Below are 115343 nucleotides of genomic sequence, written 5' to 3' on the forward strand. Positions count from 1 at the left end.
AAGCTCATTATTGGGGTTGATAATAACGGCCAGGTATTAGGCGTGCGCACACTATCGCATCAAGAAACCCCAGGCCTGGGTGACAAAATTGAACTGCGAAAATCAGATTGGGTCACTCATTTTAGTGGCAAAATGTTTAACAACAATCCTGAGCAGTGGAAAGTCAAAAAAGACGGTGGCCAGTTTGATCAATTCACCGGCGCCACAATTACCCCTAGAGCGTATGTAAAAGCGGTTGCAAAAGCATTGAGTTTTGTTGAACAAAACCGCCAGGCCTTATATCAAAGTCATGTTAAGTGCGAGGGTAACCATGAGTAATTATCGCGATATTGCCAGCCAAGGCTTGTGGAAAAACAATCCCGGCTTAGTACAGTTACTTGGCTTATGTCCTCTATTAGCAGTAACAGCCACCATTGCCAATGCTCTGGGTCTTGGCGTTGCAACCTTACTGGTATTAGTCGGTTCAAACATTTTAGTCTCACTGGTGCGTGATTATGTCCCAAAAGAAATCCGCATTCCTGTATTTGTGATGATCATTGCCGCATTGGTAACCTGCGTACAATTGCTTATCAACGCCTACGCGTACAACTTATACCTATCGCTTGGAATATTTTTGCCGCTAATTGTGACAAACTGCATTATCATCGGTCGCGCTGAAGCGTTTGCATCACGCAACACTCTAGCCCACTCCGCATTCGATGGTTTTATGATGGGTTTAGGATTTACGGCGGTATTAGTGGTATTGGGAGCAAGCCGAGAATTATTAGGCCAAGGCACGCTATTTGATGGTGCCGATTTGTTACTAGGTGAATGGGCCAGCAGTTTAACTATCCAAGTTTGGCAAGTCGATACCCCCTTCTTGCTTGCAATGTTGCCACCTGGAGCATTTATTGCGATGGGATTATTGATCGCATTAAAAAATGTTATCGACAGCAAAATAAAAGCAAGACAACCTAAACCAGAGTCGGTCGCAGTAACCCGAGCAAGGATCACCAAGGTAAGTTAACAAAACATTATGAATAAAGAAAAACGCATTCAGATCTTAACGCGATTACGAGATAACAATCCAAAGCCTGAAACTGAGTTGAATTTTTCAAGCCCTTTTGAATTGTTAGTGGCGGTCACCTTGTCGGCACAGGCTACGGATGTCAGCGTAAACAAAGCAACAGACAAACTGTTTCCCGTGGCTAACACGGCACAAGCAATTTATGATCTTGGTGTTGATGGACTAAAAGAATATATTAAAACCATTGGTTTATATAACAACAAAGCCATTAACGTCATTAACGCCTGTAAAATGCTAATTGATTTACACGGCGGTGAAGTACCCGAAAATCGCGAAGCCTTAGAAGCCCTGCCCGGTGTAGGTAGAAAAACAGCCAACGTGGTACTTAACACGGCATTTGGCTGGCCAACAATAGCCGTAGACACGCACATTTTTCGCATGGCAAACAGGACTAAATTTGCACCAGGCAAAAATGTCGACCAAGTTGAACAAAAAATGCTAAAAGTGGTACCTGCAGAGTTTAAAGTCGATGTGCACCATTGGTTTATTCTGCATGGTCGCTACACCTGCCTAGCACGTAAACCTCGCTGTGGTTCCTGTATTATCGAAGACTTGTGTGATTTTAAAGAAAAGGTTTATCCTGAGGATTAACTAAAACAATAAAGACCAAAACACTTGGTATGCTTTGGCCTTTATTCAGTAATTTATTGTAGGTTAACTCATCAACTAACATGCAATAAACTCATGTTTTCTGCTACATCAAACTGTATGTAACGTTAGCAATGACGCTTATCGTTATTTAGTACATTGCAACAAAAAATGCACTAAAACAAATTGCGATTACCACGGTAGTGCCTAAGGCCATTTTTAATTCTGTAGTCATTCTCTTGCCTCCAAGTAGGTATAAGTGGAGAATAACGCCTTTTGCTTATGAACCCAAAACATATCATCACAAATGTGAGCTAAAGCAAAAAAATATCCATTCATTACTGAACTAACAGCGATTTCAATCGCAGATAATCCACTGTATTGACGCGCGAATCTTTTCATTGTCATCAGAGCTTGTTAAAGTCAGATTTATTTTAAATAAGAGAGTAAAAACATGTCGCAACTACTTCACACTATGATCCGCGTTGGCGATTTAGACCGCAGCATTCATTTTTATACCAATGTAATGGGAATGAAGCTATTACGAAAATCTGAAAACCCTCAATATAAATATACCCTGGCATTCGTGGGTTTTGGTGAAGAAACCACAGGCCAGGCCGTGATTGAATTAACCTATAACTGGGGTGTTGACAGTTATGACTTAGGCAATGGCTTTGGCCATTTAGCTATTGGTGAAGAAGACATTTATGCACGTTGTGATGCGATAACACAAGCCGGTGGTAAAGTGACACGAGCGCCAGGCCCTGTTGCTGGTGGCACAACAGAAATCGCCTTTGTTGAAGATCCTGACGGATACAAAATAGAATTAATCCAGAAAAAGTCAGCAACTGCGGCATTAGGTTAATTACGACATCAACACCAACAAAATACAAAGCCAGCTAACTGGCTTTGTTATTACAGTGAGCAGGTGTTATATCACACAACTCAACCATGTTTACTCAGGCTTGACCAAACTAAAATGTTCATAGGCTCGTTGTGTTGCTATACGCCCTCTTGGTGTGCGCTGAATAAAACCTTGTTGAATTAAAAATGGCTCGAGCACATCTTCAATGGTTTCTCTGTCTTCACCAATGGCTGCGGCAAGGTTATCTAATCCTACTGGCCCGCCCATAAATTTATCGATAATCGCTAACAGCAGTTTTCGGTCTAAGTAATCAAAACCTTGCATATCAACATCAAGTAAATCAAGCGCATACTCAGCCACTTTTTGGGTCACTTTGCCATCGTGTTTAACTTCAGCGTAGTCTCTAACGCGGCGCAATAAACGATTAGCAATCCGCGGCGTTCCACGTGAGCGAGTGGCAATTTCAATCGCGCCTTGTTCATCAATTTCTAACGCCATCACTTTTGCAGAGCGCGTCACAATGGTGGTGAGATCTTTAACGTTATAAAACTCTAACCGCAGTGGAATACCAAAACGTGCCCGCAGAGGTGAAGTTAACGCGCCGGCTCGGGTTGTTGCCCCGACAAGGGTAAAAGGGGGTAAATCGAGTTTAATTGAACGTGCTGCAGGGCCTTCACCAATCATAATGTCGAGTTGATAATCTTCCATTGCGGGATATAAAATCTCTTCAACGACAGGGCTTAAACGATGAATTTCATCGATAAACAACACATCACCTTGTTCAAGGTTGGTGAGTAGTGCGGCGAGATCGCCAGCTTTTTCAAGTACTGGGCCTGAGGTAGATTTAATATTAACGCCCATTTCATTCGCCACAATCATGGCAAGGGTTGTTTTACCAAGCCCTGGCGGGCCAAATATCAACATATGATCTAAAGCTTCGCCGCGATTAATTGCAGCCTGAATAAATACTTTAAGCTGTGCACGGGTATCATCTTGTCCGGTATATTCATCCAACATTTTAGGCCGCATAGCTCGGTCAATTAATTCATCTTGACCTTGTACTTGCGGTTGGATCAGGCGATCTGCTTCAATCATTTTATCGATACCCTAAAGAGATGTGTAACGCGTTATAACATTGACTTTAACGCTGCTTTAATCAGCGTTTCTGAGCTCATGCCTTCTGCAAATGCTGCTGAAACAGCTTTGCTTGCCTGCGCCGGTTTGTAGCCTAATGATAGCAATGCTGAAATGGCATCTTCTTCTGCGCTGTCTACAACAGGAGCCGGTTTGTAGTTGCTTTGTAGCATAAACTCTCTTTCAGATCCGACTGACGCTTCGAGCAAGCTTTTGAGTTTATCACGCATTTCTATCACTAAACGCTCAGCGGTTTTCTTACCCACACCAGGTAATTTCACCAACGTGACAATATCATCACGTTCAACACAAGACACAAATTCACTGGCCGTCATGCCAGATAAAATCGTTAATGCAAGCTTAGGCCCAACGCCATTGGTTTTTATCAAGAGACGAAATAAAGCCCGCTCTTGTTTAGTAATAAAGCCATATAATAACTGCGCATCTTCACGCACCACAAAATGAGTAAAAAGCATGGTGGGATGATTCAGCTCTGGCAGTTCATAGAAACTGGTCATAGGAACTTGCAGCTCATAACCAACGCCATTAACGTCGAGTACAATTTCAGGCGCTTGTTTTTCAACTAAAATACCACTAAGACGACCAATCATTTATATCTTCCGTATGTTCTGCTGCTAGCCTTACCGCCCATGGCAATAAGACTCTGATAAGTATGAAAATGACAAACCGCAACCCCTAACGCATCTGCGGCATCGGCTTGAGGCGCCGCAGGTAATTTTAACAGTTGTTTTATCATGTGTTGTACTTGTGCTTTTTGCGCGCGGCCAGTGCCTACTACGGCACTTTTAATTTGCGTTGCGCTGTATTCAGCAACAGGTAAATTGGCACACGTTGCCGCAACGATAGCCGCGCCACGCGCTTGTCCTAACTTGAGCGCAGAATCAGCATTTTTTGCCATAAAAACGCGCTCAATTGCAAACTCATTGGGTTGATACTGAGTTATGATTTCGGTTAGGCCTGAAAAAATCTGCTGTAAGCGCTGAGGTAGATCATCTGCTGATGTACGAATACACCCACTGCCTAAATAAATTTGTTGTCTGCCTTGGCATTGGATCACACCATAACCGGTAATACGCGATCCAGGATCGACCCCTAATATAATCATAGATTATCTAATGCTTCCATTACGTCATTAGAAATCTCAGCGTTATGATACACTTCTTGTACATCATCGTGATCTTCTAAGGTATCAATTAAGCGTAAAAATTTCTCTGCGGTTTCAAGATCTAACTCAGCTTTAGTCGATGCCACCATGGTAACTTCTGCATTAATTGAGCTAAGCGAGCCATTATCTAATGCATCTTTTACTTTACCAAAGGTTTCAGGGCTGGTGAACACATCCATTGCACCATCATCATGAGTCACCACATCATCTGCGCCCGCATCCAAGGCCAGCTCCATCAGTGTGTCTTCATCTATGCTGTTATCATAGGAAATAACACCTAATTTAGTGAATAAATAGGCTACAGATCCATCTGTACCCAGGTTGCCACCTGATTTGTTAAATGCATTACGTACGCCAGACACTGTGCGGTTACGGTTATCAGTCATGGTTTCTACCATCACAGCTGTACCACCAGGCCCATAACCTTCATAAATTATCGTTTCAAGTTGCTGGCCATCAACTTCGCCCGCGCCTCTTTTGATAGCACGCTCTACCGTGTCGCGAGTCATATTATTTGATAACGCTTTGTCAATTGCAGCCCGAAGCCTTGGGTTTGCATCCGGATCTGAGCCCCCCTCTCTGGCAGCAACGGTCAGTTCGCGAATAAATTTAGTAAATAACTTGCCGCGTTTAGCATCTTGCGCGGCTTTACGGTGTTTGATGTTGGCCCATTTACTGTGCCCTGCCATGTAAAGCTCCTTTTTCATGCAAGTAGAACATATTACTCGTAAAAAACATACCGAGGCAGCAGCCTCGGTATGTGGTGCTCTTTAAGAGCGAATTATACTGAACGGTTTAGGTTATTCTTCAGCTTTAGGCTTTTCAATAACTGCAATTCCGAGTTCAGTTAATTGCACAGGATTGGCAAACCCTGGCGCATTAGTTAACGGACATGCTGCGGTAGTGGTTTTAGGGAATGCCATCACATCACGAATTGAGGTTGCACCCGTCATTAACATGATAATACGGTCTAAACCAAACGCTAAACCGGCATGAGGAGGTGTACCATAACGTAATGCTTCAAGTAAGAAACCAAATTTCTCTTTTGCTTCTTCTGGTTCAATACCTAATAAGCTAAATACCGTGCTTTGCATCTCTGCATTATGAATACGAACAGAACCGCCACCTAATTCACAGCCATTTAGTACCATGTCATACGCATCTGAAATTGCAGCAACAGGATCTGCGGCTAATTCTGCTGGGCTTATGCCACGAGGTGCCGTAAATGGGTGGTGAACGGCATGTAAGCCGCCATTGATTTTTTCAAACATTGGGAAGTCAACCACCCAAAGTGGGCGCCATTGACCTTCTAATAAATTAAAATCTTCACCAGCTTTTAGACGCAATGCCCCCATTGCTTCAGCAACAACATTGGCTTTATCTGCGCCAAATAAAATGATGTCACCGGTTTGAGCACCTGTGCGACTAATAATGTCATTAACGATAGATTCAGATAAAAACTTAAGTACCGGTGATTGAATACCATCCATGCCGGCGGCTAAGTCATTAATCTTCATCCAAGCAAGGCCTTTAGCACCATAAATGCCGGCATATTTGGTGTAGTCGTCAATTTGTTTACGAGACAGTGAAGCTCCCGTTGGGATACGTAGAGCTGCAACTCGGCCTTCTGCGTCATTTGCAGGACCGTTAAATACAGCAAATTCAACCTCTTTGACTAAGTCAGCAATATCAACGAGTTCTAGAGGGTTACGTAAATCAGGTTTGTCTGAGCCATAACGCTTCATGGCTTCAGCGTAGGTCATACGTGGAAAATCACCTAAATCAACATTGAGTAAATCTTGGAATAATCCGCGCATCATTTGCTCGGTTTTTTCCATGACTTGTTCAGACGTCATAAATGAGGTCTCAATATCAATTTGGGTAAATTCAGGTTGACGGTCTGCACGTAAATCTTCGTCGCGGAAACATTTAACAATTTGATAGTAGCGATCAAAGCCAGACATCATCAGTAACTGTTTAAACAGCTGAGGTGACTGTGGCAATGCAAAGAACTGCCCTTTATAAGTGCGGCTTGGAACTAAGTAGTCGCGGGCACCTTCTGGTGTTGCTTTTGTTAAGATTGGCGTTTCGATATCCAAAAAGCCATTATTATCTAAAAAGCGACGTACAGCACTGGTGACTTTTGCGCGGAAAATTAACCGCTCAGCCATTTCTGGACGACGTAGGTCTAAATAACGATATTTAAGGCGTTGTTCTTCGCTGTTATTTTGATGATTGTCCATGCTCAATGGCAATGGTGCCGACGCATTAATAATGGTCAATTGCTTGCCAAGAATTTCAATTTCACCCGTTTTCATTTGTGGGTTTATTTGGCTGTCAGGGCGTGCACGAACAATACCCGTTACTTGAACACAAAATTCACTGCGTAATGTGCTTGCAATGTCAAAGACTTCTTTTAAGTCTGGATCATAAACAACCTGTACCAGCCCTTCTCTGTCGCGTAAGTCTAAAAAAACAACTCCGCCCAAATCACGACTACGGTTAACCCAACCGACTAAAGTAACTTCTTGACCAAGATGAGACAGATTAATGTCTCCACAATAATGACTGCGCATTGAACTCTATCCTTTATCCACAAAGCGGTATTTTTGGAAATCGAAAACGATAAAAACGGCATTATATACCGTGACTCAAACATATGCATTGAAGTATCAGTCAGTTTACGTCAATTAACCATACCTGCGGCACATAATCTCGCTTGACTGACTGAAAAATCAACAAAACAGTTAGTTCATTTTATATTGATGACCACCAATCTTTTTAGCTTGATACATTAATTGATCGGCCATCTTAAGTAATAATGGTGCGTTATCAGCGTCATCAGCAAAAAGTGCAATACCAATACTGGCCGAAATACTCACACTCACACCGTCGATATGGAACGGTTTTTTTAAGGCTTGCAATATGTTGTCGGCAACCTGTTGAGCGCTGCTTCTATTGTCTATATTATTGAGCAAGAGCACAAATTCGTCACCACCAAAACGTGCAACAGTATCAGACTCTCGAACACACTTACGTAGCAACAAGCCAACGCGATGCAGTAGCTTATCTCCTATGTGATGTCCATGAAGATCGTTTACCGCTTTAAAACCGTCTAAATCAATAAACAGGAGCGCAAAACGCTGTTTCTCCCTATGATGTGTTAGCACTGCTTGGTGTAATCTGTCATCAAATAAGCCGCGATTGGCTAATCCGGTCAGGTTGTCATGGCTAGCCATAAATTTCAGGTTATCTTCTGCTTTAAGCCTTTTTTGGATTTCAATGTTTAAACGGCGATTAGACATAAATACGACTGCAGCAATCAATGTCAAAATCAATAATCCAAAAATCAAAATCTTTAGCCAACGCTCATAACGCAACGTGTCGCTGTTTAAATCAAGAGAAACCCACTTTTGATACATATTTTGCTGTTCGGTTTCATCAATAGTGGCTAACACCCGGTCAACAAGCGGAACTAATTCTTTGACTCCTGGAAAAAAACCAATACGACTATGTTGCTCGGTTAATTCAGCAACTAATGACATTTTTAAACTCGGGTATTGGCCACCTTTTAATGTGGAGGCTAACGAAGCGACTTGTTCAACAAACATGTCCGCAGTTCCGTTGATCACGGCTTGGATCCCTTGATTAGTATCAGCAACAGTAACCAGTTCTATCCCAGGATATTGTTGTCTTAATTGGGGCACAATATGGTATCCGTCAACAACCGCGAGTCGTTTACCTACAACATGTGAGATGTTAAAAATAGGTGGTTGCGTAATCGACGTCACTATCGCCCACGGAGAGGGCCAATAAGGCGCTGAAAAAGAAAGAGCACTTTCACGCGCAGTGGTTTGTGCCATGCTCGCCACTAAGTGGATCTCACCTTTTATCAGATCATTAACCATTTGGACAAAATCATCATATGCAACAGGAATAATCGTTAAATTTAATTGCCTCACAAGTAAATTTTTAATGTCGGCATTAACCCCTAAAAACTGACCGTTTTTACCTTGAAACTCCATCGGCGCCCAGTTTTTTAGGTAACCCATTTTAATGGCGCCTATACTGGTAATATATTGTTTTTGCTGTTTTGTTAATTTAATTTTATTAGCTGTCGCAGCAAAATATCTATCATCAGGGTTAATTAACCATTTACGCTCAATTTGTATTTGTTCTTCTACAGAGATTAAATTGAAACCCGCCTCAATTCGGTCCGCTAATCCACTGTCATCAACACGCGTTAAGGTGTACATCTGAGTGTTAAATTCGATGTCTGTGTATTGACGAAAATTAGCCCACAATTTATTGGCAAGTAAGTAATGTGATGTCATTGCAGCAGAAGAAACAAACCCAACAATTTCATGATTCTGGGCCGCGTTAACCATCGCATCTAAGGTATCGTAAAATCGTAATTGAGCTTTAGGGAATGCGGTTTTAACCTCGCTAATATAGGGCGCAGTAGGAAACACCCCTATTCTCATGTCTGACGTTTCGATATTTTTAAGCTGTTGATTATTGCTAAAAAAACGACTCTTAACTGAAATGATATTCCATGCCTGTTTAAGCCCAGAACGCATATCTTGGCTTTCTGGGTAACCAATATGCACGTCTGCGACACCCCGTTTGACATCGTCAATGGTGGTGTTCATGTCACCTGAGACAAAATCTATATTGATGCCAGTTTTTTTAGACCATAACTGCCATAAATCAACTAACATCCCTGAAGGTAATCCATCAACACCAATATCAGCAAAGGGTTCTATACCCGTTTGCATCGCAATAACAACGCCAGAGGTTTGTTTATGGTAGCCTAGCCATCGACGCTCAATTTGTTTAATGACCTTGGGTGAAATTAACTCAAACCCTGCGTTAATTTTATCAAGCAGTGTTTGATTACCTTTTATCACTGCAGGCGATAAATTAACCTTTTTAATAAAAATTCGCGATGAACTGTAAAAATTAGCTGCAATATCTTGCTCTAGCTCAACATTCCGTTGATAACCTTCAATACCAGCAAAAACAAATAAATCTCCTTTTGCTGCAGCTTGCAATAATTGTTTACGGTTTTTGTATCGCTTAAAACTCAAGCGAGGCTCCAGCTCATGGAGCATGACTTCATGCGAAGAACCTGCAACAACCCCTATTTGATAAGGGATCAAATCACTCACTTGTTTTTTATTAACAATGGATTTGTGTACATAAAGATAAGCATTTAACGAGGTAAACGGCATTGCAAAATCAAACAGGTTTGCGCGTGCTGCCGTTTGAGACATACCGATGTGGATATCGGCGTTGTTGTGCTCAAGTTGATCTAAAGAGGCTTGCCAATGACGGGCGACAAATTGCACCTTCGTGTTAGTCACAATTGACCATTCACGCCACATGTCGACTAAAATTCCGGCTGGATTACCTTGTTTATCTAAATATTGGAAAGGGTAGGTATCTTCTCCTAATACCACCACTAATGGTTTAGGTGGATTTAACCTCGATTGCTCATTTGCATGTACTGCGCTTGCAGGAAGGCTTAGCGACATCAACACGAATGTCAGCACCCAATATATCAATTTCAAGTTTTTTCCCTAATACTTTCAGTTTTGATTATCAAACGTTAGCCTGTTGATTTTGTTGACTATTGGCTGATTACGTTAAACACCTTGTTGCCCAAATAATGGATTATGCTTTTAACCTAAGCACTTGTAGCTCAACAAAGATGATAGTTTACAAAAATAAAAAATTTAACAATGCTAATTGCCACAGCTGTGGATACTCTCGTGTTTTATTTTCTGAGAATATTATCACTTTTTACCCGTCAGTCGCGCAGTTTTATTGGAACATAAAACACCTTTTGTCGCCTTTTATATACGCTTGGTAAACGTGGGTGACAAGATCAAGTGATCCAATGATGATTTATTGTGCATATTAACACCATTAAATCTGGATCTGTATTCATAGTATTAACACTTTGGTGAACTATTTGAAAAAAAACTCACAAATTATGAGTAGGATGCTTGCTGGAGTTAACCATGATTAGCTAAAATACAGACTGAATTTTTTCCACATAACAGCTCATGAACTCTCAACAAGATACCATTTACGCTCACGCAGCCGATCAAATAGCAGACTTTCAATTTGATCAACGAGTTGCAGGTGTATTTAATGACATGATCCGTCGTTCTGTCCCGGGTTACGCACAAATTATCAATACCATTGGTGATTTTGCAGATCGCTTTGTTACCCCTAACAGTAATGTCTACGACCTTGGCAGTTCATTAGGGTCTGCAACCTTAAGTATTCGTCGTCAAATTGAAGGCAGACAATGCCAAATTTATGCTATTGATAACAGTCAATCAATGATTGAACGCTGTAAGGAAAATCTTGCAGCTTATGTTAGCGATACCCAGGTGAATTTACTGTGCGCAGACATACGAGATATTGATATAAAAAATGCATCAATGGTGGTGCTCAATTTTACATTGCAATTTTTACCCATTGACGATCGTAATTCGCTTATAAAGCGTATATTTGATGGCATGCAACCGGGTGGAGTGCTCGTCATTTCAGAAAAGCTTTGCTTTGAAGATGAACAAATTCAAGACCTATTAGACAGCCTGCATTTAAACTTTAAACGCGCTAACGGGTACAGTGAACTCGAAATCAGTCAAAAGCGCAGTGCACTGGAAAATGTCATGCGTCCAGACAGCTTAAACGTACACCAGCAGCGATTAACTGATAATGGATTTTCTCATGTATCGGTGTGGTTCCAATGCTTCAATTTTGCATCAATGGTAGCGATTAAATGATTAGCTTCAGTTCTTTTTACAAAGACATTGCCGATTCTAACTTACAACATTGGTTAGAAAATTTGCCCGCAATTTTGGGTCAATGGCAACGCGACCATAAGCATGGTAACTTGCCAAAGTGGGAAAAAGTCCTTAATAAACTCAATTACCCACAGCCCGATGTTGTCGAACTCAAACAGAGTGTCACCATTGGCTCTGGTGAGCAACTCACGCCCGGCCAGGCCGAAAAACTCAGTAATTTACTGGCGGTATTTCAGCCTTGGCGTAAAGGTCCTTTTACTGTCCATGGTATTGAAATTGATACAGAATGGCGAAGTGACTGGAAATGGGATAGAGTAAAAGGCCATATAGCACCACTTAAAAACAGAACCGTATTAGATGTAGGCTGTGGTAGTGGCTATCACATGTGGCGAATGCTAGGTGAAGGAGCGACTAGAGTTGTGGGGGTTGATCCATCACCGCTCTTTTTATGCCAATTTGAAGCCATTAAAAGGCTCGCTGGCAATCAACATCCAATACATTTGTTGCCTTTAGGCATACAAGAGCTGCCCGCATTGGATGCGTTTGATACCGTGTTCTCTATGGGCGTATTATATCATCGACGTTCACCTATTGATCACCTATTACAATTGCGTGATCAACTCAGAATGGGCGGCGAGTTAGTATTGGAAACCTTGGTTATCGATGGTGATGAAAATGCGGTACTTGTACCGTTAAATCGATACGGCAAAATGAATAACGTATGGTTTATTCCTTCTGTCGCAGCCTTAATGTTATGGTTAAAAAAATGTGATTTTACTGATATTCGTTGTGTTGACATCGATGTGACTTCGCTTGACGAACAACGAAGCACTCAATGGATGAAAAATGAATCACTCGTCGATTATCTCGACCCAAATGATGTCAGTTTAACCATAGAAGGTTACCCGGCCCCTAAACGGGCCATTATAATTGCTACAAAAAATCAACCGAACCAAGATTTAGTTTAACTTATACTATTCAACAGGAATTGACATGTTAAAGCAGGTAATTGCTCTATCCGTTGCAGCAGCCTTATTATCAGGTTGTACAACAACTCAAAAACCAACGACACCTCCGCTAACAAATGCTGAGTTGAATAGCAGTTTGCTTAATTCGCAAACGGTCGTCATTGATGCCATTAATGCTCAATGCAATCAACAAAGTGAAGAAATTAACGCCCTATCTGCTGAAATGAGAAAGCTCAAAACGCAGGTAAGTACTGCGATGGCACAAAGACCCAAAACGATTGTAGTGCCACCGCCACAGGTAGAAAGACCCATTGCAATACCCGCTCAATGCTCTGAAGCCACCATAGGTGAAAAATTCTTATTAGGTGAAGTAGAGAGTGTGCATGTTGACGAAGTTAAAGCAGTATTTGCTACACGTATTGATACAGGAGCAGAATCCTCATCGTTAGATGCGCGTAATATCGTATTATTTGAACGTGATGGCGTGCAATGGGTTCGCTTTGACGTAATGACAAATGGCATTGATCAACCGGCAAACACATTTGAATCAAAAGTAGAAAAGTTTGTGCGTATTAAACAAGATGTTGAGTCAGAGGATGATCGTCGCCCGGTGATCCACGCTCATTTAAAAATAGGAAAATACTCAGCAGAAACAGATTTAAACCTTGTTGATCGAAGCCACCTAGATTATCCATTATTGCTAGGTCGCAAGTTTATGAAAGACATCGCAGTCGTAGATGTAGGCCAAATCTATATCCATGGCAAAGCCAAAAACCAAATCACCACTATCATTAAATAGGATCAGTAATGCATTCTCGTAAACCGTTTTACATCTTTGTTGCGCTGCTATTTATTATTGGTATTAGCACCAGTATATACCGTGGGATTGAGCACAATGTGCCCTTCTTACCAGGCGAACAAGTTCAAAGTTGGGCTGTTGATGCAAAAGTCAGTTTTGTTGGTGGTGCTCAACCTGCAGAAGTGAACTTTTCGCTGCCTAATGATCCTGCATTTGACGTTCTTGTTGAGAATGCCACGTCGCCTGGTTATGGCCTAACCATCTCAAACGATGTTGCTAATCGTCGTGCAGTATGGTCTATTCGCGAAGCCACAGGACCACAAGCGTTATATTATCGAGTAACATTAGTGCCTACCGGCAAATTATCGATATTAGCCACTGAAGAACCCGTAACACCGGATCCATATTTGTGGCCTGCTACTGAAAAATCAGCTGCAGAACAAATTACCGAAGATGTATGGGGGCGCAGTGCCACTAATTTATCGTTTGCTCAGCAATTAATGAACTTAATTAACGATACAGAGCAAAGCCAAAACATGGCACTGCTTTTATCGGCAAACACCTCAACTGATTTATTTTTACACATGCTGCACTCAAAAGGTGTTCCAGCACGTATTGTTAACGGCTTACAATTAGAAGATCAACGTCGCCGTCAGCAATTAACGTCTTATGTGCAAGTTTACAATAAAGGCGAATGGGTGTTATTTGACGTCCCAAATAACAAACAAGGCCGTGATAACACTTTAGTATTGTGGGAATATTCTGGCCACTCAGTACTTGATGTAATGGGCGGTATTAACTCGCAAGTTAACTTTTCAATGCTTCAAGACACTCGTTCAGCATTAGCGACCTCAATCGACATGATGATGAACGATAACGCATGGGATTTCTCACTTTATCAATTACCACTTGAAGAGCAGAGTTTATTTAAAGGTATTTTGCTGATCCCTATTGGTGTATTAGTGGTAGTATTTTTGCGTGTGATTGTCGGCATTAAAACCTCTGGTACTTTTATGCCAGTGTTAATTGCCTTAGCCTTTATTCAAACCACATTATTGACCGGTTTAATCGGTTTCTTATTGATTGTGGCCTTTGGCTTAATGATCCGCTCTTACTTATCGACACTCAATTTACTGCTCATATCCCGAATATCCGCGGTTATTATTGTGGTTATTTTTATCATCGGTTTATTCACGCTTATTTCGTTCAAATTAGGCTTAAGCGAAGGGTTAACTGTGACATTCTTCCCAATGATCATTCTTGCATGGACCATTGAACGTATGTCTATCCTATGGGAAGAAGAAGGCCCTAAAAAGGTATTTGTTTCTGGTGGCGGTAGCTTATTTGTGGCCACCCTAGCCTACTTGGCAATGGACAATGACTTAGTGCAACATTGGGTGTTTAACTTTTTAGGTATTCACTTGGTCATTTTAGCTTTAGTGTTAGTGATGGGCCAATACACAGGTTACCGTTTAACTGAGCTAAAACGCTTTAAACCATTAGTTGGAGAGAAATAATGAAGTACGCCTGGCCTTGGGAATTGAGCCGTAGCGGTGTACTTAATATGAACAGGCGCAATATTAGCTATATTGGTCGCTATAATCAGCGTAAATTTTACAAACGCGTTGATGATAAGTTGATCACTAAGCAACTTGCGCTTGCTAATAACATTGCGGTTCCAGACCTCATTGGTGTTGTCAATGAACAACACAAGATTCAAGAAATCCCAGACATGGTCAATGACCGTACTGGCTTTGTTATCAAACCGGCTAAAGGTTCTGGTGGTAAAGGGATTTTGGTAATAACTAAGGTGAACAATGGCTGTTACTACAAGCCTAATGGTCATGAAGTCACTCACAGTGAAATTTACCGGCACGTGTCTAACATTCTCAGTGGATTATTTTCACTGGGCGGAAAACCAGATGTCGCGATTGTTGAAGGCTTAATTGAATTCGACCCCGTATTTGATGGTTTTAGTTATGAAGGCGTACCTGACATTCGCTTAATCGTATTTAAGGGATTCCCTGTAATGGGAATGCTACGTTTATCGACGGCGGCGTCAGACGGTAAAGCTAACTTACACCAAGGTGCTGTTGGTGTTGGGCTCGATATTGCAACAGGCAAAAGTTTGCACGCAGTGCAGTTTGACCTACCTGTTGATAAACATCCCGACACCCACTATCCATTGTCTAATATCACAGTGCCACACTGGGAAACCTTACTGCATACGGCATCAAGTGCTTATGAAATGTGTGAGTTAGGTTATCTTGGTACTGACATGGTATTAGATAAAAACAAAGGACCATTGCTACTAGAATTGAATGCCCGCCCAGGTTTAACGATTCAAATTGCTAATGGTAGAGGCATTTTACCTCGACTAAAACACGTTGAAGCCATGAAAGGCCCTGCGATGTCAGTCGAAGAACGCGTGGCGTATGCTAAAAAGCATTTCTCTAGTAATCCTAAGTTTTAGTTTATTGGCCACAGCGAATGCTGTGGCCAATCCGTTGGCACTGTTTGTTGAACAGTGCCTTCAATACTCACCTAACCTTAGTGCGCTTGCACAACAATCTCCCGATAAAGCAGCAATTAATGCAGTAGAGTTTGAAAAACAAACACTTGCATTAAATAACATCAACGACCGAATTCAATACTATCGACCCTTTGCAAACGATAACCTGAGCAAGCAAGGCTTACTATGGTGTCAATTGCATTTAGCAGATGAGTTATACGCTTTAAATACTTCAAACAATACGCAGCAGCTTATTGAGTCGATGCACTTACTTGAATCGCCTTATAATCAACTTGCACAACGCTTAGAAAACATTCAACAAACTCAATGGGATTTAATCGAAAAATCTAAGTTACACAGTGCTCAAGCAACTGTGGATCAGGCGCTTTCTACCCGCCAACTGCAAATCAAATTTAACAGCACGGAATGCGAGCTAACACCTCAAACACATGACCACACTCAAGAACAATCGCAACAGAGCAATATTAATATTCATATTGCAAAGTATTTACATCAGCAAACAAATGAACAATGTAGGCAGAAAGCTTGGTTTGCTTATCAGCTAAGGGCAAAATCTAAAGTGCACTCTGCACTTAACGTTATACATCAATTACATCAGCAAAGAGCCCAAGATAAGGGATATAACAATGCAGCCCAACTCATGTTAGCCAACAGCCAACTTAGCCCTACCAACCTCAAAGAATTTTTAGACACACAAACGGCATCATTTTCAGTTGCCCCGTGGAATTTAGCTCAGGCGCTGTCGCGCACAGAAAAGTCACCCACCATAACACCGGTTGCGACCAAGGATTATTTAGCAAGATTATTATCGCAACTCTCCGTTTTTGGGATCCACACCGACCTTATCAAGGATAGTGCCATACAAACGGCAGAACTCACTCAAAACACAGGCGAGCAAAAGCAGCATACTCAAATATTAAGAATATGGCATCATCAGCGGTTACTTGGCGAGATCTACACTTACCCACACACATCACAAGAGCAACAATTACACGTTAAAGGACAACTCATAAGACAAAGCGTGATTGGGCATCAGTTTGGGCAATATGCACTGAGCTTTCCAATACAATTAACTCAGCAAAAACAACAAAAACAATTAATCGATGAGTTAAGCCAAGCCATAGTCTCGTTATCACAAGGTGGTCAGTTTTACTTACTCACTCATAAAACACAAAATCAACAGCACCATGCAATCGCAAGCATGTGGCTAAGCCATTATTTAACTCAGTTTCAACACTTTGCTCCTCCATCTGAAAGAGAAAAGCTGATACAAAATTACCAAACCCAAATGCGAGTATTTAAAAGTAAAGTTGCTCTGGCATTTTACCAACATTCACGCAGTATAAATGACCTAGAATGGCTAACACTTAAAGATGATCTGTCTTTAGCTTTTACACAAGGTTTTGGCCAACCATGGCCCAATGCAACTGATACAATTTATAGTTTTCAGGCTATTGCTAATCAAGGAATTAGCTATTATCTTCCTCTATGGCAAGACGCAGTTGCGAAACTGATTATCAATCAAGCTTCAAGCACTTTTTCAGCAGTAGAAATTTTTAATATATTAGTTGTAAACGAAGCTTATTTATCATTTAACGATCAACTTGAACAACTCATCGGCGCCCCTATTGATCCACATTCACTTATTTGGAGAATAAAACATGTTGCAACTGCACAAGAGTAATACGCTCTCGTTGCTATTATTGTCAGCTAGCTTATTAAGTAGTGTGGCCATAGCCAAAGAGGCGGTTGAAAAGCATTCACATAATTTAACGGCTGAGCAAGTTTATCAAGGCATTAAAACTAACCTAGAATCAAACTTATATTCACTCCCTCCGCGTGTTCAGGGCCATTATGCCATTCGCCAATATCGCATGACAGGTGAAAATAAATACGCAAATGGCTCATTAATAGACCTATTAACCATTGCCGAACAACAAGCTTATTATTATTGTAATATAGATAAACCTGGATTTATTAAAACTGAATCACAAAAAGAAGTGGCTAAAATTAAACCCGGTATACGTGGCGATGCGCGTAAACTAGCCCTTGCTCCGTATCCAGAATTTATGTTTTACAGTGATATTTTATTACGTTTTGGTAGCCGAGTAGACGAATTTGGCTTTACAGGCCCCTGTCACGATTTAATGCTAAACACGTTAAAGAATGTTGATTTACAACCAGCATTAACAGACAAAAATATGATTAAAGCCTGGGCTGCTCAATTAATTAACTATGTATTTTGGGCAAAACAACTTGGGGTTGGTGACTATTACTCAGCTTACAAAAAAGCATTTATTCAAACTTATCCTGACAATGAAGATAACAAACTAAATAAAAGCCAATATAAAAACAAAATTTACGGCATGACCCACTTTATTTTTGCAGCAAGTCAGTACTATCAATATCCGGTAGATGCTAAAGAATATCAGTGGATTTTAAATTATTTTGAAAAAAATATTGATCGTATATTAGTCGATACCACTGAAGACATTATTACTGAGGTCGGCATTAGTTTCTTGATCACAGGTAATCAAGACAATCCGGTAGTTAATAAAGTCAAAAAACACATTATTGCGGCATATAATCCAAAATTTAACATGATCCCATCACCTAAAGGGGAAGCGATTTTATCTTCAGGTGAACACAGAAACGTGTTAGCCATGATGCTATTAGACTGGCCAGATACTTTACACAAAGGCCCACTTTTAGGAGAAATATCAAGTACTAAGAGGTATTTACCTAAACTAGTCACTCCTAAAGCAGCGGCAAAAGACTCTAAATCGCATTAAGGCTATTAGCTATACTTAAAATAGATCAATTAAAGGCAAGTGCACTGCATTTGCCTTTTTAATGTGTCAAAATAATTCATTGTTAATTGAACAGGTCAAAATATGAGCCGTGCAAAATCAACCTTAGAACAATGGCGCATCGTGCAAGCGGTCGTTGATTTTGGTGGTTATGCTCAAGCAGCTGAGCAACTTAATAAAAGCCAATCATCACTTAATCATGCTGTTGCAAAACTACAGCACCAATTGGGCATTAACTTACTTGAGGTAAGAGGTCGAAAAGCCTATCTCACAGAGCAAGGCGAAGTGTTGTTACGCCGGTCTCGTCATTTAACTCAATCTGTTGAAGAACTTGAACAACTTGCAACAAACTTAGGTCAAGGATGGGAGCCTAATTTAACTATCGCACGTGAAATCGTTTACCCCATCGATACATTAGTTGAAGCACTCAATGCATTTTTGCCACAAAGTCGCGGCACAAGAGTGACGGTTCTAGACACAGTGCTCACTGGTACTAACGAACTCATTCAAAATAACCAAGTTGATTTAGCTATTTGCGCCACACCACCCAAGGGTCATATTGCTGAACCCTTATGTGACGCAGTGTTTGAACTGGTATGTCATCCTGAGCATCCCCTTGCGCAACTTGATGTTATTGAAGATGACAAACAGTTAGCGCAACATTTACAAATCGTCATCAAAGACACTGGGGTCAAATCCACAAATGAAATCGGTTGGCTAAAAGCCGAGCAACGATGGACAGTGTCAAACTTCCATGAAGCAAAAGCGATCTTAGCGAAAAACATTGGTTTTTGTTGGATGCCAAGCTTTATCGTTGAGCACGAACTAATGAATAAACAACTAACCCGCTTACATTTACGTGGAAGCTCTCAACGTAAAACAATTTTAAACCTAGTGATCCCTAATCGTGATCAACAAGGGCCGGCGTCTAAATTACTTGAGGAACTTATTTTAAAGCAGCACGCTAAATAACCTCAGCTCTGGATAATAAATGTATTTCAAACAGCTCTTAACCAGAGTTGAGGTTAAGTAATCTAAATTATGGATTACAAACGCCATTGAAACAGTCCGTTATCATGCTAACTACGTTGACTTTCTCGTCGTCCCGGCAATGCTTTTAAGTCGGGAACCAGGTGCTTGTTTATACTTATGGCCTACGGCCACTAACGTCATGGCGCCTCGCTGACTCCGGAGTTGGATTAAATTTTACTCTGATTCAATTAAGATTTATTAATCGTCGTCCCGGCAATGCTTTTAAGCCGGGATCCAGGTGTTTGCTTTCGACCTATGGCTTGCGGCCACTAACGTCGTGTCGCTTCGCCCACCAGAGTAAGAGTGTCCAATGAAAGTAAGCCGCTACTTTAGATGCTATCTAACGCATTTTTGGATGGAAAATTTATAAAAATTCAAATCAGGCTAAATTGAGGTGTTAGGCAACGATACTCAATGAAATCACTTCTATGACACGCGGTAAACCCATCCATGGGCGCTCTGCGAAAACATCCATGTTTTCGAAGGTCATAGCCGCGATGACATCCGCCGTCTGGGTATCTTCGATTCAACCTTATTTGAAATTGGAAGAACTAACGCATTTCTGAATAGAAGCTCGTTAGCTACTTTGTCGTCGTCCCGGCAACGCTTTTAAGCCGGGATCCAGGTGTTTGCTTCTACTTTAGTACTTATGGCCTGCGGCCACTAGCGACGTGGCGCTTCACCCACACCAGAGTAGGAGTGTCCAATGAAAGTAAGCCGCTACTTTAGATGCTATCTAACGCATTTTTGGATGGAAATTTATAAAAACTCAAATCAGGCTAAATTAAGGTGTTAGGCAACGATACTCAAATGAAATCACTTCTATGACACGCGGTAAACCCATCCATGGGCGCTCTGCGAAAACATCCATGTTTTCGAAGGTCATAGCCGCGATTACATCCGCCGTATAGTTATCTTCGATTCAACCTTATTTGAAATTGAAAGATCTAACGTATTTTGGGATAGAAGCTTGTTAGCTATTTTCTCGTCTTCCCGGCAATGCTTTTGAGCCGGGATCCAGGTGTTTGCTTGTACTTTTGTACTTTTGTACTTTTGTACTTTTGTACTTTTGTACTTTTGTACTTATGGCCTGCGGCCACTAGCGTCGTGGCGCTTCGCCCACCAGACCAAGAGGAAACCAACGGCTATTCCCTCTTGGATCTCCCAGCCGCCACATCAAAATTATCTGAAAAGCGATAATTTCGCGACGTGGTTGAATCCAGCTTTTGACCGCGTTTCGGTGTTCTTCAGCCTTATTCGAAAATGCTAACGCTTCAGATGGGGCGTCCCTTCCCCTCTAAAGCTAGCTCGCCATCCATGGCTAGCTCACGTCATTTTCTTCAACGGCCTCAATTTCGGAGTTGAATTTAGGCATTTTTAAAGAAATAAAAATTCATTTCCCAAAAACAAAAAACATAAACTATTGTTTATTAATTACTTTCCCATTATTCAACTAAATTCTTGTCGGGTCAAAAGGCCTGTTGCAACCCGCTCGTAGTCCCGGCAATGTTTTAGAGCCAGGATCCAGGTGTTAGCTTTTGTTGTTTGGTTGTTTGGTCGTTTAGTATTCATAGCCTACGGCCACTCACGTCGTGTCGCAGCATACAGCGTTAAACCGCATCTTAACTGACTTAAAAATATCGGATAAATATCTGTGTAAGCCATATTCCTCACCTTAATGTTGTGTGTACTGTAAACAAAAAAGTTGTAATGGTTTTAAGTTTTTTTTAGTTAAATCGGCTAGTAAGTAAACTAAAGTAGTACGATAAACAATTCCTTACACTGTAAAACATTGAAATTAATCGGTTTTTATTTACTGCGGAATCGTAGGGCCACAGGGCGAGATCGCGAACGTTTTATGAACAAGTTGAGTTTATTTATCAAACTACATTTGTTCGGCATACTATCACTTCATGAATGATTGGAAGTGATTCTATATTGAAAATATTAATTCTGAGCAAAAAATGTACACTCATGCGGTTACCCTGCGTAGGGCCACTTTTAACGCGCAACCTCGTTTTTATTTGTCAGTAGAGTTAAATAAAACTGCTTTACATCAAGAAGATAGTAAATGTAGGATGTTAATAATCAATAACTTGAACGGCCGACTTTAATTTTTATTGCCCTTCAATAAGCTGTTATGCGTATATTCATTACATCAGGGAAGTTGTTACAAATGAAGTTTCTTATTCTAAATCTATTGTTGTTATTAGCTTTTTCGGCAAAGACTCAAGCGGCAAGTTTTGATTGTTCAGCAAAATTAAACATGACTGAAAAAACCATATGTTCAAATACCGCTCTTAATACGCTAGATGAACAATTATCTAAATTATATTTTTTACGATTGAAAGAACTAAGTGAAGCAGATAAAACTGTTAAAATTAGTCATCAACGTGCTTGGTTAAGGGATAGAAATAGAAGATGTGAAAGTAATATTAATTGCTTAGTAACTACTTATGCGTCGAGAATTGAGGAGCTTAGTTTACCAATTGAAAAAATAAACAAAGTAAGCGCAAAATTTTCACATGAACCTAAACTTGAAAGTTTTAAAGTTGAAAAAAAGTGTAGTTTTTCAGATGTTACATTTCCGCCAAACTTAATTGTTTATGCTGGAGGTGCTTACAGTGGCTACAAAGTTAATGTACAAATTGACCAAAGCGGCCATCAAACGACAAAGTTTAATGTGGCAGTAAACTCTCCCGATGCTCCAGTAGCCTTAATATTAGGAGCTTATGAACCATCAATTTGGGATATAAAATGGACAGAAAAAACAAAAATATCAGCTGTCTATGCATCAGGTTATCATAGGCAAGTAGTTACTGGCTTACCAAATAATGTTCCTGTCATCACAAGTAGTTCTAGGCAAACCCCAAATTGTAAAAGTAACTTCTATATTTCCGATAAATCACTTAATAAATTAAACCCACTTTCAAAACGTTTGTTTGATAAGAAGGTAACCTTAGTTACTTTTGCTCAAAAAGGTAAACTTGGTTTTGGCGAAGCTTTTAATACTAAAACCGAATTTTATACTAATTCAGGAAATGCCATTAAGCGCCATATTGATCCATCATTACCGCTTGCAGGCAAAAAAGGATTAGAACAGCTAGTTTCGGAAGGTTTTATGCGAAAAGCAACAAAGGAAGACAGTGATAGATGGGCAAAATTAAAATTTAATATCCTCAAAGAAGATTTACCGCCTGTTTCAGGGGGGAATCTAGAGTCGAGATACAGACCGAAATTTTCTGCTACAGGATATGTAATTCTTAAAGAAGTGAGAATTCCGGCCGGCTTATTTGGTGCTCATAGAACCAATTTCTTTTTAGAGAATGGCGTGCCTTTTCCTGAGGGGAATTTAGGTCATAGCAACTTGTACGACTTCAATACAATGAAATGCCATGGCTCACTGTGCAAATATTAAACGCATAATCGGGTAGCCGGAGGTATCTAACCTCCAGCCCCCACACCACCCTGCATGCGGCTCCGCACAGGGCGGTTCATTTAGAACCCCTAACTAAACTTTCTGGTTAGGATAATGAACTGCCATCCATCCATCTCTTAGTGAATATAATCCTGCTTTCTTCAGATACTCATTACTCAGTGCTTGCTGTATCCCCGGTGTTTTAGAGCTACGCCAAGGGCCTTTACTTGTGATACCACAAGCAACAGCGGCTTGGATCCTGACGCCACGTTTAAGTAAGTTTTGTACCTTAGTCCGTGGTTTTCGCCACTGACGCCAGTAGCACATACGAATACGCCGTCGGATCCAATGGTCTAAATCGACACACCCTTGATAAGCATTGGCAATGCCAAAGTAATTGATCCAGCCTTGCATGTATTGACGCACTTTAAACAGCTGATAATCCATACTCACGCCCCAATTTCGGTTCGTCAGCCGTCTCATCTTTTGTTTGAAAATGTGTAATGTTTTAGCATGCCACTGGATTTTCCCTCGGTTAAATGTGAAACCTAGGAACTTACTTTGACCTACCTTAACCACTTGGCTTTTCTGTTCATTAACAACCAGTTTTAGTTTAGTGGCAAGGTATTGAGTAATGCTCTTGAGTACCCGTTCTCCCGCTCGAATAGACTTTACCAAAATGATAAAATCGTCCGCGTAGCGGGCGAATTTATGCCCTCGGCTTTCCAGCTCTTTATCTAGACTATCCAACATAATGTTAGAGAGTAATGGCGAGAGTGGGTCGCCTTGAGGCACACCTTCAAAGCTTGCTTCAAATTGGCCATTGACCATCACACCTGCTCGAAGGTACTTACCAATAAGCGCCAACAGACGCTTATCCTGTACCTTGCTCCCAAGTAGAGTCATCAAGAGATCATGATTAACTCGGTCAAAGAACTTAGACAGATCAACATCGACGGCAAATTTGCGTTTCTGTTTGATGATATCCCTTACTTGCAGTACCGCTTGTTTGGCATTTCTGTTCGGCCTAAAGCCAAAGCTGTTAGTCGAGAAGAATGGGTCAAACAGTGGCGTGAGTATTTGAGCAATAGCTTGCTGTATCACACGGTCAATGACGTTAGGGATCCCCAATTTGCGTTTACCGCCATCGGGTTTGTCGATCTCCACCCGCCTGACCGCTGAGGGTTGGTATTCACCTCGCTCTAATTGAGATTTACACAGTTGCCAGCCGCCTTGTTGCATCCAGAGCGGGAAGGCTTCGATGGTCATGCCATCAATGCCCGCCGCACCTTTATTGGCTTTAACTTGACGCCAAGCTCGGTGTAGATTTTCAGGTTCGAGCAGTTGTTGAAATAGATCGCGGTTGAAGGCCGGTTGCATATCAATACGCTGCCGATAGTAATCGTCTGGCGACGTAGTGGGTATCGACAAGTTTGACAAGACTCCTCCTTCTTCTAAATGTTCAGGCCTTCTCCATGTCCCAACCATTACGCTGGGCGTTGGGCTACTATGCCGTCTGCTGACTTCTGCTTAATCACATGCCAAGTTACCCCGTCATGCGCTATCGGTTTCCATCTAGTTCGCTCTTTTCAGTCGATGGTGCTGAAAAGCCAAGGCACTTATAAACCAGAGCCTTACTGGTTAATGACCGATCGCGTGTTAAGCAGATCTCCCCACTCTTTATTGGTAGAGAAGGAACATGAACTTTCTTTGCACTGCTGCATCATTTACGGTGGCCATTAGATCACGTGGTTTCGTCGTCTTGGAATTTAGTGGGGTCATGGAATTTAGTGGGGTCAGGGTAAACTTTTATAAAAACACTTCAATACTTGTCCCTTGATCTAATTTACATCCAGAAATTCGTATGATATTTCAATTACAAACACAAAAAAGTTTAAATCGAAGATACCCATACGGCGGATGTAATCGCGGCTATGACCTTCAAAAACATGGATGTTTTCGCAGAGCGCCCATGGATGGGTTTACCGCGTGTCATAGAAGTGATTTCAGTGAGTATCGTTGCCTAACACCCTAGTTTTTTGAATTAGATACCATCTAAAATAGTACCCTACTTTAGTTGACTACTCATGTACTGGTGCAGGCGAAGCGCCACGACGTTAGTGGCCGTAGACCATAAGTAAATAACCACAAAACAAAGCAAAACACCTGGATCCCGGCTCAAAAGCATTACCGGGACGACGTGTGAGTTGGGGCGATATTTGAGTTAAGACGACGAGAAACTAGCTACCAAGCTTTGTCAAAAAATACCTTAGATCGTTCAAACACAAACAAGGTTAAATCGAAGATACCCATACGGCGGATGTCATCGCGGCTATGACCTTCGAAAACATGGATGTTTTCGCAGAGCGCCCAGGGATGGGTTTACCACGTGTCATAGAAGTGATTTCATTGAGTATCGATACCTATTGGTAAAACAAAACCACACACAGTAAATCCTGCACAAAAGTTCAAAGCAAACATGACACCTGGGATCAGGCTCAAAAGCCTTACTATGACGGCGTGATAGTTGGCATGGTGTGATAGTTGGGACGGTGTGAGAGTTAGGACCATGAGAAAGTAGCTAACATGCCTTTGTCACAAATAGTGTGAGTTAAATTTTATAAAAAAATTTAATTGGAACCATGATATTTTCAAATCTTTATTACGCTCGAACATCAGGTTAAAAAGTGCTTAATGAGTATCAAGCCTGTAAGTTTTTATTAGTATTCAACTCACTTAAACAACTCACTTGCACAAAAAGAATCGAAATATTAACGAGACGACACGCGGTAACAACTAAGCTCGGTTAAATTGAACAACTTAAACAAAAAGTGATAGTTCATTGCTGCCTGATTGATTGCTGTTAAAAATTGCCTGTTGATTTTGATAAGGATTGTAACGTTCAGCATTGATGTTTTGGCTGAACATTTTTTGCCCTGAACCTGATGTTGAACTGTGTAACTCATTCACTGAACCCGCTGCAGACGATCTAAGCAGTGAATCAACACTTTTATTGGCAGTTAGCCTTGATTGGCTCGCGGCAAGGGTTATTGCTTCTAATTGATTATCTGACGTTTTAGATGAATCTTTCATAAAAGGTGCTAATGGGTCACTGTTTTCTGCACGATTAAACACATTCCCTAATTGGGTTAATTGCTCGCTATCTTCAATACTCATTACCGACTCTTGACGCTCTACCGCTAAGGCTTGTTTTGCCTCATTCATATTTTGCAATGCTTGAGCCGCAACACGAATATCAGCCATTGAAGGCTGAACAGGTGCCATAGCCGCTGCATACACCTTTTGCATTTTGTTTATCGTTGCTTGTGGATCGCCAGAAACAATTGACACATCGATACTCACCTCACCGTCGACAGCGTAACGCCTTCCATCGGGCCCCTTTTCATACTCATACCGAGGGCTTTGCGCATAACTTCCCCCCACTGCGGCATGGGCTTGCTCATGAGTTTTTACTTCAGAATCACGTTTAGCCAATTCAGCTATTTGCTGGGCTTCGGCTTGTTCAATTAGTTGCTGTTTTTGCTCTATTTGCTTACTAACTTGCTCACGTTGGTCAGTGTTTTTTTGCTCATCCTGAGTGTCTGCTTGTTCATCGACAACAGCTTGTGCATTATCAATGTCACTGACAGCCTGTGGCGTAGCTTGCTCAACAACACTTTGGTTAGGCTCGCCAAATAAGGTAGGTAGCTCTGAATTGACTTGAGACAAACTTTTTGCGGCCTGCGTGACGGGTTGATACTCCTTTATTGCGGTGGCATTTATGTTAGTGAGTCTATTATTAACAGTGCTCCCCTGCCCAGGTTGTTGTAACACTGCGGCAATTGTCATTGGACCACTTTTTAGACTAAAACTGCCGGTGAGATTTACATTATCAACCGCCATTGCCGACTTGCCACCATCAACTGACGCAACAGAAACCTGCTGCCCAAGTAATTGAGCAGCGGGTTGAGAATGAGTCGTTAATGTAGAAGATACAACAGTGGTTGATTGAAGGTTTGATGACTTAGAAACAACAGTAGCAGAAGAATAACTCCCTCTGCCCTGTTGAATAGAAGGACTGACGTTAGATGTAGTTGCGGAAACGATTGCCGCGTTCATGGTTACACTTCGATATCAATCAAGCTGCCAATAGACTCAGAAGCCGCCTCAATCACCTTAGTTGAGGCTTGTGCTTGATTGACCGATTCAGTCGCCGATATTAAAGCCGTAGCAGTATTACTTTGTGATACTGCTTGCGAGCTCAACGTCACAGTGTCTTGTGGTACGGCTGGTTTTTGTTCATCAGGTGTGGCAACTGACGTGGTTGCTTGCGCTAAACCTTGTTGTGCACTTTGCAATCCCTGCATTCCTGAAGCATACGCTGATTGTACTTGCATCATTTGGCTCCTGATGTAAATCGTAAACCTAAAAATAAATTACGTATTTATTATTGCTTAAACCACCCAAAATGTACAGTTTTTAAACAGCAAAATTGATCCGCTTAACTGGTTAACCAAGCCCCTTCCCAGTCTTTCCATAATGGATTGAAACCCCGGTGTTTTAGCGCTAAAACCACCTGGTCAACAGAGCGTTCATCACTAATTTCAAATTGATCAAGTTCAGTCTGTGGGTGTTGATATCCACCGGGCTGTGTTGAGCTACCCGCACTGATATGTGTAATGCCTAAAGGCAATAAATTATCTCGTAAATGGGGTAATTCACGTGTTGATAGACTGATTTCTAACTGGGGGTTAAATAATCGAAAGGCACAGATCATTTGCACAAGGCCTGCATCACTGAGCTCAACTTTAGGCTTAATCCCACCGGTGCAAGGCCGTAACCTGGGTAACGATATGCTGTAGCGGCATCGCCAGTAGTTTTTTTCAAGGTAATCTAAATGATGTGCCATTAGTAACGCATCTAAGCGCCAATCATCTAACCCTAAAAGGACGCCTAAGCCAATTTTATCAATACCGGCTTTGGCAACCCGATCTGGAGTGGTTAAACGATTAATAAAATCTTGCTTTTTACCTCTGGTGTGATGTTTGGCATAGGTCTGTGTACGATAGGTTTCCTGGTAAACCATAACCGCATCGACACCTAGTTTTGCCAAGCGTTGATATTCTGGGGTTTCAAGAGGCTGGATCTCAATTGCCACATGATTAAAATGAGCTTTCACCATAGGCATGATAGCTTCAAAATAACTCGGGCCAACCTTGGTTTCATGCTCGCCAGAAACTAACAACACCGAGTCAAAACCTCTGGCTTTGATAATGGCTATTTCTTGAATTAACTCATCTTGATTTAATGTCTTACGTTTGACTTTATTGCTCATACTAAAGCCGCAATAATCACATTCATTGGCACATAAATTGGAAACATATAACGGGACAAACAACCCCACATTGGCCCCAAATCGCTGCCTTGTTATTGCAGCAGCCTGCTGCGCCATAGGCTCAAGGTAAGCCATGGCTGCCGGTGATAATAGCGCCATTAAACTGCTTAAATCCCCAGCGGGGTTTCGTAATGCGCGCTCCACATCTGTTGCGGTTGCTGAATATAAACGTAGCGATAATGAATCAGGGTTCAATTTAAAAAAAGTATCTGCAAATGTGCTCATCTACTTTCCCCTAAAAAACCCGTTAGTGGACTTGTTGCATAGGCTTGTTGATTAACAGCACCAAGTCCGGCCTCAAAAGCTTGCCTACCAGCAATAACAGCCTGAGCAAAACAATGTGCCATTTTTTGGGGTTGGGCACTGCTTGCAATCGCGGTGTTTACTAACACAGCATCTGCGCCCATTTCCATCGCACGGCACGCTTGTGACGGTGAACCAATACCTGCGTCAACAATAACAGGCACTTTTGCTTGCTCAATGATGATGTGCAAAAAAGTCTCTGTCGCCAGGCCTTGATTACTGCCAATTGGGCTGCCAAGAGGCATTAATGCAGCACAGCCAACATCTTCTAAGCGCCGACACAAAACAGGATCAGCATGCACATATGGCAACACTGTATAGCCTTGCTCACATAAGGTTTGAGCAGCCAATAGCGTTTCGACAGGATCTGGCATGAGGTATTTAGGATCGGGATGAATTTCAAGTTTTACCCATTTGGTTCCTAACAATTCGTATGCTATTTGAGCTGCCAACACAGCTTCTTTAGCATTTCGTGCACCGGCTGTATTTGGCAACAGCTTAACCCCAGAACGTTGAAGCGGTGTCAGTAAATTATCGTGTTCAAGGTGTAAATCAATGCGCTTCATTGCAAGTGTTACCAGTTGCGAACCTGAGCTGGCAAGCGCCGCTAACATAATATCTTGGTGGCTAAATTTACCGGTTCCGGTAAACAATCTGGATGAAAATTGATGATCGGCTATAGTTAACATACTAACCCCCAGCCACAGCAGAAAATAGGCTAATTCTGTCATGTGATTGGCATAGCACATGGGACCAGCGACTTTTAGGAACCACAGCGTCATTAACCACTATGGCGACCGAGTTAGGGCATATGTTTTTTAATATCAATAATTCAGATAAACAGATTTTAGCTGGGAGTGTTTCGTTCGTGCCATTAATTTCTACCCGTAAAAAAGACTGAGTATTAGCTGTTATCATCGTGATTCTCCCGGGCTAAATGTTGTTGTGTAGCCGTGCAAACCTCACAATCTGGATCTCGAACCATTTGTGCGCTTTGCCAGACAAAAGCTTGCGCATCGAACCGATGTAGCTTGCCATAAGCCTTAAAAGTATTGGTGATATGCTGCACACCAAACAAAGCTTGTAAACTCGCGACTACACCTACAGCAGGGCCTAACACCCCTTGTTGAGCGCAATGTTGAGCAAGGTGAATATCTGCCGGGTACAAACAACGATAACAACCGCATTGGTTATGATTAAAATCGATACAAAACACCTGTCCTTGATATGCACTTATCGCCCCACTCACTAGCGTGAGTTTGTGAGCAACGCAAATCTGATTAATTAGCTGTCTTGTTTCAATGTTATCTGTGCAGTCAAACACCACTGCGGCTGTCATTAAGCGCCTTGCCCAAACGTCAAGATGTTGATGGGTTAGTCGGTGAGCAAACACAGTTAACTTGATATTTGAATTAGCCTTAGCTAAGGCGCGTTTGGCGACATTAACTTTTAGCTCACCAAGATCAGAATCAACATAAAGTAGCTGTCTAGGTAGGTTTGACAAGGCTACAACGTCGTTGTCAATTAAGGTCATTGATTTAACTCCAGCGGCAGCAAGATACTGTGCAACCAATTGCCCGAGGCCACCCAGCCCCACAATAACAACGTGACTATTCATTATGGCGAGCTGCCCTGCCTCTCCAATATCGTGCAATAATATGTTGCTTGAATACTGCATATATTGCCGAGCTGATAAGGTATTCATACCGCCTCCTTAATCAAGGCTGAAGGAGTGCATGTGTGGCGACGTCGCGTGAGTTGCAACCATACATGATGCAACTCTCGATAGGCTTGTGCAGGATGCGCAGCCTGAGTTATCGCCCTCACCACAGCAACGTCACCGACCTCGCTTTGAGCCACATCGCTAAGGCAGGCTTTATCAATTCCACCAATGGCGACGGTAGGATAATCTCGGCCCAAAAGACTCACATAGCGTGACAACTTAGCGATCCCCTGGGGTTTTGAAGGCATTTGCTTTGTGGTTGTTGGGTAAATATGGCCAAATGCAATGTATGATGGCGAACATTGATGAGCCAGCAATGCCTCAAAATAACTATGGCTGGAGATCCCTAAGGCCATTCCGGCCTCTGCAAGCGCAGTGAGATTGGCATCAGCAAGATCTTCTTGGCCTAAGTGCACACCAAATGCATGGTGTTTTAGCGCCAATTGCCAATGGTCATTAACGAATAATTGAGCATTACACTCTCTGGCTAAGTGTATGGCTGCTTTAATATCAGTTTCTAGCTGCTCAATCGCTAACTCATCGTTTGCGTCAGTTAATTTGCGGCGAAATTGAACCGTTTTACAGCCCGCACTTAAAACCGCTTTGATTTGCGCTAAAGAGTCAAGCACAGGGTAAACACCCAGAGGCCCACTTAACGCAGCGAATGCTCGCTTGTTATGTGTAATATTATGTTGGTGATAATGGCCAATATGTGGCATTAAGGCTAAGTCTGTTGGCCAAGCTGTTCGCGCCAACACTCCTGGCCCTTGACCGACTACATAGCTGTTTTGAAGCCCTTTAGTGACATAGGCTTTTGCAAGTACAACTGCATCATGAACCACAAAACCATGGGCGCTGAAACTGGCAATAGCCGACGACAATGTGCAACCACTACCATGATGATTAACCGTTGCAACTCTTGGACTTGTTAACGTAAACACCTGATTGTCATGATAAGGACTTGCCCCAAACACACGTTTTGTCACATACACATCCATTGCTTTATTGCCTTGCCATGGTGCATCACCGCCTTTGGCAACGACCTGGCATTGGTATGCTGTCGCTAACCATTGTGCCGCCAAAACCATGTTATGTTCATCATCATCGTGACTTGGTGAAGGTTTAGTTATCGTTACCGCTGAGCATAAACGAAATAACTCATGTTGATTGGGGGTAAGAACACTAATAAGCCCTGAAAATGGCGTAAAATCAATTTGATTAAATACATCACCACTACTGGCAACCATGACAGGATCTAGCACCACAACAGGTAATAGATTTTGTTGTTTGAGTGCACTAAGCCAGCTCGTAATAACATCAACTTGCTGTTGATTGGCTAGTAGGCCAATTTTGATGGCAACTGGAGGCAGATCTGCCCATAAGGTAGCTAATTGCGCCAACAACATTTTGGCCGAAATAGGTTCAACAAGATCTACGCTCACTGAGTTTTGAGCTGTAATGCTGGTAACAACACTACAGCCATGGCAACCCAAATCATTCATCGTTAACAAATCAGCCTGAATACCCGCGCCGCCACCACTGTCTGAACCCGCTATACTCCACACAATGGGGTTACTGCTATGGGGTTTATTCAATATAGTTGATGTCATGATTGAACCTCTTTTGCCAAGCCAGAAAATGACACATCACTCATACTAGACTTACTGCGCTGAGTCACCTCATGATAAAGCGACGAGCCAGTTGCTTTAAATTCAGCAGACTTTTGTGCCATCGCGTCATTCTGATAGGCATTAGCTGACACCACTGAAATGGCTTGCGCTTTTGCACCATCAAGCAAACTGGCATATTCACGCACTTCTTGAGTGATTTTCATTGAGCAAAATTTAGGACCGCACATGGAGCAAAAATGCGCGACTTTAGCAGATTCTTGCGGCAAGGATTCATCGTGATAAGCACGAGCGGTGTCAGGATCTAGACCAAGGTTGTATTGGTCTTGCCAGCGAAACTCAAAGCGCGCTTTAGATAAGGCATTATCGCGTATTTGCGCACCTGGATGTCCTTTTGCAACATCAGCGGCATGAGCTGCAATTTTATAAGCAATTAAGCCTTGTTTTACATCTTCTTTATTGGGTAAACCCAGGTGTTCTTTTGGCGTAACGTAACACAACATTGCTACGCCATACCAAGCCATCATTGCCGCACCAATACCCGAGGTAAAATGATCGTAACCCGGTGCAATATCGGTTGTTTGTGGGCCTAGAGTGTAAAAAGGAGCTTCATCACAGTGTGCTAACTGTTTTTCCATATTGATTTTGATGAGCTGCATTGGCACATGCCCTGGGCCTTCAATAATGGTTTGAACGTCATATTCCCATGCTATTTTGACCAGTTCACCTAGGGTTTCAAGTTCTGCAAATTGAGCTTCATCATTCGCATCTGCGATTGATCCTGGACGCATACCGTCGCCCAATGACAAGGAGACATCATATTGAGCACAGATTTGACAAATATCGCGAAAATGCTCGTATAAAAAGCTTTCTTTATGGTGGCTTAAACACCACTTAGCCATAATTGAACCACCCCTAGACACAATACCTGTCAAGCGTTTTGCCGTCATTGGCACATAACGCAACAACACTCCTGCATGTATCGTAAAGTAATCTACCCCTTGTTCGGCCTGTTCAATAAGCGTGTCTCGAAAAATATCCCAATTAAGTGCTTCTGCAACGCCATTCACTTTCTCAAGTGCTTGATAAATCGGTACCGTACCGATTGGCACAGGCGAATTACGAATGATCCACTCACGGGTTTCATGAATATAGCGCCCCGTCGATAAATCCATAACCGTATCGGCGCCCCAGCGGGTTGACCAAACCAGTTTTTCAACTTCTTCTTCAATTGATGAAGTCACTGCAGAGTTGCCAATATTGGCGTTCACTTTAACCAAAAAATTTCGGCCAATGATCATGGGCTCCGCTTCAGGATGATTAATATTAAGCGGGATAATCGCCCTGCCTCGCGCCACTTCATCACGGACAAACTCTGGAGTGATGCGTAGCCCTATTTGAGCGCCAAAGGCCTCTCCAGGAGATTGTTGTGTGAGTACACTGTCTGTAACAGTTTCACGAGCCATGTTTTCTCTAATGGCAATGTATTCCATTTCTGGGGTAATAATGCCTTTTCGAGCGTAATGCATTTGTGTAACACACTGTCCAAGCTTTGCTCTGCGTGGAGCGTTAAGCACATCAAATCGCAGATGATCTAGGCCGTCATCAGCTAATCGTTGCTGGGTAAACCTTGAACTTGCTCCATCAAGTAGTTCTGTATCTTGGCGTTCATCAATCCATGCTTGGCGAATTTTGGGTAAACCGTTGCGTACATTAATCTCAGCATTGGGATCAGAATAAGCACCTGCGCAGTCATATACCATGATAGGAGGGTTACCTTGTGTGATTGGCTGTTCATCTGTACCGCCAATGATTGTATCGGTTTGAGTTATTTCCCTCATTGAGACATTAATATCTGCACGGCTACCCGATAAGTAGACTTTTTCAGAGTTCGGATGTTGCAGTGGTTTTAAGGTATCAATAAATTGCTGAGCATTAGCTCGTGTTTGGCGACGTGATGTTTGCGACATTAGCAACCTCATAAATATAAGTAGAGTTGCTTGTCTGGAGGGTGTTGATAGCAGAAGTAAACAACAAAATGCTTGCTGTTGTTTACGTCAATAACCAATTAAAAAATGAAAAAGCTGTGTAAAAACCTTGATAACCAACAATACTAGGAATTAAAGGTTAACTTACCGATTTATCTCACATTAATCATCTTCTAAAATCATGATTATTACGCTTGTTTCCTTCGCAGGTTCTAGCCTGATCAGGTTCAACGGATCCCGAATAAACGGTCTCAGCCATAATGGCACTCCGACAAGATGTCACGCAGTATAAGCAAGCTTTGAGGGTAAAAACAAGCCCTATCTCACATCACATCGTTAAACGATAGAAAATTGAAATATATACCGTCAATGCTCAGCCACACCTATCACCTACAGTCATCCTAAAGATTCACCATAGCGTTACCAGGTGCGGCAATTTGTCGCATTCCATCTATTTATTAGCAAGTTATAATTAATTAACAACTTATAAATCGATGAAAATTATTCATCCTAAAAATGATTCGGTGATAATCTTGATAAATAAAAGCCAGCAAACTGTTTATGCTAATAACCGTACACACCTAACTTACTCACCAATCGCTTTCGCAATCATGGTGCTCATATCGCCAAATGCCTTGGCCGAACAAGCTAATATCATTATAGATTCAGACATTGAGCACCTTGAAGTTCACGGACAACAAACAACAAATAAAGATGTAGTAAACTCAGCTGATAAGTTACTGTCAAAACAAGGCGTTGATTTTTCACAGGCAGGAGGCGTATCTGCTTTGCCCATTTTGAATGGTTTGATGGGCGACCGCATTAAAGTATCGATTGATGGCGGTGACATCACATCATCATGCGCGAATCACATGAACCCACCACTGTCATATACAGCGGCAAACCAAATCACTTTAACAGAAGTGATAGCAGGCGTGTCGCCAGTCAGTGCTGGCGGAGATAATATTGCAGGTGTTATTAATGTCACAAGCTTAAACCCGGAGTTTAACCAAACTGAGCAACTAAGCTGGCAAAATGGCAATGTGTCTGCCGGGTATCGCAGCGCAAGTGACACACTGCTGGCAAGTATCAACACACAAATGGCCAGTAAAAACATCAGTTTGAGCTACCAAGGCGCCTATGAGGATGCAAACAGCTATACAGACGGTAATGGCCATAAGGTTCTCGACACGCTTTATCAAGCTCAAAACCATGCACTTATCGCGGCATGGCAAGATGAAACACAACAAGTAGCCCTTAAACTAACTCACCAACACATCCCGTTCCAAGGGTTTGCTAATCAGTATATGGACATGACCAATAACGACAGTTTTGGCGCATTACTTAGATATCAACAAACCCTAGAAAATGATGGCCTATTTAGCGCTCAAGCCAATTGGCACAGTGTCGAACATGAAATGGGATTTTTTACCGCAGAAAAAACCGGCATGATGCCAATGCAAACCTCAGGTAATGATTTTAGCTATCAGCTACATTGGCAATTACCTCTTAGCAACAACCGCACACTATTGCTCGGACAAGAATACTACCTGTACCAACTTAACGATAGCTGGCCAGCCATTGAAGGTTCTACCATGATGGGCCCTAACGACTATATCAATATTAACGATGGTCAGCGTAAGCGCGCGGCCGTGTATGGAGAATGGCAACAGTCCTTCAACAACCAATGGTGGATGTCTGCTGGGGTGCGTTACGAGTACGTATCTACTCGCGCCGGTGATGTGCAAGCCTACAACACCATGAGTATGATGGGAATGACAAATGTTAATGCCCTAGCCGCCAACGAATTTAATCAACTTAATAGACAACGAGACGATCAAATAATAGATGCGACCTGGTTGGTTAAATATCAACTAAATCATAACGAAACCATTGAATTAGGACTAGCGCGAAAAAGTCGAGCACCTAATTTGTATGAACGTTACAGTTGGGGCCAAAGCACAATGGCAACAACCATGATAGGCTGGTATGGCGATGGCAACGGCTATGTAGGGAACCCAGATTTAGTAGAAGAAACCGCCCACACAATAAGTGTAGGTTACACTCTTACAACAGAGGATTATTCAGCCTCTGCCACAACCTGGTATAGCGACATAACAGACTATATTGATGCCGATGTTATCAGTAGCTTCACCCCATCTAATAATCACACACGCAACATATTAGAATTTAATAATGTCGACGCCGCATTATTTGGCGCGAGAATGGATATCAGCTATCAGTTAACTGAAAAAGACGATGGCAACTGGACAATCACATCCAATATCAGCGCCACTCATGGTGAGCGAAACGATACCCATACCCCTTTGTATCAAATTAAGCCATTACAAACAGAGTTAGCCATTGCCCATCAATTGGGACATTGGAAAAACAGCTTAAGCTGGCAATGGGTTGCAACCAAAGAGCGAGTTGACAACAATCGCCTCGAAAACGTTACTGGCAGTTATTCTCTGATTAACTTTACCAGCACGATTGAATGGCAAAACGTCACCATGACAGCTGCAATCAATAATCTACTTGACCATTACTATCAACTGCCTCTTGGCGGGGTCAGTATTGCCAACTATAAACAAGATAACACTCAAGGATTTGAACAAATGGCAGGTACAGGGCGATCTATCGACCTTAGTGTCAGCTATAAATTTTAGCCAACACACTGTAATTCAGTTTTAAAATGGCAAGTGAATGACAGCCTAACCTTATTAAAGGCTGACGAAAACTTATAACACTAGTCGTGTCATATCAGCAATATAAAAAGCCTCTACAACAATGTAGAGGCTTCGTTATTTGGCACAGCGGACGCTGATGTTGTAAGAGTGAACCCACGACGCTCTGCTATCTTCCACCTAGCTATCGAGCTAAAAGAATAAATAAAAAAGACCAATAAAAAAGCCCTTACATTTCTGTAAAGGCTTCGTTATTTGGCACAGCGGACGCTGATGTTGTAAAAGTGAACCCGCGACGCTCTGTTATCTTCCACCTAGCTATCGAGCTATCTAAATATCTAACTATCTAACTAACTATCTATCGAGCTAAAAGAATAAATAAAAAAGCCCTTACATTTCTGTAAAGGCTTCGTTATTTGGCGTAGCGGACGCTGATGTTGTAAGAGTGAACCCGCGACGCTCTGTTATCTTCCACCTAGCTATCGAGCTATCTAACTAACTATCTATCGAGCTAAAGGAATAAATAAAAAAGCCCTTACATTTCTGTAAAGGCTTCGTTATTTGGCACAGCGGACGCTGATGTTGTAATAGTGAACCCGCGACGCTCTGTTATCTTCCACCTAGCTATCGAGCTATCGAGCTATCGAGCTATCGAGCTATCTAAATATCTAAATATCTAACTATCTATCGAGCTAAAAGAATAAATAAAAAAGCCCTTACATTTCTGTAAAGGCTTCGTTATTTGGCGGAGCGGACGGGACTCGAACCCGCGACCCCCGGCGTGACAGGCCGGTATTCTAACCAACTGAACTACCGCTCCAAAACGGTTTGTATACACTTAATAAAAATAACAACTTTTCAATTATCTATTTTATTAAGTGCAAACAGTTACTTGATTGGCGGAGCGGACGGGACTCGAACCCGCGACCCCCGGCGTGACAGGCCGGTATTCTAACCAACTGAACTACCGCTCCACTCAAGTGCGATGAATAATAAAGTTGTGATAATTAATCGTCAACTGTTTTTTAATTGTTTTGACTCGATTAGCTAAAAAACAAACAGAAATTAGTTTTTAGTACAAAATTCAAACATTAATCTGATAACACAGAGAAGATTAATGTTTATCGTCAGGCATAGTTAAATCGATGTCATCTAAATCTAAGCTTTCAAGTTGACTTGGCTCAGCCTTTTGTTCTTTTGGCGGATTTTGTTTTAAGCGTTCTTCAGCTGCGGCCATTGCTTTAGCTAATGTTTGACGCTTACGCCACACCACAATCCCAATAATGCCGACAATAAATAACACACCATTGACCACAATAATCCAAAAAATAGCATTATCTTTAGCTATTTGCTCTTCTATTGCGGCTTGTTCGGCAGCTTGCTCAGCAAGTTCTTCAGCAGTTGGTCCTGGCTTGGGCGGCTCAATTAAATTAAAAAACATCTCAGGCAAATGAAGTACAATTTCTCGCCCTTCTACAGTAGTGGAAACAACACTGCCTTTGACTCGGTAACTCCCATATTCAGTCACTTTAGGTAAATACAATATCTGTTCTGCACTGGTCATGTTTTGCAATGAAATAGGTACCTGTAAACCTGCTGGGCCGACAAGTTCAAACTCAAAATGAGTTTCTGCAAGTAAAACTTGGCTTTCATCTACGGTTAACTGTATCTGCCAGATACCCTTTAGTGGATCATTATTGGGCACCATTTCAGCGGTAATAGGCTGTTTCGATAACTTAAATGGCATCACATATTCACGCTCAAACACGTTGTTGCGTGCTGTGACGGTCAACGTATAGTGACCTGTGGGTTGTTCAAGATTTTGGGCGCCGGTAAATATTCCATCATCAGGCGCTTCATCTAATTCTTCACCATTGTCTTTATAAGCCCCAACAATAATGGTGCCTGTGGCAAAATTATCATCTCCAGCAATATGTTGACTGGTAAAACGCGAAGTCCATTCAACCATGTATTCTAAGCCTGGCATTCTCATGGTTAAATTGTCGCCCAGCAATCTGGCTGTGATCTTAAGACGCTCACCCTGAAACAGTGGTTGTGGCAAGGGTTGTACTTCAATGTCGAGTTTAGAGATTTTTTGAATAGTTGAGCCTTCAGTTACTTGCCCAAGTAACTGCCAAGGACCTGGCATGGGGTTTTCTATTTGGATCATGTCTGCAGAAATGCCATCAACCCATTTTACATTTTGCGGATGACGTGTTGAATACCATTTGCTTCCATCAGGTAACACCACAACCACTGGCGCAGAACCATAATCGCGCTGTATCACTAACGTTAAGCTTTCCACCATATAATCAATACGAAATCGATTTTTAAGCTCAGCGGCAAGTGAAGCCTTAACGGGGGCCGCCAATGCACTCGATTGCCAAGCCATAATCGGGCTTAGTAATAATAAAACAACTAAGGTAATGTGACGTGAAAGGCTAACAATCATAAAGGTGGGATTACCCTCTCCAAAGACATTTTCCAGACTTGGCAATGAGGTCAAGTCGTTGTTCGTGTAATACTAATTCATCGGCCGTAGCCCCAACTACTTTAAGATTAAACGCTGCTGTGTCGATTTTTTTTATCCCACCCGCTTCTTGACCGGCCTTTTCATTAGACAAATTAAACTTAATTTGTCCACCCGTCATAATTAAGTATACATCAGCTAGAATTTCAGCATCTAGCAATGCTCCGTGATAGGTTCTACGACTATTATCGATACCGTAACGCTTACACAAAGCATCAAGGTTATTTTTTTGCCCTGGATGCAAGCGCTTGGCAATGGCTAAACTGTCTAAAATAGAGCAAATATCTTTGGTTTTAGGCCCGACAGGATTGAGCTTAGAAAACTCATGATCCATAAAGCTAACGTCGAAGCTTGCGTTGTGTGCAACAATTTCAGCACCATCAATGAAGTCTATGAAATCTTGAGCGATTTGATGAAACCTAGGTTCATGTGCAACACGCTCATTAGTAATACCATGCACCTGAATGGCTTCTTCATCAATAGCTTGGCCCGGATTGATATACTGATGGTAAGTGCGTCCCGTTAATCGGCGGTTAATCACTTCAACACAACCAATTTCTATAATTCTATGGCCTATATAAACTGGACCACCAGCCTGATTCATACCTGTTGTTTCGGTATCGAGAATAACTTGGCGACTCGCACTTGAAATAATGTTCATAATTTTTACTCTTTAAGCCCTCGCCCCTAACTAAATTAAGTATACTGGCGTGAATATTTTGCTATGGTAACAATTTGATGGCCGAACTCAAACAGCTGTATATCTTTACCGATGGATCATGTTTAGGCAATCCAGGATATGGCGGTTATGGTGTGGTAATGAAATACAAAAATCACACCCATGAAATAGCCGACGGTTTTGCATTAACAACCAATAATCGCATGGAATTACTGGCTCCCATTATTGCGCTTGAAGCCTTATATGAGCCTTGCAACATCATCCTAACCAGTGACAGCCAATATATGCGTCAAGGCATTACATCCTGGATCCATGGTTGGAAAAAGAAAGGCTGGATAACCTCAACCAAACAACCAGTAAAAAATGTTGATCTATGGAAACGTTTAGACGCTGTCAGTCAACTACACCGTATTGATTGGCGCTGGGTTAAAGGCCATGCTGGACATAAAGAAAATGAACGATGCGACACATTAGCCAGACAAGCTGCAGAAGCCAAACCAAAGCAAGTCGATGAGGGTTATCAACCTTAAGCTGGCATTGTCTGAGCACCACGCATTAACCTTCGATGATATTATCAAGTCAATGCGCTTTTTACTCAAGCGAACACCAATCACAACAAAGCCAAAAAAACGTTGGAGGCTGGATATCGCTTGAGCAAAAGTGATACTAGCGTTTTGACAAACCAGAGCGCCCCGCAGTTGGGGCTGTAGCCCAGTTGGGTGCGCTGATCTTAGATTTATCTCGTATAGGTGTTAAAGGCACTGTGAGTTTACGAGCCACAATCACATATACACTGCCTGTGCCCGGTAACCAATTGGCTAAACTTTTTTGCCACCAGGGATGCTGTTCTGGCTGACGGCTTACAGGCCCGAGTAGTGAATGATGCATTAAACGCTCATCTGCAAGCACTTGATACCCTAATAAGCCGAGCCAGTCTTTCACTCTGGACGGCATAAAAAACTGGCCACTCCACGGGAGTTGACCTTGATACTTGGGTAAAATTTTGCCCGCAAAAACTGGACTCACAGGGTTAAAGCCCACAATAAATATATAACCACTATTGATGAGTACGCGGTCAAACTCACGTAAAATTTGATATGGATTTTGTTCAAACTCTAATAAAAAACAACTTATCACAGCGTCAATAACATGTTGCTGTAATGGTAAATAATGAGGATCAGCTTGAATATTGGCGTCTTGTCCTTTAAATGAGGAATAATGACGAGCAATAGAGCAGTTCATTGTATTAATTTGACTGCTTAACGCACCGACTTTAAGTAAATGATAGCCAAAAATACGTGGCCACCAAGGAGCAAGAGCTGCTTCAATTTCAGCCTGCAACACCTCACCAAAAGGCAAGTCTAGCCAATGTTGCGGTACTAACCTAGGTTCGGTCACGGTTACTCCTCTGTCTCATTAATCTTAACGTAACCAGCATAGCACTTGATGTGATTTGGTTTTATCCGTTACCCTAACAGATAAATCAACTTCACTCGAGCCAGATTATGTTTAAGGTACATACCATTGCAGCATTTAAAGACAACTATATTTGGTTAATACATCAAATAGGTAGCTCTAAAGCCTATGTCGTCGACCCTGGTTGTGCTCAGAGTGTAATTGACTATTTAGCCACCACAACATTAAATCTAGTTGGTGTGTTAATTACCCATCATCATAGTGATCACACTGGTGGGATAGCACAATTACAACAGCATTTTGATCATCGTCTTGTTGTTTATGGCCCAAGTAACGAGCAAATTGCAGGGCTCACAGAGTCGCTATCAATCAACATAAACACCACGATAGACATTAGCCATTTGGGTAACGTACAAGTCTTTGCAGTACCTGGCCATACCTTAGGACACATCGCATATTATATCGATAACAAGCTCTTTTGCGGCGATACATTATTTAGTGGCGGTTGCGGTCGCTTATTTGAAGGCACACCTAATCAAATGCTGCAGTCGCTTAAAATGTTAGCCCAGTTACCCGACAATACTGAAGTGTATTGTGCTCACGAATATACCCGAGCAAATCTTAATTTTGCCCAACAAGTGACTCCTAACAATATCGAGTTGAACAAATATTCACAAAAAGTCGATCAATTACGCTCACAAAACATCCCTTCCATACCTAGCACAATTGCCATAGAAAAAGCGATAAACCCCTTCCTACGATGTCATATAAATGAGACTCAAGTCGCAATATCGAACGAATACAAAATACCAAATATAGATGAAATACAAACATTTACACTTATGCGAGAGTGGAAAAATAACTTTTAGCCCAACATGAAAACACTTTAATAAGACAAGCCAAATGTTTTAATCTACAATGCAAAACTGAACTAAAGCATGACCAAAAGAGTCTCATAGGCATTTGGTATGTTCGATCCCTATTTTAAGGCCTGAGAACTTGAGGAAGTGTATCTTCAATGAAAGTAAATTTATTCATTATTGCCGGCACCATAGTGGCGGTAACTGGGTGTCAGACACTCCAAACGTCAACTGTCCAAACAGACAATGAACCAACTAAAGTTGCACTAAAGGCAAAAAGCAAAAAATCGGCTACCGTTACACTTGATGAAATAGAAGAGCAAGTGGCAGAGGTAAACAATTTGTGGTTGCGGATCAGCAAACAAATGTCATTGCCTACGGTCGATAATGCTCTTGTGATGCAATACAAGCAATGGTATCTGGATAATCCAAAGCATTTAGAAATTATCACCCAACGTGCAAGTCCATTTTTATACTATATCGTTGAACAACTCGAAGAACGCAATCTACCAATAGAACTTGCCTTGTTACCTATTGTAGAAAGCGGTTTCGATCCCTTAGCTTATTCGAGTAGCCATGCATCAGGTTTATGGCAATTAACACCGCAAACCGCGTTGTCTTTTGGTGTCAAAACTAACTGGTGGTTTGATGGCCGACAAGATGTTGCATCATCAACGAAGGCAGCTCTAGATTTACTCCAATACTTATACCCTAAAATGGACAATAACTGGTTTTACACGATTGCAGCGTATAATTCTGGTGAAGGCCGCTTACTCAATGCCATTAAACGCAACAAGGCTAAAGGCAAGGCCGCCGATTTTTGGTCGCTATCATTACCAAAAGAAACCGCTCATTATGTGCCGCAATTACTTGCACTGGCAGATGTCATTAAGCATGCCGATAAATATGGCATAACATTAACGCCAATTGAAAATACACCGCAAATTGAAGTGGTTAATATTGAAAGTCAGCTTGATATTAATTTAGCCGCTGATCTAGCTCAAATCGACATCGTCGACTTAAAAGCGATTAATCCAGGTTTAAAGCGTTGGGCAACAGCTCCACAAGGCCCACATCAGCTAATCGTACCAAGCGATAAAGCAGCAACCTTTAAACGTGCATTAGCCACTATTGAGCCAGAATCACGCATTAACTGGGTACGCTACAAAATTAAATCTGGTGATAGCATTAGCCGTATTGCCGATCAATTTGAAACCACAGAAACACTTATTCGCAGCAGTAACGGCATTAAAGGCAACAATATCATTGCTGGTAAGTTCTTGATTATCCCTGTGGCAATCAAAGATCCTGATTTAGCAACCATGACAGCTGACCAAATTCTCGCTCGAAAAGCCGTCGTGAAATCTAGCCCTAACAAGCAGACTTATACGATTAAATCTGGTGATTCGTTATGGAAAATTGCGCAATCTCAACAAGTCTCTGTTGCTCAATTAATGAAGTGGAATAACCTTAAGCAACAATCAACATTAACTGTGGGTAAAAATCTTGTTATTTATCCTAATGAAGTTACCGCTAATACTAGCGGAACAGAGAAAACCGTAAACTACCGCGTTAAATCTGGTGATTCTCTAGCACGTATCGCGACGAAATATAAAGTGACCGTTGCTGAGTTAATTGAATGGAACAGTTTACAAAATAGTAAATTAATTCAACCAGGCCAAATCTTGAAATTGATTGTCACGAATAGTTAGAAACCATCAATTATTTAAGACATAAAAACGGACAAGATAAAACTTGTCCGTTTTTGTTTGTAATACCTATCAGGATAAATAAGTCATCAGAAATTATAGGATAAATCGCTTAAAATAAGGCAGAAATTGCAGCAAGCGAGTTGTTCTACCGTCAAAATTTCTAACAACATTATAAGCGATGTTAACCAGTAAGAATGATCACATTCTTGTGCTGATTGGTATCATTACGTTCGAATCATTATGACATTAGGGTTAATGGTTTAAATTCCTAGCTTTTTAAACAAGCCCTCTTTAAGCTTTTCTTTTGCTTTGTCTGCTTCGTCTTTAAATTGGCCTTCTAACAACGCTTTAGTATCTATGCCAAATTTAGGGTCTTGAAACGTCCCTTTAATTGTTACTGGTATATCAACCCCTTTAAGAGACTCATCAACGCCTTCTCCTTGACCTACTAGCGAACCAACAACACTTGTGGTTAACGAATAGTCTAACGTTTCAGTTGCAATATTAGCTAACCCATTACCTTTTAAACGAATAAGCGGTGACGCCATCGCAAGATCAGGGTTCGTTACAACCGCATCTTTAATGCTAAAACTGCCGGTTAAACTGGTAAAATCAGTTTTCAATTCTTCTTTGTTATCGGCAGATAAATCACCTTGTAGCTTTTGTTGTGCGCTACGGATCATTTGCGGGATATTTACTCCGTACAATGAACCATCAGACACCTCAAACTGGCCAGCAGCATCAAGATTTTGTTTGAGTTTTTCAGGGATTAAACTAAACCCATTGCCTTTAACTTGAAAGCTGGCTTTACCAGAAAGTAAATCAACTTCAGCGGCATCCTTTAATAAAGGACGAATATTAACGCCCGTCAATACTTTTTCAAACTGGTATGTTGGCACAGCTTTACGACCATCAAGCTTGGCTGTCAATGCAAGTTTGCCTTCATACAAATCAGCCGTTAATGACGATAGCGTTAGCACACCTTTATTAATAGCCATGTTTAATTGCCAATTTTGCGTCAACAAATTACTGACTTTAATCGACTTTGCAGAGAGTTTTACATTGGCATCGATAGTGTTAAACACTGATAAATCCGGTTCAACACCCTGAGCGGCCTCACTATCGGTCGAACTCGTTTCGGCTTGGTTTTCTTGTGGAGGAAAAAGTGCATCAACATCAATATCGCCAGCATCTAAGGACATCACAATTTTAGGAATACTGTTTGCGTAATTCACCTTAATATTACCAGTAGCTGCAATATCCATTGCACTGAGCTTTGTAAGCTGTAATTCAATGGTTTTTGCATCTAATGCCATGACCACTTGAGTTGTCATGTCGGCTGTAACCAACTGATTAGGTAAACTGTCGCCTTGCGCTTTATGGCTCATGATAAAATCATTAATGGTGACTTGTTTCAACGCTTGGTCAATTTTAAGCTGTCCTTTACCTGATGAAGTCACGGCCATGTCTGGTAACGCAGCCGAAAACTCGTAAGCAAAGTCTGCCAATTTACCCAAACTAAATTCACCTAATGTAAAACTTTTTAGGCTAAAAGTTTGAGTTGTATTTGTTGCCATATCAATTAAATTGATATTGGTGTTTGTCAACGCTACGCCACCGATATCGAGTGTTTGCAACGACATTGCTGCTTTTGTATCTTTTGATGCTGACGGTGCTTGTGTGTTGCTAGCGCCCTCACCGGTTAAGCCGTCAAAGCTTGTTTCACCATTTTTTTGTGTCACTAGATTTAACGTTAATCCATCGAGTTTTAATAACTCAACTTCAATCTGTTGACTAAACAATGGCATTAATGCCACATTCGCAACCGCTTCGTTAACATCTAACATTGATGCGGGGGTAAAATTTTCTGGGTTTGAAAGTGAGATACCACCAAGTTTGATCCCTAAAGAGGGAAATACACTCCAACTGAGATCATCTGTAATCTGTAAATCTCGACCCGTTTGCTTTTTAACAGCATCGACAATTTGCGGTTTAAAATTGTTAAGGTCAAAAAACATTGTTAAGTAAACAGTAATGCCTACAACCAGTGTTAGCATAATCGCTAATAACCACTTTACTAGTTTCATTGTTATTTCCTTATTTGAATTTTTCTATTGTAAAATAGACAAATCTAATGCTTGCTGGCTCACAGCTATGCCATTGAGATCGGCATAAATCATCATCCCTGGTGCAACGTTAACCCCTGCAATTTCGATAATAACATTGACTTCACCTACATCTTTTTTGTCTGTTTTAATCGGGTTCGTGCCTAAAGCTTGTACCCCAATTTGCAGGGTAGCGAGCGTGCCAACATCACGCACACAGCCTTGAATAATGATACCTTCCCAGCCATTTTTCACAGCATTGAGGGCTATCATGTCCCCTAAAAGCGCGCGTCTTGTTGACCCGCCACCATCTACAACGAGTACTTTGCCATGACCCGCTTTGGCTAGCTCAGATTTAACCATTGAATTATCTTCAAAACATTTAACCGTCACCACTTCGCCAAAAAATATCGGCTTTGCGCCATAAGATCGCCACGCAGATGACAATAATGTCAATTGTTCAGGGTAATGGTCGAATAAGTCAGGTAATAGATCGTGCATAAGTCCTCCTTGAAAATCAGAATCTTAGGTTACTGATAAATAAGCAACTGAACAAGTTTTGTTAATTATTGATAATCTAGCGTTTGCTTTTTACCTAAATCAACTAGGCGAGAGGTGACTTAGTAGTCAAATATGAATATAATCCCAAAAAATAACGTAGACAATCATACTTATGAGCAACGATTTAAATTTACAACAAATGATGAATGCGTTTGACGAATTAGATTTTGAACAACGCACAACTTCAAACCTTGAAAATGCCCGTAATAAACAACAAATGACAGCGTATATCAATTCGCTAGATTACAGTTTACGGCGTTTGTTGATTTTACAAGAGTCGGTCAATGCGATTGTTGAACAAAAGCAAGCCGATCTTATTAAACAAGAGCATATTCAAACTTATAAGACGAAAATAATTAATTTATCGCGCCAATATAATATTTCATATCAAGATGTCATTAATATTATGGCCCAGCTTTCACACCAATAGATGATTGGCATTTTATTTCAATTGTTAAGTCGTCGACACTTAAGGCGACTTAACTCATCAAAACTCTTACAAACGTTAATCATTGACTCAACACACACTTGACCATGTTAGCCAAAATATATTGGCTAAACACAATTAATGTTTAGTTGTGAATAAACATGCTTATTTATGCTGGCGAGTGATTGGGATTTGCCAATACTACAGCAGCATTAATGTGTTGACGAAGCCAACTAAGTGCATGATCAGTTTGCGTATTACTGTGCCAGTACAAATGCGTATCTATATCTGACAATGTAAAAGGTACGGCATACATCGCTAAATTAGGATCCGTAAATTGCAACGCAATTGATTGCGGCAATGTCAACATTAAATGAGTGCCTAACACAATTTTAGCTGCCGTTTGATAACGCTGACAACGGTATTTAATCAACCGATTCACCCCTTGTTGTTGCAATAGAAAATCCTCCATGACTCTGCCAGTTGGCCGATTTGATACCACGATATGCTCTGCCCTCAAATAATCTTCTTGTTCAATGGTGTTTTTAAGCCAGTTTCTGCTATCAACAAGAACACAAAATGGATCAGACAGTAACGGGGCGTGCATTAAAGGTGGATTGACAGCCCTGGCAACATCGATAGCCAGGTCAACTTCGCCACTGGTTAATTGCCGAGTGAGTTGCTCTCTTGATAACGCCATACTGACAATTTTGGCTCGGGGTATAAGTTCAACAAGGTGTTCAATCAACAGTGGCAAAATTTGGCTTTCTAATGCTTCATGAATGGCAATATTAAAAGTCTGCTCAGTGGTTAACGGATTGAACTCCCCACATTGCTGCAACACTTGGCGAATGTGATTTAATGCATTAATAAGTTGTGGCGCCATGCGTTGACATGCTGCGGTAGGTTGCATCTGCATGCCTTGACGTATAAAGAGTGGATCGTCTAGCACCAGTCGCAAGCGCTTTATTGCATGGCTAACAGCAGAAGGTGTAATAAATAATGACTTAGCGGCCGTTGTCATATTTTGTTGCGCATAGAGTGCTTCAAAAATTTTTAACAAATTTAAATCAAGTTGCTGGATTGCTTTAGTATCTGCCATTTTTTTCCTGCCGTGGTGTAAGGTGAACCGCAAGCGGTTATGAATACTATTCAACATAACCTATCATGTTATTTCATTTCGTTCACTCAAATTACTGGGCTATGCTGTCTACTGAATTCATAAACCGTACTCTCCATTAGTTACCTGTATATCCACTCAAATAGGTTTGAACATGAATATCTACGCTACAGAAAAATCACAACATTATTTAGCGCAAGTGACCTCATTTATTCACGATAAAATTTTACCCGTTGAAGCCGAATTACTTGCCGAAAATAGACGCCTAAATCATCATCAGGATTGGACTCAATGGCAGTTGCTGCCACACATTGAAACATTGAAACGCCAGGCAAAAACACTTGGTTTATGGAATTTATTTTTACCCGACTCCGAGCTTGGCCAAGGCCTGAGTTGTGTTGAATACGCGCCTTTAGCTGAAGAAATGGGCCGTTCACTGCTGGCTCCTGAGATATTTAATTGTAATGCCCCTGATACCGGTAACATGGAAGTGCTATATCATTTTGGAAATGAGCAACAAAAAGCCCAATGGCTAACCCCACTTCTGTCTGGTGATATTCGCTCCGTGTTTGCCATGACAGAACCGGATGTCGCTTCATCAGATGCAACAAATATGCAAGCCACCATCATCGAAGACGGCGATGATGTGATCATTAACGGTCGCAAATGGTGGTCAACTGGGCTTGGTCATCCTAACTGCCAGATCATGATTTTTATGGGGCTTTCAGATCCTGATGCGCCTAAACACCAACGCCACAGTATGGTATTGGTTCCTATCAATACCCCGGGAGTAACTATCACTCGAATGTTAAGCGCATATGGAGATTTTGATGCGCCGTACGGCCATGGAGAAATGGAACTTGTCAATGTTCGTGTGCCTAAAAGCCATGTCATTATGGGACTCGGCAAAGGGTTTGAAATTGCTCAAGGCCGCTTAGGGCCGGGCCGGATCCATCATTGCATGCGTGCTATCGGCGCAGCGGAGCGAGCCCTGTCGTTAGCAATAGAACGAGGCCAATCAAGAGTTGCCTTTGGCCAGCCCATAATAAAGTTGGGCGGTAATCTTGAGCGAATTGCACAAGCACGTATGGCAATAGATCAAGCCAGACTATTGACCCTAAATGCCGCATGGAAAATCGACAATTTAGGCGTAAAACATGCCATGACGGATATTTCTGCAATCAAAGTCGTGGTCCCTTCAGTGTTGAGCCAGGTTGTCGACATGGCCATACAAATTTATGGCGGCGCCGGTATGAACCACGATACACCGCTAGCAGGATTTGCAGCTATGGCAAGAAGTTTACGTTTAGCTGATGGGCCAGATGAAGTGCATATGGCAATGGTGTCTCGTCTTGAATTAGCAAAATATAAATAATGGTAATAGCGATGAAACCAAACACACAGTCTAGCAAAAATGTGGTAATAACTGGCGCGGCTTCAGGGTTAGGCAAAGCACTAGCGATAAAATGGGCTACTCAACAGGCTCACGTGTGTATAGTTGATATCAATCAACAAGCTGGTGAACAGGTGTGCCAACAAATAACCGCATTAGGTGGTAAAGCATTTTTCATACATTGCGACATTACCAACACTGCCAGCATACAAGCACTTATCAAACAACTTACATCGTACTGGCAAACAATCGATATATTAATTAACAATGCTGGCGTGGCCTCGGCCGATAAAATAGAGGCAGAACCACTAGCGCAATGGCGATGGGTTATGGAGATCAATCTTTTTGGTATTGTTAATATGTGCCAGCAGTTTGTTCCCATTTTTAAACAGCAAGGTGGTGGCACTATACTGAATGTCGCATCGCAAGCAGGATTGACCCCCATTCCCTTTATGTCCAGTTACAATGCCTCAAAGGCTGCTGTCGTGTCTTTGTCAGAAACATTGCGTTTAGAACTGGCCGATGACAATATCAACGTCAGTGTATTATGCCCAGGCTTTTTTAAAACTAACCTTGGCAGCAGTCTACGCACTCAACTGCCAACAATGGAAAAGCTCCTAGGTAAACTGTTTGATAAATCACCCATCAATGCAGAGCAAGTTGCTGACATTGCATACACAGGTGTCTCAAATAATCGATTTTTGTTATTAACCCATTCGCAAGGCAAACGTCTATACCAATTAAAACGAATATTGCCACTGAATTGGTACTGCAAATTGGTATTGAGACAAACACATCGTTTAAGGCAAATGTTAAAGGAGGAACAACGCTAATGGTTCAACAATATCTTGATAAAGCCAAAGCCATGCGTTCAGGTGAAGAGTTAGACCCAGCAATTATCGACCCATGGTTAAAACAGCACCTTGGTGGGCTTGAAGGCGATTTAACCATAACCCAGTATACTGGTGGCGCATCAAATTGGACTTACTGTTTAAGTTACGCCAATAAAGAGCTCATTTTACGCCGAGCACCAAAAGGCACTAAAGCCAAAGGAGCTCATGACATGGGGCGAGAGTATCGTTTACAGCAAGCGCTCAAGCCTGTTTACCCCTATGTCCCACGCATGCTGGCGCATTGCGACGATGAGAGTGTGTTAGGTACAGAGTTTTATGTCATGGAAAAGCTCAATGGCATTATTCCTAGGCAAAACCTGCCTAAAGGATTAACAGTAGATGAACAGCAAGCAAAGGCGCTATGCACTAATGTGATTGATTGTTTAATCGAATTACATCAAGTCGATATAGAAGCTGCCAACCTTAGCCATATAGGTAAAGGCGAAGGATATACCCAGCGCCAAATAGATGGATGGAGCCAACGTTACACCCAGGCTAAAACCTGGAATGTCCCTTCGGGTACAAAGGTGATGGATTGGCTACAACAACATAAGCCAACTCAAGAGCACATTTGCTTAACTCACAATGACTTTAGATTTGATAACGTAGTACTCGATCCTGATGACATCACCAAAGTGAATGGCATACTTGATTGGGAGCTGGCGACATTAGGTAATCCGTTAATGGATTTAGGTAACACCCTTGCCTACTGGGTTGAAGCTGATGATGATTTTTTAGCGCAAATGACACGCCGCCAACCTACCCACTTAAAAGGCATGTTAACGCGTAAGCAAGTGGTTGAATATTATTGCGATAAAATGAATATCACCATTGATGATTTTCGATTTTACGAAGTCTTCGGTTTATTTCGCTTAGCGGGTATTGTGCAGCAAATATATTACCGTTATCACCATAAGCAAACTCGAAACCCCGCCTTTAAGCAATTTTGGATTTTTTCACACTATTTATTGTGGCGTTGTCATCGTGCAATGGCGCAAAAAGGTTAACCATGACGAATATTTATTTAATCCGTCATGGGCAAGCCAGCTTTGGCACCAACAACTATGATAATTTGTCAGATTTAGGCCATAGCCAGGCTAGGTATTTAGGCGACTATTTTACTCAGTGTTTAATTCAACCTAATCACGTTATTAGTGGCAACATGACCAGACATCATCAAACCCGGGATGCCTGTTTGTCTAATATGTCAGCTAATCTAGCCAATAAATCATTACAAATAAGCGACAATTGGAACGAGTTCGATCATGAAAATGTGATTGCGGTTTATCGACCAGAACTGGCCAAGCCTGAAATGATGAAAGCATACCTTAGCTCACACCCATCACCGACAAGAGCATTTATTGAGCTTTTTAGCCAAGCCATTGAACAATGGCAACAGGCTTCAAACAGTGAACAATATACAGAATCTTGGCAACAATTTACTCAACGCGTGGCGGATGGATTGTCAGATTTATTACAACAGGCTACCGACAAAAACACTATTTTTATTTACACTTCTGGTGGTGTGATTAGTGCCGCAGTGATGCAAATTTTATCTATTCCTAAATCTGAGTTTTTTAATATTAACAGGCAATTAGTTAACTGTGGTATGACCCAATTACAACTTAAACGACAACGACTAAGTTTAATCACCTTAAATGAACATCGCTATTTTACTGGTGAGCAACACCATTTATTCAGCTTAATTTAACCCAAAACACTCACCCCTGCTCTTTGGCATGTTTTATTAAAGAGCTAACAATAATAAAGAGTCAATGATGAGACGAACAAATATATTAATTACTGGAGCAAGCTCAGGTTTAGGGCGTGGCATGGCCATTGAATTTGCTAAACAAAACCATAACCTAGCGTTATGCGCAAGGCGATTAGACAGATTAGAAGAATTAAAACAACACTTGCTCACCATAAACCCAAGTATCAAGGTGTTAATTAAACCACTTGATGTAAATGATCACCCGCAAGTATTTGATGTATTTAATCAATTTAAACAAGAAATGGGTCAACTCGATCGAGTCATCGTTAATGCAGGTATGGGCAAAGGTGCCTCAATTGGCACGGGATATTTTGCAGCTAATTTACAAACTGCGCAAACCAATTTTATTGCAGCAATAGCACAATGCGAAGCTGCCATGACTATTTTTCGTGAACAAAATAATGGCCATTTAGTCACCATATCATCAATCAGTGCCGTTAGAGGTTTTAGGCGAGCCATGACAGTTTATGCAGCAACAAAAGCGGCACTAACATCATTAACGGAAGGTATTCGGATAGATGTAATGAACACCCCAATAAAGGTCACATGCGTGCATCCTGGCTTTATTCGTAGTGAAATAAATGAAAAAGTTAAAAAAGTGCCCTTTATTGTTGATACAGAAACAGGGTGTAAAGCCATGGTCAATGCCATTCAAAAAGAGAAAGCCAACACATTTGTACCAAGCTACCCTTGGGCTTTATTACACTGGGTATTACGTATCGCCCCCATTAGCATTATCGCTAAAATGAGTTAATCTGCACTATCATCTGCATGGTTACTCAGTGCTGCACGCTTATTGTATCTTTATACTACGGATGCAATAAGCGTCATTCAATCTGGCTTGTTGTTCAACGTAAGGTTGAATGGTATATGCGTTAAGTCTACCTGTGTTATTGATTTTGTTTGATAAGTAGCTGTTCAAAATCAGCGACCGAAAGTGGTTTTGATAACAGATAACCTTGGCCTAAAGTACAACCTGCTGCAACCAGTAATTGTTTTTGCTCTTCAGTTTCAATACCTTCGGCGATCACTTGCATATTAAGCTTACCTGCCATCACAATAATTGCTTCACACAGTGCAGCATCGTTATTGTCAATTGACATATTTTGTACAAAACTTTGATCGATTTTTAAGTAATCAAATGCAAAATTCTTTAAATAAGAAAAAGAGCAATAGCCTGTACCAAAATCATCTATGGAGATGGTTATCCCCTGCTGACGTAATTTTTCAAGCGCTTCGACCACCTCAGCTTGATTTTCCATTAACAAATGTTCAGTAATTTCAATTGAGATAGCCTCACTTGATATACCTTGTGCAATCAGTGAATCAGCCCAAGCTTTAACAAGTTTACCTTCATTGCGATATTGCACTGGCGAAGTATTAATACTAATGGATAAATTTGCACAATAACGCTGTCGCCACTCATGAGCCTGTTGAGAAACCTGGTTGAATATCCATTCACTGATCTCAACTATCAGGCCAATTTCCTCGGCAATTGGGATAAACTCTATCGGAGAAATCATGCCTTTTTGAGGGTGGTGCCAACGAATTAATGCTTCAGCTTTGGTTATTTGATGAGTGCGTAAATCAACTATAGGTTGGTACACCAAATGAAATTGTTGTTGTTCAACCGCGGTGCGTAAATCATCAATCATTTCCATTCTTTTTAAAAAATCGGTACTCATATTTTCGGTAAAATAGTGAATACTATTTCGACCGCGAGTTTTAGCTCGATACATCGCTTGATCTGCATTCGTCATTAACGCATCAATGGTTAACCCATCATTAGGATAACAAGCAAGGCCAATACTGGCTGTACAATAAAAGTTTTTTTGCTCTATTACATAAGGTTGTGCCAGTGTGGTTAAAAGTTTTTGACCAATTTTATCGATATCTTCAGGAGAGGTAGTCCCAACAAAAGCAATGATAAATTCATCGCCACCTAAACGGGCAACAATGTCATTTTTTCGGATACTGTTTTTAATTCGACTTGCGCACTCAATAAGCACACTGTCGCCTGCTGCATGGCCCAAAGAGTCATTCACATCTTTAAATTTGTCTAAATCAAGCATTGCTATTACCAATTGCTTTTTATCTCGCTCAGCATTATCGATTGCGTTAGAGAGATGCTCATTTAATAAATGTCGATTGGGTAATTGGGTTAAGGTATCAAAATTAGCCTGATGCCAAATAATATTATCCGCTTTGTCGCGCTCTATAGCGATGCGAGTCAGATTGACAAATTGTTCAACCAAAGTAAATTCATTGTCTGTTAGCGTCACATAGGCATTAAAGTAAATCGCAATTGTGCCTAAAATATTGCCATGGTGGCTGATAATCGGTTCAGACCAACACGATACTAATTGCGCTTTATGAGCTAATTGTGCCCATGGTGTCCAATTTGGGTGTGAAGCTATATCACTTACAAATACTCTTATTCCAAGCGCTGCAGCTTCACCACAGGAGCCAACTCCCTTTTTAATAGGAATGACGTCGACGGCTTCTTTATAAAAATCAGGAAAACTTGGCGCGGCAATCAAACGTAATTGTGTCGCAGTATCATCGACTATAGAAATACTGCATATTGTTCCAGGTAATTCATTTTCAATGCCTTGCACCACAGTATTTAACACTTTAGATAATTTGCTCGAGCTGGCGATAAGTTCCAAAATAGTATTTCTAAGTTGGTTTATTTTATCTTTTTCCAGTAATTGCCGGTTTTTACGTTGCATAAATAAAGAAAAGATTAATGAGAAAACCCCAGTAACTACAAACGATGCCATAATGAGCGGTAAGGAGAAATGTTCAAAATCTTGATACGTTAATAGCCCTGCAATAGTGATTAATAAGCTATTAAGCACACAAGCTATCACTGTCGGTAATAGGTAAAAGCTGGCGATAATAATAGGAAAAAGCCAAAAAATTAATTCGCTTCCGACAATATGAATACCAAATAAAATAGTAACATGAGCAATGATGGCAAATAGACCACTAAAAAGCTTAACGTTACTCGTAAACCAGACACCGATGAAAATAAAAGAAATTCCGCCAACGGCAATCAGATCGACAATAATTCGGAGTGTATTGTTTTCGATGATACTTTTAATCAAAAATGGCGACAAAATTAGAATTGCTGCAGCAGTCACAGCAAGTAATATTTTTTCTTCTATCGAGCGATTTTCCATTTTCATGGTCATAGTTATTAGGCGCCCCATAAGCGTTATTCCGTTACATTTTCAACATTAGCACGTATAAAAAAGAATACCTAAACTGAGTTAACATTATTCAACTAAATATAAAATTTACAAAGGTATACAGGCAGGGCAACCGCATGAGTGCTTGCTTTTTGAACTCTATGTTTAACCTGCAAGCAGAAGAACAAGAAACCATCCTAACTATGAAGATTTATCGAACTACGGAAGTTTATTAAACGACCTTAATCTGTTCGAAAAATGTTCGCGTTCTCGCCCTGCCGATGTTCCATAGCCTAATACCATTAATCAGCACAATAATGTGATCATTCTTACTGGTTAACATCGCTTATAACCTTGTTAAACATATTGAAGGTAGAACAACTCGCTCGCTGCAATGTCTGATCACTTATTTATCAAGATTAGTGTAATACCATTTCCATTAATTATGTGACCAATCAGAGTCGCTCAGACTGTTCAGTTTGAGGCGCATTGTTGAAATAATGGTTATTCCCTTCTAAGGCAATGCAACAAAGAAATGGACTGTCTGAGCGTCTCCTGCAAGGCGGGTTTCTGTGCCTTCTATGCTGCTTAATAGTATTTTGACGTACGACTGCATGGATGCAGGAGGTAGAGCAACGCAGGAGCAGTTGCCGAGAGCAACTATGCCTACAATCCTATTACTTGCCTAGAAGGCACAGAATTACCGCTGAATGACCAGATAATTAGTGGAATTGGTATAAGAGGATAATGAATTAACTGGTACAAGTAACATTGTGATAAGTGCGTTGTGTAGCAGAGTAACGTTGTTAATAGCAAAAATGCTGAACGATATTTTCAGCATTTGAGGAAAGAGTTGAGTCATAAAAGCGGTGATGGAACTCATTTCCGCTATGGCTATGCAGCTACAACCTGACGAGCTTTACGAAGAGGATGCAAGCGATTATGCATGACTTTAATGGTGTCAAATTGTGCTAGCGATTTACTGTCTGACAATTCGCAATGTTGCGATAAATTCATTACGGTAGCGGCTTGTAAGCCATTATCAATTACTAATACCAATACCTTAGAATAACCACATTTCAATTGAAATAACTTACCGATTTCGCAATACACGCATTCTTCACTAACATCAAAAAACCAAGATTTAGGCATTTGCGATTGCAATAAAAAATGAGCAGCAGTGGCATTTAACGCAGTTTGTACAATAGCAGCATCAGAGATTTGCAGCACTTTAGGAAGGGTTTCTAGCATTTTAAGATAAAATTTTGCGTGTTCAACACTAAACTCAGTTGCGCATAACGCATCTGGGATTAATTGTTTAGCTTTATAAGGGGTTAAGAACTCCATCTCGGAACCCAATGAAATACTCAGTTGCTTGCAAGTCTCATTGTATTCCCAATGCCAGTCCTTGTTTGGCATTAATAACATGGCTGTCTGCACCTAAATAAAAATGAACACCAGTGCATAATAGATGAATTTTAACGCAATATCAAAAAATAATTAAAAAATATAACATATGTATCATAGTGTTAGTGCGATCGAACGATCAGCAATTCGATCGCGGCATGATTTTTGATCAATAACTAAGCAAAATAGATGTTATTTTACGCAATAGGCTTTTACGATCTGATCAATTAATGTTGGGCCTTGATAGATAAAACCCGAATATATCTGAACCATCGTTGAACCGGCATCAAATTTTGCAAGTGCATCTGCGGCGCTATTGATCCCACCGACACCAATGATCGGGATCTTTCCTTGTAAACAGGTCGATAATTGTTTGATCACTTGAGTCGATAAATCAGTCAAAGGTTTACCACTTAACCCACCCATCTCTTCTGCGTGTTGCAATCCTACTACCGCATCACGGCTCAACGTCGTATTTGTCGCAATCACGCCATCAAAGGCATTACTAATTAAAGAGTCAGCAATGGCTTGGATCTCTTCGGCAGACAAATCTGGGGCTATTTTTAATGCTACGGGTACATATTTACCGTATTTTTCGGCTAATTCTTTTTGTTTAGCTTTAATCGAACTCAGTAAATCATCTAATAACTCACCGTATTGCATGGCGCGCAGACCTGGCGTATTTGGCGATGAGATATTGACCGCAATATAACTGGCATATTGGTACACTTTTTCCATGCAAATAAGGTAATCGTTTTTACCCTGCTCTACCGGCGTATCTTTATTTTTACCAATATTGACACCCACCATGATGTCTGTTTTTTTAGCAATAAGATTACGGACTAAATTATCAACGCCTTTATTGTTAAAGCCCATTCGATTGATAATTCCTTGGGCTGGCTTTAGCCTAAACAAGCGTGGTTGATCATTACCCGGTTGTGGACGTGGGGTAACGGTACCTACTTCAACATGACCAAATCCCATCGCATGGAACGCATCTATTGATTCGCCATCTTTATCTAATCCGGCTGCCAAGCCAACAGGATTTGGAAAAGTTAATCCCATGCATGTTACGGGAGCAGACTTTACATGCTGGCGATAAAAACAATTTAACGGCGTATTCCCGGTCATTTTCAAACTGCCGATAGCAACATTATGTGCTAACTCAGGGTCCATCTGAAACATGACTTTTTGTGCGATTTTGTAAAACATGGTTTCTCCTAGACCTAAAAAAAGCCCCGGCAATCGCCAGGGCTTATTAACATTATAAAACTACTTCTGACCTTCGCAATGCAAAATCAGTAAGTTCAGTTCTCTAAGGGCGACTGAGAACTTAGCAAATTCATGTGTTTGTGAAACCTTAAAGTCTGAAAGCATATGGTACCATCTTTCAAGCAATGGTTTGTTCAATGTCATCCATTCATTAATCACACTGTCAGCATTACAGGTATCTGTACAGGTTCGTAGCACAGCAGAACTTAACGCACGCTGTTGCCAATCAAGCTCTTCTCTAAACGCTGCTCGCGCTAGGGCTTGCCAATGGTTTGCAACAGGTTGAGCACTAATTTGTTCTAAGAACCAATGTAATTCTACCTTAGCACCTAATTTAAAATAGGTTTCAGACACTAACTCGAGTGTCTTATTCTCAACTTGAGCAATTTGAGCAATGTCTAACGCAGAGAACAATGTACTCATTTTTGCCACAACTTGTGCAACTGATTGAGGTACATTCTGGTTAGTAAGTTTTGTGATTTCAGCAGAAATTGCTTTCACTTCTGCTGCAATCATATATTGGTCAACATTTGCCTTAAGTTGTTCATATACTGGTTTAAAGAACGCAACCGTTTGCACAATATCCTGAGCACGATTACGGTGGCGAATAAACCAACGACATGCGCGGCGCATATTGCGACGTAACTGATGCAGCATTTCACCTTGTACATGAGCTGGAATAACACCGTTTAAGTCAGTTATTGATGTAGTGAGTTCATCAAGGCCAAACACTTCACGCGCCATAGTATAACAAATGGCGGCTTCAGCAACTGTTGCCCCTGTCTCATCTTGCATACGTTGTACAAAATTAAAGCCCATATCGTTAACTAATTCATTGGCTAACGAGGTTGCAATAATCTCACCACGCAGTGGATGAGCAGTCATTCTGTCGGCATATTTAGCTTGTAACTTTTTAGGGAAGTAAGCCACTAACAGTTTACTTAAAAATGCATCTTCTGTGATTTCTGGCGTCACCAACTGCTCTTTAAGTACCATTTTAGCGTATGCCACTAATACTGAGAGTTCTGGACGTGTTAATGCACGGCCGTTAGCTAAACGTTCTGCTAAATCATCATCACTTGGTAAAAACTCAAGAGCGCGGTCCAATTTACCGTCTTTTTCAAGATATTGGATAAAGCGGATTTGCTCTTTGAGCTGCGATACGCCATGCACTTGAGTTACCGAAATAGTGCGAGTTTGGTCTTTACAGTCTTGGATCACAATGTCGCTGACTTCATCAGTCATGTCTTCAAGTAAGCGATTACGTTGTTTAAGCGTTAACTCACCCTCTGCCACTAATGTATTCAAGAAAATTTTGATGTTCACTTCGTTATCTGAGCAGTCTACACCACCAACGTTGTCAACGAAGTCGGTATTCATACGGCCGCCATTAGCGCAGTATTCAATACGACCTAATTGAGTACAACCAAGGTTGCCGCCCTCACCAATAATCTTGGCGCGAACTTCTTTACCATTTACACGTAAAGCATCGTTGGCTCGATCGCCCACTTCGGCATGTGTTTCTTTACTCGACTTAACGTAAGTACCAATACCACCATTCCAAATTAGATCTACTGGCATTTTCAGTAGCTCTTTCATCAGTTCAGTTGGGTTCATGCTGTCTTTATCAGTGTCTAGCATTTGCTTGATTTCAGGAGACAACTTGATTGATTTAGCTGAACGTAGGAATATTCCCCCGCCTTTTGAAATCAATTTAGTGTTGTAGTCTTCCCAGCTAGAGCGTGGTAAAGCAAATAAACGTTGGCGCTCAATGTAGCTTTGTTCAATGTTCGGTGTTGGGTCGATAAAAATATGCATGTGGTTAAAGGCGGCCACAAGCTGAGTTTGCTCAGATAACAGCATACCATTACCAAATACATCACCGGCCATGTCGCCAATGCCTAAACAACTGAATGGCGTGGTTTGACAGTCAATGCCGATTTCGCGGAAATGTCGTTTAACCGATTCCCATGCACCACGAGCGGTAATACCCATTTTCTTATGGTCATAACCGTTACTGCCGCCCGACGCAAAGGCATCGCCTAACCAGAAGTTATATTCAATGGCAATCGCGTTAGCGATGTCAGAGAATGTTGCAGTACCTTTGTCTGCGGCAACCACAAGGTAAGGATCGTCTTCATCATGACGAACCACATCAACAGGTGGAACCACTTCACCGTTAATAATGTTGTCAGAAATATCTAACAAGGCGCGGATAAAAATGCGGTAACATTCTTGCCCTTCAGTGAAGAATGCTTCGCGACCGCCTTCAGTAGGCAGCTGCTTACACACAAAACCACCCTTTGCACCCACTGGCACAATAACGGTGTTTTTAACTTGTTGTGCTTTAACAAGGCCTAATACTTCAGTACGGAAGTCTTCGCGGCGATCAGACCAACGTAAACCACCACGCGCTACTTTGCCACCGCGTAAATGTACGCCTTCAACACGAGGTGAATAAACGAAGATTTCAAATTTAGGCAAAGGTTTTGGCATTTCAGGGATTAAGCCTGGAGCAAACTTAAATGAAACGTAGTCTTTAGCCACACCACCGGTTGCCGTTTGATAAAAGTTAGTCCGCAACGTAGCGTTAATTAAATCTAAGTAACGACGAATAATACGGTCATCATCAAGGCTTGATACATCATCGAGTTGTATATTGATCTGTTCTAAAAACTTACTCAGAGTACGTGTTTTTAGTTTTGGATTAAATTTACGGATGAACATTTTCACCAGTAAATCAGCCAATTTTGGATAACGACTGAAGGTTTCTTCAATATATGACTGGCTAAATGTGGCATCGATTTGGCGCATGTATTTAGCATAAGCGCGTAAAATAGACACTTCTCGACCACTTAGGCCTGTTGACAGCACCATGCGGTTAAAACCATCGTCTTCAAGTTTCTTTTGCCACACTTGTAGTAGCGCAGTTTGGAAACGGTCTTGGCTGTCGGCAAGGTTCTCAGTGGCAGCACCTTGCACTGTCATTAAGAAATCTAAAATCCAAAATGTTGCGCCGTCATTGGTTTTAACTTCATAAGGACGTTCATTAATCACACGTAAACCAAAGTTTTCAAGCATTGGTAACACGTCAGATAAATGAATAGGCTCGTCTTTATGGAATAACTTCAAACGTACTTTATTATCATTTAACGCAGACTCTTGTGGCTGATAAAACAACATGCCTAATTTGTGGTCATCGTCTAATGCTTCTAAATGCTGCATATCAACAACAGCTGAGCTTGGCAACACGTCATCTTTGTAGCTAGGCGGGAAAGCATTTAAATAACGCTTTGTCAGACCGGTACCGGCTTGTTCACCTAGGTCGTTATTTAATGCTGTATGTAATTTATCATCCCACGAGCGTGCAGCTTCAATAAGGTTTCTTTCAATAGCGGCCACATCAACATCCATATCATTATTATCAACTTTGATAATGTAGTGAGTTCGAGCCAAAGTAGACTCTGAAAAATACGTGGTGAACTCAACATCTTCATTACTTTTGAAGTGTTGTGCCAAAATTCGTTGAGTATCTTGACGTAATTTGGTGTTGTAACGGTCCTTAGATACATAAACTAAACACGATAAGAAACGACCAAAACCATCTTTACGAACAAAGAGTTTTAGCTTGTCGCGATCTTGCATTTCTAATACGCCATGGGCCATATTAGACAGTTCATGATCTTTAGCTTGAATTAGCTCGTCACGCGGTAAGTTCTCAAGAATATTCATTAGCGCTTTATAATCGTGCGAGCGCGGGGTTAATCCTGAATTATCAAGGATCCGTTGAACTTTTTCACCCAGCAATGGGATCTCTCGAGGGCTACGGTTATACAGGTTAGATGCATATAAACCGATGAAACGGTCTTCACCAATCACATTCCCTTTTTTATCGAAACGCTTAATACCAACATAATCAACATAAGCAGGACGATGAACGCGGCTTTTAGCAGAGCTCTTAGTTAATACTAATAAGGTGTTATCTAACGCTTCTTTACGAGCTGAATCAGATAAGGTTGACAATAAAAGCCCTCTCTCACTTTGAGAGGTTTTAGAGCGATTCATTAACCCAAGGCTAGAGTCTAAATCAGGTACAAGCTCCACGTCGCCTTCTACACGTTTTAAATCGTAATAACGGTAGCCCAGTAAAGTGAAGTGGTGATTGTTTAAGTAATTTAAAAAATTAATCGACTCTTGTAATTCAGTTTTATCGCCAGGAAATGGGCGAGAAGGTAATTGATTGATTGTATCAGTTAATTTATCCGTCATTAACTGCCAGTCATTCACAGACGCTGCAACATCAGCAAGTACCGATTGGATCTCTTTTTCTATAATTTTAATGTCTGCATCGGTATTTTGCTTGTCAATCTCAATTAAAAATACTGCAACACTGCCGCTGTTTTCTGCTGCATCTTTTAAAAATGACACGCCAGTAACTGCATTTTTTTCACGCATTACAGCTAAAGGAGTATGCAGCATCACGTGTGCAGTAATCCCCATGCGATTTAGCGCCATGGTTAACGAGTCAACCAAAAATGGCATATCGGGTTGGATGACTTCAATAATAGAATGTGACGATTGCCAGCCATGTTTCGCTTGGCTTGGATTAAACACCCGAATGTGTGTTTGTTCAGGTAAGGTTTTGTTTAGGGCGTTCCACAAACTTACAACTGCACCATACAAATCACTGTCATTACGCGCATTGAGATCGTCTTTTGACATATGGGCGTAGAGACAATTGGCAAATTGCTCCACTTGTTTAGCTTGAGAACTAGGGATTTTTGTGTGAATTAAATTGACTACATTTTCAAGTAGTACAGAAGGCATTGCATCTTTCAAGGCCATGTTGCAGATTCCTTAAGCGTCTATGGCAGCGCTCTTATCATTATATGGATGCTTCGGCTTGTTGATTCGGTCGGTCCGAGTCATTTGTATTTTTCACGTAAACAGCTGTTTTGCGTTTTACAAAAGAAACTCATATTTGAGATCCGCTGCAAAGTTTATTACTAAATTGCTGCTATATCGAGGAAAATTTTAGTGGTACATCCTCTATAAATCCAGTTGATAAGTGATATCTGTGTTTAAAATGACATTTAAGTCGTTTAGATAGACTAACTATGCAAAATAAAAAAGGGAGCCAAGCTCCCTTTTTTGTTCAATTGTATGTTTTAACTATTTTTTTCGCCAAAACACAGCTGAAAGTGCCGGTAGAATAATAATTGCGCCTAACATATTTACTAAAAACATAAAGGTCAGCAAAATCCCCATGTCCATTTGGAATTTAAGCGCTGAGAAAAACCAAGTGCTCACCCCAATAGCCAATGTTAAACCGGTGAAAATAACCGCACTGCCACGCTCAACTAACGCTTCAAAATAGGCTTGCTGGATAGGCATACCATTTGTGAGCTTATTCGACATAGTCGACAAAATATAAATACCGTAATCAACCCCAATACCGACGCCTAATGCAATCACTGGCAACGTACTCACCGCAAGGCCTATATCAAGTAAGGTCATCAACGCTTGAGCTAATGTCGACACAACATACAAAGGGATAATAACGGCAATGGTCGCTTTAAGTGATTTGAAGCTGATTAAACATAAAACAAATACAGCACCATAGACATAAATCATCATAGGCAACTGCGCTTCACTCACAGCCTCGTTTGTCGCGGCCATAACACCCACAGGGCCAGAAGCCAGTTTAAATTGCAAGGTGTCACTATTAAGCTCAGCAGCAACGGCTTTCACTTTTTTAACAACAACCTCAATGGTTTCAGCCTTGTGATCTTTTAAGAACAAATACACTGGCATAACAGAGCAGTTACCATTTAGTAAGCCTGATGTAGTGGGTACTTGCCCAACAGCCTGTACTAAACTTGCTGTAGTACGGGGTAAAATCTCCCAACGTGGATTACCTTCATTAAAGCCCGCATTCACTTTTTGAGCGACAGACGCCAAACTGGCCGTAGATTCAACACCTGGAGTGTTTGCAACCATCCATTCAAATTGGTCAATTTGCGACAACACAGAATGATAGGTACAAGCTTCAGGCTCTGCTTCCACAATCACAGTCATCACATCTGTAGTGATTGAGAAGTGATCTGTAATAAAAAAGGTGTCTTGGTTGTAACGTGAATCTTGATGCAATGCCGGGGCGCCACCTTGTAAGTCACCAATTTTCATTTTAGTGGCTTGCTGAAATCCAATACCGTACAAAATTACGGTAGACACCAACACGATAGCGGCATATTTAGGTGTGGCAAAATTCGATAACCAGCGCCATAGATTTTCAATTCGCTTGGCTTTCTCAGGATTATCTGGCGTTTTTGGCAATTCAAAATAAGAAATCACCAAAGGCAACAAGATAAGGTTTGTGAGAATAATTACCGCCACACCTAGCGAAGCTGAAATAGCAAGCTCTCGAATAATCCCAATATCAATGGCAAGTAAAGTTAAAAAACCAACTGTGTCAGATAATAACGCAACACCGCCTGGAACTAATAAACTGCGAAATGCTGACGCTGATGCCGCTTTAGTTGTTTGGCCATCAAGCACCCGACGGCGTACGGCATTAATCATCTGAACACCGTGGCTTACCCCAATGGCAAACACTAAAAATGGCACTAAAATCGACATCGGATCTAACCCAAATCCAACAACTGTCAATAATCCTAATTGCCAAAAAACAGCTATTAAACTACAAACTAACGGCAAAATGGTTAGCATTACCGATTTTGAAAACAAATACACCATTATTGCTGTAATAATGATTGCGATTAAGAAAAACAATAAAACGCCTTTAGCGCCCTCTGCTACATCTCCCGCCATTTTAGCAAAGCCAATAATATGAATTTTAATCTTATCGTTTTCAAACTTAACGCGCAGTTCTTGCTCTAATTGATTGGCAAACGCAATAGTATCAATGGGTTTACCAGTTTGTGGATCAAACTCCATCAACTGTGCGGTCACCATTGCAGAGGTATAATCATTACCAATCAAACGACCAACAATCCCGGCTTTTTCTATATTGTCGCGAACAACGTTTAAGCCAAATTCATCATTACTAAAATCGGCAGGGATGACGGGGCCACCGGCAAAACCATCTTCAACCACTTCAGTAAATCGAGTAGAGGGTGAAAACAGAGATTTAACTTGTGAGCGTTCTACACCCGGAATAAAAAATAATTGATCGTGCACATTTTTTAGCGCATCAAAAAATACCGGGTTAAATATGTTGCCACTCGTATCTTCAACAGCAACCATAATGCTGTTTGCACCACCAAAGTCTTTTTGATGTTTAGTGTAGGTTTTCATATACGAATGGTTGAGCGGAATATTTTTGCTAAAAGCCGCGTCCATTTTTAATTGGCTGGCTTGGTACCCTAAAAATAAAGTAATAAAAATAAACGAAAGAATGACCCATTTCCGATTTCGGAATAAATGAGATTCAAATCCATTGACCAGTTTTTCTAACATCTTTTCGGCCCTATTATTGTTGTTTTAATTATCCAATTTAACCTTTCGGTTAATTAAGCTGGAACAGTCCTTTAGAACCGGCAAACCATAATTGGCCTTCACTGTCCTTTGCTATTGCAACGATGTTTTCACCTTGGCGACGCGTGACCATTTCAGCTTGGGTGCCCTCTACCGACAAGACTATCCCAGCGTTACCCACAAGATATAATTCATTATTTGCAGTGACAAGTGCACCATTAATGGACGACTCGACAGGTAATTCAACCTGTTGCCACTGAGACAAACTCAAATCAGATTTAAACACATGACCACGCAACCCCATAACATAAATGCTGTCATTTACCTGTATGGCATTGAACATTGACCCATCATAATCAAAATCAACTTTTGTGAAGGTGTGTCCATTATCATCCGATACCGCAACCATACCTAACTCACCGACTAATAATAATCGTTGATCGGCTAAACGAATTAAACGATTAAAATGTGGTAATAACGCTGAGCGCTCAGACAAATACAAAGATTCATCTTCGGCTTTTAATTCATTTAAATAGGCAATATCTTCTTCAAATAATAATTCTTGATGAAATTCATCTTGCCAAGTTTTACCACCGTCAGCGGTTCGATAAAACAGGCCATAAGCGCCAACAGCAATACCATCATTAGGGGTATAAAAACGCACATCTAAAAAGGGCTTTTCAATCTTGACTGATTGCATCTGCACAGACCAGGTTTCACCACCGTCATTGGTATGAATAATCGTTGCATCATGCCCTACGGCCCACCCTTTCATCTCATCGAAAAAGAAGACTTTGGTTAATTGAGTTAACACAGGAGTAGCAACTTGCTGCCATTGACCATTTTTGAGCAATAGCACATTACCACGTTGCCCTACGGCAACCAGGCGATCACCCGCATTGGCAATATCAAGTAATAAAGAGGATTGAGCTAAAGGCTGAATTTGAACAGTTAATGGGTCGAGTTGGGCATCTACTGAAGCAGTATATAAACATGCACTAATCCCAATCGCCACTGCACTGCGAAGCATGCTAAACGTCATACAAACTTCCTTAACAATGAAGGGGCGCTTGGCGCCCCTATTTTATGGCTAATTAACGAATACCAGCGCGTCTTAATGCATCTGGTGTAAAGTTAGATTCAGAAAGAGAAGCATCAAAGTTATACATGCGACCTTCGTTATCTAACCCCATTGCCAAGTAGCGACGAGATTGCAAGTCATGGAATACTTCTAACGTACTCCAATTTGTTAATGCATCGTAATAGTTAATAGAATGAGCCACACCGACACGATACAACTCATCACGGTTGTCATACATATCAGTTAAGGCAATTTGCCATGAATCTTCATCGATATAGAAAACACGCGATTTATAGATATGGCGCATGCCGTCTTTCAACGTTGCTTTCACTTCCCATACACGATGTTTCTCGTAACGCGCAAATTCAGGATTAATATGACCAGGTTTTAAAATTTGTTCATATTTTAATTTGTCTGAATGTAGCTTGTAGTCATTGTAAGGAATATAAATTTCTTTTTTACCAACAAGTTCCCAGTTGTAACGTGAAGGAGAACCGTTGAACATATCGAAATCGTCTGTGGTTCTTAGGCCATCAGACACTGTGCCTGGTGTATCAAATGCCACATTAGGCGCTTTACGTACGCGACGTTGCCCAGTGTTATAAGTCCATGCTTGACGAGGCAATGCCTCTTGGTCCATGGTTTCTTTAACTAATAACGCGGTACCTGCTAAACGGGCTGGCTGAGTCACAACTTGCTTAAAGTAAAACAAGGTGTTGGTTTCTTTTAGCTTGTCTAATGTAATTTCAGGGCGAGTATACTCAAAGCGAATTTCTTCAGCATTTTCAACTAAGGTGTATGAGCCTGTTGAAGTTGGAGCCGCTTGGCTACGATATGTTTCTACATCCACACCACGATAGCGAAGAATATGATTCCAAATCACTTCTAAACCATTTGCAGGAATAGGAAAAGGTACCCCAATAGTCGCACCAGAAATACCATTACCTTGAGAAACTAGTTCTGCGCTAACAGCATTTTTCTTTGTTGCATCATAAACATACTGAGGAACAGATGCACTGCGACGTGTTTGATACACATTCATTTGGTACGAATCAGGATACAACTCAAACAGTTTGTTTTGTCCTGGAGTTAAAAATTCAGCATATTGAGCTTTATTGGCATTTGTGATGGTAAATAATATTTTATCATCAGGAAAAGGATCTGGGTGATGCATCCCCTTAGTATAACCCGCAACAGGCTGAGTAATACCACCATCCCAAGCAGGAATTGAACCATCTGCATTAGCCGCTTTATCACCGCCTAATGGCGTTAAAGTTGTGCCCAATTTGTCAGCGTCAGCTTGTGATACTTTCGCCAGCGCAGCAGGTGCACCGAGTGCCATAATCACTGCTGCCGATAATATCGTCAGTTTCTTCATTATAATTATCCTTTTAAATCGAATACTTGACGTTGAAAGAGATATAATCTCTGTCTGTCATCGCATTAGTTGTTCCTACACCACCAAAGAAGTTGTTGTAAGAAAGATCCGCTCCCCAACGACTCTGATAATCAAAGTTTAGACCCACAGCAACAGATTTTCTGCCTTCTGTGAATAAGAACATTGGATCAGGTGTTATACCATCAACGTCGTGCGAGAAAATCACGCGAGGAGACATGTTTACCCCAGCAAACACGTTATTAAAGTCGGCTTTAGCGACTAAACGGTAACCCCAAGCAAAATCGGTTGGGAATGGATTGGTTTCTGGACCGTTGTGTAATGCTTCAATGATACCTGGCATATCTGGATTACCACCAGAACGCGCAGTACCAGGACCACTTAAACGTAACTCATCAAAACCTGGCATATCATGGATCCATACACCGCCAACTTCAGCGAGCATGGTCAAATTATCTAAGCCAAGTGTTGGGCCAAATAAATGTGTGAATGTCATCTGAGCCTGAGTAGTATCTCGGGTGATATAACCGTCAACGGTTTCACCTGGATCATACACATCCATTTGTGAGATGCCATCTAAATCAGGACGTAGACCGGCGTTTGCCAACTGTTGAGGCATTGCAGCCAACAGTAATTCTACATCATCAATTTGTAACGGTTCATCAACACGGTGGGCAATCTCACCCGCTACTGAAGTTTCACCAACAAGCGTGTTAAAACTAAATCCATACAATTGAATATCTTCAGGATACACAATCTGAGCTTTAGTAAATGTTTCCATGCTAAGAAGTAAATCACGATCGATTTCACCACCGCTAGCGGCTAAACGTCCATAATCGCGACCGATAGCTTCTGCTGTAAAGTTAGACGCGGTACCACTGATGATAGGGCGACGACTGTGGTAGTTCATGTAGTATAAACCAAACTCTGTCTCGCCAAGCTCTGGTGAGTAATAGCCTAATTTAACACCAAACTGTCCATCATCACTTGGAGCTGCATCATCTTGAACCAGGGCCACTTTAGTTGAATATGCGGTCATATATGCAGCATATGCAGCATTAAAGCCTGTAGCGGCTGCAGCTTCATACAAACGTGAATATTCAGAAATTAAAAAGTCCTGATTGATGTCTGGATTAGAGTTAAAGCCTAACTGTGCGTTTTGGTCATAGCCACCAAAACCTGCAAAATCGTTGGTCGCAAAATTAGAACCTGGTGTAGGAACCCAAATACCTTGCCATTCATATTGATAAAAAGCTTCAACGTTAAGGTTTTCTGTTAGCCCTAAAGAAGCCCATACCATACCTTGAGGACGGAACGCTTCTTTAAGCTCTGAACCTGGCGCGTTTAGGATGTTAAGATCCACGGCGTTAATTTCAGAGATACCATGTGAAATGAGTGCGCTTTCACCCCATGAAACAACCTGACTACCCACACGAACACTCAGCGGGTTGGCACCGTCATTTAAATCCCAGTTACCATAAACAAATGCATCAAGTAAGCGAATGTCTTTACATTGCACTTCTGATGCTTGGCTGTCTTCACAAGGGTCAAATTCTTTACCTGTTAATGGGTCATTAAAATCATAATCGCCATCATTTAATTTGCGATCATAAAAATACATACCACGTAAGAACAAACCATAGTTTTCGTACTTAAGTGATAGCTCATGCAATCCTTTAACGATTTCAGAAGTGGTATCGCCTTTAGCATAAAGCAAATTACTTAAATCGTTGTTGCTTGAATATGAGCCTGATTGCGCCCAAATTTCAGCTGATGTGTACTTGGTTGAGCCAAAAGCTCCACCAAAAGCGGAATATCCAGACCAATCAAATTGCGGTTGGTTAACTTTACCAATTTGACCAGACCAGTCGCGGTCAGAAACACGCCAACTTGCACCCGCGGTCCATGTTGAGTCAAATGTGCCTTGCACATCACCCCAATCAAACGAAACCGCAGAGGCTGAAGTGCTCATGCCCAAAGTTAATGCCGACACCACCCCCAAAGCGAGAGCCGACTTGTTAAATCTTTTCTTAACAATATTCATTTTAGTTCATCTCCGTAACCTGTTGGATTAGTTGTTATAGGAATTGAAACCAACATCTTGTTAGCCCACAGGCAACACCATTGTTACAGCATTTAGCGATGTTGAGCAAGGTCAAAAAAAAGAAAATGTTTAAGAAAATTAACGATGTTTAGCCAAAAAAAACAGAAATAAGCACCGGAATATTTGAATTGAGAAAATCATCATTTTTACAAAGAATGAACAGTCAGCGAAAAAAGTTTATTTTCATACACTTAGAAAAAAACAAAATATTAACCAACCCATAACAGGAATCAATCAAGCGTTTGGAGTATATGCTCTATAATTTATTAAGGGATTTGAAGCTACCATCATTATTTAACACCAATTTAAACTTTCCTCGGATCCCTTGAGGAGTTAAAAAAGGCCTAAAGTACTTACCATTAATGTGCAGTACTCTTCCTTGGTCATCACGTACTTCAACTTTTTCTGCAAGCCCTTGGTAGTAAGGTAAAAAAGCATCGTAGCTGACCTGCAATGAAAAATGTAATTCCATCAATTTCTCCACAAAAAAAAGGAGAGTCACCTCTCCTTATTTAGTCACAGCATTGCCAAATTTATTCTGGATAAATGGCTATTCAACATGGCTATTCAAGCAAAGATTTTGTCACTTTTTCGTATAAATCTTTCGATAGATCCGGTAGTTCTTTAAGCTCTTTCAAACACTGCTTCATTAATTCCTGTCGTGAGGCATCAAATTTAGCAAATTGGATCAGCGGAGTAATCATTCTCGAAGCGACTTGAGGATTGCTTTTATTCAGCTTAATTAGAATTTTAGTCAAATAGCGATACCCTTCTCCATCAGCTCGATGAAATTGATAAGTATTTGCACCGGCAAATGCACCAATTAATGAGCGTACCCGGTTAGGGTTAGAGAAACTAAAACTACTGTGTTTAGTCAACAGCTTAATGTTATCAATCACATTGTCATGATTGATCAATGCTTGTAACGTTAGCCATTTGTCCATTACCAATGGAGTCGAATGCCATTTCGATTCAAAATCACTTAACAGTTGTGGCAAAATGCTTAATTGAGCCGTTGCTGCGGCTTTAAGCGCTCCCAAACAATCTGTCATATTTTGCGCTGAGTAATATTGTTTTTCGACTAAACTTTCGTGCATATCTGACACTTGGCACAATAAACACAAGGCGATATTTTTAAATGCACGGGCGCCAGCATTATCAAGAGGATTCAACTGACGGTATTGTGCTAATAACTCATCTTCACAAGCCGTTGCTAACTCTTCTACAACAAATTCTCTCGCTTTTGCTAGCGCATCTAAATCAACGTGATCAACCTGCTCAATAAGTGCTGATGCAGAAGGAATAGACAGAATTTCAGCCACAAGTGCCTGATCCACTTTATCGTCTAAAATAATGCCTCTAAACGCTTCAATAACACGGCTGTCTACTGTCATCACCTGTTGATATTGTAGATGAGATATATTGGTCCAAATCGTTTGGCTCACTAATTGAACTGACGCTTCCCAACGAGCCACTTCACTAGAAGCATGTCGCATTAAATGCACCAATTGATCAATTGAAAAATCATAAACTAATTTAACCGGTGCAGAGAAGTCTTGTAATAAAGAAGGTGTGGGTGCACTGTTAAGGCCATCAAACACAAATGTCTGGCTAGCCTTAGTGACATCTAATACTTTATTAACAATTGACGTACCGGTATTGTCAATAAGCTCAACACTAAACGGAATGTGTAAAGTTTGACCTTTTAAGCCTTTAGATACAACTTGCTGGCTAATGGTTAAATGATATTCGCCGCTATTTTTATCAAATTTATCTGTTACTGTCACGACAGGTGTACCAGCCTGACTGTACCATCGACGGAATAAGGTTAAATCTTTACCGCTGGCGTCTTGCATCGCATTAACAAAATCATCACAGGTTACTGCTTGGCCATCGTGGCGTTCAAAATAACACTTCATCCCGGCCTGAAACCCTGCTTCACCCAAAATGGTGTGCATCATACGAATAACTTCTGCCCCTTTATCGTAAACAGTAACCGTATAGAAGTTGTTCATTTCTATGACACTTTCAGGGCGAATTGGATGCGACATAGGCCCAGCATCTTCAGCAAATTGCTGGTTTTTCATTACACGAATAGCTTGAATGCGGTTAACCGCTCGAGAGCCCACATCAGAGCTAAACTCTTGATCGCGAAAAACAGTTAAACCCTCTTTTAGACTCAATTGAAACCAATCACGGCAAGTAACTCGGTTGCCGGTCCAATTATGAAAATATTCATGACCTACAACTGATTCAATACCGTGGTAATCATCATCGGTCGCACTGGCTTTGTCAGCTAAAACATACTTAGTATTAAAGACATTTAAGCCTTTATTTTCCATCGCACCCATATTGAAAAAGTCGACTGCAACAATCATATAAATATCTAAGTCGTATTCTAGGCCAAAGCGGGTTTCATCCCACTTCATTGATTTTTTCAATGAGGCCATAGCATGATCGGCTTTATGTAGGTTGCCTTTATCAACAAATACTTGCAGTTTAACTTCACGGCCAGATTGGGTTGTAAAACTGTCATTTAACACATCAAAATCACCCGCAACAAGGGCAAATAAATAACAAGGTTTCGGGAATGGGTCATGCCATTTAACGAAATGTCGACCAGAGCGAGGCATTTCGCCTTTATCGATTAAATTACCGTTACTTAATAAAAATGGAAATGCGGCTTTATCGGCTTCGATGCGCACGGTATAAATGGCAAGTACATCTGGGCGATCTAAAAAATAGGTAATGCGACGAAAGCCTTCTGCTTCGCACTGTGTGCAATACGCACCATCTGACATATACAAACCTTCAAGGCTCGAATTAGCTTCTGGATCCAATAAGGTGATTACTTCTAGCTCAAATTCAGATAATTCGGTATGAATAAATAATTGGTTATCATGTTGACGATAGTTTGCCGACACGCCGTTTAACTTTACCGAGCTTAATGAAACTTGCTCACCGTCTAACACCAAATCATGCTGATGCTCACCATTGCGAACCACCTTACTGGTGGCTGTCACTTTGGTGTTTTTACCATCTAAAATAACATTGAGATCAACATGAGTAATAGTGAATGCAGGCTTGGCATAATCTTTTAAGTGTTTTTCTTGTGCTTGGCTCATACTGGATCCTTTTAAACAAACGCATTGATATTCTATGTTTTTCACAAGTGTGCAGATTGCCTACAAAATTGTGCTACTTAATAAAAAAATAATTAAGAAAAAACGCGCATTAAGCGCGTTTTTATCGTGTACGAAAATACTTATTTAGCTGTTGTTTTAGCCAGCTTTTCAGCATCAGCCATATCTAAAGTGATGTAGGCTGTTTCATCTAAAAATGCATCAGGCAATTTGCTATCATCTGTTGTTTCAATGTCATCTAAAGACTTAACGGCCTCTAAACCTTGTTGTATACGACGAGCATTGGCTCTGTCTAATGCACGTTGATCATCAGACTCACGAGAAGCAATTCGTTCACTTTCAACCAACGAAATGGTTTTGTCATTATGATGCTTTTTAAATTCATTAATATCTTCGTAGATATAACTAAACTCAGTATCATTAACAATACGGGCTTTGTGCTTGGTATCGAGGTTACTGATTAAGCTTGGGGTTATATTACCCAAGGTATTATATTGCGCGACAGGGACTTTATCCCAAGGCAGTGCGTTTTTCTCTTCAGACTCACCATATTCTCCCGGCTCTAGCGCACTTGGGAAACGAACATCAGGAGTCACACCTTTTAACTGAGTGCTGCCGCCATTAATACGATAAAATTTAGCAATAGTATATTGAACATGCCCAATGGGCTTTTCATACATATCGTAAATGCGACCTAGGCTCTTGTGCTGTTGTACAGTGCCTTTACCAAAGGTTGACTCACCAACAATTAACGCACGGTCATAATCTTGCAAAGCCGCTGCAAAAATCTCAGATGCCGAGGCACTGTAACGATCTACCATCACGGTTAATGGGCCAGTGTAGGCACTTTTACCATCGTTATCTCGATTTTCATTAACGGTACCATTTGCATCACGAATTTGAACAACTGGCCCCATATCGATAAATAGACCCGTTAATAATGTTGCTTCGGTTAATGCACCACCACCATTACCGCGAAGATCAATAATGATCCCCTCGACATTGTCTTTTTCAAGTTTAGCGATTTCTTTGGCAACATCCTGGGATAAGTTCATATAAAACCCAGGAATTTGAATAACACCCACTTTACGGTTGGCGTATTGGCCTTCTGTTGGTTCTATCACTTTTGACGTTGCGGCGCGATCTTCTAAACGAATTTTGTCACGGGTAATGGTGACTTCAAACGTCTTAGCGTTGACCCCGCCTTTTTTAGGTAATATCTGTAATACGACTTCACTGCCTTTCGGGCCTTTAATTAAGTCAACTACATCGTCTAGGCGCCAGCCAATAACATCAACGATATCACTGCCTTTTTGACCAACGCCGACAATTTTATCTTCAGGGGATAGTTTTTCACTATTCGCTGCAGGGCCGCCAGCAACCAGACTTTTGATCACAGTGTAGTCGTCGTCCATTTGTAACACAGCACCAATGCCCTCAAGGCTTAGGTTCATTTCCATTTGGAAACGTTCTGCATTACGAGGCGATAAATAACTGGTATGAGGCTCAACACTGCGGGCAAAGGCATTCATAACGCTTTGAAATACATCTTCGCTTTGGGTCTGACTTAAACGCTTTATGGCATTGTTGTAGCGTTTTTCTAACACTTCAACTATTTCTGGCCAATTTTTTCCTGTTAGCTTTAAGTTTAACGCATCGTATTTAACACGTTGACGCCATAACTCATTGACCTCTGTTTCGTCTTTTGGCCACGCGGCTTCTTCTCGGTCAAATTCGTAAGCATCACCGGGTTTGGTGAAGTCAAATTCTTTATCTAGAAGAGAAAGCGCGTAAGCAAAACGTTCATAACGACGTTGCTGTACAAGATCATACATGGTAAATGCAGGGCTAATATCACCAGAGGTTACCATGTTATCGAATTCGCTTTTGTACTTGTCAAAACTGGCAATGTCTTGTGCTGTAAGTACATTACGTCGGTAATCAAGTTGTTCTAAATAACGAGAGTAGATTTGCTCAGAAAAGGCATCATCAAGGGTAAAACGATGGTAGTGCGAGCGAGTAAATAACGTTGTTACTCGCTTGCTAGCCACTTTATGTTGCGGCTCTTGTGCTAGTTTGGGTAACTCGCTGATTTGAATCGTTGGTGATATTGCCCACGCCGAAAAGCCGACAAATAAGCTGGCAATCGACACGGCCAAGGTAAGTTTTCGCATCAACAAGTACTCCTTAAATTTCTATAATAGTATGTGCTCTACACGTACTTTGATGGTCAAGCCAGTGTCTAACTGAACATGCACATCTTCTTTGTTAATATCAGTGACAACACCAGGAACCGGTGTCGCGCCTAACTTAACATTCACTCGTTGCTTTTGTTTTAATTCTTCAAGCTTTGCAGGCTCAAGTTTAACAACAGGCGCAGCGACAGGTACTGGACGTTCTTTTTTCACTGGTGCACGTTTAGGTGCTGCTTTTTTTGCTGGCTTTTTAGGAGCATTTTTAGGTGCTTGAGCCTGACGCTTCGCTTTAGCCTTTTCTTGGCTTTCTTTTAACGTCGCTTGAGCATGATCGATGTGCTCTTGCTCTAACTCACCACAGTCATTGCCATCAAGATCGATACGCTTTGCACCGGCTTTTACGCCTTTAAGATAGCGCCAGCTACTTGTATAACGACGAAGCGCAACACGCAATTGTGTTTTACTGACTTTAGAATCATCAGCTAACCGTTCAGCCAAATCTTGAAACAAACCGATTTTTAATGGTTTAGTTTCACCTTCAGCAATAAAGCATAAAGGAAAGGTTTCATATAAATACGCTAAAATTGCGTTGGTGTCGGTCAACTTGTCTGTTGATTCCATTTTTACTTCCACGTTAATAAAGGGACTGTTAGCGGCATTAAAGTGCCATGCAGTCGTTCATCTTTCGCCAAACTTTATTCAATAAAGTCCAACGTACAAATTATCATTATCCGCCTGTTTGCTAAAGTCATTGAAACAAACCTTAACAATTTAACCGGACTCCCTATCAGCTTAAATCATCGCTCACAGTGAAATCCAGTATAAATGCGTGCAGTTGCGTATTATAAAGCCCGCAGCGGCGAATGCGACTATGATTTAGCCTTATTTGTTCGCAATTTAACCAAATAAGCAAGATTCAAAACTTTTTACCATCATTTCGAGTCCAATTTGATCTTCTTCATCAAATCGATTCAGCAAAGGACTATCGATATCTAACACTGCCACCACATCTTTGCCTTGACGAACCGGAATAACGATTTCAGAATTGCTCGCAGAATCACAAGCAATATGACCATCGAATTGGTGCACATCTGCAACACGCTGGGTAGCATTTAATGCCGCCGCAGTTCCGCAAACGCCCTTGCCCATATCGATACGTGTACAGGCAACTTTACCTTGAAATGGGCCTAACACTAATTTGTCACCTCTTTTAATGTAAAAGCCTGCCCAATTAAGGTCAGCAAGATTATCATTAAGCAGTGCAGAAAAGTTAGCCATAGCCGCAATTAAATCATCTTCGCCTTCAAGTAACGCTTGCGCTTGACGATTTAATGTTTGGTAAAATTCAGGTTTCATTCTTGATCCTTTGCTCAGGCGTTAGATGCTCGTTGTCGGCATTTACGTCGTTATTGTACTGATGTATTTTTGGCAGACGTTTTTTTAGGTTTTGCTGCTGCAGGGGTTTTAACCTGTACTGTGCCTTTTAGCAAGTTAGAAAGCTCATCTTTATTGCTTGCAAGATAAAATGCGAGTTGTTCGCACTTATTTTCATCAAGACCTAAATCTGCTTGAGTCAAAAATGGGAGCAAGTTGTCGGCAATATCAAGCATCTTATCGTAGGCATCGGCCTCCTTTTTCGATGTGAATGTCATCTTTTCCACCCCTTCTCTGACCACGACAAATTGGGTAATCACTGCCATGATATTATCCTCACTGTTTTTATATACAGTGCATAGAATCTCACATATATAACTTATGATGCAAGTATTCTGATTATTCTGATATTATCTGCATGTGCTGTTAAAATATTTCCCAACAGTATTTGCAGTAAACTAAGTAAAAGAGTGCAATTAATGCTACTTTTACCCTAATATTTTCGATGTCTACGACTATGGAATAACCATTTTGATGCATGAATTTGATGATCATGATTCCATCATCTTATGCCGATCATGTGATCTAGCGGTAAGAAAACGCGCACTGCCATCGAGTGCCCGGGCAATATGCCCACGTTGTGATACTGCGTTGTACGATTCACCCTACTGTTCAATTAATGGCATGCTGGCTTTATGTCTAGCGGCGTTGATTATTTTTATACCCGCTAACTTGCTTCCCGTTCTTGAAATTCATTTTTTAGGCAGTATACGCACAACAACCGTTGTTGAAGCGGCTGTTGCCGTGTGGGCACAAGGATATTGGGTGGTAGGGTTAGCCGTTTTGGTAGCGGCAGTCATTGCTCCTGCTGTGCTAATTTTGTCAATTTTAGCCCAGGTAATGATTGTTAAGTTAAAACTCAACCGGACTTTTTGGCAACGTGTTTACACCACTTTGCTCAAAAATCAGGGGTTAATTGCGCAAATGACCATGTTGGAGATTTATGTGATTAGCTTTTTGGTGTCAGCTTTTCAATTATCAGATTTTTCAGATGTGTACTTTGGCATGGGGACATTCAGCTTTACGATGCTTTTTGTCATCATTTTATTTTTACAACGTGAATATAACCTAGAACATATGTGGAGTTACGTCGATGAGCACTGAACATTCAGCCGCAGCTGATTTGCCAGTTGACGTGGTAACATCATCTCATTCAAGTGCTCAAGCACACTTACAAGGTAATCAGCTTGGTTTGTGTTTATGTCCTGTGTGTAAAAAGCTTAATCGCACGACAAACAGCCATTGCCGCCGCTGTTATAGCTCGTTGTCGACACGTAATTATGCAAGCGTACAACAAAGTTGGGCATTGCTTGTTACTGCAACCATTTTGCTAGTCTTGGCGAATGTCTACCCTATTACGTTATTAACAAATCGTGGAGTCGTAACTAACGACACAATATTCAGTGGCATTAGCCATTTAGTACAAACCGGCATGATCCCTATTGCCATCATTGTATTTACGGCGAGTATTTTAGTCCCTTGGCTTAAAATAGTTGGATTGGCAACATATTTGGCTGCAATAAGTTTTGACCTGCCCATTTCTAAGAGAAAATTAATGGTTGGTTTTCATATTATTGAGTGGATTGGCCGTTGGTCGATGCTTGATCTATTTGTTATTTCATTAACTGTTGCCCTCGTCAATATGGGGCAATTACTTGATGCTAAACCTGCACCTGCAGCAACGGCTTTTGCATTAGTGATTTTATTAACGCAACTAGCCGCTAAAGTGCTCGATACTCGTTTACTCTGGGACCGCTTGGAAAAAACACATGACACAAATTGAATCACCTAAAGTTGTGAAGAAAAAACTATTCTCGCCGATTTGGTTATTACCCGTGGTCGCGTTAATTTTAGGCGCATGGCTCGGAGTCAAAAGCATTAAAGAGTCTGGGATAGAAATCGTTATTCATTTCCCAAGTGCTGCCGGGATAGATATAGGTAAAACCTTAGTTAAATATCAAGGGTTAACTGTAGGTAAAGTATCTGATATCGGTATTGATGATGATTTAAAGGGCGTGAACGTCAAAGTGGTGATGGATTATCGTGCCGACCCTTTTTTGAATAAAAACACCTTGTTTTGGTTAGTCAAACCAAAAGCCAGTATCACAGGCGTTGAAGGTCTAGACACTTTATTTTCAGGTAATTATATTGCCATTCAACCAGGTGATGGCCGCTCAGCAACCGAGTTTGAAGCGCAGCGAGAAGCGCCTGCAATACTGCCAGGAAGTGAAGGGATTATGGTAGAACTCAAATCCCCCAAACTTGGCTCTATTGATGTTGGCTCGCCTGTATTTTTTAGGCAAGTTCCGGTTGGTAGTGTGGTGAGTTATCGTTTAGATGGTAATAAACAAATTATCATCAGTGCGTTTGTTCAAGAACAATATACTCACCTTGTTCATAAAGATTCTCGGTTTTGGAATGTTTCTGGGTTAAAAATCGATGCCTCTTTTTCTGGCATAAAAGTAAATACTGAAAGCATTGCCTCAATTTTGGCAGGAGGAATAAGCTTCGATAATGGCTCTGAAACAGAAAAAGCCCAAAATGGTGATACCTATACCTTATTCCAGGATGAGCAAACTGCCATTGGAGGAATAACCTTTACCTTATCAACTGACAGTGCTGAAGATATTAGTGAAGGGACGTCGATAGTTTATCGAGGGATAACTGTAGGTAACATCGACAAAAAACAACTCAATGAACAAACCGTATTGCTAAGCGCAAGAGTTGAGCATCAATATAAAAACTTAATCACACCGGACAGTCGTTTTTGGTTAAGTGGTGCTGAGCTGTCACTAAAAACCATCAAAAATGTCGGCCGATTAATTACAGGCAGTGTGATAAATGTGTTACCCGGCACTCAAGCACCTGCCGAGCAAATGCAATTTGAACTTGCAAAACAAGCACCCGATTTGCTTAACGATGCAAAGTTAATACTTAACCTTGTCGCTGATAGTCATTCAGGGATATCAAATGGCGCCCAGGTGCGTTACAAACAATTACCCATAGGGCAAGTCTTGAGTGTCAACTTGAGTGATGACTTTGCTCATGTTGAATACCAAATTGAAATTTTGCCCGAATTTAAAAACCTCGTCACAGAAGGCAGTTTTTTTGTACCAGAAAGTGCGCTCTCAATCGATGCATCTCTTGATGGCGTACAGGTGGCAACTCGCGATCTGACCACCATGCTTGAAGGCGCAATCAGCCTTGTGCCAGCTAAAAACAAAACTTTAGTCCAATCTAATAGTACTTTACTTCTTCATGAGTCCATTGCTGTTGCCAAGTCATTATCAGCTCAACAACAAATGATGACGTTACAACTAAACAGCATAGATGGCGCAGATTTAGTTGAAGGTTCGCCGATTTATTATAAAAAAATGCAAATTGGCGCTGTATCTAAGGTCAATTGGCAGGCTGATACCGACAGATTTTTAATCGCTATTAATATTGATAAAAAGTTTAAACCGTTAATTAAGCCTAACACCCTATTTTGGCGTAACAGCGCTGTTAAAATTAAGGCTGATCTTTCAGGCGTTGATATTGACGTATCACCACTTAAAGGCGCCATTAATGGTGGCATAACCTTGGGCCATCTTGACGGTAAAACTAACAGTGAGGCTCAAGCAGATTTGATGCTATACGACAGTGAAGAGTTAGCCCTAATGCAGGCAAAAGTCATTGAACTCACATTACCTGTCAGTGCTAAAGTTGCTGCGAAAACAGCAATCCGTTATCAAGGCCATCAAATTGGTGAAATTTCACAGGTTAAATTAGAGCCAACGCTGACTTCACTTAAGGCAAAAGCTTACCTCTATGGCGCCTATGCGGAACATTTCAGCCGTGCAGACAGTGAGTATTTTATTGTCGATGCTCAAATATCCCTTGCTGGGATCAGTGCACCAGAAACCTTATTAACAGGCCCTTACATTGGCGTAATTCCCGGTAAAAATAACAATACCTCTAAACAGTTTGTGGCTCAACTTCATGCACGTTTAGACGCCAATATTGCCGCTAACGCACTGAGATTTCAGTTGACCAGCAAACAGCTAGGCTCGCTAAAGGTAGGCACTCCGCTGTTTTTCCGTGGCATCAATATAGGCCAGATTGATGGTTATCGTTTAGCAGATTCAGGCGTCGACATCACCTTATTTGCCCATGTGGAACCTGAATATGCGCACCTTGTTAATACAAGCAGCCAATTTTGGAACGCTTCTGGAATTAAGATTGATGTTGGATTGTTCTCTGGGGCCAAAGTGGAAACACAATCCCTTGAAACTATCTTAGCGGGCGGGATCGCAATCGCAACAAGAGATGTGACCAATGAAGCAAACACATTATCTGAAAACGATCGCATAATACTTCACGATAAAATGGCTGAAGAATGGGCACAATGGCAACCAGAACAAACTAAATAATCTGAGTTCAGGTTAATACTAATTTTATAAACTAATTTCATACCAAAAGACCGATACTGTATCGGTCTTTTTATTTCGCTTAGTTAACCTCAACTCTGGATAATAAATGCATTTCAAACAGCCCCTAGCCATAAAACCAGTAACAGACGGCGATAGCGGCGCTAATGCCTGCTGCATCAGCCGCTAATCCACAACCAAGTGCATGACGCCCATTACGAATACCAACTGATCCAAAATACACCGCAAGCACATAAAAAGTGGTTTCTGTACTGCCTTGCAAAATAGCTGCCAGTCTACCGGCAAAAGAGTCAACGCCATGATGATTCATCGTTTCTAGCATCATCGCCCTCGCCCCCGAGCCACTAAAGGGTTTCATCAATGCGGTAGGCATTGCATCTATAAAGCGTGTATCCCAACCAAAACTGCTGACAAGAGAGGCTAACACCTGCAATGCATACTCTAAAGCACCAGATGCTCGGAGCACACCAATCGCTAATAACATCGCGATAAGATAAGGGATCAATGTAATAGCCTGATTAAACCCCTGCTTAGCCCCTTCAACAAACTCATCGTAAACAGCAACTTTTCGGTAACCTGCGGCAAAAATAAAGCTAAACACTAACATCAGCAAAATACCATTGCCCATTATCATTGACATCTCGCCAATAGCATCAGCTGACAGTGTCATTAAATAAGCAACGCCAGCCATTAATGAGCCTATGATCAGTCCGGCATAAGCAATAATCACACTATTAAACAGCGAAATACGCTGCACAGTTGCGACCACTAATAACCCCACAATGGTAGAAGCGCAAGTTGCGAGTAAAATCGGTAAAAAAACATCGGCAGGATTAGCTGCGTCTTGTTGAGCTCGGTATAAAAATACCGTAACAGGTACTAAGGTCACCGACGAAGTGTTAAGCACTAAAAATAAAATTTGCGCATTCGTTGCCACTGTTTTAATCGGATTTAAACCTTGCAAATCATGCATGGCTTTTATGCCTAATGGCGTTGCTGCGTTATCTAGGCCTAATATGTTTGCAGTTAAGTTCATACTAATACTGCCATAGGCTACATGCCCACGGGGAACCTCTGGCATCAACCTAGACAATAATGGCTCAAATGCTCGCGCAAATAAGTTAACCACGCCGGCTTTTTCACCCACCTGCATTAACCCCATCCACAGTGCTAACACACCAATTAACCCCAATGAAATATCCGCGGCAAGTTTGGCGCTGGCAAACATGGCAGTGACAGAGTCGCTCAATATCTCAGTATTACCGTCAATGAGTTGAACAGTAACGGAAATTGCAGCAACAATAAAAAACAATAGCCAAACGCGATTTAACACACACAACTCCATTTACAATTTAAATCCATTGGATATGAATCCAATCTACCTGAAAATGTTCAATTTCAGCAAGGAATTACATCTAATTATGCCATTTGGGTAATGATTTACCCATTGAGGATTGACTAAATTCCAAAGCACCAACAACATTGGTTATTTGCAAGCTATCATTGACGTTCGGTAACAACAATTCCGTGTTATGATCATCCTAATTCAGCAAAAACACGATTGTGCTTATTATGATCCAATTAAATCCAAACTTTATCCGTCACATAGAAAGCGAACTGCCACCACATCTTTCGTTAACTGACTTTATCGACTACTGTAATAAACCGCTTCGAAAGTCAATTAGAGTCAATACCTTAAAAATTTCTACTACAAAGTTTGTTGAAATTATGACCCAGGCTGGATGGACATTGTCAGCTATCCCCTGGTGTGATGATGGTTTTTGGATCGAGGGAAATGATGATATTCAGCTTGGTAATGCAATAGAACACATTCAAGGACTATTCTATATTCAAGAAGCCAGTTCCATGTTGCCGCCGACAGCCCTGTTTGCGCATAATAATCAACCAGAAGTCGTATTAGATGTCGCCTCAGCACCTGGGTCAAAAACCACCCAAATAGCCGCATTGATGAATAATAATGGCTTACTAGTCGCTAATGAATATTCAGCCAGTCGCGTTAAGGTATTGCACGCCAATATATCTCGTATGGGCGCAAGCCATACAGCTATCACCCATTTTGATGGCCGCGTATTTGGCGAGTATTTATTTGAATCATTTGATGCCATTTTATTAGACGCCCCATGTGGCGGCGAAGGGACAGTTCGTAAAGATCCATTAGCGTTAAAAAATTGGGATATTGCGGATGTCACTGCCATTGCTGAAACCCAAAAAGACTTGATCGAATCAGCCTTTTTAGCATTAAAGCCAGGTGGCAGCTTAGTGTATTCAACGTGTACACTCAGCCAAATAGAAAACCAACAAATCTGTCATCATTTACAACACACTTACCCTGATGCGGTAGAGTTTGTGTCACTAAATCATTTATTTACTGGTGCAGATAAAGCCTGTACAGAAGAAGGCTTTTTGCATGTATGGCCACAACTATTTGACAGCGAAGGATTTTTTGTTGCCAAAATTCGTAAAACAACGTCAGTAGAGCGCAATACTAAAGTCCCTAAACTGCAAAAAAACTTCCCGTTTTCTATCGCTGGGCAAAAACAACAGACCGAGCTAAGATCTTATTTTAAAGATACATTTTCTATCGAACTACCACAAGATGACATCATAATGATACGAGATGATGAGTATTGGTTGTTCCCGTCCCTATTTATGGATTTTATTGGCAAAATGCGTTTTCAGCGTATTGGACTAAAACTGGCTGACGCCATGAAAAAGGGCTTTAAGGCCAAACATGAGGCCATTATCGCTTTAACATCGACAACACACACTCACAGAACAATAGAATTGGTTGCAAGCCAAGCACAAGACTTTTTAATGGGACGTGACATCGACACCCAATCTTTTGATGATATATCACAACAAGCATTAGCAATAATGCCTCAAGGTGAGATGTTGGTCAGCTATCATGGTGCAGTGTTAGGGGTTGTAAAACACTTGGGTCATAGGTTAAAAAATAATTTACCGCGTGATCTGGTACGAGACAAGGTTAACTTAAGTCTATAATAAACATTATGTTAATTCACATGTGCTGGATGAAAAAACCATGGAATATATTTTTTTGATTTTTTCATGCAAACAAAATATGCCTGACTATAATTAAGATTATCAACATTTTTGAGCGGCTTTAACCCAAACAGCTGTTTGCTCCAAGCAGTTAATATGTGAAGCTCTAAAATTTTGGCTCTTGCAACGCACCAAGAGCCACACCTGTAGCGCAAGGCTCTTAAATGAGCCCTTTCCCTAGGCCCAAAACAATTGGATAGTTTTGGGTCTTTTTTTATCCTTATTTATTCAAATGCCACAAATAGATTTAACACTTAGCTAGGGTCTGTTGATCTTTGCTGGTTGAATTTTGTTCGAGTTAAAAACGTTTTAATCGAGGCGAATGGATTGATGCCTAGTCATCTAAGCAAAATCCATTCAACAAAGAGTAAAACGTTTTTAGCCGAACCTTTCAGGCAGCGTTTGTTGGCCATTTTTACTGCGTTATCGACTTTTTATGTAGAATAACTACACCTCAAAGTCTCTGCCTTGCAGAAATGACCAACAATTCGCTGCAAAAATAACCTTGAAAGATCTACAGACCCGAGGTTATCTGGCTATTAATTTAGCGGCATCTTTGAATAAGTTAAAAAAATTGTCCGTTGTGTACTGAGCTAAATCATCAAACGTCTCACCACGTAGCTCTGCCACAAACTGGGCAACATCGCGTACATAAGCCGGTTGGTTCTCCTGGCCACGATGTGGTACTGGAGCCAAATAAGGCGAGTCAGTTTCGACTAACAATCTATCTTTAGGCACTTTGCGGATAACACTGCGAAGTTCACCGGCGTTTTTAAATGTCACAATACCGGACACTGATATATAAAAACCCAAATCGATTGCCGCTTTTGCCATTTCCCAGTTTTCTGTAAAGCAATGCAGTACGCCACCGACCTTGTCAGCATGACCGGATTTAAGCATATTTATCGTATCTTCGCGGGCATCACGAGTATGAACGATCAGTGGTTTGTTCACGTCAACTGCTAACGCAATTTGTTGCTCAAAACAGGATTGTTGCAATGCTTTAGTGTCATTAGAATAAAAATAATCTAATCCAGTTTCGCCAATAGCCACAACACGCGGATCAGAAGCAAATCGCTTTATATCGTCAATATTTAAGCCCTCTTGTACATCTAATGGATGCACACCTGAAGACAAAAATACATTTTCAAAAGAGGCGACTTTATCACGCATGGCTTCAAAGCCTTGCTGACGAACGTTTACGCACAGTAAATAATCAACGCCTTGAGCTTTGGCGTTATCCATTATTGTTTGTAAACTGGCGAGATCGGGTGCCGCTTTTAAGCGGTCAAGATGGCAATGGGAATCGATTAGCATAGGTACTTTTTCACAACTACATTAGCAACTAAATAGATGCGCAAGAATACCTAGCTACATGGTGCAGGTCAAATCGCTTGATGACAGTTCACTGGATAATAATTTTTCTATATGGTGTTTATGGCTTTCAACATCAGACTTAATTTTTACACCAATACCAGCAGGACGACCACCCGATGCACCTAGAGGATTAATCCATACAACAGTACCTTTAAATTCATTGGCTTGTGTTGCATTAGGCAAACGATATGAAATGGTCAGTTCTTGGCCTAAAAAATGGCTTTCAGTTGTGGCAATAAACAAACCTGCCGGTTTAATAAACGGCATATATGCGCGATATAACTTGTGCAATGTATCGTAGTTAACAACCAGATCAACCATATATAGATGTATTCTTTGTGTAAGATAGTTAATTAAATATAGCTTATCAATGAGTTATTTTTTTGAAAGCTAAAACATATTGTTGACACAATGCTTGAGTATTCACACTTGGCATTGTTTCTAATTTTTGACGCATCTGCATAATGCGCCCTGCAAGATCCAATATTTTTGCCTGTACTAATGGGTTTAACCCAGTTAAATCCGTTTGTGCTGTGTGTAATTGCTGCTTACTATTACTTTTTAACACATATTGACGTAAGTACAAATATAAAACATTAAGTGCATCAACAATTTGTTGTTCCGACAAGTTCAATAAGCTATTACATAAATGACCAGATTGTAAACTTTGAGCCCAATCTTGGCGATAAGTTAATAATTGTTGATAATTTTGGTTTCGCAAACTGTTGGCCAAAGACAAAGGGCCGCCAACAACGCTTATACACCATGTTACATCATGCACTTTACCTTGTGCATTAGGCTGAGGTAACAAACGTTGTTCAGCTAACCATTGCTGAATATCGACTTTGCTTGGTGGTGTAAATGCCAGAGTTTGGCAGCGGCTGGTAATGGTTGGCAATAATTGAGATGAACGATTAGTTTGTAATATTAACATTACACCGTCACCTGGCTCTTCTAACGTTTTGAGCAACGCATTGGCAGCAGCAATATTGAGCCTTTCAGCATCAACAATAATAGCAACTCTAGCTCCACCTTGCTGTGCGGTTTGAGTAAGCTGTTGACATAGCTGACGAATTTGATCAACTTTTATTTGATTACCATCGGGTTCAACAATGTGTAAATCAGGATGTGTTTGTGAATGTAATAATAAACAGCTTTTACATTGACCACACGCACCTTGAGGCGATAACTGTTGGCATAACACCGTTTGTGCACAGGCATTTGCAAGCACCACACCACCAAGCGCGCGGTCAACATTTAATAAATGAGCGTGACTACTTTTACCACGAAAAAATACATCAACAAAACCTTGATGAGCATTTGATAACCAGGGGAGCTGCGCTAATTTGTAATCGCTCATTTATGCATAACTCTTATCAAATCTAGTTAGTCCTTGCTTTGTAATAGAGGCAAACGATTCATTAATTGATGACGAATATCTTGATGCACTTTCTCCATCGACTGACTTGCATCTATCACCACTATGGTGTCATCTTGCAAAGCTAACTGTAAATAGGTTTGTCTAGCCCGTTCAAAAAAATCAATAGCTTGCTGCTCTATTCTATCCAGTTTGCCACGATCTGCTGCCCGAGTTAATCCAAGTCTAGGTTCAATGTCTAAATAAAGCGTAAAATCAGGCGTAAAGCCACTAAGGCACGCATCACTCACCGCTGTCACTAATGGCATTAACCCACGACCACCGCCTTGATACGCCAACGATGATAGGTTATGACGGTCTCCTAAAACCCATTGTCCCTTAGCAAGTGCAGGTTTGATAACATTTGCAATAAGCTGAGCACGGGCAGCATAAATCAATAAACATTCTGCTTCGTCACACAATGGATCGCTATCGTCACCAATTTTTACTAAATCTCGTATTTTTTCAGCAAGTGGGGTGCCACCTGGCTCACGTGTACATACCGGCGCTTGCCCCGTGTGCTGCTCAATAAGGTCATTAACTAAGGCGATAGCACTTGATTTCCCTGCGCCTTCAAGCCCTTCAATAACAATAAACTTACCCGGTTGAGTTATCATTTTTTCTTTCTCTGAAATTCATTTACTGCGCGGTTATGAGCTTTTAACGTTGCAGAAAAAACATGGCTGCCATCATTTCTAGACACAAAATATAAGTAATCCACTTTGGCAGGATTAGCCGCTGCAAATAATGATGCACGGCTTGGCGCAGCGATGGGAGTAGGCGGTAAACCATCAATTTGATAGGTATTAAATGCCGTAGCCTCACGTAAATCTTTACGGGTAATGTTGCCTTTATAGCGGTCACCCATGCCATAAATAACCGTTGGATCAGTTTGCAAGCGCATGCCTTTTTTAAGACGATTATTAAACACGGCAGAAACCCAATCACGCTCTTCAGGTTTACCTGTTTCTTTTTCAATAATCGATGCAATAATCAACAATTCGTAAGGAGACGTCAGTGCTAAATCAGCATCACGCCCTTCCCAAGCTTGCTTAAGGCTCATTTGCATCATGTCAAAACTGCGCTGCAATACCGTTTGCACACTATCGCCTGCATGGTAGTGAAACGTTTCAGGGTAAAACTTACCCTCAGGTAATCCTGAAGTATCACCGTTGTTAATCAGGACCTGATTAAAGTCATCAGTCCCAAATACCAGGTGTTCGCTTTTAGCGAAAGTGTGTTGCCATTCTTTTATTGATTTACCTTCAATGAGTGTCAAGGTAAATACCGCTTCTTGGCCTAGACGTAAGCGTTTAAATAACGTTTCTAACGTATCGCTTGGCAATAATTGATAGTAGCCTGTTTTAATACTTGCTAATTTCGGCTCCAATTTGACAAGGTATTTTACTTTCCAACTGTCTTGGATCAGGCCTTGCTGCTCAAGTTGTTGAGCCAGCTTAATGACTGATGTACCTGACTCTACTTTCAAAGGCTGTGATTGTGTAATAAGCAAAGGCTGCTTTTGAAATGCAATTAAGTCAGTTGCAAACCAATAGCCACTCAAGCAAAAAATGGCAAATAAAGGAATTAAGCTAGCAAGTAGTCTTGTTGTTATCGTTTTCTTCATTATGGTAAATCTACACTCAGAACTTGCCTGAATCGCGATGTCAGCGTCCAACGGCTAAATTGAAATTGGTCAATGGTGTTAACATCTACAACACCAAATAAACTGTTTGTGATAAAAATATGATCGGCGCTGCAAATATCTTCATATCGCAACGGCTTTGTTGTTACGGCGAATCCTGCTGTTAATAATTGATCAATCATTTGTTCGCGCATAACACCACTAACGCCAGCATGTGTCATGGCTGGTGTGAAAATTTGCCCCTCTTTTATTGCAAAAATATTTGCCATTGATGACTCAATAACCCAACCATCTGTGTCCAATACTAACCAATCTTGAGTATTAGCGATTAATGGTTGAGTTTTTATCAATACTTGTTCGAGGCGATTTAAATGTTTCATCCCTGCGAGCAGTGGCTGGCGAGCTAACCTAATGGGGGATGTTGCGAGTGAAATGCCTTGTTGTTGCCACTGAGCGTAATGACTCGGTATAGGATGAACCGAAACCACTTCAGTTAACTTGGCTATATCGGGAGCTTGATAACCTCGCCCGCCTTCTCCACGCGTTAACACAAGCTTAATGCAATGATCAGGGTACGCCTTTGCCAACGATAATAATTGGTCAATAAGCAAATCGTTGGCTTGCCATTGAATACCTAAACGTTGGCTACTTTGTTGTAAACGTTGTAAATGCAAATCCATATACAAAACTGCGGCAGTCTGATGAGCGCAAGCGGTTCGCATTGTAGCAAAAACACCGTCACCATAAGCTAAACCTCGATCAAAAGGGCTTATGCGTCCTTGTTCAACGTGGTTCACCCAAACTGAAGTCATTACTTATCCTGGCTTATCCGGCTTGCTACCGCTTCTTGCTGATCTTTATATTTTGCACTCTTACGAGTGTTATAAGGACGGGCAACAGCCGAACTTAAACGTTCAAAGTTTAATGCGCCTATGGTCATACCCGGGCGAAGTGCCAGAGGTAATTTACCGCTATTGTAGCATTCTAAAACGATTTTCCCTTGCCAACCTGGGTCAATTCGGTGCGCCGTAACATGAACCATTAACCCTAAGCGTGCCAAAGACGAACGCCCGTCTAGCCAGCCAACGATATCTGCTGGCAACGTGACGCTCTCTAAAGTGACCGCGAGCGCTAACTCTCCTGGATGAAGAAAAAACGCTTCGTTTTCAGCTATTTCGATTTTATCGCTCATGACACGATCGAGGGCCATCTGCATTTCTGCACTTGGGCCACTCAAATCAATAAAGGGTGCGGTATGGTCTTTAAATACACGAAATTGACTCCCTAAACGGACATCAACACTGACACCTGAAATCGCCTCATTATTCGGGCGCGGGTCAATGACTATTGTGCCATTATCTAAACACTGTTCAATTTCAATATCTGTTAAACGCATACGGCACTCTCTCCCTGAAAGGCTATTTGGCTAATAAATGCTGTATTCTGGCTTTTAAAATATCGGTAGCAATACGGTTTTTACCACCACGAGGCACAATAATGTCAGCATATTGTTTTGATGGCTCAATAAATTGTAAAAACATTGGCCTAACAGTACGTTTATATTGAGAAATGACCGACTCCATCGTTCTGCCGCGTTCAGCAACATCACGAGTTAAACGCCTTAGAAAACAGATGTCTAGTGGGGTATCCATAAATACGGTGGCGTCCATTAAATCACGTAATTTAGGATCAGTTAATAATAAAATGCCTTCTAAAATAATCACTTTTTTAGGTTGCATGTCGATAGTTTCGCTAGTGCGAGTGTGCTCTGTATAGCTATAACAAGGAATATGAACCGCCTCACCTTGTTTAAGCTGCATTAAATGAGTCGCTAATAACTGATGGTCTAACGCTTTTGGGTGGTCATAATTAGTTTTAACCCGTTCTTCCATGGTCATATGACTTTGATCACGATAGTAGGCATCTTCGTTAATCACACCAATTTGATTAGTGCCTAAATCACTGCACAACTCTTCAAAAATGGTTTTGGCAATTAAACTTTTGCCTGAAGCCGACGCACCGGCAATCCCAATAATGACACACTGCTGAGAATTCATCTCTTAACCTTACTCGTCGTCTGATATGCTAATTTTTACGGTTGATGTAACATGTTGAAGTGCTAACTGCGCCCCTAATTTTCGGGCGATTTCGCGATAAATCCCTGACACTTCACTTTCTGGCTCACTAATTACACTTGGTGTGCCATTGTCCATAGATTCACGAATATTGATATGCAATGGTAATGAACCAAGTAATGGAACATTATATTTTTGTGCAATTTGACTGCCACCGTGGGTACCAAAAGGATGCTCTTTATGACCGCACTCAGGGCAAAGATGAAAACTCATGTTCTCGATAATACCGAGCACAGGAATATTCACTTTATTAAACATTGTGATGCCTTTTTTAGCATCAGCTAAAGCGATATCTTGCGGCGTGGTCACAATAACCGCGCCACTGACCGGCACCTTTTGCGACAAGGTTAACTGAATGTCACCTGTACCAGGTGGCATATCAATGATGAGGTAATCAAGCTCTGGCCATTGTGTTTCGTTTAATAATTGCGCCAAGGCGCCAGCGGCCATTGGTCCACGCCATACAGCGGCTTCATCACCACTGAGCATAAAGCCAATTGATTGAGCAGACACGCCATGAGCAGTGGCAGCTGTCATGTGCTTACCATCTGGCGATTGTGGACGAAAATTGGGAATACCTAACATTAAAGGAATCGATGGGCCATAAATATCAGCATCTAAAATGCCCACTTGAGCACCTTCGGCTTTAAGGGCTAATGCTAAATTGACTGCGGTGGTTGATTTACCCACGCCACCTTTACCAGATGCAACCGCAATCACTTGTTTTACATTAGGAATTGGCGCTATTGAAGGTAATGCAGAGTAAACTCTAGGCTGAAAATCGATTTCACATTCAACTTCATCAATGGCATCTAACACAGCTAAACGGTTTGTAATTGCCATCACGGTATCGCGGTATTGAGTCATACAAGGATAAGGATAAACTAAACCAAGCTGTAGGCGTTTGCCTGTTATTGATAAAGCGCTAACACATTGAGCAGAAACCAGGCCTTTATGTAAATAAGGGTCAACAAATGCCTCTAAAATATCTAACACTGGTGACAATAATTCATCACTTAATTGATAATTTGTATGGGATTTAATCAAAACCACCGCTCCGAACATGAAATTTTTACAAGTGTATCAGAACTTAGTAAAAAAATAGCGATTAATACACTTTTTAAGTCATGTTTTGATGAAAAATGTCAGTCAATAAGTTACGATTGAGCCATATTTGGGTGTAATTTGATATAGAGACAAAATGACGACATCACAGCGAAAAATACTGGTCACAAGTGCCTTACCTTATGCTAATGGTCCTATCCACCTTGGCCACATGCTTGAATATATCCAAACGGATATTTGGTCACGATACCAAAAGCTACGTGGACATGAATGTTATTACATCTGTGCAGACGACGCCCACGGCACGCCTATCATGCTAAAAGCACAGCAAATGGGCATCACACCAGAACAAATGATTGCTCAAGTGCAAAAAGAGCACGAGCAAGATTTCGCTGATTTTAATATTCAATTTGATAACTTTCACAGTACCCACAGTGACGAAAACCGCACATTAGCAAACAGCATATATTTAAAATTGCGAGATGGTGGCTACATCAAAACCAAAACCATTTCGCAATTATACGATCCTGAAAAAAACATGTTCCTACCAGACCGTTTTGTTAAAGGCACTTGCCCAAAATGTAAGTCTGAAGATCAATATGGCGACAACTGTGACAATTGTGGTGCAACCTACAGCACAACTGATTTGATTAATCCTAAATCAGCCGTGTCTGGCGCAACGCCTGTGATGAAAGACACTGAGCATTTCTTTTTTGATCTACCAGCATTTGAAGGCATGCTTAAAGAATGGATCCAGTCGGGTTCATTGCAGCAAGAAATGGCCAATAAACTGGGCGAATGGTTTGAGCAAGGCTTACAGCAATGGGATATATCACGCGATGCTCCCTACTTTGGCTTTGAAATCCCAGATGCACCGGGCAAGTTTTTTTATGTATGGTTAGATGCACCAATTGGTTACATGGGTTCATTTAAAAACTTATGCGACAAACGTGGCGACATCAACTTTGACGACTTTTGGGGCATAGATTCAACCGCAGAAGTGTATCACTTCATCGGCAAAGACATTGTCTACTTTCATAGCTTGTTCTGGCCAGCCATGCTTGATGGTGCCGGCTTGCGTAAACCTACCAGCGTCTATGCCCATGGTTATGTGACGGTTAACGGCTCAAAAATGTCTAAATCGAAAGGGACATTCATTAAAGCTCGTACTTACCTTGATAATTTAGACCCAGAATATTTGCGTTATTATTATGCCGCTAAGCTCAATAGCCGTATCGACGACCTCGATTTAAACCTAGAAGACTTTGCTCAGCGTGTTAACTCCGATTTAGTGGGCAAACTGGTCAACCTCGCCTCTCGTACGGCAGGTTTTATCAGTAAACGTTTTGACGGAAAACTGGCAAAAATTACAGACAATAGCCTGGCTGAATCGTTTTTGGCTAAAAGTGAAGTCATTGCCGAATTTTACGAAACACGTGAGTTTGGTAAAGCCATGCGAGAAATTATGGCTTTAGCAGACATCGCAAACGGTTATGTAGCCGATGCAGCGCCTTGGCAATTAGTTAAACAAGACGACAAGCAAGAAGAAGCCCATCAAGTGTGCAGTAATGCATTAAACTTGTTCCGCATTTTGGTCACTTACCTTAAACCTGTTTTACCTAAACTTGCCCAAGATGTTGAAGGCTTCCTGCAACTGACATTAACCTGGGATAATTTAGCCCAAGATCTTGCAGAACATGAAATAGCACCGTTTAAAGCATTAATGCAGCGCATTGAAATGAAAAACATCGAAGCTATTATCGAAGCATCAAAAGAAAATTTGCAAGCAAGTAACACCGATGCACCAACAAGTAAAGCCACTGAGCAAACGGTAGATCAGTTAGCACTCGATCCAATCAGCCCAGAGATAAGCTTTGATGATTTTGCAAAAATCGATTTACGAATTGCACGGATCAGTAAGGCTGAACATATTGAGAAGGCAAATAAGTTATTACGATTAGAACTGGATTTAGGCGGCGAAACCAAACAAGTGTTTGCTGGGATAAAATCAGCCTACGCACCTGAAGATTTAGTCGGCAAATTAACTGTGATGGTGGCTAACCTTGCACCTCGCACCATGAAGTTTGGCGATTCAGAAGGCATGGTCTTAGCGGCAGGACCTGGTGGAAAAGACCTGTTTATTTTAGAGCCACATGAAGGTGCACAACCTGGCATGCGGGTAAAATAACCTGGGCTCGGGATAATAAACAAAGCAAAAAAGACCGCCTCGGCGGTCTTTTTTATGGCTAAGTTTGTATCGGTTTTACACCAATCAGCACAAGAGTGTGATCATGCTTACTGGTTAACATCGCTTATTACGTCGTTAGACATTTTGAAGGGAGAACAATGAGCTCGTTGCATTTTCTGCCTTCGTTTAAGCGATTTTATCTTCGCACTCTGATCACTTATTTATCCTGACAGGTATCAATGCGAAGCCATTAAAAGGCATCAAACAATCAACGACGTACCTAAAGCGTGTCAATTTTGACTTAAATTAAAATGGTTGGATCAGGGCGTGTTGCACTTGTTTTTATCAAAAAAAGATCAACACGCTCTAAATTAATAAAATACTATTTTATTGATTCGCACAGGTTTCTGACTTTGCTTTTTCTGCAAGATGTTCACTGGAATTATTTGACGTTGGAGTATTATGTTCCTCACTTGCTTGATGCAAGACACTGTCTTCATCCATTGCTTGCTTTAACCTTTCTTCATAACGCATAAATAATGTAATAAAATCATTACTAAACTTTTCGCCTTCAGACTCAGTTAACCAAAACTCGTATAAACGCTTTGAAGCTTCTTTTTCGATACGTTTATAGGTGAGTTTACGCCGTAACACAGACTCTTCTGTGTGCCCAAGCAACTGCATTGATGATACCCCTAACTCCAATGCTGAATGGTGCGTTTCAGACTCAACCACATCGGCACCCGCTTCTTTTAATAAATGGCCATGGCCTCTATCAAACGCCCTGGCAACTATCTTTAACTTAGGGTATGTGTGATGTAAGTATTTCACCAACTCAACACTACTTTCTCTATTATCGATAGCCACAACAAAAAGTGAGGCCTCTTCAATACCTGCGGTTTTTAATAAATCTGGACGCGTTGCATCGCCGTAATAGGCTTTGGTATTAATCCGTCTAATAGTGTCAACTTGCGATACCTGGTAATCGAGTACCACAGTTTTAATATTATTAGACACTAAAAAACGATTCACCACCTGACCAAAACGCCCAATACCGGCAATAATCACCGTCCCTTCATCATCAATATTATCTTGTTCACGCTGATTGGTTTTAACTTGGAAACGCGGATAAATCACTTTATCAAATAAAATAAACAAACCAGGCGTTAAAAACATCGATAACGCAACCACAATCGATAAGGTTTGTGCAATATCGGTTGGTATAACATGTTGCTGTACACTAAAGCTTAATAACACAAAACCAAACTCACCGGCTTGCGCAAGGCTTAGGGTAAATAACCAGCGGTCGCTGCCTTTTATCTTAAATATCAAAGCAAGAAAATATAGCACTAACGCCTTGATTACCATGACACATAACGTAATGAGTATGATTTCGCCAAAGCTTGCAAACAACACAGAAAAATCAATACCTGCACCTACTGTAATAAAAAACAGCCCCAGCAATAGCCCTTTAAAAGGCCCAATATTGGCTTCTAATTCGTGCTTAAACTCACTGTTGGCTAATACCACACCGGCTAAAAATGTCCCTAACGCAGGAGAAATCCCTACCAGACTCATTAGCGCCGCGATACCTATAACTAACATTAACGCAGCCGCAGTTGAAATCTCCCGCGCACCAGACTCTGCCACCATTCTAAACAACGGACGACTCAAGTAATGTCCGCCTAGCACAACAATGCCAATAGCCAGCAAAAGCACAATGGCATAAGCCCAACCCGGTAATGAAGCCACTAAACTTAATTGTTCATGTTGCTCGCTCAAATGACTGGCTGCAGATTGGGCCTTTTCAACCAACTCAGGCAAGGCCAATAACGGAATAAACGCCAACATGGGGATAACGGCAATATCTTGAAATAATAAAACAGAAAAGGCATTTTTACCTGCATGGGTTTTATTAAGACGCTTTTCTGACAAGGTTTGCAATACAATGGCGGTCGATGACAATGAAAAAATTAAGCCCATAGTCAATGCAACTGAGTTTTGATAACCGGCATATATTGCGCAGGTCATCACAGCCACCACAGAGCCAGCAACCTGTAAACCGCCCTGACCCAGCAAACGATTACGCATAGCCCACAGCATCTTTGGCTCAAGTTCTAACCCGACCAAAAACAACATCATGACCACACCAAACTCAGCAAAGTGCTGAATAGTATTGGTTTCACTGCCAACCAGTCCAACAATAGGGCCAATGACCACACCTGCAATCAAGTAGCCTAAAACCGACCCTAAACCTAGCCTGTTCGCTAACGGTACCGCTATCACAGCAGCAGATAGATAAATAAACGCCTGTAAAAAATATTCCGTCATTAACGTTCCTTAGACACAACACGACGACTCGACGTAATCAAATTACACCGGATTAACAATATCAATAAAATGATGGGTTAAATCAAATTTGCTGGCAAGGTGTTGCCCAAGCGCCTGAATTCCAAACTGTTCGGTAGCATGATGCCCCGCAGCAAAATAATGAATGCCCTGCTCCATTGCTGCATGATAAGTGCGCTCTGACACTTCACCACTAATGAAGGCATCAACGCCCATTTGTGCAGCATGATCGATATAGTCTTGAGCCCCGCCAGTACACCAGGCAAGGGTAGAAATTGGCTTGCTGGCATCACCAATATGCAATGGTTCACGTTTAAGAACCCTAGCAAGTAATTGGCTAAATTCATTCGCCGATAACGGCTTCTCTAAATGACCATGCCACAATAAATCTTGCGCAACGGGTTCATATACTCGTGGGCTTAAAATGCCTAACTGGTATGCGAGATGTGCATTATTACCTATCCCGTGATGTGCATCTAATGGTAAATGGTAACCAAACAAGCTGATGTCATTATCCATTAAGGCTTTAATTCGGCGATACTTCATACCTGTGATGATTTCAGGTTCATTTTTCCAAAAAAAACCATGATGAACCAAAATGGCATCAGCATTGACAGCAGCCGCTTGGTCGATTAAAGCTTGGCAGGCTGTGACCCCTGTGACAATCGTGTTAATCGTCGTCTTACCTTGCACTTGTAATCCATTTGGCGCGTAATCTTTAAACGCAGACACATTTAAAAACTCATCTAAATAAGCCGCTAATTGTTGACGAGAAATAGATGAATGACCTTGATGATATGTTGACATAAAATTCCTACAAAATGAGACCTTGTCATAAAAACTAACGGTTTCTTCCCGCGGCAAAGCGCTAAAAGGGCTTTTAAAAATACAGTGTAACCGTGTATAAGCCTTAATGTAACTTGCGCCAGATTATTTTGACCATAGCAGTGATAAATGCTGACAATATGTTATTTTCGAGTGATAAACATACAACTATGGCCACTAATTGGACTTTTGTATGGTTAATCCTTTAAAATTAGTAACAACCTTCATTTAACATGATAACAAATAGGTTATTAACTATGACAACATTGACTAAAGAAGAGGTCATCAGCCAACTGCACATGGCACTTGAAAAACAATCAGGCAACACTGTGTCGATTGAGCAAGCTGGCAGCTGGTATAAAATCGACGGTGGTAAATCGGTGCGTTTTAGCGAACTTGAAACCATGCATAGTGAGCTTTGTGCAACAAACACTGAAATTAAAGCGACTAACGCAAAACCTGCGGTTAAAGCACAAGCGAAACCCGCTAAGAAACAACCCAGTAAAAAAACCACAACGACATCTGGTGGGTTAACGCCTAAACAGTTATGGCGTCAAAAACTTGAAAACACCGCTGGCAATCAAACTTTGCCACGAGGATTCTAACTTAATACCGCTTAACTGATTGGTATAAATCAAAAAGGAGCCTAGGCTCCTTTTTGCGTTATGGTTAATTCAACCGGCCAGATTACATCGCTAAATCAACTCTAACATAACCCGTTAAGTACACCACCCGAACTTCATCCCCAGTGTTAAAACTCATGCCAGGGTCGAGATCTTGAATCACCATAACTTGGTTTCCATCTTCCAGAGTTATCATTAATTCGACGAGTTTATTCTCTAAATAATAAGCCGAACGACCATGCTGACTGCCTAAGCCGCCGCCAATTAACGCGCCAAGCACTGTGGCAACATCTTGACCAGAACCACTACCAAATTGATGCCCTATTACACCACCAATTAACGCCCCACCAAAGGTTTTCCAACCACTGTGGCTGTCTTCAATTAATTGCTTTTCAGTCAAATGTCTCACGCTCTCAATGGTGCCATACACGACTTTTTCAACTGGTACAGCCTGATTACGCTCATAAGCAGCATTTGCCAGGTTACTCAACATGCAAAATGTCAACAATACAGCAAAAAAACACTTTCCGGTGACAGTTATGATTTTAAACATCGCTATTTTCCGCTAAGTTAACGTTAAGGTATGCCAATTAATATACTCAATTGTGAACTCACTGTCCTATTTAAATCAATCGATCGGCTTTCCGCCGCCTGAACATGCGCTAACAGAGCCCAATGGATTACTCGCCATTGGCGGAGACTTACAACCGCAACGCTTAATGAAGGCCTATTATGAGGGCATTTTCCCCTGGTTTAATGCCAGCGACCCTATTTTATGGTGGTCACCTGATCCTCGAGCCGTATTTAAGCCTACAGCGCCATTTGGCAGTAAAAGTCTGCTTAAGTTCCTTAAAAAGTCGAGCTGGCGCTATACCATTAATCATGCATTTTTAGATGTGTTGGCAGGCTGTGCTGCGCCGCGAAATAGACAAGATGGAACCTGGATTTCTGCCGAAATACAGATGGCTTATTACGAGTTGCATCTTCAAGGCAAAGCCCATTCTATAGAGGTGTGGGATCAAGAACATTTAGTCGGTGGATTATATGGCCTGCCTATTGGAAAAGTATTTTGCGGTGAGTCAATGTTTCATCGGCAGACTAATGCATCAAAAGCGGCATTTGCTATACTGAATCAGCATCTTGTTCAACACGATTTTCAATTGATTGATGCTCAAGTAATGAACCCGCATTTACTCAGTTTAGGCGCTAAAGCATTACCTAGAGCTGATTTTTTACACTTGCTGCATCAATACAGAGACAACACAATTGCTGCGTCAATATGGGCCCCACAAGAGGTGTTAATTGAATTCTAAATCTGTCAGCGTAGGGATCAGCCACCCTTTTGATTGTAACTACATCGAAGGCAATAAAGAGCAGTTATTAGTCATTCAGGAGCAGCATATAGATGCTCATTTATTTGAACAATTACTGGCAATGGGGTTTCGTCGTAACGGCAATTCCATTTATAAACCACGTTGTCCTAGTTGCCAGGCATGCCAATCTATTCGCCTAAACGTGCACGATTTTGCCCTGTCTAAACGCCAAAAAAGAACCTTAAAAAATAACCAGGACTTACATTGGAAAGTAAATTATCACACCCGGCCTGAACATTTTGAGCTTTATCAACGTTACATTAACGAACGTCATAACGATGGCCCAATGTATCCGGCATCACAAAACCAATACGATGATTTTTTATTGTCTGATTGGTTACCGCCCATGTTTATCGAAGTGTTTGATAAAGACAAATTAATTGCTGTGGCTGTCACGGATAATATGCCACACAGTTTTTCGGCGATTTACAGCTACTTTGACCCTGACTACAGCAATAGATCTCTGGGCTCACTGATGATTTTGATTCAATGTCAATTGGCTAAGTCTATGGGTAAACGATTTTTATATTTAGGCTATCAAATTGATCAAAATCGGAAAATGCGTTACAAGCGTCAATATCGGCCGTATCAAATTTTAACACCACAAGGTTGGAAAATTAGCGAAGATCTTGAGCCTCTTTCTTGTTAACACCCTTTACAGTTAAGCGTTTTTGGGGCATGATACGCCCGATTTTTCATATTTGAAGGCTAATGGGATAACTTATTAATGGCGAAAGAAGACAACATTGAAATGCAGGGCACTATCCTTGAGACCTTGCCAAACACAATGTTCCGCGTAGAGCTGGAAAATGGTCATGTGGTGATAGCCCACATCTCTGGCAAAATGCGCAAAAACTACATCCGTATTTTAACGGGTGACAAAGTCACGGTTCAGCTGACTCCTTATGACTTATCAAAAGGTCGTATCGTCTTCCGCGCACGTTAATCGCTAGCCTCAACATTGTAAAAGCCGACTCAAAGTCGGTTTTTTTGTTGAGGTATCTAACGCCAATCGTATCCATTATTTGATCACACAGTAAACATCCAATAGATGGATTGCCACGTAAAGAAGCGTTAACGTTCTTTACCGATGACATAATGAATGTGATGGGCGGGATTAACGCCAGTCTGTAAACACAGATAAAAAAAGATGACCAATCGGTCATCTTTTTCTTGTTAAAGACGCTGTTAAAAATCTGTTTAAGACACTTTTTCAGCAGCTTCGCAGTCTATATTAATTTCACCATCTTTGACGTCTATGTGTGCAATACCACCACGTTCTAGTACACCAAATAATATTTCATCCGCTAATGGACGCTTAATTAATTCGGTGACTACGCGTGACATAGGGCGTGCTCCCATTGACTTGTCATAGCCTTTTTCAGCAAGTAAGGTTCTTGCTTCGTCGCTAACATCTAAAGTCACTCGTTTATCATCAAGCTGTGCTTGTAATTCAACTAAGAACTTATCAACCACTTTAGCGATAACTGTCATGTCTAAATGGTTAAACCACACAATCGAATCTAAACGGTTACGGAACTCAGGTGAAAATACTTTGTTGATTTCCGCTAATGCATCTTGAGTATGGTCTTGCTGCTGGAAACCAATCGACTTACGAATGGTCTCTTGCACACCAGCATTGGTGGTCATCACTAAAGTGACATTTCTAAAGTCAGCTTTACGGCCATTGTTATCGGTTAATGTACCGTGATCCATCACTTGTAAAAGTAAGTTGAACACATCTGGATGCGCCTTCTCAATTTCATCAAGTAGCACCACACAATGTGGATTTTTAATCACTGCATCGGTTAACAGACCACCTTGATCATAGCCAACATACCCAGGAGGTGCGCCAATTAAACGTGACACAGTATGGCGCTCCATGTACTCAGACATATCAAAACGAATAAGCTTAAGGTTTAAACATGACGCTAGCTGGCTGGTGACTTCTGTTTTACCCACACCGGTCGGACCGGCAAACATAAAGCTACCCACAGGTCTTTTTTCTGAGCCTAAACCACTGCGAGATAAGCGAATAGCCGCGCTTAAGCTCTCAATCGCTTTGTCTTGACCAAACACCACCATCTTAAGGTTGCGTTCAAGGTTACGTAACATATCCTTGTCAGTCGACGATACCGACTTCTCAGGAATACGAGCCAATTTAGCAATGATCGCTTCGATTTCAGCCTGACCAATGGTTTTTTTGCGTTTACTTTGCGGCATCATCACCATACGGGCACCGGCTTCATCAATCACGTCAATGGCTTTGTCAGGTAAATGACGATCATTAATGTGTTTAGCCGACAAGCTCGCGGCACTGCTAATGGCTGCTTGGGTATATCGTACACCATGATATTCTTCGTATTTCGACTTTAAGCCCATCAAAATCTTGGTGGTTTCAGCGACCGACGGCTCATTAATATCAATTTTTTGGAATCGACGCGCTAATGCACGATCTTTTTCAAAAATACTTTGATACTCCTGGAACGTCGTTGAGCCCATACACCGTAACTTGCCACTTGATAACAAGGGTTTGAGTAAATTAGACGCGTCCATTACACCGCCAGAAGCGGCCCCCGCACCAATGATGGTATGAATTTCATCAATAAATAAAATCGCATGCTCGTCTGCAGACAATTCTTTTAACAAGCTTTTAAAGCGTTTTTCAAAATCGCCACGATACTTAGTACCGGCCAATAATGAACCTAAATCTAACGAGTACACTGTGGCATCGGCCATCACATCAGGCACTTGCTCTGTAACGATGCGATACGCTAGCCCTTCGGCAATCGCCGTTTTACCTACGCCCGCTTCGCCGACCAACAACGGATTGTTTTTGCGACGACGACATAAGGTTTGAATAGCGCGCTCAATCTCTGCATCACGACCAATTAATGGGTCGATTGTCCCCTCTTTAGCAAGCTGATTAAGATTCGAGGCAAACTGCGCTAGCATGCTGCGATCTTCACTATTTTCTGATTGGTCCTCAATGCGCTCTTGTTCAGATGATTCACCTTTGTCTTCATCTTTGCTCATGCCATGAGAAATAAAATTAACCACATCTAAACGGGTAATTTCATTGCGGCGCAGTAAATATACAGCTTGCGACTCTTGCTCACTAAATATAGCCACAAGTACATTGGCACCTGTCACTTCATTACGACCAGAGGATTGCACATGAAACACGGCTCGTTGAAGTACTCGCTGAAACCCTAATGTTGGCTGGGTTTCGCGCTCTTCAGATGATTCGGCAATGATAGGTGTGGTTTGTTGAATGAAATTAGCGACTTCCTCACGCAGACGATTAACATCTGCGCCACAAGCAATCAATGCCTCATAGGCCGCAGGATTATCAATAAGCGCTAATAATAAATGTTCTACCGTCATGTATTCATGACGTGAATCTCTAGCTTGCTGAAACGCTAGGTTCAAGGTGACTTCCAGATCTTTGTTCAGCATAAGCACCCCCTAAATTTAACCACAGACTGTAAGAAAACGATTTTTATGCTTTCTCTAATGTACACAGTAACGGATGTTGGTTTTCTCTTGCAAACTGATTTACTTGAAAAACTTTTGTTTCGGCAATCCCAAATGGAAAAATCCCGCACAATCCTTTGCCCTGGTGATGTATCGCTAACATGATATCAACAGCTTGCTGTTCATTTTTATCAAAGAAACGTTGTAACACTTCAACCACAAAATCCATCGGGGTGTAATCATCATTGTTTAGCACCACTTTATACATATTGGGGGGTTGTAGCTCAGATTCAACCTTTTCTTCTGTATGTTCTACACTGCCTAATTTTGCCATTGTTTAATACTAGCCTCTCGTTTGGTTCCCGACCACTTGATATTATTAAATTAATTAAATGTTGTCTTTTTGTTAATTTATGCTTGACATCTTTTCGTACAAATTTCATTCTATTTGTCAGGCGGCGAAAAATAGACCGCTGGATAATAAGTTTTACTATCTTACTGGTAAGTAGACAACAGAAGGAAGTGGAAGTATGGCAAACGGAACTGTAAAGTGGTTCAACAACGCCAAAGGATTCGGGTTTATTTGCCCAGATCAGGGTGGCGAAGATGTATTTGCGCACTATTCAACTATCGAAATGGAAGGTTACAGAACCTTAAAAGCAGGTCAACCTGTGTGCTTCGAAGTTGAAGAAGGTCCTAAAGGAATGCATGCTTCAGCCATCTCACCTACAAAATAGTAGGTTGAGACTATAAAACAAAAAGACAGGGATTTTAATCCCTGTCTTTTTTTATTGTTCAAAATAAGCATTACTGAGTCATTAAAAGGGCCAACACCGCAGGTAAGGGCCCTATTTAACAATCATTAACCAGTAGGCATTAACCAATAAGTTTGTTCAATGTTGCACTTGGGCGCATGGCTTTTTCAGCTTTAGCGGCATCTAAACGGTAGTAACCGCCTAAATCAACCGCTGGGCCTTGTGAACCATTAAGCTCTGCTAAAATAACAGCTTCATTAGTAGCTAACGATTGTGCTAAAGGCGCAAAATGTTCAGCTAGTTGAGTATCGGCTGTTTGCTTCACTAAAGCATTTGCCCAGTAAAGACCAAGGTAGAAGTGGCTACCACGGTTATCTAACTCACCTACACGACGCGAAGGTGACTTGTTGCTATCTAAGAACTCGCCAATTGCCACATCTAAGGTGTCTGCTAGTACTTGAGCTTTAGGATTGTTAGCCGTTTGGGCTAAATGTTCTAATGATGCTGCCAGTGCTAAAAACTCACCTAAAGAATCCCAACGTAAATGGCCTTCTTTTTCAACTTGTTGCACATGCTTAGGTGCACTACCACCCGCGCCAGTTTCAAACAATCCACCGCCATTCATTAACGGTACGATTGATAGCATTTTAGCACTTGTGCCTAACTCAAGAATTGGGAACAAATCGGTTAGGTAATCACGTAACACGTTACCAGTAACAGAAATAGTATCTTCGCCTTTGATGATGCGCTCTAACGTCACGCGAGTTGCTTCAACAGGAGACATAATTTGAATATCTAGGCCTGATGTATCTTCTTCTGCAAGGTATGTTGTCACTTTTTTGATTAACTCAGCATCGTGTGCACGAGCGCTGTCTAACCAGAAAATAGCAGGCGTGTTGCTTAAACGAGAACGTCTAACGGCTAATTTAACCCAATCACGGATTGGTGCATCTTTTACCTGACACATACGGTAAATATCGCCAGCTTCAACCTTGTGGCTCATTAACACATCACCAGCTTGATTGATTACATTCACAGTACCTGCGGCGCTGATCTCAAATGTTTTATCATGGCTACCGTATTCTTCAGCTTTTTGAGCCATAAGACCTACGTTTGGTACACTACCCATGGTTGTTGGGTCAAATGCACCGTGTTTTTTACAAAATGCGATGGTTTCTTGGTACACACCAGCATAGCAACGATCTGGGATCATCGCTTTAGTGTCTTTTAATTGACCGTCTGGGCCCCACATTTGACCAGATGAACGAATAGCTGCAGGCATAGAGGCATCAATAATGATGTCACTTGGTACGTGTAAGTTAGTGATACCTTTGTCTGAATCAACCATCGCTAATGCAGGACGTGCAGCATAAACGGCAGCGATATCCGCTTCGATTTCGCTACGCTTAGCATCAGGAAGTGACTTGATTTTGGCATAAACATCACCAAAACCATTGTTTACATCAACACCCAACTCAGCAAATAATTCGCCGTGCTTGTCAAAAACATCCTTGAAAAACACCTTCACAGCGTGACCGAATAACACAGGATCAGACACTTTCATCATGGTGGCTTTTAAGTGAAGCGATAATAAAACATCTTCTGATTTAGCCGCTTCAATTTCGCGGGTATAAAAATCAACTAACGCTTTTTTGCTCATTACAGCAGCATCGATAACTTCATCAGCAAGCAATGCTAAGCCACTTTTAAGTACCACTTCTTTGCCATCAGCTTGGGTTAACACGATATTAACTTTGTCTGCTGCGGCTAACGTCACAGATTGCTCGCTACCGTAGAAGTCACCTTCATTCATATGTGCAACATGCGACTTTGAATCACTTGCCCATTTACCCATTGAATGTGGATTTTTCTTAGCGTAGTTTTTAACCGATGTTGGCGCGCGGCGGTCTGAGTTACCTTCACGTAATACTGGGTTTACCGCACTGCCTTTGATTTTGTCATAACGCGATTTAGCTTCTACTTCTGCGTCAGTTTTTGGCTCATCTGGGTAGTTTGGAATGTCATAGCCTTTAGCCTGTAGCTCAGCAATACATGCTTTTAACTGCGGAGTTGACGCACTAATATTAGGTAACTTAATAATGTTAGCTTCAGGCTGGTTAGCCAATTCGCCTAACTCCGTTAACGCATCAGCAATTTTCTGTTCCGCTGTTAATTTTTCAGGGAAGTTAGCAATAACACGACCTGACAAAGAAATATCACGGGTTTCTACTTTTACGCCAGCAGCGTTAGTAAAGGTACGGATAATAGGTAATAAAGACAGGGTAGCAAGCGCTGGTGCTTCATCGGTTTCAGTGTATATGATCGTTGGAGTGTTATCTTTCATTTTATTTCCTACATTATTGTAAATTAATAACTTATTAGAATAAATTGTATAAGCATTTGACGGGCTTTGGTGGATAACACTCACCTGAGTGAACCTTGATTTGCAACTAGAGCACGCATCCTATGTGAGCTTAGTATGTGAAATCCCCTATCCCATTTTTTATTATATTTTTCTCGCGTTGCGATGGAGCGTTTTGTTAAAACACGCCATCAGCAACAGACAAATTAGGTACAGATCACAATTTTTAGGCGGACATCATAGATCATTCTTGGCAATTTTCAAATTCCACTAAGGGCGAATACACAGTAAACTGACACAAAAGATGTTATTTCTTGTTACAAACCCCGTTAATCCAAACTCCATTAAACAACTCAGGATAGTATCCATACCTTTATGGCAAACTCAGGTAAATTCAATTCATTTAAAAAAACGGCGCCCCAAAATAGTCGTACCAATTCGCTATCGGCAAAATCACCACGCACAAACAGAATAACTCGACGTAAAAGCCCAGCGAAACCTGCTGTCGAAAATCCTATTATCGTGTTGTTCAATAAACCATTTGATGTGCTTTGCCAATTTACCGATGAGTCAGGTCGCCAAACCCTTAAAGACTTCATTCCAATAATTGATGTTTACGCCGCAGGACGATTAGACCGAGACAGCGAAGGCTTATTACTGCTTACCAACGACGGTCAATTGCAAGCTAAGTTAACCCAGCCGACTAAAAAAACCTTTAAAACCTATTGGGTACAAGTTGAAGGTGCGCCGAGCCAAGCAGCCATAAAAGCATTGTGTGATGGGGTTGAACTCAAAGACGGTATGACCTTACCAGCAAAAGTACAAATAATAGACGCACCCGATGTCTGGCCACGCGTCCCTCCCGTACGAGAGCGAAAATCAATCCCTACTACCTGGCTTGAGGTACAAATCTGTGAAGGTCGAAATCGTCAAGTTAGACGAATGACCGCTCATGTAGGCCACCCAACCTTAAGATTAATCCGTTATAAAATAGGTCAATGGTGTCTAGATGATTTACAAAGTGGCCAATACAAGCAAATAAACCAATAAACACGGCTAACAAGGAATGACATCAATGACTCAACGCTACAAACCCAACACCACGGTTGCCTGTGTGATATACAGCCAAGGCAAGTTTTTACTGGTCGAAGAAGTCATTAATGGTCAGATGAAATTTAATCAACCCGCAGGACATTTAGAGGCAAACGAGTCACTTATAGATGCCTGTTCTCGGGAAGTTTTAGAAGAAACAGGGCTGAACATTGAACCGCAAGCCATTGTGGGGATTTATCAATTTAGTGCCAATGATGAACTCGCGTTTGTACGTTACACCTTTTGCATTACCCTTGACCAACCGATTGAAACCACGCCACTCGATAGCGCCATTACCCGTACCCATTGGCTATCTCGCGAACAAATAAGTGAGTTAGGCGACCAATTACGCAGCCCGCTCGTACTCAAAAGTATTGATGACTACATACAACAAGCAGGATTATTAGACCAATCGCCGCCAGCGACCAGAGACTTGACGCAAAAAACAAATGCAAAACCTTGTCCGCACCATTTACCATTATCCTTGCTTAATGCGGATTATTTGCACACCCGTTAGCTCAGTTTTAGCCCTATATTGACAGTGCTTCAAGATAGCCCAGCGCTAGAATGCGTGGTAGAATATGCGCCGCACAAATGCAATGTTTACACGATAAGATAAAGATTACTTTATTTTTGACCTTGTTTAGCGGCTTTCAAGCTCAGTCAATTTCAATCATTACCTTGAAACCGTTAACAGACACCACCATATACATACTCTCTTTATTCAATGGTTTTTAGGATTTATGACATCAATCAACCCAACTTCTCATGGTAAAAAAGTCATTGTCGGCATGTCCGGCGGTGTGGACTCTTCAGTTTCGGCCTATTTGCTTATCCAGCAAGGCTACGAGGTTGAAGGTCTATTTATGAAGAACTGGGAAGAAGACGATACCGACGAATATTGCGCTGCTGCAGATGATTTAAAAGATGCACAAGCTGTGTGTGACAAGCTTGGTATTAAAATGCATACCGTCAACTTTGCCGCTGAATACTGGGACAACGTGTTCGAGTACTTTTTAGCTGAATACAAAGCAGGCCGTACGCCTAACCCTGACATCATGTGCAACAAAGAAATCAAATTCAAAGCTTTTTTAGAATTTGCAGACGAGATTTTAGACGCAGACTACATCGCCATGGGCCATTATGTTCGTCGTCGTGACAATAGCGATGGCAGTGTTGAAATGCTCCGCGGCGTTGATGGCAATAAAGATCAAAGTTACTTTTTATACACCTTAAGCCATGAACAAGTAGCGCGCAGTTTATTTCCTGTAGGCGAGCTTGAAAAACATGAAGTGCGTGAGATTGCCAAAAAAATGGGTTTAATCACTCACGATAAAAAAGACAGCACCGGCATTTGTTTTATTGGCGAGCGTAAATTCACTGACTTTCTTGCCACTTATTTACCAGCGCAGCCCGGCGACATTGAAACAGCTGAAGGCGAAGTCATTGGTACTCATCAAGGGTTGATGTATCACACCCTTGGCCAACGTAAAGGCTTAGGGATTGGCGGCTTAAAAAACAGCAGCGAAGATCCGTGGTACGTGGTCGAAAAAGATTTAATTCGTAATGTGTTAGTCGTTGCACAAGGCGCTAATCACCCTCGCCTTATGTCACATGGCATGACCGTTAACCAACTACACTGGGTTGACCGTAAAGGCCCAGCCAACAACAGCAACATCACAGTAAAAACCCGCTACCGCCAACGCGATGTGGCCTGTACGATAGTTTATACCGATCAAGACAATATTACCGTAACATTCGATGAACCTGTTGCCGCCGTTACGCCAGGCCAGTCAGCGGTATTTTATGATGGTGAAATTTGTTTAGGCGGCGGTATTATCGATACGCTGATCCGAGGGTAAATCGTGAGCCATAATCAAGACAGTATTTTATTTGAACGCACAATGGCCTTTGCAGGTATTTTACAGGCCATTGGTCAAGTGCAATATTTAGCGCGCCACGGTGAAAGTGATAAAGAAACACTAGCGGCAACATTACATACCATCTTAGTCACCGAGCCAGAAGCCACTGCCGATGTCTATCAAGATAAAAGTATCTTGGATAAAGGCTATCAGTTAATACAAAATCAACTGGGCGATGGCAGCAATAAAGATGTCGAAACCACGCGTTATTTAGTCGGTATACTTGCGTTAGAGCGTAAACTCGCACGCTCGCCAAATGGCTTAGGCATGCTTGCTGAGCGAATAAATCAAATTCATCGCCAATTAACTCATTTTGCCATTACCGATGAGCAAGTTATTGCCAACTTTGCCAGCATATATAGCGACATCATCAGCGAACTTGGGCCTAAACTGCAAATATCAGGAAATCCTGACTGTTTAAAACAACCCATAGTACAACATAAAATACGTGCCCTACTGCTCGCCGCCATGCGCAGTGCAGTATTATGGCGCCAATTAGGCGGTAAACGTCGCCATTTAGTGTTTGCCAGAAAAGCGATATTTGATATCGCCAAAAAAAGCCAAAATAATAATTAATCGATTCACCCTACAACAAAGTTCATCAAGGAGCTTCAAATGGATCTTTCCGCACTAACTGCTATCTCTCCGGTAGACGGTCGTTATGGTAGTAAAACCGCCTCATTAAGAGGGATTTTCAGCGAGTTCGGTCTTACTAAGTACCGTGTTCAAGTTGAAATCAACTGGTTAAAGCTATTATCTAGCTGCCCAGAGATTGAAGAAGTTCCCCCATTTAGCGAAACCGCACTCGCGTTACTAGACAGCATTAAAGATAACTTTAGCGAGCAAGATGCACTTCGCGTTAAAACCATCGAAAGCACCACCAACCACGATGTAAAAGCGGTTGAATACTTCATTAAAGAAAAAATTGCTGACAATGCCGAGCTTGTCGCCATTGACGAATTTGTACACTTTGCCTGTACCTCAGAAGACATCAACAACTTATCGCACGGCTTAATGTTAAAAGAAGCACGCGAGCAAGTGTTAGCACCTCATTGCCAACAAATTATTGATGCCATTAAAAAACTCGCCCATGACAACAAAAGCGTGCCTTTAATGTCACGCACCCATGGTCAGCCTGCATCACCGTCTACACTCGGCAAAGAAATGGCTAACGTTGCGGTACGTTTAGAGCGCCAATTAAAGCAAATCAATGCTGTTGAAATTATGGGTAAAATTAACGGTGCTGTGGGTAACTATAACGCCCACATCTCTGCCTACCCAGAAGTAAACTGGCATGAGCTGTCACAGCGTTTTGTCACCAGTCTTGGCATTAACTGGAACGCCTACACCACCCAAATTGAGCCGCATGATTACATTGCCGAACTATTTGATGCCATTGCGCGTTTTAACACCATCCTTATCGATTTTGATCGTGATATTTGGGGTTACATTGCATTAGGTCACTTTAAACAGCGCACCATTGCCGGCGAAATTGGTTCATCAACCATGCCGCATAAAGTTAACCCAATTGACTTTGAAAACTCTGAAGGTAACCTAGGTATTGCAAATGCATTAATGCAGCATTTAGCGGCTAAATTACCGGTTTCAAGATGGCAACGCGACTTAACTGACTCAACCGTGTTGCGTAACCTTGGTGTTGGTATGGCGCACTCGCTTATTGCCTACCAAGCAACGTTAAAAGGCATTAGCAAATTAGAAGTCAATGAAGCACAACTGCTTGCTGAGCTAGATAAAAACTGGGAAGTATTAGCAGAGCCTGTACAAACCGTGATGCGTCGCTATGGCATTGAAAAGCCATATGAAAAATTGAAAGAACTCACCCGCGGTAAGCGTATCGATGCACAGCAACTTGCTGTATTTATCGATGGCCTAGAATTACCTGCAGAGGTGAAAGTTGAACTGAAAAAAATGACCCCAGCAAATTACATCGGCCGTGCAGAAGCCTTTGTCGACGAGCTAAAATAATTTTTCTCAATTAACATAACATTAGCGGTCGCATCTGTGACCGCTTTTTTATTGGATTTACCACTCTTTATCTGAGGTCAATGATGTACACATTAAATATTGATACCCAAGCCTTTATTAAACAGCATTGGCAACAGAAACCACTTGTGATCAAACAGGCGTTTGTTGATTTTGAAGACCCCATTGCCGCAGACGAACTTGCCGGCCTCGCCTGTGAAGAAGAAATATCTTCACGCGTAGTGGTCACAAAAGGTGATGATTGGGATGTTATTCAAGGCCCATTTGAAGACTACGACCAATTTGGTGAAGACAACTGGCAATTGCTAGTTCAGGCCGTTAACCATTGGTATCCTGCATCTCAACCCTTAGTTGAAGCATTTCGCTTTTTGCCCGACTGGCGCTTTGATGACTTAATGGTGTCGTTTGCCACACCAGGCGGCGGCGTAGGGCCACACATCGACAACTACGATGTGTTTATTATTCAAGGTGAAGGCGAGCGTCGCTGGAAAGTCGGTGACAAAGGCCAACATAAACGCCGTGGCGGTAATGAAAACTCGCCATTAGTGGACGATTTTGAACCGATAATTGATGTGGTTTTACAAAAAGGCGATGTGCTATATATTCCGCCCGGATACCCGCATTGCGGCGAAACCATGACCTTAGCCATGTCTTATTCCATTGGTTTTAGAGCGCCGAGCCAACAAGAACTGTTAACTCAACTTGCTGACAGCCTGATCGACAATAATCAAGGCCACAAGCGCTTTATTTCTTCAGATGAGCCAGCAACTCCAGGCGTGATCAGCCAAACGCATCAACAAGGCATTATGGATTTATTAGTACAACTTGCTCAAGATCCTCAAGCCTATCAAACCATGCTAGGCAAATTATTGAGTCAAAATCGTTTTGAACTCGATATATGCGAAGGCGAAGAGCCATTAAGCAGCGATGACTTAATAGATGCCATAGAACAAGGTGCAATTATTCAGCGCATTGGGGGGTTAAAGGTATTACGTCTTGAGCAAGACAGCCAAGCGCGGTTATTTATTAATGGCGAAGAGTACCTATTAGCAGACACTAGCGAAGCCGAATTAATGTTTTTAGCCAATAACGCTAGCATTATGCCTGAGCAAGCTGGCGAGCTAGTTGAAAATACAGCGTTACTTGAACTATTAACCCAGCTGATTAATCAAGGCTTTTACTACCTAGCCGAAGACGAATGCTAAAGCTTGGATAAAGTAAAAGGCACCTAAAATGAGGTGCCTTTTTATATGTTTGGAATATTAACCCCAAAGTTTTTCATCTTGATGCATTCTGTGCAGGCTTTCAGCACGAGAAACCAATAGTTGAGCAAATTTTCGTTGTGTCTCATCACGTGTGGCGCCAGATTGATGGAGATTTTCAGCTTTGAGCTGCCACATCAATGAAAAATGACGAATAGCATCACGCGCAGTTGCCGCCACTTTAACGTCTACATAATCTGATGGTAAATCACCTGACATCACCCAAAAAGTTTGTTTTTTAGGTTGTTTAGATTCCATTTTCCAAATGGCTAAATAAGGCGCAAGATAGCGACTTTCACTGGCTAGCACATTACTTGAGATCACACCTTTTTCAGCTAAAAAGCGATTGGCTTTTTGAAACTGAGTACGCACCCACTCTTGTCTCAGCGCTTCTTGATCTACTTTAGGTTCGGTTACTGGCTCTGAAACTTCTTCAGTCATAATACTTCCTATCTTATTGTTATTTTTCAGGTTAGAACAAGAATTAACCTAAAATTCAATCTCAAAAACAATGATGAAACATAAGTTACTTTACGTTTACGTAAAGTGGCAAGCTAAATTGCCACATTAATCACAAAAATAACCAAATCATGCTTTGTTGAGAGTATCGCTAAATGCTATCGTGCTGCAATAAATATAACAAGCAGTCGTTTGTACCTTATGTACTCAAACGCTCAGTAAATCACTTTACTTTTACAAACAGCAAGCGGAGATTTCACGTGGCAGTATTTAATCATGTTTCGTTCGATGAACACGAACAAGTGGTATTTTGTCATGATAAGCAAAGTGGATTAAAAGCCATTATTGCCGTTCACAACACAAACCTTGGTCCAGCCGTTGGCGGTTGCCGTATGTGGAACTATCAATCAGACGATGAAGCCTTAACTGACGTGTTACGTCTATCGCGCGGCATGACATACAAAAATGCACTTGCAGGCTTAACGATGGGTGGCGGTAAAGCCGTGATCATCGCCGATCCAAAAACAACCGACCGCGAAGCCTTGTTTTTAGCCTTTGGACGTTTTGTAAATAGTTTAGGGGGTAAATACTATTCAGCAGAAGACGTTGGGGTATCAACATCCGACATCATGATAGCCAGCCGCGAAACAGAATTTGTTGCCGGCATGGAAGGTAAATCAGGCGACCCATCACCATTAACGGCATTAGGCACTTATTTAGGCATTAAAGCAGCGGTTAAACATCAACGCGGTATTGATAGCCTTAAAGGCATTAAAGTCTCAGTACAGGGTGTCGGACACGTTGGATATTACCTGTGTAAACATCTGCATGAAGAAGGTGCAGAACTCATTGTCACCGACATTCATCAAGCATCACTTGATCGCGTTGCAAGCGAGTTTGGCGCAACTGTAGTCGCCCCACAAGACATCTACACCCAAGATGTCGATGTATATGCCCCTTGCGCATTAGGCGCCACATTAAACGACAGCACATTACCATTACTAAAGGCCACTATTGTTGCTGGCTGCGCAAACAACCAGTTAGCTGAAGTACGCCACGGCGAAAAACTTAAGCAAATGGGGATTTTGTATGCACCAGATTATGTAATTAACGCCGGCGGGATTATTAATGTGTCATTTGAGAAAAACTATGACGCTGCCGCCTCTAAAGCAAAAGTTGAGCAAATCTATCATACCTTGTTAACCATCTTTAGCCGTGCAGATGCAGAAAATCGCACCACAGGTTCGGTCGCAGACGAAATGGCCAAAGCCATTATTGATGCGGCAAGATAAACAAGATTAATTAAGGCAAGGGAAATACCAAGGTATTTCCCTTTTTTATTGCCCAAAATAACTCAACTCTCACAACGCTAAAGCACTTAAGCTAAGCGCAACGTTAAGATCAAGCTTAATCAAGCTGCAATAAATCGTTCACTTAATCGTCAAATAACTGCCCTACTCTTAATTAACACTGACTCAATCTGTGTATTAGGGTAAATGACAGATGATTTCACAGAGTAAAAAACGTAATCAGCAACGCCAGCCTTTATCACATTTAACCCACAAAACGAAAATTCAACATTTTCATGCAATGTGGTTATCAGATGTTCACCTTGGCAGTATCGACTGTAAGGCTGAATTTTTACTCCACTTTTTAAATCATAGCCAATGTGACTATTTATACCTTGTTGGCGACATTGTTGATGTATGGGCACTTAAAAAAAGAGTCTACTGGCCAGACAGTCACGACAAGGTCATTAAAAAGATACTTGAGCTGGCAGCCAGCGGTACGCAAGTGATTTACATACCAGGTAATCATGATGAAGCATTTAAAGCCTATGCTGACAGTCACTTTCGAGGCGTAACATTAGCTAAACAGCACATACATGAATCGATTAATGGCAAACGCTTTTTGATGCTTCATGGCGATCAGTTTGACTCACAAGTGTGTGTTAGCCGTGTTTACGCTAAATTGGGCGATCATTTATACGACGTATTATTGTGGTTAAACCGCCAGCTTCATTCAGTAAGAAGCAGCCTGGGTTATCCTTATTGGTCATTAGCCAGTTACATCAAACTTAGGGTCAACAAAGCCCAGCAAGCCATTAATCAATACCGAGATGCCGTTTTACGTTACGCGGCTAAAAAGCAGGTCGACATGGTCATTTGCGGCCATATCCACCAGCCCGAATTGTCGCAGCACACCCTTAACCAACATCATCTTATCTATGCCAATGATGGCGACTGGGTTGAAAACTGCACCCTTATTGCAGAAACCCACGATGGTAACGTTCAACTGCTCAAATGGAACGAACAAACCCTGCAAGCAGAAACGGTGACCAGTATTGAGCTAAGTCATT

The 115343-nt window shown here is 41.3% G+C and carries 92 protein-coding genes, 2 tRNA genes, 1 pseudogene and 1 riboswitch (2 of these 96 cut by a window edge); of the genes and pseudogenes, 41 read left to right on the top strand and 54 right to left on the bottom strand.

From position 1 onward, the window contains the following. The 4 genes from rsxG to gloA all read left to right on the top strand — a co-directional run. Positions 1 to 318, top strand: partial view of an electron transport complex subunit RsxG gene (rsxG, locus tag IEW93_RS03280; RefSeq protein WP_487250666.1) — the final stretch only. The gene continues 327 nt to the left of window position 1, outside the view; only the last 318 of its 645 coding nucleotides appear in the window; its start codon lies beyond the left edge, outside the window; its stop codon occupies positions 316 to 318. Further along, positions 311 to 1006 (top strand): electron transport complex subunit E, encoded by a 696-nt coding sequence (locus tag IEW93_RS03285; RefSeq protein WP_188736883.1) that lies wholly within the window; start codon positions 311 to 313, stop codon positions 1004 to 1006. The genes rsxG and IEW93_RS03285 overlap by 8 nt, the downstream gene beginning before the upstream one ends. Before the next feature lie 9 nt (positions 1007 to 1015). Beyond that, positions 1016 to 1657 (top strand): endonuclease III, encoded by a 642-nt coding sequence (gene nth / locus IEW93_RS03290; protein WP_188736885.1) that lies wholly within the window; start codon positions 1016 to 1018, stop codon positions 1655 to 1657. A gap of 451 nt (positions 1658 to 2108) precedes the next feature. Further along, the gene (gene gloA / locus IEW93_RS03295) at positions 2109 to 2519 is read left to right on the top strand and encodes a lactoylglutathione lyase (RefSeq protein ID WP_188736887.1); all 411 of its coding nucleotides are present in this window, start codon (positions 2109 to 2111) and stop codon (positions 2517 to 2519) included. A 90-nt stretch (positions 2520 to 2609) separates the two neighbouring features. On the opposite strand, the gene ruvB is transcribed toward gloA, so the two are convergent. From ruvB to IEW93_RS03325, 6 genes are all read right to left on the bottom strand, one after another. After that, positions 2610 to 3614, bottom strand: coding sequence for a Holliday junction branch migration DNA helicase RuvB (gene ruvB, locus IEW93_RS03300; protein WP_188736889.1), 1005 nt, complete (start codon positions 3612 to 3614; stop codon positions 2610 to 2612). Between the two features lie 32 nt (positions 3615 to 3646). Next, positions 3647 to 4264 (bottom strand): Holliday junction branch migration protein RuvA, encoded by a 618-nt coding sequence (gene ruvA, locus IEW93_RS03305; protein ID WP_188736891.1) that lies wholly within the window; start codon positions 4262 to 4264, stop codon positions 3647 to 3649. Further along, positions 4261 to 4779: a crossover junction endodeoxyribonuclease RuvC gene (gene ruvC / locus IEW93_RS03310; RefSeq protein ID WP_188736893.1), complete on the bottom strand. Its 519-nt coding sequence runs from the start codon at positions 4777 to 4779 to the stop codon at positions 4261 to 4263. The genes ruvA and ruvC overlap by 4 nt, the downstream gene beginning before the upstream one ends. Continuing rightward, positions 4776 to 5528 (bottom strand): YebC/PmpR family DNA-binding transcriptional regulator, encoded by a 753-nt coding sequence (locus tag IEW93_RS03315; protein ID WP_188736895.1) that lies wholly within the window; start codon positions 5526 to 5528, stop codon positions 4776 to 4778. Before IEW93_RS03315 ends, ruvC begins: the two co-directional genes overlap by 4 nt. 111 nt (positions 5529 to 5639) lie before the next feature. Next, positions 5640 to 7415, bottom strand: a complete 1776-nt coding sequence (aspS, locus tag IEW93_RS03320) for an aspartate--tRNA ligase (protein ID WP_188736897.1) — start codon at positions 7413 to 7415, stop codon at positions 5640 to 5642. 171 nt (positions 7416 to 7586) lie between these two features. Beyond that, on the bottom strand, positions 7587 to 10376 hold the full coding sequence (locus IEW93_RS03325; protein WP_188737081.1) for a diguanylate cyclase domain-containing protein: 2790 nt from the start codon (positions 10374 to 10376) through the stop codon (positions 7587 to 7589). 534 nt (positions 10377 to 10910) lie between these two features. Here IEW93_RS03325 and cmoA point away from each other — a divergent pair. The 9 genes from cmoA to IEW93_RS03370 all read left to right on the top strand — a co-directional run bounded on the left by cmoA (position 10911) and on the right by IEW93_RS03370 (position 23223). Continuing rightward, the gene (gene cmoA / locus IEW93_RS03330; protein ID WP_188736899.1) at positions 10911 to 11642 is read left to right on the top strand and encodes a carboxy-S-adenosyl-L-methionine synthase CmoA; all 732 of its coding nucleotides are present in this window, start codon (positions 10911 to 10913) and stop codon (positions 11640 to 11642) included. Continuing rightward, positions 11639 to 12631 (top strand): tRNA 5-methoxyuridine(34)/uridine 5-oxyacetic acid(34) synthase CmoB, encoded by a 993-nt coding sequence (gene cmoB / locus IEW93_RS03335; protein ID WP_188736901.1) that lies wholly within the window; start codon positions 11639 to 11641, stop codon positions 12629 to 12631. The genes cmoA and cmoB overlap by 4 nt, the downstream gene beginning before the upstream one ends. 25 nt (positions 12632 to 12656) lie before the next feature. Continuing rightward, positions 12657 to 13430, top strand: coding sequence for an ATP-dependent zinc protease family protein (locus IEW93_RS03340; protein ID WP_188736902.1), 774 nt, complete (start codon positions 12657 to 12659; stop codon positions 13428 to 13430). An 8-nt stretch (positions 13431 to 13438) separates the two neighbouring features. Further along, positions 13439 to 14947, top strand: a complete 1509-nt coding sequence (locus IEW93_RS03345) for an inactive transglutaminase family protein (protein ID WP_188736905.1) — start codon at positions 13439 to 13441, stop codon at positions 14945 to 14947. Then, positions 14947 to 15903: an alpha-L-glutamate ligase-like protein gene (locus IEW93_RS03350; protein ID WP_188736907.1), complete on the top strand. Its 957-nt coding sequence runs from the start codon at positions 14947 to 14949 to the stop codon at positions 15901 to 15903. The genes IEW93_RS03345 and IEW93_RS03350 overlap by 1 nt, the downstream gene beginning before the upstream one ends. Beyond that, entirely contained in the window at positions 15866 to 17647 is a 1782-nt protein-coding gene (locus IEW93_RS03355) for a hypothetical protein (RefSeq protein WP_188736909.1), read from the top strand. The genes IEW93_RS03350 and IEW93_RS03355 overlap by 38 nt, the downstream gene beginning before the upstream one ends. Next, the gene (locus IEW93_RS03360) at positions 17625 to 18755 is read left to right on the top strand and encodes a DUF3541 domain-containing protein (protein WP_188736911.1); all 1131 of its coding nucleotides are present in this window, start codon (positions 17625 to 17627) and stop codon (positions 18753 to 18755) included. Before IEW93_RS03355 ends, IEW93_RS03360 begins: the two co-directional genes overlap by 23 nt. A 102-nt stretch (positions 18756 to 18857) precedes the next feature. After that, complete coding sequence (locus tag IEW93_RS03365; RefSeq protein ID WP_188736913.1) at positions 18858 to 19745, top strand: LysR family transcriptional regulator; 888 nt, start codon at positions 18858 to 18860, stop codon at positions 19743 to 19745. A gap of 2236 nt (positions 19746 to 21981) precedes the next feature. After that, on the top strand, positions 21982 to 23223 hold the full coding sequence (locus tag IEW93_RS03370) for a lysozyme inhibitor LprI family protein (protein ID WP_188736915.1): 1242 nt from the start codon (positions 21982 to 21984) through the stop codon (positions 23221 to 23223). A 93-nt stretch (positions 23224 to 23316) separates the two neighbouring features. Here IEW93_RS03370 and ltrA read toward each other — a convergent pair whose 3' ends face one another. The 9 genes and pseudogenes from ltrA to thiC all read right to left on the bottom strand — a co-directional run bounded on the left by ltrA (position 23317) and on the right by thiC (position 34242). Continuing rightward, the gene (gene ltrA / locus IEW93_RS03375) at positions 23317 to 24663 is read right to left on the bottom strand and encodes a group II intron reverse transcriptase/maturase (protein ID WP_188736916.1); all 1347 of its coding nucleotides are present in this window, start codon (positions 24661 to 24663) and stop codon (positions 23317 to 23319) included. 1710 nt (positions 24664 to 26373) lie between these two features. After that, a pseudogene (locus tag IEW93_RS03380) lies at positions 26374 to 27342 on the bottom strand (putative metalloprotease CJM1_0395 family protein); the annotation flags it as partial. A 2-nt stretch (positions 27343 to 27344) separates the two neighbouring features. Next, a complete protein-coding gene (locus IEW93_RS03385; protein WP_188737082.1) occupies positions 27345 to 27620 on the bottom strand; it encodes a chemotaxis protein in 276 nt (91 codons plus the stop codon). A 104-nt stretch (positions 27621 to 27724) separates the two neighbouring features. Continuing rightward, entirely contained in the window at positions 27725 to 28843 is a 1119-nt protein-coding gene (gene thiH, locus IEW93_RS03390) for a 2-iminoacetate synthase ThiH (protein ID WP_188736921.1), read from the bottom strand. Next, positions 28840 to 29610, bottom strand: a complete 771-nt coding sequence (locus IEW93_RS03395) for a thiazole synthase (protein ID WP_188736923.1) — start codon at positions 29608 to 29610, stop codon at positions 28840 to 28842. The genes thiH and IEW93_RS03395 overlap by 4 nt, the downstream gene beginning before the upstream one ends. A 1-nt stretch (position 29611) precedes the next feature. Next, the gene (gene thiS, locus IEW93_RS03400) at positions 29612 to 29839 is read right to left on the bottom strand and encodes a sulfur carrier protein ThiS (protein WP_188736925.1); all 228 of its coding nucleotides are present in this window, start codon (positions 29837 to 29839) and stop codon (positions 29612 to 29614) included. Next, positions 29826 to 30626, bottom strand: coding sequence for a HesA/MoeB/ThiF family protein (locus tag IEW93_RS03405; protein WP_188736927.1), 801 nt, complete (start codon positions 30624 to 30626; stop codon positions 29826 to 29828). The genes thiS and IEW93_RS03405 overlap by 14 nt, the downstream gene beginning before the upstream one ends. Next, complete coding sequence (locus IEW93_RS03410) at positions 30623 to 32254, bottom strand: bifunctional hydroxymethylpyrimidine kinase/phosphomethylpyrimidine kinase (protein WP_188736929.1); 1632 nt, start codon at positions 32252 to 32254, stop codon at positions 30623 to 30625. The genes IEW93_RS03405 and IEW93_RS03410 overlap by 4 nt, the downstream gene beginning before the upstream one ends. Continuing rightward, a complete protein-coding gene (gene thiC / locus IEW93_RS03415) occupies positions 32251 to 34242 on the bottom strand; it encodes a phosphomethylpyrimidine synthase ThiC (RefSeq protein WP_188736931.1) in 1992 nt (663 codons plus the stop codon). Before thiC ends, IEW93_RS03410 begins: the two co-directional genes overlap by 4 nt. A gap of 199 nt (positions 34243 to 34441) precedes the next feature. Beyond that, positions 34442 to 34541, bottom strand: a riboswitch (TPP riboswitch). Between the two features lie 330 nt (positions 34542 to 34871). Between thiC and IEW93_RS03420 the strand changes: the two genes are divergently transcribed. Beyond that, the gene (locus IEW93_RS03420; RefSeq protein WP_229706592.1) at positions 34872 to 36929 is read left to right on the top strand and encodes a TonB-dependent receptor; all 2058 of its coding nucleotides are present in this window, start codon (positions 34872 to 34874) and stop codon (positions 36927 to 36929) included. A 761-nt stretch (positions 36930 to 37690) separates the two neighbouring features. Here the strand turns inward: IEW93_RS03420 and IEW93_RS03425 are convergent. The 4 genes from IEW93_RS03425 to dnaQ form a co-directional block, all read right to left on the bottom strand. Next, a tRNA-Asp gene (locus IEW93_RS03425) sits at positions 37691 to 37767 on the bottom strand. A 77-nt stretch (positions 37768 to 37844) separates the two neighbouring features. Beyond that, positions 37845 to 37921 (bottom strand) — tRNA-Asp (locus IEW93_RS03430). Positions 37922 to 38061: 140 nt separating this feature from the next. Continuing rightward, positions 38062 to 39399: a TIGR03503 family protein gene (locus tag IEW93_RS03435; RefSeq protein WP_188736935.1), complete on the bottom strand. Its 1338-nt coding sequence runs from the start codon at positions 39397 to 39399 to the stop codon at positions 38062 to 38064. Positions 39400 to 39409: 10 nt separating this feature from the next. Then, complete coding sequence (dnaQ, locus tag IEW93_RS03440; RefSeq protein ID WP_188736938.1) at positions 39410 to 40138, bottom strand: DNA polymerase III subunit epsilon; 729 nt, start codon at positions 40136 to 40138, stop codon at positions 39410 to 39412. Positions 40139 to 40215: 77 nt separating this feature from the next. Here dnaQ and rnhA point away from each other — a divergent pair, with 77 nt between their 5' ends. Next, positions 40216 to 40686: a ribonuclease HI gene (rnhA, locus tag IEW93_RS03445; protein ID WP_188736940.1), complete on the top strand. Its 471-nt coding sequence runs from the start codon at positions 40216 to 40218 to the stop codon at positions 40684 to 40686. A gap of 136 nt (positions 40687 to 40822) precedes the next feature. Here the strand turns inward: rnhA and IEW93_RS03450 are convergent, their stop codons facing one another. Then, positions 40823 to 41554, bottom strand: coding sequence for a methyltransferase domain-containing protein (locus IEW93_RS03450; protein WP_188736942.1), 732 nt, complete (start codon positions 41552 to 41554; stop codon positions 40823 to 40825). A gap of 107 nt (positions 41555 to 41661) precedes the next feature. On the opposite strand from IEW93_RS03450, the gene gloB reads away from it, so the two are divergent. Further along, a complete protein-coding gene (gene gloB, locus IEW93_RS03455; protein WP_188736944.1) occupies positions 41662 to 42441 on the top strand; it encodes a hydroxyacylglutathione hydrolase in 780 nt (259 codons plus the stop codon). Between the two features lie 149 nt (positions 42442 to 42590). Next, on the top strand, positions 42591 to 44144 hold the full coding sequence (locus IEW93_RS03460; RefSeq protein ID WP_188736946.1) for a lytic transglycosylase: 1554 nt from the start codon (positions 42591 to 42593) through the stop codon (positions 44142 to 44144). Between the two features lie 260 nt (positions 44145 to 44404). Here IEW93_RS03460 and IEW93_RS03465 read toward each other — a convergent pair whose 3' ends face one another. Both IEW93_RS03465 and IEW93_RS03470 read right to left on the bottom strand, forming a co-directional pair. Beyond that, positions 44405 to 46231, bottom strand: a complete 1827-nt coding sequence (locus tag IEW93_RS03465; protein ID WP_188736948.1) for an AsmA family protein — start codon at positions 46229 to 46231, stop codon at positions 44405 to 44407. A 24-nt stretch (positions 46232 to 46255) separates the two neighbouring features. Beyond that, positions 46256 to 46750 carry a putative 4-hydroxy-4-methyl-2-oxoglutarate aldolase gene (locus IEW93_RS03470; RefSeq protein WP_188736950.1) on the bottom strand — a complete coding sequence of 165 codons (495 nt, stop codon included), beginning with the start codon at positions 46748 to 46750 and terminating at the stop codon, positions 46256 to 46258. 172 nt (positions 46751 to 46922) lie between these two features. On the opposite strand from IEW93_RS03470, the gene IEW93_RS03475 reads away from it, so the two are divergent. After that, positions 46923 to 47240: a hypothetical protein gene (locus IEW93_RS03475; protein ID WP_188736952.1), complete on the top strand. Its 318-nt coding sequence runs from the start codon at positions 46923 to 46925 to the stop codon at positions 47238 to 47240. A 166-nt stretch (positions 47241 to 47406) separates the two neighbouring features. Here IEW93_RS03475 and IEW93_RS03480 read toward each other — a convergent pair whose 3' ends face one another. Further along, positions 47407 to 48339, bottom strand: a complete 933-nt coding sequence (locus tag IEW93_RS03480) for a LysR family transcriptional regulator (RefSeq protein ID WP_188736954.1) — start codon at positions 48337 to 48339, stop codon at positions 47407 to 47409. Positions 48340 to 48511: 172 nt separating this feature from the next. On the opposite strand from IEW93_RS03480, the gene IEW93_RS03485 reads away from it, so the two are divergent. From IEW93_RS03485 to IEW93_RS03505, 5 genes are all read left to right on the top strand, one after another. Continuing rightward, positions 48512 to 49732 carry an acyl-CoA dehydrogenase family protein gene (locus IEW93_RS03485; RefSeq protein WP_188736956.1) on the top strand — a complete coding sequence of 407 codons (1221 nt, stop codon included), beginning with the start codon at positions 48512 to 48514 and terminating at the stop codon, positions 49730 to 49732. Positions 49733 to 49743: 11 nt separating this feature from the next. Next, on the top strand, positions 49744 to 50583 hold the full coding sequence (locus IEW93_RS03490) for an SDR family oxidoreductase (RefSeq protein ID WP_188736959.1): 840 nt from the start codon (positions 49744 to 49746) through the stop codon (positions 50581 to 50583). Next, the gene (locus IEW93_RS03495) at positions 50583 to 51650 is read left to right on the top strand and encodes a phosphotransferase family protein (protein ID WP_188736961.1); all 1068 of its coding nucleotides are present in this window, start codon (positions 50583 to 50585) and stop codon (positions 51648 to 51650) included. The genes IEW93_RS03490 and IEW93_RS03495 overlap by 1 nt, the downstream gene beginning before the upstream one ends. A gap of 2 nt (positions 51651 to 51652) precedes the next feature. Then, on the top strand, positions 51653 to 52354 hold the full coding sequence (locus tag IEW93_RS03500) for a histidine phosphatase family protein (protein WP_188736963.1): 702 nt from the start codon (positions 51653 to 51655) through the stop codon (positions 52352 to 52354). A 67-nt stretch (positions 52355 to 52421) separates the two neighbouring features. Continuing rightward, the gene (locus IEW93_RS03505; protein WP_188737084.1) at positions 52422 to 53171 is read left to right on the top strand and encodes an SDR family oxidoreductase; all 750 of its coding nucleotides are present in this window, start codon (positions 52422 to 52424) and stop codon (positions 53169 to 53171) included. A gap of 136 nt (positions 53172 to 53307) precedes the next feature. Here IEW93_RS03505 and IEW93_RS03510 read toward each other — a convergent pair whose 3' ends face one another. The 14 genes from IEW93_RS03510 to IEW93_RS03575 form a co-directional block, all read right to left on the bottom strand. Next, positions 53308 to 55614 carry a putative bifunctional diguanylate cyclase/phosphodiesterase gene (locus IEW93_RS03510; protein WP_229706579.1) on the bottom strand — a complete coding sequence of 769 codons (2307 nt, stop codon included), beginning with the start codon at positions 55612 to 55614 and terminating at the stop codon, positions 53308 to 53310. Positions 55615 to 56505: 891 nt separating this feature from the next. Continuing rightward, positions 56506 to 57039, bottom strand: coding sequence for a cell division protein ZapC (locus tag IEW93_RS03515; RefSeq protein WP_188736965.1), 534 nt, complete (start codon positions 57037 to 57039; stop codon positions 56506 to 56508). A 171-nt stretch (positions 57040 to 57210) separates the two neighbouring features. After that, positions 57211 to 58230 carry a quinone-dependent dihydroorotate dehydrogenase gene (gene pyrD / locus IEW93_RS03520; RefSeq protein ID WP_188736967.1) on the bottom strand — a complete coding sequence of 340 codons (1020 nt, stop codon included), beginning with the start codon at positions 58228 to 58230 and terminating at the stop codon, positions 57211 to 57213. A gap of 60 nt (positions 58231 to 58290) precedes the next feature. After that, the gene (locus tag IEW93_RS03525; RefSeq protein WP_188736969.1) at positions 58291 to 63135 is read right to left on the bottom strand and encodes an NAD-glutamate dehydrogenase; all 4845 of its coding nucleotides are present in this window, start codon (positions 63133 to 63135) and stop codon (positions 58291 to 58293) included. A gap of 327 nt (positions 63136 to 63462) precedes the next feature. Then, the gene (locus IEW93_RS03530) at positions 63463 to 65769 is read right to left on the bottom strand and encodes an efflux RND transporter permease subunit (protein WP_188736971.1); all 2307 of its coding nucleotides are present in this window, start codon (positions 65767 to 65769) and stop codon (positions 63463 to 63465) included. A 49-nt stretch (positions 65770 to 65818) separates the two neighbouring features. Further along, the gene (locus tag IEW93_RS03535; RefSeq protein WP_188736973.1) at positions 65819 to 66829 is read right to left on the bottom strand and encodes a WD40/YVTN/BNR-like repeat-containing protein; all 1011 of its coding nucleotides are present in this window, start codon (positions 66827 to 66829) and stop codon (positions 65819 to 65821) included. A gap of 52 nt (positions 66830 to 66881) precedes the next feature. Next, positions 66882 to 68246, bottom strand: a complete 1365-nt coding sequence (locus tag IEW93_RS03540) for a DUF1329 domain-containing protein (RefSeq protein ID WP_188736975.1) — start codon at positions 68244 to 68246, stop codon at positions 66882 to 66884. A 13-nt stretch (positions 68247 to 68259) separates the two neighbouring features. Next, entirely contained in the window at positions 68260 to 70308 is a 2049-nt protein-coding gene (locus IEW93_RS03545) for a DUF1302 domain-containing protein (protein ID WP_188736978.1), read from the bottom strand. A gap of 316 nt (positions 70309 to 70624) precedes the next feature. After that, positions 70625 to 70840, bottom strand: coding sequence for a DUF2835 domain-containing protein (locus IEW93_RS03550; RefSeq protein ID WP_188736980.1), 216 nt, complete (start codon positions 70838 to 70840; stop codon positions 70625 to 70627). Positions 70841 to 70931: 91 nt separating this feature from the next. After that, positions 70932 to 73493, bottom strand: coding sequence for an aminopeptidase N (gene pepN, locus IEW93_RS03555; RefSeq protein WP_188736981.1), 2562 nt, complete (start codon positions 73491 to 73493; stop codon positions 70932 to 70934). Between the two features lie 140 nt (positions 73494 to 73633). Then, a complete protein-coding gene (gene prc, locus IEW93_RS03560) occupies positions 73634 to 75685 on the bottom strand; it encodes a carboxy terminal-processing peptidase (protein WP_188736983.1) in 2052 nt (683 codons plus the stop codon). A 21-nt stretch (positions 75686 to 75706) separates the two neighbouring features. Further along, positions 75707 to 76327, bottom strand: coding sequence for an RNA chaperone ProQ (proQ, locus tag IEW93_RS03565; protein WP_188736985.1), 621 nt, complete (start codon positions 76325 to 76327; stop codon positions 75707 to 75709). 276 nt (positions 76328 to 76603) lie between these two features. Then, positions 76604 to 77062, bottom strand: a complete 459-nt coding sequence (gene msrC, locus IEW93_RS03570) for a free L-methionine (R)-S-oxide reductase MsrC (protein ID WP_188736987.1) — start codon at positions 77060 to 77062, stop codon at positions 76604 to 76606. A gap of 50 nt (positions 77063 to 77112) precedes the next feature. Continuing rightward, a complete protein-coding gene (locus tag IEW93_RS03575) occupies positions 77113 to 77406 on the bottom strand; it encodes a YebG family protein (RefSeq protein WP_188736989.1) in 294 nt (97 codons plus the stop codon). Positions 77407 to 77614: 208 nt separating this feature from the next. Between IEW93_RS03575 and IEW93_RS03580 the strand changes: the two genes are divergently transcribed. Genes IEW93_RS03580 through IEW93_RS03590 form a run of 3 tightly spaced genes read left to right on the top strand, consistent with a single transcriptional unit; the run spans position 77615 to position 81552 of the window. Continuing rightward, on the top strand, positions 77615 to 78244 hold the full coding sequence (locus IEW93_RS03580; RefSeq protein ID WP_188737087.1) for a paraquat-inducible protein A: 630 nt from the start codon (positions 77615 to 77617) through the stop codon (positions 78242 to 78244). Then, complete coding sequence (locus IEW93_RS03585) at positions 78234 to 78923, top strand: paraquat-inducible protein A (protein WP_188736991.1); 690 nt, start codon at positions 78234 to 78236, stop codon at positions 78921 to 78923. Before IEW93_RS03580 ends, IEW93_RS03585 begins: the two co-directional genes overlap by 11 nt. Further along, entirely contained in the window at positions 78910 to 81552 is a 2643-nt protein-coding gene (locus IEW93_RS03590; RefSeq protein WP_188736993.1) for an MlaD family protein, read from the top strand. Before IEW93_RS03585 ends, IEW93_RS03590 begins: the two co-directional genes overlap by 14 nt. Positions 81553 to 81676: 124 nt before the next feature. On the opposite strand, the gene IEW93_RS03595 is transcribed toward IEW93_RS03590, so the two are convergent. After that, entirely contained in the window at positions 81677 to 82903 is a 1227-nt protein-coding gene (locus IEW93_RS03595) for a spore maturation protein (protein ID WP_188736995.1), read from the bottom strand. 239 nt (positions 82904 to 83142) lie between these two features. On the opposite strand from IEW93_RS03595, the gene rsmF reads away from it, so the two are divergent. Then, positions 83143 to 84594 carry a 16S rRNA (cytosine(1407)-C(5))-methyltransferase RsmF gene (gene rsmF / locus IEW93_RS03600; RefSeq protein WP_188736998.1) on the top strand — a complete coding sequence of 484 codons (1452 nt, stop codon included), beginning with the start codon at positions 83143 to 83145 and terminating at the stop codon, positions 84592 to 84594. Positions 84595 to 85182: 588 nt separating this feature from the next. Here rsmF and IEW93_RS03605 read toward each other — a convergent pair. From IEW93_RS03605 to apbC, 9 genes are read right to left on the bottom strand one after another with little or no spacing between them, the layout of a single operon-like run. Further along, positions 85183 to 85971, bottom strand: coding sequence for a TatD family hydrolase (locus tag IEW93_RS03605; RefSeq protein ID WP_188737000.1), 789 nt, complete (start codon positions 85969 to 85971; stop codon positions 85183 to 85185). 54 nt (positions 85972 to 86025) lie between these two features. Further along, a complete protein-coding gene (locus IEW93_RS03610; protein WP_188737002.1) occupies positions 86026 to 86352 on the bottom strand; it encodes a PilZ domain-containing protein in 327 nt (108 codons plus the stop codon). 46 nt (positions 86353 to 86398) lie between these two features. Continuing rightward, on the bottom strand, positions 86399 to 87391 hold the full coding sequence (gene holB, locus IEW93_RS03615; RefSeq protein WP_188737004.1) for a DNA polymerase III subunit delta': 993 nt from the start codon (positions 87389 to 87391) through the stop codon (positions 86399 to 86401). Between the two features lie 26 nt (positions 87392 to 87417). Beyond that, positions 87418 to 88065 carry a dTMP kinase gene (gene tmk / locus IEW93_RS03620; protein ID WP_188737006.1) on the bottom strand — a complete coding sequence of 216 codons (648 nt, stop codon included), beginning with the start codon at positions 88063 to 88065 and terminating at the stop codon, positions 87418 to 87420. After that, a complete protein-coding gene (gene mltG / locus IEW93_RS03625; protein ID WP_188737008.1) occupies positions 88062 to 89075 on the bottom strand; it encodes an endolytic transglycosylase MltG in 1014 nt (337 codons plus the stop codon). Before mltG ends, tmk begins: the two co-directional genes overlap by 4 nt. Then, entirely contained in the window at positions 89075 to 89905 is an 831-nt protein-coding gene (pabC, locus tag IEW93_RS03630) for an aminodeoxychorismate lyase (RefSeq protein WP_188737010.1), read from the bottom strand. The genes mltG and pabC overlap by 1 nt, the downstream gene beginning before the upstream one ends. Next, a complete protein-coding gene (gene dcd, locus IEW93_RS03635) occupies positions 89905 to 90489 on the bottom strand; it encodes a dCTP deaminase (RefSeq protein ID WP_188737013.1) in 585 nt (194 codons plus the stop codon). The genes pabC and dcd overlap by 1 nt, the downstream gene beginning before the upstream one ends. Positions 90490 to 90511: 22 nt before the next feature. Further along, complete coding sequence (gene udk, locus IEW93_RS03640; protein ID WP_188737015.1) at positions 90512 to 91150, bottom strand: uridine kinase; 639 nt, start codon at positions 91148 to 91150, stop codon at positions 90512 to 90514. A gap of 9 nt (positions 91151 to 91159) precedes the next feature. After that, positions 91160 to 92275: an iron-sulfur cluster carrier protein ApbC gene (gene apbC / locus IEW93_RS03645; protein WP_188737017.1), complete on the bottom strand. Its 1116-nt coding sequence runs from the start codon at positions 92273 to 92275 to the stop codon at positions 91160 to 91162. Between the two features lie 154 nt (positions 92276 to 92429). Here apbC and metG point away from each other — a divergent pair, with 154 nt between their 5' ends. After that, a complete protein-coding gene (gene metG, locus IEW93_RS03650; protein WP_188737019.1) occupies positions 92430 to 94481 on the top strand; it encodes a methionine--tRNA ligase in 2052 nt (683 codons plus the stop codon). A 387-nt stretch (positions 94482 to 94868) separates the two neighbouring features. On the opposite strand, the gene IEW93_RS03655 is transcribed toward metG, so the two are convergent. Together IEW93_RS03655 and IEW93_RS03660 are read right to left on the bottom strand one after the other, a co-directional pair. After that, positions 94869 to 96812, bottom strand: a complete 1944-nt coding sequence (locus IEW93_RS03655) for a monovalent cation:proton antiporter-2 (CPA2) family protein (RefSeq protein ID WP_229706581.1) — start codon at positions 96810 to 96812, stop codon at positions 94869 to 94871. Between the two features lie 42 nt (positions 96813 to 96854). After that, positions 96855 to 97637 (bottom strand): Nif3-like dinuclear metal center hexameric protein, encoded by a 783-nt coding sequence (locus tag IEW93_RS03660; RefSeq protein WP_229706588.1) that lies wholly within the window; start codon positions 97635 to 97637, stop codon positions 96855 to 96857. Positions 97638 to 97912: 275 nt separating this feature from the next. Here IEW93_RS03660 and IEW93_RS03665 point away from each other — a divergent pair, with 275 nt between their 5' ends. Beyond that, the gene (locus tag IEW93_RS03665) at positions 97913 to 98260 is read left to right on the top strand and encodes a hypothetical protein (protein WP_188737021.1); all 348 of its coding nucleotides are present in this window, start codon (positions 97913 to 97915) and stop codon (positions 98258 to 98260) included. Between the two features lie 82 nt (positions 98261 to 98342). On the opposite strand, the gene IEW93_RS03670 is transcribed toward IEW93_RS03665, so the two are convergent. Next, positions 98343 to 98771, bottom strand: coding sequence for an outer membrane lipoprotein (locus IEW93_RS03670; RefSeq protein WP_223420070.1), 429 nt, complete (start codon positions 98769 to 98771; stop codon positions 98343 to 98345). A 112-nt stretch (positions 98772 to 98883) separates the two neighbouring features. On the opposite strand from IEW93_RS03670, the gene aat reads away from it, so the two are divergent. From aat to infA, 3 genes are all read left to right on the top strand, one after another. Beyond that, complete coding sequence (gene aat, locus IEW93_RS03675) at positions 98884 to 99591, top strand: leucyl/phenylalanyl-tRNA--protein transferase (RefSeq protein ID WP_188737024.1); 708 nt, start codon at positions 98884 to 98886, stop codon at positions 99589 to 99591. Continuing rightward, the gene (locus IEW93_RS03680) at positions 99581 to 100300 is read left to right on the top strand and encodes an arginyltransferase (RefSeq protein ID WP_188737026.1); all 720 of its coding nucleotides are present in this window, start codon (positions 99581 to 99583) and stop codon (positions 100298 to 100300) included. Before aat ends, IEW93_RS03680 begins: the two co-directional genes overlap by 11 nt. Before the next feature lie 78 nt (positions 100301 to 100378). After that, complete coding sequence (gene infA, locus IEW93_RS03685) at positions 100379 to 100597, top strand: translation initiation factor IF-1 (protein ID WP_011496276.1); 219 nt, start codon at positions 100379 to 100381, stop codon at positions 100595 to 100597. A 254-nt stretch (positions 100598 to 100851) separates the two neighbouring features. On the opposite strand, the gene clpA is transcribed toward infA, so the two are convergent. Both clpA and clpS read right to left on the bottom strand, forming a co-directional pair. After that, entirely contained in the window at positions 100852 to 103110 is a 2259-nt protein-coding gene (gene clpA / locus IEW93_RS03690) for an ATP-dependent Clp protease ATP-binding subunit ClpA (RefSeq protein ID WP_188737028.1), read from the bottom strand. A gap of 43 nt (positions 103111 to 103153) precedes the next feature. Continuing rightward, positions 103154 to 103462 (bottom strand): ATP-dependent Clp protease adapter ClpS, encoded by a 309-nt coding sequence (gene clpS / locus IEW93_RS03695; protein ID WP_188737030.1) that lies wholly within the window; start codon positions 103460 to 103462, stop codon positions 103154 to 103156. Between the two features lie 196 nt (positions 103463 to 103658). Between clpS and cspD the strand changes: the two genes are divergently transcribed. Then, positions 103659 to 103865 carry a cold shock domain-containing protein CspD gene (gene cspD / locus IEW93_RS03700; RefSeq protein ID WP_160052900.1) on the top strand — a complete coding sequence of 69 codons (207 nt, stop codon included), beginning with the start codon at positions 103659 to 103661 and terminating at the stop codon, positions 103863 to 103865. A gap of 139 nt (positions 103866 to 104004) precedes the next feature. Here cspD and IEW93_RS03705 read toward each other — a convergent pair whose 3' ends face one another. Further along, positions 104005 to 106227, bottom strand: coding sequence for an NADP-dependent isocitrate dehydrogenase (locus IEW93_RS03705; RefSeq protein ID WP_188737033.1), 2223 nt, complete (start codon positions 106225 to 106227; stop codon positions 104005 to 104007). Positions 106228 to 106620: 393 nt separating this feature from the next. Here IEW93_RS03705 and IEW93_RS03710 point away from each other — a divergent pair, with 393 nt between their 5' ends. The 6 genes from IEW93_RS03710 (at position 106621) to IEW93_RS03735 (ending at position 112468) form a co-directional block, all read left to right on the top strand. Next, positions 106621 to 107295, top strand: coding sequence for a pseudouridine synthase (locus IEW93_RS03710; protein ID WP_188737035.1), 675 nt, complete (start codon positions 106621 to 106623; stop codon positions 107293 to 107295). A 25-nt stretch (positions 107296 to 107320) separates the two neighbouring features. Further along, positions 107321 to 107854 (top strand): NUDIX hydrolase, encoded by a 534-nt coding sequence (locus IEW93_RS03715; protein WP_188737038.1) that lies wholly within the window; start codon positions 107321 to 107323, stop codon positions 107852 to 107854. A gap of 226 nt (positions 107855 to 108080) precedes the next feature. Continuing rightward, the gene (gene mnmA, locus IEW93_RS03720; protein ID WP_188737040.1) at positions 108081 to 109199 is read left to right on the top strand and encodes a tRNA 2-thiouridine(34) synthase MnmA; all 1119 of its coding nucleotides are present in this window, start codon (positions 108081 to 108083) and stop codon (positions 109197 to 109199) included. 24 nt (positions 109200 to 109223) lie between these two features. Then, positions 109224 to 109835 (top strand): high frequency lysogenization protein HflD, encoded by a 612-nt coding sequence (gene hflD, locus IEW93_RS03725; RefSeq protein WP_373284868.1) that lies wholly within the window; start codon positions 109224 to 109226, stop codon positions 109833 to 109835. A 39-nt stretch (positions 109836 to 109874) separates the two neighbouring features. After that, entirely contained in the window at positions 109875 to 111245 is a 1371-nt protein-coding gene (purB, locus tag IEW93_RS03730; RefSeq protein ID WP_188737042.1) for an adenylosuccinate lyase, read from the top strand. 83 nt (positions 111246 to 111328) lie between these two features. Next, a complete protein-coding gene (locus IEW93_RS03735; protein ID WP_188737092.1) occupies positions 111329 to 112468 on the top strand; it encodes a ribosomal protein uL16 3-hydroxylase in 1140 nt (379 codons plus the stop codon). A 57-nt stretch (positions 112469 to 112525) separates the two neighbouring features. Here IEW93_RS03735 and IEW93_RS03740 read toward each other — a convergent pair whose 3' ends face one another. Next, a complete protein-coding gene (locus IEW93_RS03740; protein ID WP_188737044.1) occupies positions 112526 to 112966 on the bottom strand; it encodes a DUF4826 family protein in 441 nt (146 codons plus the stop codon). Between the two features lie 278 nt (positions 112967 to 113244). Between IEW93_RS03740 and IEW93_RS03745 the strand changes: the two genes are divergently transcribed. Next, complete coding sequence (locus tag IEW93_RS03745; protein WP_188737046.1) at positions 113245 to 114276, top strand: Glu/Leu/Phe/Val dehydrogenase dimerization domain-containing protein; 1032 nt, start codon at positions 113245 to 113247, stop codon at positions 114274 to 114276. 211 nt (positions 114277 to 114487) lie between these two features. Then, positions 114488 to 115343, top strand: partial view of a UDP-2,3-diacylglucosamine diphosphatase gene (locus tag IEW93_RS03750; RefSeq protein ID WP_188737049.1) — the 5' portion only. Its footprint extends 44 nt past the window's final position; only the first 856 of its 900 coding nucleotides appear in the window; the start codon lies at positions 114488 to 114490; its stop codon lies off the right edge, out of view.

Origin of the sequence: Shewanella inventionis (assembly GCF_014641855.1) — a bacterium.
Classification (GTDB): Bacteria; Pseudomonadota; Gammaproteobacteria; order Enterobacterales; family Shewanellaceae; genus Shewanella; species Shewanella inventionis.

Bases quoted from the DNA above. Each gene is read 5' to 3' on its own strand.
- IEW93_RS03285 (WP_188736883.1), top strand. From the start codon at position 311: ATGAGTAATTATCGCGATATTGCCAGCCAAGGCTTGTGGAAAAACAAT.
- nth (WP_188736885.1), top strand. From the start codon at position 1,016: ATGAATAAAGAAAAACGCATTCAGATCTTAACGCGATTACGAGATAAC.
- gloA (WP_188736887.1), top strand. From the start codon at position 2,109: ATGTCGCAACTACTTCACACTATGATCCGCGTTGGCGATTTAGACCGC.
- ruvB (WP_188736889.1), bottom strand. From the start codon at position 3,614: ATGATTGAAGCAGATCGCCTGATCCAACCGCAAGTACAAGGTCAAGAT.
- ruvA (WP_188736891.1), bottom strand. From the start codon at position 4,264: ATGATTGGTCGTCTTAGTGGTATTTTAGTTGAAAAACAAGCGCCTGAA.
- ruvC (WP_188736893.1), bottom strand. From the start codon at position 4,779: ATGATTATATTAGGGGTCGATCCTGGATCGCGTATTACCGGTTATGGT.
- IEW93_RS03315 (WP_188736895.1), bottom strand. From the start codon at position 5,528: ATGGCAGGGCACAGTAAATGGGCCAACATCAAACACCGTAAAGCCGCG.
- aspS (WP_188736897.1), bottom strand. From the start codon at position 7,415: ATGCGCAGTCATTATTGTGGAGACATTAATCTGTCTCATCTTGGTCAA.
- IEW93_RS03325 (WP_188737081.1), bottom strand. From the start codon at position 10,376: ATGTCGCTAAGCCTTCCTGCAAGCGCAGTACATGCAAATGAGCAATCG.
- cmoA (WP_188736899.1), top strand. From the start codon at position 10,911: ATGAACTCTCAACAAGATACCATTTACGCTCACGCAGCCGATCAAATA.
- cmoB (WP_188736901.1), top strand. From the start codon at position 11,639: ATGATTAGCTTCAGTTCTTTTTACAAAGACATTGCCGATTCTAACTTA.
- IEW93_RS03340 (WP_188736902.1), top strand. From the start codon at position 12,657: ATGTTAAAGCAGGTAATTGCTCTATCCGTTGCAGCAGCCTTATTATCA.
- IEW93_RS03345 (WP_188736905.1), top strand. From the start codon at position 13,439: ATGCATTCTCGTAAACCGTTTTACATCTTTGTTGCGCTGCTATTTATT.
- IEW93_RS03350 (WP_188736907.1), top strand. From the start codon at position 14,947: ATGAAGTACGCCTGGCCTTGGGAATTGAGCCGTAGCGGTGTACTTAAT.
- IEW93_RS03355 (WP_188736909.1), top strand. From the start codon at position 15,866: ATGCTAAAAAGCATTTCTCTAGTAATCCTAAGTTTTAGTTTATTGGCC.
- IEW93_RS03360 (WP_188736911.1), top strand. From the start codon at position 17,625: ATGTTGCAACTGCACAAGAGTAATACGCTCTCGTTGCTATTATTGTCA.
- IEW93_RS03365 (WP_188736913.1), top strand. From the start codon at position 18,858: ATGAGCCGTGCAAAATCAACCTTAGAACAATGGCGCATCGTGCAAGCG.
- IEW93_RS03370 (WP_188736915.1), top strand. From the start codon at position 21,982: ATGAAGTTTCTTATTCTAAATCTATTGTTGTTATTAGCTTTTTCGGCA.
- IEW93_RS03385 (WP_188737082.1), bottom strand. From the start codon at position 27,620: ATGCAAGTACAATCAGCGTATGCTTCAGGAATGCAGGGATTGCAAAGT.
- thiH (WP_188736921.1), bottom strand. From the start codon at position 28,843: ATGAGCACATTTGCAGATACTTTTTTTAAATTGAACCCTGATTCATTA.
- IEW93_RS03395 (WP_188736923.1), bottom strand. From the start codon at position 29,610: ATGTTAACTATAGCCGATCATCAATTTTCATCCAGATTGTTTACCGGA.
- thiS (WP_188736925.1), bottom strand. From the start codon at position 29,839: ATGATAACAGCTAATACTCAGTCTTTTTTACGGGTAGAAATTAATGGC.
- IEW93_RS03405 (WP_188736927.1), bottom strand. From the start codon at position 30,626: ATGAATACCTTATCAGCTCGGCAATATATGCAGTATTCAAGCAACATA.
- IEW93_RS03410 (WP_188736929.1), bottom strand. From the start codon at position 32,254: ATGACATCAACTATATTGAATAAACCCCATAGCAGTAACCCCATTGTG.
- thiC (WP_188736931.1), bottom strand. From the start codon at position 34,242: ATGTCGCAAACATCACGTCGCCAAACACGAGCTAATGCTCAGCAATTT.
- IEW93_RS03420 (WP_229706592.1), top strand. From the start codon at position 34,872: ATGGTGCTCATATCGCCAAATGCCTTGGCCGAACAAGCTAATATCATT.
- IEW93_RS03435 (WP_188736935.1), bottom strand. From the start codon at position 39,399: ATGATTGTTAGCCTTTCACGTCACATTACCTTAGTTGTTTTATTATTA.
- dnaQ (WP_188736938.1), bottom strand. From the start codon at position 40,138: ATGAACATTATTTCAAGTGCGAGTCGCCAAGTTATTCTCGATACCGAA.
- rnhA (WP_188736940.1), top strand. From the start codon at position 40,216: ATGGCCGAACTCAAACAGCTGTATATCTTTACCGATGGATCATGTTTA.
- gloB (WP_188736944.1), top strand. From the start codon at position 41,662: ATGTTTAAGGTACATACCATTGCAGCATTTAAAGACAACTATATTTGG.
- IEW93_RS03460 (WP_188736946.1), top strand. From the start codon at position 42,591: ATGAAAGTAAATTTATTCATTATTGCCGGCACCATAGTGGCGGTAACT.
- IEW93_RS03465 (WP_188736948.1), bottom strand. From the start codon at position 46,231: ATGAAACTAGTAAAGTGGTTATTAGCGATTATGCTAACACTGGTTGTA.
- IEW93_RS03470 (WP_188736950.1), bottom strand. From the start codon at position 46,750: ATGCACGATCTATTACCTGACTTATTCGACCATTACCCTGAACAATTG.
- IEW93_RS03475 (WP_188736952.1), top strand. From the start codon at position 46,923: ATGAGCAACGATTTAAATTTACAACAAATGATGAATGCGTTTGACGAA.
- IEW93_RS03480 (WP_188736954.1), bottom strand. From the start codon at position 48,339: ATGGCAGATACTAAAGCAATCCAGCAACTTGATTTAAATTTGTTAAAA.
- IEW93_RS03485 (WP_188736956.1), top strand. From the start codon at position 48,512: ATGAATATCTACGCTACAGAAAAATCACAACATTATTTAGCGCAAGTG.
- IEW93_RS03490 (WP_188736959.1), top strand. From the start codon at position 49,744: ATGAAACCAAACACACAGTCTAGCAAAAATGTGGTAATAACTGGCGCG.
- IEW93_RS03495 (WP_188736961.1), top strand. From the start codon at position 50,583: ATGGTTCAACAATATCTTGATAAAGCCAAAGCCATGCGTTCAGGTGAA.
- IEW93_RS03500 (WP_188736963.1), top strand. From the start codon at position 51,653: ATGACGAATATTTATTTAATCCGTCATGGGCAAGCCAGCTTTGGCACC.
- IEW93_RS03505 (WP_188737084.1), top strand. From the start codon at position 52,422: ATGAGACGAACAAATATATTAATTACTGGAGCAAGCTCAGGTTTAGGG.
- IEW93_RS03510 (WP_229706579.1), bottom strand. From the start codon at position 55,614: ATGACCATGAAAATGGAAAATCGCTCGATAGAAGAAAAAATATTACTT.
- IEW93_RS03515 (WP_188736965.1), bottom strand. From the start codon at position 57,039: ATGTTATTAATGCCAAACAAGGACTGGCATTGGGAATACAATGAGACT.
- pyrD (WP_188736967.1), bottom strand. From the start codon at position 58,230: ATGTTTTACAAAATCGCACAAAAAGTCATGTTTCAGATGGACCCTGAG.
- IEW93_RS03525 (WP_188736969.1), bottom strand. From the start codon at position 63,135: ATGGCCTTGAAAGATGCAATGCCTTCTGTACTACTTGAAAATGTAGTC.
- IEW93_RS03530 (WP_188736971.1), bottom strand. From the start codon at position 65,769: ATGTTAGAAAAACTGGTCAATGGATTTGAATCTCATTTATTCCGAAAT.
- IEW93_RS03535 (WP_188736973.1), bottom strand. From the start codon at position 66,829: ATGACGTTTAGCATGCTTCGCAGTGCAGTGGCGATTGGGATTAGTGCA.
- IEW93_RS03540 (WP_188736975.1), bottom strand. From the start codon at position 68,246: ATGAAGAAACTGACGATATTATCGGCAGCAGTGATTATGGCACTCGGT.
- IEW93_RS03545 (WP_188736978.1), bottom strand. From the start codon at position 70,308: ATGAATATTGTTAAGAAAAGATTTAACAAGTCGGCTCTCGCTTTGGGG.
- IEW93_RS03550 (WP_188736980.1), bottom strand. From the start codon at position 70,840: ATGGAATTACATTTTTCATTGCAGGTCAGCTACGATGCTTTTTTACCT.
- pepN (WP_188736981.1), bottom strand. From the start codon at position 73,493: ATGAGCCAAGCACAAGAAAAACACTTAAAAGATTATGCCAAGCCTGCA.
- prc (WP_188736983.1), bottom strand. From the start codon at position 75,685: ATGCGAAAACTTACCTTGGCCGTGTCGATTGCCAGCTTATTTGTCGGC.
- proQ (WP_188736985.1), bottom strand. From the start codon at position 76,327: ATGGAATCAACAGACAAGTTGACCGACACCAACGCAATTTTAGCGTAT.
- msrC (WP_188736987.1), bottom strand. From the start codon at position 77,062: ATGAAACCTGAATTTTACCAAACATTAAATCGTCAAGCGCAAGCGTTA.
- IEW93_RS03575 (WP_188736989.1), bottom strand. From the start codon at position 77,406: ATGGCAGTGATTACCCAATTTGTCGTGGTCAGAGAAGGGGTGGAAAAG.
- IEW93_RS03580 (WP_188737087.1), top strand. From the start codon at position 77,615: ATGCATGAATTTGATGATCATGATTCCATCATCTTATGCCGATCATGT.
- IEW93_RS03585 (WP_188736991.1), top strand. From the start codon at position 78,234: ATGAGCACTGAACATTCAGCCGCAGCTGATTTGCCAGTTGACGTGGTA.
- IEW93_RS03590 (WP_188736993.1), top strand. From the start codon at position 78,910: ATGACACAAATTGAATCACCTAAAGTTGTGAAGAAAAAACTATTCTCG.
- rsmF (WP_188736998.1), top strand. From the start codon at position 83,143: ATGATCCAATTAAATCCAAACTTTATCCGTCACATAGAAAGCGAACTG.
- IEW93_RS03605 (WP_188737000.1), bottom strand. From the start codon at position 85,971: ATGCTAATCGATTCCCATTGCCATCTTGACCGCTTAAAAGCGGCACCC.
- IEW93_RS03610 (WP_188737002.1), bottom strand. From the start codon at position 86,352: ATGGTTGATCTGGTTGTTAACTACGATACATTGCACAAGTTATATCGC.
- holB (WP_188737004.1), bottom strand. From the start codon at position 87,391: ATGAGCGATTACAAATTAGCGCAGCTCCCCTGGTTATCAAATGCTCAT.
- tmk (WP_188737006.1), bottom strand. From the start codon at position 88,065: ATGATAACTCAACCGGGTAAGTTTATTGTTATTGAAGGGCTTGAAGGC.
- mltG (WP_188737008.1), bottom strand. From the start codon at position 89,075: ATGAAGAAAACGATAACAACAAGACTACTTGCTAGCTTAATTCCTTTA.
- pabC (WP_188737010.1), bottom strand. From the start codon at position 89,905: ATGACTTCAGTTTGGGTGAACCACGTTGAACAAGGACGCATAAGCCCT.
- dcd (WP_188737013.1), bottom strand. From the start codon at position 90,489: ATGCGTTTAACAGATATTGAAATTGAACAGTGTTTAGATAATGGCACA.
- udk (WP_188737015.1), bottom strand. From the start codon at position 91,150: ATGAATTCTCAGCAGTGTGTCATTATTGGGATTGCCGGTGCGTCGGCT.
- metG (WP_188737019.1), top strand. From the start codon at position 92,430: ATGACGACATCACAGCGAAAAATACTGGTCACAAGTGCCTTACCTTAT.
- IEW93_RS03655 (WP_229706581.1), bottom strand. From the start codon at position 96,812: ATGACGGAATATTTTTTACAGGCGTTTATTTATCTATCTGCTGCTGTG.
- IEW93_RS03660 (WP_229706588.1), bottom strand. From the start codon at position 97,637: ATGTCAACATATCATCAAGGTCATTCATCTATTTCTCGTCAACAATTA.
- IEW93_RS03665 (WP_188737021.1), top strand. From the start codon at position 97,913: ATGACAACATTGACTAAAGAAGAGGTCATCAGCCAACTGCACATGGCA.
- IEW93_RS03670 (WP_223420070.1), bottom strand. From the start codon at position 98,771: ATGTTGAGTAACCTGGCAAATGCTGCTTATGAGCGTAATCAGGCTGTA.
- infA (WP_011496276.1), top strand. From the start codon at position 100,379: ATGGCGAAAGAAGACAACATTGAAATGCAGGGCACTATCCTTGAGACC.
- clpA (WP_188737028.1), bottom strand. From the start codon at position 103,110: ATGCTGAACAAAGATCTGGAAGTCACCTTGAACCTAGCGTTTCAGCAA.
- clpS (WP_188737030.1), bottom strand. From the start codon at position 103,462: ATGGCAAAATTAGGCAGTGTAGAACATACAGAAGAAAAGGTTGAATCT.
- cspD (WP_160052900.1), top strand. From the start codon at position 103,659: ATGGCAAACGGAACTGTAAAGTGGTTCAACAACGCCAAAGGATTCGGG.
- IEW93_RS03705 (WP_188737033.1), bottom strand. From the start codon at position 106,227: ATGAAAGATAACACTCCAACGATCATATACACTGAAACCGATGAAGCA.
- IEW93_RS03710 (WP_188737035.1), top strand. From the start codon at position 106,621: ATGGCAAACTCAGGTAAATTCAATTCATTTAAAAAAACGGCGCCCCAA.
- IEW93_RS03715 (WP_188737038.1), top strand. From the start codon at position 107,321: ATGACTCAACGCTACAAACCCAACACCACGGTTGCCTGTGTGATATAC.
- mnmA (WP_188737040.1), top strand. From the start codon at position 108,081: ATGACATCAATCAACCCAACTTCTCATGGTAAAAAAGTCATTGTCGGC.
- purB (WP_188737042.1), top strand. From the start codon at position 109,875: ATGGATCTTTCCGCACTAACTGCTATCTCTCCGGTAGACGGTCGTTAT.
- IEW93_RS03735 (WP_188737092.1), top strand. From the start codon at position 111,329: ATGTACACATTAAATATTGATACCCAAGCCTTTATTAAACAGCATTGG.
- IEW93_RS03740 (WP_188737044.1), bottom strand. From the start codon at position 112,966: ATGACTGAAGAAGTTTCAGAGCCAGTAACCGAACCTAAAGTAGATCAA.